The organism is Burkholderia semiarida, assembly GCF_029268935.1.
Lineage (GTDB): Bacteria > Pseudomonadota > Gammaproteobacteria > Burkholderiales > Burkholderiaceae > Burkholderia > Burkholderia semiarida.
In genome coordinates this window covers 1,138,446-1,250,146 of sequence record NZ_JAHLCL010000005.1, presented here as the reverse complement: position 1 = coordinate 1,250,146, position 111,701 = coordinate 1,138,446, and the positions used below count along the sequence as shown (strand labels likewise).

The following is a 111,701-nucleotide window of genomic DNA, read 5'->3' as shown; positions in this document are numbered from 1 at the left end:
AGGATGCGGTTCGATACGTAGTTGAGCAGGTAGTTGGACGTGTATTGCGACACGCCGCGCACGAGCGCGAGGCCGATCACCGCGATCGGCACGTACCATTTCGCGCGGTCGCTGCCGTGCGCGCCGAAGCCGTGGTCGAGCAGCGGCTTGAGCAGCGCCGGAATCCCGGCCTCGGTAGCCGCGACGACGCCCATCGTCATCACGGCGAGCACCACGATGCCGATGAGCGGCCGGATGTACGGCCACAGGCGTTTGAGAACCGTGATCGGCGACGTACCGGTGCCGTCCATCGGTTTGCGAAGAGTGTTCTGGGTTTCCAAGGCAATCCTTCTTGAGCCGCGACGCGGCGCCCGGAGCGTGGCTGCCCGGGATTCGCCCCGTCCGGCGGGTGCCGAAAAAGGCCCAACATTATAGCCGTACCGCCCCCGCCGGCACGGCCGTGGCCGCAGCGGCCGCCGGCCGGCGCGCGGGTATACTGCCGCTCACCGTTTTCTCCGCCTTTTCGACGATTTCATGGCAGAACCCACCCTCGGCGTCGCCCTCATCGCCCTCAACGCATCCGCGCGGCTCGCGCAGTGCCTCGATGCGCTGTCGTTCGCCGACGACGTCGTCGTGATCGACGGCGGCAGCACCGACGATACCGTCGCGATCGCGCAAGCGCACGGCGCGCGCGTGATCGTCGAGCGCGACTGGCCGGGCTTCGGCCCGCAGAAGAATCGTGCGGTCGACGCGCTCGACACCGACTGGATCCTGTCGCTCGATACCGACGAAATCGTCACGCCGGAACTCGCGCGGTCGATCCGCGACGCAATCCGCGCCCCGGCCGCGCAGGTCTATGCGCTCGACCGGCTGTCCAGCTTCTGCGGCCAGTGGATCCATCACAGCGGCTGGTATCCGGACTGGGTGCCGCGGCTGTTCCGGCGCGGCGCCGCGCGGTTCTCGGACGATCTCGTGCACGAGCGCCTCGTATTCGATACCGCCGCACAGCGCCTGGCCGGCAAGCTGATGCACTACTCGTACGAGGATTTCGAAACGGTCGTGCGCAAGCTCGACGCGTATTCGACGGCCGGCGCGCGCCAGCGCCGCGCGGCTGGCCAGCGCGGCGGCTTCGGCAAGGCGCTCGGCCGCGGCGCGTGGGCGTTCGTGCGCACCTACGTGCTGCGCCGCGGCTTCCTCGATGGCCGCGCCGGTTTCATGATCGCCGTGTTCAACGCGGAAACCGTGTACTACCGCTTCCTGAAACTCGGCCACGAACGGGCCCGCTGAGCGCCCGCCTGGCATGCAGCCGGCCCGGCGTTACAATGCCGGCCTGCCCGCGCCGCGCGTGCCCGTCCGACCGGCGGCGCCACGCGCCGCCCGCCACGACGACTACCGAATCCGACCGCCATGTTCTCCATCATCATTCCGACCTGGAACAACCTGCCGTACCTCAAGCTCGTCGTCGACAGCCTGCGTCGCCACTCCGCGTACGACCATCAGATCATCGTGCACGTGAACGACGGCTCGGACGGCACGCTCGACTGGGTGCGCAGCGAAGGGATCGAGCACACCGCGTCGCCGACCAACATCGGCATCTGCCATGCGGTCAACCTGGCCGCCGCGCGCGCCACGCGCGACTACGTCGTCTACATGAACGACGACATGTTCTGCTGCCCGGGCTGGGATACGGCGCTCGTGCGCCGCATCGAACGGATGCCGACCGACCTGTTCATGCTGTCGGGCACGATGATCGAGCCGGTCGACACGCGCAACCCGTGCGTCGTCGTCAGCAATTTCGGCCGCGACGCCGAACAGTTCGACGCGGCCGCCCTGATCGCCGCGTCGCCGAAGCTCGCGCGCGCGGACTGGCTCGGCTCGACGTGGCCGCCGACGCTCGTGCACCGCGACTGGTGGAACCGCATCGGCGGCTACAGCAGCGAGTTGTCGCCGGGCATGAGCAGCGACAACGACTTCTCGATGAAATTCTGGGATGCCGGCTGCCGGATCTTCATCGGCGTCGGCGACAGCCTCGTGTACCACTTCCAGCAAAAGAGCACCGGCAAGATCGTCAAGAACGACGGCCGTCGCCAGTTCCTGAACAAATGGGGCATGACCCAGGCGACGTTCGACCGCTACTACCTGCATCGCGGCGAGCCGGTCGGCACGCAGATCGCGCTCGATACGCCGGTCGTGGAAGGTCGCCTCAAGCGCGCGCTGTTGCGCTCGCGAATCAAGCGCGCGTTCAGCTGATCGGACCCCGAAAACCGCGCAGAAACCTGTCGTGCTTCGCGTATACTGCGCCGTTCGTCCCGGATCGCTCGCCGGGATACGCGGCGCGGGGCGCGATGTCCGCGAGCCGCATTCGTCCATACGACAGGTTCCAATGCTTTCGTTTTCCACTCCCGCCACGCGGCGCCTGACCGCCGCCCGTGCATTCGCCGTCGCCGCGCTGTGCATGGTGCCCGTCTCGACCGCGCTGACCAACGTGTTCTGCGGGCTGTTCGCCGCCGCGCTCGTGATCTCCCCCGAATTCTGGCGTGACCTGCGCTCGTTCGTCACCGATCCGGCTTCGCTCGCGGCGTTGCTGATCCTGGCCGCGCTGGCCGCGAGCGTCGCCTATACGGTCGCGCCGCACAACAAGGCGTGGAACTGGGTCGCGAAGTACGACAAGCTGCTGCTGCTGCCGTTCGCCGTGCTCGCGTTCCGTCATTCGAACTGGGCGCCGATCGTGCGGCGCTGCTGGTTCGGCACGCTGTGCGTGGTCCTGCTGCTGTCGACGACCAACTATCTCGGGTTGACCACGATCGGGCCGGCGTATGCGACCCAGTTGCCGCTTTCGCGCGCGTGGGTGTTCAAGAACCACATCGCCGCCGGCATGTTCGGCGCACTGCTCTTCTACCAGGCGGCCGATCTCGCGCTGGCGGCCCGCACGACGCTGTCGCGCGCCGCCTATGCGTTCGTCGCGGCATTGGCGCTCGTCAACGTGTTCGTGATGCTGCAGGGGCGCACCGGGCAGGTCATCGCGCTGTTGCTGATCCTCGTCGTCGCGGTGCGTTTCGTGCTGTTGCTGCGCCGGCAGTCCGCGCTGCGCGCGGGGCTCGCCGCCGGCGTGCTCGTATTGGCGGGCGTCGCGCTCGTGGTCGCTGCATGCACGGTTCACAACGGCCGTCTGACGAAGGTCGTGACGGAAGTGCAGCAATATCGGCAGAGCGATGCAGCCACGTCGACCGGGCTGCGCCTCGAGTGGTACAAGAAGGGGCTCGAGCTGTATCGCCAGCGCCCGGTGATCGGCTACGGCGCGGGCGGCCTCGAATCCGAATTCGAGAAGCTCACGGCCGGCAAGACGGCCGCCGAAGGCCAGCTCACGTCGAATCCGCACAACGAATATCTGCTGATGGCCGTGCAGCTCGGCACGCTCGGCCTGCTGCTGTTCGTCAACCTGATCGTGCAGATCGCGCGCGGCAGCCGTGCGCTCGATCCGCGCTCGCGGCACCTGCTGCTCGCGTGGCTCGCGATCTTCGCGATCGGCAGTCTCGCGAATTCGCTGCTGCTGGATTTCGCCGAAGGGCACCTGATCGTCCTGCTGGCCGGCATTCTGCTCGGCTGCGGCGAACGCAGCGAAGCGCTGCCGCGCGAAACGTCGGCGATCCGACGCAGCGTGTAACGCACGCCGGCATACGTTCCGCTGCCCTGCCGACCAGCGCCGGCGGCAGCGGATATCCGCCATCGATGCGGGCGAGCCGCGTGGCGCTTCGCGAAACCAGCCTTCCGCGAACGAAAAAAGGCACGCCTCAGTCGGATCCGGTGCGGCGTAGCCGTGACGTGTCGACGACGATGTCGGCCGGGCCCGGCGGAGTCAGCCCGAGCATCTCGGCCGCCGCGGCCTTCACGCGCTGCGCGCCAAGATGGGCGAGGCAGTCGCTGCGGCTGTCGACGTGACGCTCGCAGCCTTCGTGCCGGCACGGCACGCAATCCCCGTCCCCCTGCAACAGCCACACGTTCCCATGCCGGCCCGAGCCGCGCAGCGCCCACGGATTCTCGGTCGCGGGCCAGTGCTGCGGCCACGGCCCCCAGCGCACGGGGTCGGACGGCCCGAACAGTGCGATCGTGTCGGTGCCCGTCGCGGCGGCGGCGTGCGTCGCGCCGGTGTCGGGGCCGATGAAGAGCCGCGCGCGCCGCACGAGTTCCGCGCTCTCGCCGAACGTCAGGCGGCCGACCAGGTTCAGCACGTCACCGCCCGCCTCGGTCGCGACCTGCTCCGCATATTCGCGCTCGCGGTCGGCCGGGCCGCCCGACAACGCCACCGCGAAGCCCTGCTCGCGCAGCCAGCCGATCATTTCGACCCAACCGTCGAGCCGCCATTGCTTGTAACGGAACATCGGATACGGATGCAGCACGACCAGTGGCTTGCCGGCGCGGATCGCCGGCGACTCGGCGAGGCACGCGTCGAAACGCGCGCGCCGCGCGGGATCGTCGCCGATGCCGGGCGCGACGACCTCGGACACCGGCTCGATGCCGATCACCGGCGCGAGCGCCAGCGTACTGACGACCGTATGCGCGGATTCGTGGTGATTGATCGCGATTCCGTGCAGCATCATCCGCGTGAGCCACGTGACGCGATCCGGATCGACGAGACCGACCCGCTTGCGGCCGGCGAACCAGCTATAGAAACGCGGCCGGTCGGAACTCAGCGCCGCGCACGCGAGATCGTAGCGACGCCATATCGACAGCGCGTCGCGCAGCCGCTCGCCCAATCCCGCGCGCTGCGCGACGACGATCACGCGCCGCACGTCCGGATTGTGCTCGAGCACGCCCTCGGTGCCGCGAAACACCAGCATGTCGATCTGCGCGTCCGGCCAGCGGGCCTTCAGCGACCGTACGAGCGGTGTCGTCAACAGTACGTCGCCGATACGGCGAGGCGCGGCGACGAGGATGGTTCTGGGCGGACGGGCGGAAGAAAACAGGGCCACGGTAATCGTCTGGCTGGCTGAACAAGGCTGGCAATGTACAGGATTTTGCAGCAGCCGGCGCGGCGCCGCACACCGGTCGTGCGGGCGGCCGCGATACGGCCCTGCGCAGCCGGGCATGGCAGTATGTGCGGCTGGTACGGACCGCCGGGCGCTACGAAGCGATCGTCACGGTCGCAGGCGCCGCCGCGGCCGGCCGCGCGCGCGCCGTGCCGGCCGGCGCTTCGTCGCGGTGGCTCGCCTGCGGCAGCAGGTGGCGCACCGCGCGCTCGACCGCATCGACGCCGATCGCATCGACGGTCGGGCCCGCGCGCAGGACCACGTGCGGCACACCGAGCGGATGCCAGCGCAGGTATTTCTCGGGACGGTCCTCGAACAGGGCAGCCACCGGTACGCCGAGCGCCGACGCAAGGTGGACGGGCGCGCTGTCGGCCGAGACGATCGCATCGAGCAGGCTCGCGGCCGCCACCAGCTCGGCGACCGACGCCGGCGCGACATGCCGTGCATTCACGTCGCGCCACAGGTCGCCTTCGGCAGCATGGCCGATGGCCGGATCGCGAAACACGATGACATCCGCGACGGTTGCGAGCCGCTCGCCGAGGTCGCGCCAGCGCTCGGCGGGCCAGCGGCGCTCGACCGCCTTGTTCGACACGAACAGCCCGACGCGCGGCTTCGTGCGCGCGCCGAGCAGGCGATGCCACACTTCCTGCAGCGCGCGGTCGGGATGAACCGACAGCTCGAGACGGTCGAGATCGGCGCAGCCGAGTTCGGGCACCAGGCGAAAACCCGACAACGCCTCGTGGCACATCGGCCGCTGCGCGACATGCTCGGGCTTGCGATCGTCGAATTCGGTCTCGGCATCGTGCCAGCGGCAATCCTTCGCGCGAAGCTGGCGCGCGAACTGCATGCTGCTGCGGTGCATGCCGCCGTTCGGCACGATCACGAGGTCGAACCGCAAGCGGCGCAGACGGCGCACGAGGCGCAGCCGGTCGAAGAATGCGCGCATCCGTCCGGGACGGTCGTTGCGCTCGCACTGGCGGCTGTACACGTAGGTGTGGATGGCGTGCACGTCCGGGTTGCCGGCCAGCGCGGCCGCGTTGTAGCGGTTCGCGACCACATGCAGCTCCGCGCCCGGCCAGCGCGCCTTCAGCGCGCGGAGAAACGCCGTCGTGCACAGCATGTCGCCCAGAAAATCAATCCGGATCACGAGGATCCGCTGCATCGGGTTCCCATTGGCCATGGTCTTGTGGTGGTGACAATCAGTTTTTATCGTCGCGACGAGCCCTGCCCCGGCATCCTGCCCAGAGCGGCCCTGTCGCGCACTGCCGCACGGCGCGTGAATTCGCCCCCGTTTGCGCGCATGCTGCCGGCTTCGCCGCCGCGCAAACCTGCGCAAGCGCCGAGTTCATCCGGTCAGCGCGGGATTGTATAGCGTCCGGATGGGCAGCCCAAGACCCGCCTGCCCGCGCTCGTCAAAACGGCCCGCCGCACCGCACGATGGCGATGCGACGGGCCGTGCATAGGCGACAGCCGTCGAAGTGGAACGCGATCAGTACGTGATTTCGACGACGCTGCCGTCGAACGCCGCTCGCAACTCCGCCAGCAGCACGTCGCTCGGCTTCACGCGCCATGCGTCGCCCAGACGCATTTCGCCTTGCGCGCGCGCATTGCTGTAGTGAATCTGCACCGCCAGCCCGTTCGGCAGCGGCGCCTGCGGGCGGCGACCGCCATCGCGTCCGCCACCGCGCGGCGCGGGCGCTTCGACCGCGTTCGCGGCAGCCGGCTCGTCCTTCGCCACATGCGGCTCGAGCACGCGGCGCAGCGCAAGCGCGTCGGCGTTGCCGTTCATCGTCAGCCGCACGGCCTGCGCATAGCGGCTGCGCGCGCGTTCGAGATCCATCACGGTATCGGCCGTGAAGCGAATGCCGCCGGTGAACGCGTCGTTGCGCGCCTGCCCCTGCACGATCAGCAGCTCGTCTTCCTTGAACAGCGCCTTATTCGCCTCGAACTGTTCGTTGAAGATCGTGATCTCGCATTGGCCCGAGCCGTCGTCGAGCAGCGCGATCAGCATCTTGCCGCGCTGCGTCATCTGCGTGCGCAGCGACGCGATGATGCCGGCGACGAGCTTGTCACGCCCTTCCTTCAGGTCGCCGACCTTCTGCCGCACGAAGCGGCGCACTTCGTCGCGATACGCGTCGAACAGGTGGCCGGACAGGTAGAACCCGAGCGCGCCCTTTTCTTCCTGCAGACGGCGCTTGTCGTCCCACGCGGGTTCGTCGACGAGCGCGTGCGCATGCGGCGACTCGGCGCCCATGTCGAACAGGCCGGCCTGCATCGCGTTCGCCTCGGCCTGGTCGGCCGCTTCCATCGCGAGCGGCACCGACGCGATCAATTGCGCTCGGTTCGGGTTCAGCGAATCGAACGCGCCGGCGCGGATCAGCGCCTCGACCGTGCGGCGGTTGACGACGCGCCGGTCGATCCGTTCGCAGAAGTCGAACAGGTCGGTAAACGCCTTTTCCTCGCGGGCCCGCAGGATTTCCTCGATCGCGTTCTGGCCGCTGCCCTTCACCGCGCCGAGGCCGTAGCGGATCGTGCGCGAGCGCTTGCCGTCGGCTTCCGCGACCGGCTCGAACCGGTAATGCGATGCGTTGATGTCCGGCGGCAGCACGACGAGGTTGTTCAACACGCAATCGTCGAACAGGATCTTCACCTTGTCGGTGTCGTCCATCGCGAGCGTCATGTTGGCCGCCATGAATTCGGCCGGATGGTGCGCCTTCAGCCACGCGGTGTAATACGCGAGCAGCGCATACGCGGCCGCGTGCGACTTGTTGAAGCCGTAGCCCGCGAACTTCTCCATCAAGTCGAAGATCTCGTCGGACTTCTCGCGCGTGAGGCCGTTCTTCGCCGCACCCTCGGCGAAGATCTCGCGATGCTTGGCCATCTCCTCGGGCTTCTTCTTGCCCATCGCGCGACGCAGCAAGTCGGCGCCGCCGAGCGAGTAGCCGCCGATGATCTGCGCCATCTGCATCACCTGCTCCTGATAGACCATGATGCCGTAGGTCTCTTTCAGGACGGGTTCGACGCGCGGATCCGGATAGTCGACCTTCTCGCGCCCGTGCTTCCGTGCGCAGAAGCTCGGGATCAGGTCCATCGGGCCCGGACGGTACAACGACACGAGCGCGATGATGTCCTCGAAGCGGTCGGGCTGCGCATCCTTCAGCATGCCCTGCATCCCGCGGCTTTCCAGCTGGAACACCGCGACCGTGTTGGCCTTCTTCAGGATCTGGAACGAGGCCGGATCGTCGAGCGGCACCTGCGCGAGCGACCAGTCGGCCTTCGACGGATCGAGGCGGCGGATGTAGCGCTCGGCCCAGTCGAGGATCGTCAGCGTCGTGAGCCCCAGAAAGTCGAACTTCACGAGGCCGACGGCTTCGACGTCGTCCTTGTCGTACTGGCTGACCACGCCGCCGTCGTCGCCCTGCGTGTACAGCGGGCAGAAATCGGTCAGCTTGCCGGGCGCGATCAGTACGCCGCCCGCATGCATCCCGACGTTACGCGTGAGGCCTTCGACGCGCTGCGCGAGATCGAGCAACTGATGGACTTCGTCCTCGTGGTCGTAGCGCTCCTGCAGTTGCGGCTCTTCCTTCATCGCGTCGGCAATCGTCACGTGCTTGCCGGGCTTGAACGGAATCAGCTTCGCGACGCCGTCGGTGAACATGTAGCCGAGGTCGAGCACGCGGCCGATGTCGCGCACGGCCGCCTTCGCGGCCATCGTGCCGAACGTGGCGATCTGCGACACGGCGTCCGCGCCGTATTTCTCCTTCACGTACTGGATCACGCGATCGCGGCCGTGCTGGCAGAAGTCGATGTCGAAGTCGGGCATCGACACGCGCTCGGGGTTCAGGAAGCGCTCGAACAGCAGGTTGTAGCGCAGCGGATCGAGGTCGGTGATGCCGAGCGCGTACGCGACCAGCGAGCCGGCGCCCGAGCCGCGGCCCGGCCCGACCGGCACGCCGTTGTTCTTCGCCCAGTTGATGAAATCCGCAACGATCAGGAAGTAGCCGGGGAAGCCCATCTTCGTGATGGTCCCGCACTCGAATTCGAGGCGCTTGTAGTACGTGTCGCGCTGCGCGTCGCGCTCGGCTTCGACCGGATACAACTGCGCGAGGCGGGTCTCGAGCCCTTCCTTCGACAGCTGGACCAGGTAGTCGTCGAGCGACATGCCGTCCGGCGTCGGGAACAGCGGCAGTTTCGGCTTGCCGAGCTCGAGCTTCAGGTTGCAGCGCTTCGCGATCTCGACCGTGTTCGCGATCGCCGACGGCAGGTCGGCGAACAGCGCGACCATGTCGTCCTGCGTGCGGAAATACTGGTCGGTCGTGAAACGCTTCTGCCGCCGCGGGTTCGCGAGGATGTCGCCTTCCGAGATGCACACGCGCGCCTCGTGCGCGGTGAAATCGTCGTCGGTCATGAACTGCGTCGGGTGCGTCGCGACGACCGGCAGCTTCAGCGACGCGGCGAGCGTCGCGGCTTGCTGGATGTACGCCTCGGCGCCCGGCTGGCCGTAACGCTGCAGCTCGATGTAGAAAGCGCCCGGGAATACGCTCGCCCAGCGCGCGGCGTGACGGCGCGCGGCTTCTTCGTTGCCGGCGGCCAGCGCGAGCCCGATATCGCCCTGCTGCGCGCCCGACAGCGCGAGCAGCCCCTGCGCGAGCTCGCCGTCGAGCCAGCTCGCGTCGAGTTCCGCGCGGCCGCGGTACTGGTTCGTGAGCCACGCCTTCGACAGCAGCTCGCAGAGATTCAGGTAACCGACCTTGTCCTTGACCAGCAGCAGCAGCCGCGACGGCTTGTCGCGGTCGTCCGGATTGGCGATCCAGACGTCGCAGCCGGCGATCGGCTTGATGCCCTTGCCGCGGGCCTCCTGGTAGAAACGGACGAGGCCGAATGCATTGCCGAGATCGGTGAGGGCGAGCGCGCCCTGGCCGTCCGCGGCCGCCGCCTTGACGATGTCGTCAATGCGCACGATGCCGTCGGCAATCGAGAATTCGGAGTGAACGCGAAGATGGACGAAGCGAGGATCTGACATGGGCGCTATTGTAGCCGCCCCGCCGCGCGGGCTGCCCAAAAAATGCCCGCGTTGGCCGTTCGGCCGATGCACGCGGCGACGCGTCGCGCGGCTGGCCGTTCGGCCAGATATCGATGCCGGCGCCGTTTGCGGGATAATACGGTTTTTCGAATCAACGCCCCGGCTTCGCACCCTTTTTTGCGGGCCGCGTGCGGCCGTTTTCCCGTCGGACCATCATGACCATCGTCAACCTCGCCGCCTACCACTTCGTATCGCTCGACGCGAACGAGCAATGGCGCCCGCTCGTCACCGCGCGCTGCAACGAACTGGGCCTGCGCGGCACGATCCTGCTCGCGCCGGAAGGCATCAACCTGTTCATCGCCGGCACGCGCGAAGCCACCGACGCATTCATCGCATACATTCGCCACGATCCGCTGTTCGAAGGCAAGTTCGCGACGCTGCAGTTCAAGGAAAGCCTGTCCGACTCGCAGCCGTTTCGCCGCATGCTCGTGCGCCTGAAGCGCGAGATCATCACGATGAAGAAGCCCGCGATCAAGCCGGAACTCGGCCGCGCGCCGTTCGTCGACGCGCGCACGCTCAAGGCGTGGCTCGACCGCGGCCACGACGACACGGGCCGCCCGGTCGTGATGCTCGACACGCGCAACGCGTTCGAAGTCGACGTCGGCACGTTCGACAACGCGCTCGACTACCGGATCGACAAGTTCAGCGAATTCCCGGAAGTGATCGACGCGAACCGCGCCGACCTCGAAGGCAAGACGGTCGTGTCGTTCTGCACCGGCGGCATCCGCTGCGAGAAGGCCGCGATCCACATGAAGGAAATCGGCATCGAGAACGTGTACCAGCTCGAAGGCGGGATCCTGAAGTACTTCGAGGAAGTCGGCGGCGCGCACTATCACGGCGACTGCTTCGTGTTCGACTACCGCACCGCGCTGAATCCGCAGCTCCAGCCCACCGCGAACGTCACGTGCTTCGCGTGCCGCGCGGTCGTCACGCCGCAAGCGCAACAGTCGCCGAGCTACGTGCCCGGCAAGTCGTGCCCGGCCTGCGTGCAGGCAGCCAGCGCCGCGTAACGGCGCGCCTCGCCTCGCCACGTCTCGTCGCGCCCCGCCGATGAATCACGGCTATCGCGGCCGCTTCGCGCCGTCGCCCACCGGCCCGCTGCACTTCGGCTCGCTGGTCGGCGCGCTCGCGAGCTGGCTCGACGCGCGCGCGCACGGCGGCACGTGGCTCGTGCGCATCGAGGATCTCGACGGCCCGCGCACGGTGCCCGGCGCGGCCGACGACATCCTCGCGACCCTCGCCCATTTCGGCATGACGCCCGACGCGCCGCCCGTCTGGCAGAGCACGCGCGATGCGGCCTACACGGCCGCGCTCGAGCGGCTCGTCGCGGCGGGGCTCGTCTATCCGTGCGGCTGCACGCGCAAGGAAATCGCCGATTCGCTGCGCGCGGCCCACGAACGCCACACGACGCTCGCCTATCCGGGCACCTGCCGCACCGGCCTGCACGGCAAGCCCGCGCGCGCATGGCGGCTGCGCGTGCCCGACGGCAGCGACGCGCTCGTCACGTTCGACGATCGCTGGCAGCACACGCAAGCGCAGAACCTCGCGACCGACGTCGGCGATTTCGTGCTCAAACGCGCGGACGGCCAATGGGCGTATCAACTCGCGGTCGTCGTCGACGATGCCGATGCCGGTATCACGCATGTCGTGCGCGGCGCCGACCTGCTCGATTCGACCGCGCGCCAGATCTACCTGCAGCGCTGCCTCGGCGTGCCGACTCCCGCGTATCTGCACGTGCCCGTCGTGATCGATGCGAACGGCGAAAAGCTCAGCAAGCAGACGGGCGCGACGGCGCTCGAACGCAACGATCCGCTCCCGGCGCTGCGGGCCGCGGCCGCGCATCTCGGTCTCGGTCTGACCACCGATGGCGACCGATCGAGCAATACGATGGCGTCCTTCTACGCGGCCGCGACCGATGCGTGGGCGCGTCGCTTCGGCCCGCGCGCGGGTTGAGTCGCCTGCGGGACACCGGCGCGTGCCCGACTACGCTCGTGCGTCCGTCGGCCGCTAATCCGATCGCGTGACGACGTGACGGAAACGTGACCGTCACGCCTGGCGACGACACGGCATCAAAAGATCCGCCCCGCGCGGCAAGCAATAGCCCCGCCTCGCACGCCCCCCGCCCCGATCGCGTCACCCAATGAAAAACGGGCACATGCTCGTCGCATGTGCCCGCTTGCCGGCAGCGCTCACGCGCCGCCCCCGCCGCCCGGCTTACGCCGACGGCTTGCGCGGCATCCCGAACCCGCCGAGCAGCGCGGCGACCTGCCGCTTCGGCCCTTTCTTCTCGGGCTGCTGTGCGGGCTGCGCGTCGTCGGGCTGCTTCGCCGACGCCTGCGGCTCGTACGGCTTCAGGAAGAAGTCGTCGACCGGCGCTTCGTGGCGGCGATGATGGCCGCCGCGCTCGGCGCTGCCCGACCGGCGAGCCGATGCGCCGCGATGCTCGTCGCGATCGCGCCGGCCGCCCCGCTCGCCACCGCGCTCGCTGGTGCGTTCACCACCGCGCTCGCCGCCACGATCGTCGTGACGATGGCGCGCCGGCTTGTCGAGCTTGAGCGTCTGCACTTCGAGCGGACGCTTGATCAGCTTCTCGATGTCGGCGAGCTGCTTGCGCTCGTTCGGGCTGCACAGCGACAGCGCGTCGCCCGTCGCACCCGCGCGGCCGGTACGGCCGATCCGGTGCACGTAGTCTTCCGCGCTGAACGGCAGGTCGAAGTTGATCACGGCCGGCAGCTCGGCGATGTCGAGGCCGCGCGCGGCCACGTCGGTCGCGACCAGCGCCTCGATCTCGCCGCGCTTGAACGCGTCCAGCGCCTGCATCCGCTCGATCTGCGTCTTGTCGCCGTGAATCGCCGACGCGACCACGCCGTCGCGCTCGAGATTGCGCGCGAGGCGGCTCGCGCCGATCTTGCTGTTGCAGAACACGATCACCTGCTTGAGGCCGCGATCGCGCAGCAACTGCACGACGGCCGCCTGCTTGTCGCCTTCGGCGACGTCGTAGACGATCTGCGTGACGTTCGCGTTCGTCGAGTTGCTGCGCGCGACCTCGATCGTCTGCGGATTGCGCAGGTAGGTCGACGCGAGCTTCTTGATTTCGCCCGAGAAGGTGGCCGAGAACAGCAGCGTCTGACGCTCCTTCGGCAGCAGGTTCAGGATGCGCTGCAGATCGGGCAGGAAGCCCATGTCGAGCATCCGGTCGGCTTCGTCGAGCACGAGGATCTGCACCTGGCCGAGGTTCGCCGTCTTCTGCTGCACGTGATCGAGCAGGCGGCCCGGCGTCGCGATCAGGATCTCGACGCCACGACGCAGTTCGGCCGATTGCGGGTTCATGTCGACGCCGCCGAACACCACCGCGCTGCGCAGCGGCGTGTGCTTCGCATACGCGTGCACGTTCGCGGCGACCTGGTCGGCGAGTTCGCGGGTTGGCGTGAGGATCAGCGCACGCACGGGGTGGCGCGCCGGCGACGCGCTCGTGTTGGCCTGCGGCAGCAGGCGCTGGATGATCGGCAGCGAGAAGCTCGCGGTCTTGCCGGTGCCCGTTTGCGCGGCGCCCATGACGTCGCGGCCGGCGAGCACGACCGGAATGGCCTGCGCCTGGATCGGCGTCGGCGTCGTATAACCCTGCTCCGCAATGGCTTTCAGGATATCGGCGGCAAGGCCGAATTGATCGAAGGTTGCGTCGACGGGCTTGGCGACAGAATCGGACATGGTGGCGTTTCGCTCAAAAGGCGCGGCGGGGACATCGTGCGTCAGGCCGGCCGGGCCTGCGCTCATCACAATTCGGAAATAGACGGAGCCGCGGCGCGCCGCGCGGCGCCGCTCTGGCGCTTGGGACCGGTTCAATGCGAACGCTGGACGCCAGGCCGTGCGGACTCCGTTCGGCGCGAATGCCGGCGGAAAGGGCCGTATTGTAGCACCGTGCGGGAATCTGTCCGCGACAACGCCGCGAACGGCCGCGGCGGCGGTTCGCGCGGCGGGACTGCCCCAGCCCGTGCGGGCGAGCGGTCGCCCGATCGGGGTTATCCGTATCGGGCAGTAAACAAGAATGGGGGTTCGATGCCGAAGCCTCGTACCAGTCGGTCCGCCGCCCATCCGCGTACCGGGCCTTCAGCCTGACAGCCGTCACGACGCGCGAATACGCGAATGCGTGCCGCGACCGCGCCCGCCGCTCAGCCCTGCTTCTTTTTCTTCTCGACCTGCACGCAGTCGCCCAGCAGCGGCGGCGACTTCGGGTCGGCGATCTCGTCGCGCAGCGTCGCTTCCTTGCCCTTCGTCCACCACGTATAGCGGCCGGCCTGGTAGCGCGCGCCCGACGCCGACACCGTGTCGACGAACAGCAACCGCTTGCCGTCGACCGGCACGAGCGCGAAGCTCTGGCCGTTGCCCGCGAGCCAGTACGACACGCGCACCGGCTGCTTCTGGTTCGCGCACTGGTAGACGACCTGCTGGCGCGTGTCGGCGTCGATCTCTTCGATGGTCAATCGCGCGGCATGCGCGACGGAAACGGCACCGCTGGCAAGCGCAAGCGCGGCGAGGGTGTAGCGAATCATGCAGGTCCTCTCACGAGACGGTGGAAACGCGCCATCGCGGCGCGCGGGGTGATTGTCCATACGGTTGACGGGAAGGCACGTCGGCGGTCGAAATCAGGGATCGATCACATCCGCGCACGCATCGGTCGGCGCCGCGGCGACATGGCCGACGAGCGGCACGATCTTGAGGCCCGCCGACGCCACGCGGCACGGGGCGGCCGCCAGGCCGCAGCCGGCGAGACTCGCGACAAGCGCCAGCGCGGCGCCCAGCTTTCCGATACGCAACCACCTCGACGCCATCGTCCGCTCCTCGTTCCGTCAGCGCGCCGACACGGGCCGCACGGCCGCGGCAGCGCGCTTCGCGCGTTCGCGGGCTTCGTCGACGGTCGCGCCGGTCGCCAGCGCGACGCCCATGCGCCGCTTCGCGAAACTTTCCGGCTTGCCGAACAGGCGCAGGTCCGCGCCCGGCACCGCGAGCGCGTCGCGCACGCCTTCGAACGCGATCCCGCGCTCGTCGAGCCCGCCGTAGATCACCGCCGACGCAGCCGGCGTGCCGAGCGCCGGATCGACCGGCAGCCCGAGAATCGCCCGCGCGTGCAGCTCGAATTCCGACTGGCGCTGCGATGCCAGCGTGACGAGGCCCGTATCGTGCGGCCGCGGGCTCACCTCGGAGAACCAGACGTCGTCGCCGCGCACGAACAGCTCGACGCCGAACAGCCCGCGCCCGCCGAGCGCCTCGGTCACCTTGTGCGCGATCTCGCGCGACTTCTCGAGCGCCGCCGCGCTCATCGGCTGCGGCTGCCACGATTCGACGTAGTCGCCCGCCACCTGGACGTGGCCGACCGGCTCGCAGAAATAGGTACGCGTGTCGAGCGTCGCGGGGTCGATCGCGCGCACGGTCAGTTGCGTGATCTCGTAGTCGAAATCGACGAAGCCCTCGACGATCACGCGGCCATGGTTCACGCGCCCGCCGGCCATCGCGTAGTCCCACGCCGGCTTCACGTCGGCCTCGGTCTTCACGACCGACTGCCCCTTGCCCGACGACGACATCACGGGCTTCACGACACACGGCATGCCGATCTTCGCGACGGCCGCGCTGAACGCTTCGAACGAATCCGCGAACGCATACGGGGAGGTCGGCAGGCCGAGTTCCTCGGCCGCGAGCCGGCGGATCCCTTCGCGATTCATCGTGAGCTGCGTCGCGCGCGCGGTCGGGATCACCTCGGCGAGGCCGGCCGCCTCGATCGCCGCGAGCGCGTCGGTGGCGATCGCCTCGATCTCGGGGACGATCAGGTGCGGACGCTCGGCCTCGACGACGGCCCGCAGCGCGGCCGGGTCCGTCATGTCGATCACGTGCGCGCGATGCGCGACCTGGTGGCCCGGTGCGTCCCGATAGCGATCGACCGCGACGACTTCGACGCCGAGACGCTGCAACGCGATGATGACTTCCTTGCCGAGTTCGCCCGCGCCGAGCAGCATGACGCGCGTGGCCGAGGGTGAAAGCGGCGTACCGAGCCGCTGACCGATCTGCATGTGATTTCCCGCTGGTTCTGTTGGAGGACGAAAACGGCTTCGATGTTAACACGGGCATCCGGGCCGGTTCGGGCGGTTTGGCCGCGTCGGCGCGTCGTCGTGCGAGGCCGATGGGCGGCCCGCGAACGTTTTCACGCGCGAAGTGTCGGCTCGCCTGCCGCGGGGCGGGTGCGTTACTCTTACGCCTTGATCAGAATCCGAAGAGGAACGAGGCTCATGTCCCACCTGTCCGCGGCCGCACGCGCACGCACCGGCCTGTTTCGTCCGTTGCGCGCGCCGTTTTGCGCGCTGACGCTTGCCACGCTTCTCGCCGCCTGCGCGATGCCGACCCATCCCGATTCCGCCGCCCCCGAACCCGACCCGTACAACCCCGCCGCCGTCCAGTTGCTCGACGACACGAGCTGGGAGCTCACCCGCTGGGTGAACGCCGACGGCACGCAACGCGCGATCCCGCACGGCGACAACGGCGAGCCGATCAAGCTCGCGCTGTCGACCGATTCGGGCATCCGGCGCGCAAGCGGGTTCTCGGGCTGCAACCGCTACATGGGCACCTATGCGATCAAGAATGGCGTGCTGAGCTTCGGCCCGCTCGCCGGCACGCGAATGGCCTGCCCGAACACGCTCGGCGGCCAGCTCGAAGCCGCGTACCTCGACGCGCTCGCCCACATCGCGAAGACCGGCGTGCAGATGCGCGCGCCGCAGCAATTGCAGATCGTGACCGAGGCCGGCGCGACGCTGACGTTCACGCACCGGAGCCCCTGACGCCCGGCGCGCGCGAAGGCCGACCGACCGCCTTCGCGTGGCGCGCCACGCGCATGTGCCACCCACGTGCGTCGCGCGGCGTGAATCGGAATCACGCCGCGTTAGAGTCTTGTTCGCCGGCCGGTTAAACTCGGCGGGTCGCGCCCCGCGCGCCCCTCCCCACTCCTGTTTCAAAGCATGCACACGGTTGTCTTCGGCTGGTTCGGCATCTCCGCCGTCTGGTTCCTCCTTCTCTTCTGGCGTCTCGTCCAGGCGATGCTGCCCGGCGGCGGCGGGCTCGCCGGCCGCGGCTCGATCCGCCTGTGGCTCGGCTTCGCCGCGGTATTCGTCGCCAGCTGCACGCTGACGAGCCCGCTGTCCGGCCCCGACACGAACGCGCTCGGCCATGCGTGCTCGGCCGGCTTCGCCCGCGTGCTCGGCCCGATCGGCACGCCGGTCGCGATGGTCGTGCTGTTGTTCGCCGGCTTGCCCTGGCTGACCGGCATCGGCTGGCGGCAGTTCGCCGCGTGGGTCGACACGTCGTTCGGCGTCAAGCTGTCGCGCGACGGCGGCGACGACGACGCGCGCGGGATCGCCGATCTGCCGCGCAGTGCGCTGCATCGCGACGACGACGTCGTGCAGCCGACCACCGCGCACACCGTGAACTCGATGGCGCCGCGCCAGAACGGCCGGTATTCGCGCCCGACCGTGTGGAAGCCCGATCCGCAGGCGCGACCGAAGCCGCGCAGCAAGACGCCGCCGCGCCCGCTCGCGGAGCCCGTCGCGCCGTCGGGCTGGCTGAAGCCCGCCGCGCCGCAACGCACCCCGGCACCGCCCGCGCCGATCCCGGCCAGCGCGATGCCGCCGCCGACCACCGGCAGCACCGCCAGCCTCGCGCGCGCCGCGGCGAACGCGCAAGTGCCGCGCCCGGCGCCCGCCCCGCTTCCGGCGGGATTCGAACCCGTCCGGCCGCGTCCGACCGCCGCGCGGCCGGCCACCGCCGCGCTCACGCAGACTACGCCGCGCGCCACGGTCGCGCCGCGACCGGCCGGTACGCCACCGCAGCGTCCGCCGGTGCGTCCGGCCGCGGGCACGGCGGCAGCCGGCCTGCCGCCGGACGCGACACGACGCCGCCCGGCGCCGCCCGCGCCGGCACGCGCGCCGCTCTATGCGTGGACGGAAAAACCGGCCGCGCCGATCACGCCTGCGCCGAGCGTTCACGACACGCTGCGCGCGATCGAAGCCAGCACCGCGCAATGGGCGACGCTGGGCGGCGCGCAGCCGGCCGACGCGACGCACACGGCAACCGCTACTGCAGCCGCTGCTGGCGTAGCCGCGGCAGCAGGTGGCGTGGCCGCGCCGGCAGCGGCGGCTGTGTCGGACGCGTTCGTCTCCGCGACGCACGGCATCGCAGCGCAGGACATCCCTGCCCCGGCCGAACACGAAGCCGCACCTGCGCATGACGACACCGCGCCGATCGTGCTCGACGCCTTCATGCCGGCGGAATCCGGCATGACACAGGCTCCGGTCGGCGATTCGCCCACCCCGTCGTTCGATGACGCCACCCCGCACGCGCTGCCGGATACCCGCGTCGACGATCGCGTGTTTTCGCCTCGTGCCGACGACGAAATCCATCCCGTCGACGATGCGCCCGCCGCGCCGGCATTCGGGATCGCCGCCGCGCCTTCGTTCGACACGCCCGTCGACGTCGCGCCGTGGGAAGACGTCGCCAGCCCGCCGGCTTCCGCCTTCGACGTGTCGACCGGGAATCCGGTCGCCGAACCGCTGGCGGACACCGCGGGATCGGAATCCGCCGATCCCGCCTCCGCGCAGGCAGACGATACGGCGGTTCGCGACCCGGCCACCCGCCATCCGGCCGGCTCGCCCGATACCGACGACAAGGACGACACGCAACCGGCGCCTGTCATCGATCGCGCCGCACCGGCCAACGTGCCTGAACGTGCCGCCGATGCGCACGCCGACGTGAAGCCTGCCGACGGCATCGTCCCGTTCGCCGCCCTGCCCTCTTCGTCGATCGCCGGAACGTCGGCGCCCGTGCTTTCCGCAACCACGCCGATCGCGGCGCCGTCTTCCGCGCCCGCATCGACGCGTCCAGCCGACACGACGACCACCTCGACCGGTGCGACGACGTCCGCTCCATCCGGCTCATCCGGCTCACCCGGCGCAGCCGCTCCGCAGCCGGCCATCGCCCTTCCCGCGTCGCCGGCCGTTTCCGCCACGACGTCGCCATCCTTCAGCGCGATCGCGCCGACAGCCGCGCTCGCCGCCACGCCGGCTCACCCGGTCACGGGCTTGCCTGCCGCCGCAACCGGACCGCTGATGTCGATCGATGCGCCCACCGCGACGCAGGCCCCGTCGATCGCGTTCGTCCCTGCCACGGTCGCAACGCGGACGTTCACGACACCGCCCGCCGCTGCCGCCACGTCGTCGGGCTGGTCCATGTCGCACGACGTGACCGAGGCGCCGATCACGGCACCGCCGGCTACGGCCCTCCCCGGCGCGAACCTCCCGCATCCGCCTGCGGCCGTCGTTTCCGCGCCGACACCGCCCACTGTCGCACCGATCGGCGCACCGGCCACCCAGGCGATCGAGGCCACCGAACCGGCCCCGGCCCCCGCCCGTCAGCCGCGCCCGAACGCGTTCGAATTCCACGCACCTGCGTCGTTCAACGTCGAACTGCCGACGCTCGACCTGCTCGAGCCTGCGTCCGACGACGTCGAAACGATCACCGAGGAACACCTCGCGCAAACCGCGCAGGTGATCGAACAGCGGCTGCAGGAATTCAAGGTGCCGGTGACGGTGGTGGGCGCATCGGCCGGCCCCGTGATCACGCGCTTCGAGATCGAACCCGCGCTCGGCGTGCGCGGCAGCCAGATCGTCGGGCTGATGAAGGACCTGTCGCGCGGCCTCGGCCTCACGTCGATCCGCGTCGTCGAGACGATCCCCGGCAAGACCTGCATGGGCCTCGAACTGCCGAACGCGAAGCGCCAGATGATCCGCCTGTCGGAGATTCTCGAATCGCGCCAGTACCAGCATTCGCCGTCGCAACTGACGATCGCGATGGGCAAGGACATCACCGGGCACCCGGTCGTCACCGATCTCGCGAAGGCGCCGCACATGCTGGTGGCCGGCACGACGGGTTCGGGCAAGTCGGTCGCGATCAACGCGATGATCCTGTCGCTGCTGTACAAGGCGACGCCGGAAGACGTGCGGCTCATCATGATCGACCCGAAGATGCTCGAACTGTCGGTCTACGAAGGCATCCCGCACCTGCTCGCGCCGGTCGTCACCGACATGAAGCTCGCGGCGAACGCGCTGAACTGGTGCGTCGGCGAAATGGAGAAACGCTACCGGCTGATGTCGGCCGTCGGCGTGCGCAACCTCGCGGGCTTCAACCAGAAGATCCGCGACGCGCAAGCGAAGGAAAAGAAGATCGGCAACCCCTTCTCGCTGACGCCCGACGATCCGGAGCCGCTGTCGACGCTGCCGCTGATCGTCGTCGTGATCGACGAGCTGGCCGACCTGATGATGGTCGCCGGCAAGAAGATCGAGGAACTGATCGCCCGCCTCGCGCAGAAGGCGCGCGCGGCCGGCATCCACCTGATCCTCGCGACGCAGCGTCCGTCGGTCGACGTGATCACCGGCCTCATCAAGGCGAACATCCCGACGCGCGTCGCGTTCCAGGTATCGTCGAAGATCGATTCGCGCACGATCCTCGACCAGATGGGCGCGGAGTCGCTGCTGGGGATGGGCGACATGCTGTTCCTGCCGCCGGGCACCGGTTATCCGCAGCGCGTGCACGGCGCGTTCGTCGCCGACGAGGAAGTGCACCGGATCGTCGAGTATCTGAAGCAGTTCGGCGAGCCGCAGTACGAGGAAGGCATCCTCGACGGCCCGGCCGCCGACGGCGCGACGCAGGACCTGTTCGGCGACGCGCCGGATGCGGAAGCCGATCCGCTGTACGACGAAGCCGTCGCGTTCGTCGTGCGCACGCGGCGCGCGTCGATCTCGTCGGTGCAGCGGCAATTGCGCATCGGCTACAACCGCGCGGCGCGCCTCGTCGAGCAGATGGAAACGGCGGGCCTCGTGTCGGCGATGGGCATCAACGGCAGCCGCGAGGTGCTCGTGCCGGCCGCGGCCGACTGAGGCCGACCGGGGCCGGCGGCCCCGCCGGCCGCGATTCATCGACACGGGCACGCCGCGCGACCGGTTGCCTGAAATACGAAGGGCGCTGCATCGGCAGCGCCCTTCCTGCATCGGCCGGGAATCGACCGGGATTTACTGCTCGACCGGCACCAGCTTGAAGTCGACCGGCTTGCCGACCGCGACCTTCTGCGGATTCGCGCCGAGCTGCCCCGTTTCGACATCGCGGCTGAACACGTAGAACGTGTCGCTGTCCTGGTTGCCGACGATCAGCCACTTGCCGGTCGGATCGATCAGGAACTCGCGCGGCGTCTTGCCGAGGCTCGACTGGCGGCCGACGTGCTTGAGCCGGCCGTCGGCCTTGTTCACCGCGTAGATCACGAGGTCGTTCGCGTCGCCGCGGTTGCTCGCGTACAGGAAGCGCCCGTCCGGCGACAGGTGGATCGCGCCGCCGCCGACCTTGCCCTTGAAGCCCGGCGCCGTCATCGGCACCGTCTGGACCGGCGTCAGCTTGCCGTCGTGATAGCCGAACACCTCGACCGACGCGTTGAGCTCGCTCGTCACGTAAGCGAAGCGGCCGTCGGCGCCGAACACCATGTGACGCGGGCCCGAGCCGGCCTTCACCGGCGTGTAGCGCGTGTCGGTCGGGCTGATCAGCCCGCGGCTGCCGTCCACCGTGTAGCGGTAGCCGTAGATCTTGTCCGCGCCGAGATCCTGCACGAACAGGTAGCGGCCGTCCGGCGAAAACACCGTCGAATGCACGTGCGCGCCGTCCTGGCGGCCCTTCACGGGCCCGGTGCCTTCGTGGTGGACGGTCAGCACGGCCTGGCCGGCCCCGCCGTCGTCGCGCAGCGGAAACACCGCGAAGCTGCCACCCGGGTCGGCCGCGACCGAGTAGTTGGCGGTGACGAGGTACTTGCCGTCCGGCGACAGCGCGAGATAGCAAGGATCGTTCCCTTCCGACGATACGCGGTCGATGAAGCTGAGCGCACCCGTCTTCGCGTCGAAGCGGAACGCGCTGACGCCGCCGCGCTGCGTCGCGGGCCCGTCGTCGCCGGGCAGCTCGTTGACCGCGTAGACGGTGCGACCGTCGCGGCTCGGCAACAGGTACGACGGATTCACGGTCTTCGCCGACGACACCGGCGCGACGCTGCCGGTCCTGGTGTCGAAGCGGTAAACGTAGATCCCGTCGCTGCCGCCGCCCGTATAGGTGCCGACGAGCAGGTTGTAGACGCCGTCGGCCGGGGCGGACGATTGCTGCGCGAATGCATGGGTCGCGGACAGGGAAAGCACGATCGCGAAACCTTTCATCCAGTGAGCGAACCTAAGCGGGAACCCTCGTGTCGAAGCGCGTGCGTCACGCTTCCGTAAACGGTTGGGCATTGAATCCTCCTTGCATCGAGTCGCTTCAAGTGTTGAGATAGGACGAAACGCCGGCCGTTCATGCGCTCCGCCGCCCGGCCGAGTATACGGGGCGCGGCGCCCGGGCGTGAAGTCCGGGCCGCCGACGTCCGCATTGTGAATTCGAATACCCAAGGATCGCCTGCCCATGCCCGCCCTGATCGAAGACTACGCCCTCGTCGGCGACGGCCACACGGCCGCGCTGATCGCAAAAGACGGCTCCGTCGACTGGCTGTGCTGGCCCCGCTTCGATTCGGGCGCCTGCTTCGCGGCGCTGCTCGGCACGCCCGAGCACGGCCGCTGGCTGCTTGCTCCGGCCGCCGACGCCGCGATCACGCACACGACGCGCCGCTACCGCGGCGACACGCTGATTCTCGAAACCGATTACGAAAGCGCCGACGGCGCCGTCACCGTGATCGACTTCATGCCGCCCGGCAACGGCTGGTCCGAACTGGTGCGGATCGTCGTCGGCCGCCACGGCACGATGAAGATGCGCATGGAGCTCGTGTTGCGCTTCGACTACGGTTTCTCGATTCCGTGGGTCACGCAACTGACCCGCGAGGACGGCATGAAGGCCATCGCCGGCCCCGATACCGTCGTGCTGCGCACGCCGGTGCCGCTCACCGGCAAGAACCTCCATACGCTCGCGGAATTCACGGTCCGCGCCGACGAGCGCGTGCCGTTCTCGCTCGGCTACGCGGCGTCGCACATGCGGCTGCCGCCCGCGCGCGACCCGCTGTCGATGCTCGCGCGCACGGAGAACTACTGGCTCGAATGGTCGGGCCGCTGCCAGGTGCAGGGCCGCTACGCGGCCGCCGTGCGCCGCTCGCTGATCACGCTGAAGGCGCTCGCGTACGAGCCGACCGGCGGCATCGTCGCCGCGCCGACCACGTCGCTGCCCGAGAAGATCGGCGGCAACCGCAACTGGGACTACCGCTACTGCTGGCTGCGCGACGCGACGATCACGCTGCTCGCGCTGATGCGCGGCGGCTACTACGACGAGGCGCGCGCGTGGCGCACGTGGCTCGGCCGCGTGATGGCCGGCTCGCCCGAGCAGATCCAGATCATGTACGGGATCGCCGGCGAGCGCCGGCTGCCGGAAATGGAGCTCGACTGGCTGCCCGGCTACCAGGATTCGCTGCCGGTACGCGTCGGCAACGGCGCCGCGAACCAGCTCCAGCTCGACGTGTTCGGCGAGGTGATGGCCGCGCTGCACCTCGCGCGCGTGGGCGGCCTGCAGGCCGACGACACGGTCTGGTCCGTGCAGTGCGCGCTGCTCGACCATCTCGAGAAGATCTGGCAGGAGCCCGACGAAGGAATCTGGGAAACGCGCGGCGGCCGCCGCCATTTCACGTTCTCGAAGGTGATGGCGTGGGTCGCGTTCGACCGCGCGATCAAGTCGGCGGAAATGTTCCGGCTGCCCGGCTCGCTCGACCGCTGGCGCGCGCTGCGCGAGCGCATCCACGCGGACGTCTGCGCGAACGCCTGGCACGAAGGCAAGCAGGCGTTCGCGCAGAGCTACGGCAGCGACGAGCTCGACGCGAGCGTGCTGCTGCTGCCGCAGCTCGGCTTCCTGCCGCCGGAAGATCCGCGCATCGTCGGCACGGTCGATGCGATCGAACGGGAATTGCTGCACGACGGGCTCGTGATGCGCTACCGCACGACCGAATACGACGACGGCCTGCCGCCCGGCGAAGGCACGTTTCTCGCGTGCAGCTTCTGGCTGGTCGACAGCTACGCGCTGCTCGGCCGGATCGACGACGCGCATCGGCTGTTCAGCCGGCTGCTCGCACTGTCGAACGACCTCGGGCTGCTCGCGGAGGAATACGACCCGGTGGCCGGCCGGCTCGTCGGCAACTTCCCGCAGGCGTTCTCGCACGTGGCGCTCGTGCATACCGCGATGAACCTGATGCACCACGAAGACGCGATGGCGCGCGCGGCCGGCCAGCCCGCGCCGGCCATGGCCACCGGCCGCTGAGCGGCGGCCGGGAAGCCTTGTTCAGAGATCGTCAATTCGCAAAGCTTTGATGAAAATCCGAGGAAATGTTGCATTGCAACACCGATCGTTGTCCGATATGATCGACACGATTGTCCGGCTGCATTGCAACATGGCCGGTCGCTGACCCACACGGCACGCCGCGACGCCCCACGCCGCCCTTGCGCACCGTCCCCCACGCGGGAGTAGTCTGCATGCTTTACCAATTGCACGAATTCCAGCGGGCCATGCTGAGCCCGCTCACGGCCTGGGCCCAGGCCGCGTCGAAGTCGTTCGCGAATCCGTCGAGCCCGTTCTCGCTGATGCCCGGCGCACCGCGGATGGCGGCCGCCTATGAGCTGATGTATCGGCTCGGCAAGGACTACGAAAAGCCGGAATTCAACATTCACCAGATCGTCAAGGACGGCCACAACATCCCGATCGTCGAGCAGACGATCATCGAGAAGCCGTTCTGCCGGTTGTTGCGCTTCAAGCGCTATTCGGACGACGCCGACGCCGTCACGCAACTGAAGGACGAACCGGTCGTGCTGGTCTGCGCGCCGCTGTCGGGCCACCACTCGACGCTGCTGCGCGACACGGTGCGCACGCTGCTGCAGGATCACAAAGTCTACATCACCGACTGGATCGACGCGCGGATGGTGCCGGTCGAGGTCGGCCCGTTCCACCTGCACGACTACATCGCGTACATCCAGGAATTCATCCGTCACATCGGCGCGCGCAACCTGCACGTGATCTCGGTATGCCAGCCGACGGTGCCGGTGCTCGCGGCGATTTCGCTGATGGCGAGCCGCGGCGAGGACACGCCGCTCACGATGACGATGATGGGCGGCCCGATCGACGCGCGCCGCAGCCCCACTTCCGTGAACTCGCTCGCGACGCAGCACTCGACCTCGTGGTTCGAGAACAACGTGATCCACACGGTGCCCGCGAACTATCCGGGCGAAGGCCGCCAGGTCTATCCGGGCTTCCTTCAGCACACGGGCTTCGTCGCGATGAACCCGGAGCGGCACGCGCAATCGCATTGGGATTTCTACCAGAGCCTGCTGCGCGGCGACGAGGACGACGCCGAAGCGCACCGCCGCTTCTACGACGAGTACAACGCGGTGCTCGACATGGCCGCCGAGTATTACCTCGAGACGATCCGCGTCGTGTTCCAGGAATTCCGGCTCGCGGAAGGCACGTGGGACGTCGAAGGCGAGCGCGTGCGGCCGCAGGACATCAAGCACACCGCACTGATGACGATCGAGGGCGAACTCGACGACATCTCGGGCAGCGGCCAGACGCACGTCGCGCACGAGCTGTGCACGGGCATCCCGCAAGACGATCGCCGCAGCCTGACCGCCGAGAAGTGCGGCCACTACGGGATCTTCTCGGGCCGCCGCTGGCGCACGATCATCTATCCGCAACTGCGCGACTTCATCCGCGAGCATGCGCCGGAGCCGAAGAACGGCGCGGCGAAGTTGCCCGTCGATGCGCAGGATGCGACCGCGATCGGCGTCGTGCCGGCCGCCAAGCCGGAGCCGGAACCGGAAACGGCGGTGCGCGCCACCGCCGCCAAACGCACGCGCGGCACGCGCGCGAAGGCGCCGGCCGTGACGGTCGCGCCCGCCGCCAAGGCCGCGCCGGCCGCGAAGCGCGCGGCAGGCAGCCCGCGCACCAAAGCCATGCGAGCCCGCAAGGCCGCCTGACACACCGCTCCGACGCAAAAACGCCGCCGTAGCTTGCGCACGGCGGCGTTTTCTTATCCGGGCGCGGCCGCGAACCAGCGGCGCACCGGCTCCTCCATGCGTCGCGTCAGCGCCGCAGCAGATACGCGAGCAGCACCTCGGTGTTCATCCGGACCATCTCCGCGCGCTCGTCGGTATCGGTGAAGTCGCGGCCGAGCGTCGCGGCGAGCGTGAAGCGGTTCGACACGATGTAGTAGCCGAGCCCCGACAGCGTCACGTAGAAGCGCAGCGGATCGACGTCGCTGCGGAACAGCCCGGCCTTCTGGCCGCGCATCAGCACGTTGCCGAGCTTCGCGACGATCGGCGACATCATCTCGCGGATCCGCGTCGACTTGTGCAGATAGCGCGCTTCGTGCAGGTTCTCGTTGTTGATGAGCCTCAGCAGCTCCGGATGGTCGCGGTAGTAATCCCACACGAAATGCGCGAGCCGCGTGACGGCTTCGACCGGCGCGACGCCATCGAGATCCAGCACGCGCTCGGCCTCCGTCAGCGCGGAGAACGCGTGTTCGAGCACGGCGGTGAAGAGCTGCTCCTTGCTGCCGAAGTAGTAATAGAGCATGCGCTCGTTCGTTTCGGCCCGGCGCGCGATCTGATCGACGCGCGCGCCGAACAGCCCTCCATTCGCGAACTCTTCGGCAGCCGCCATCAGGATGCGGCGGCGCGTACCTTCAGGATCTCTTTTGATTTTTGGCTGATTCATGGTGGCGTTTTGCTATGTGAGCCGCTTGATCCGGACCGGCACCCCCACCGCCTCGGCGCCGGCCGCCCTGGAACGGGCGCGCCGCGGGCGGCCACCCTCCTGCTGAGCCCCTGCAAAAAAGCGGTTCGATTATGCGCATAGACGGCGTCCAGCGCAATGCGGGAAATCGGCGATAATCGAGCTTTGGCAAACCTTTCCGGCCGCGCCCGACGCGGCCGAGAGCCATTCGGCGCCGCGGCGCCCGTTGTCAGCCTGTTGTCACCGTGACCGATTCCAAAACACTCGCGGATCGCATCGAAGATCTGCTTCCCCAGACGCAATGCACGAAGTGCGGCTATAACGGCTGCCGTCCGTACGCCGAGGCGATCGCCGCCGGCGACGCGAACTACAACCAGTGCCCGCCCGGCGGCGCCGAAGGCATCGCGCGCCTCGCGCGCCTGCTCGGCAAGCCGGTGATTCCGCTGAACCCCGTGAACGGCAGCGAGCATCCGCGCGCGGTCGCGTTCATCGACGAAAACCTGTGCATCGGCTGCACGCTGTGCATGCAGGCGTGCCCGGTCGACGCGATCGTCGGCGCGCCGAAGCAGATGCACACGATCGTCGCGTCGCTGTGCACGGGTTGCGACCTGTGCGTGCCGCCGTGTCCGGTCGACTGCATCGCGATGCTGCCGGTGACTGGCGATCGCACGGGCTGGGATGCGTGGTCGCAGGAGCAGGCCGACGCCGCGCGCGAGCGCCACGATCTGCGGCTCGCGCGCCAGCGTCGCGAGCGCGAGGCCGCCGAAGCGCGCGCCGCGGCTCGCCGCGCCGCCAGTACCGCGAAACCGGCCGCGGAACCCTCCGCCGTGCAGTCGGGCGCGCCGGCCGACGACGCCGAAGCGAAGAAACGCGCGATCATCGCCGCCGCGCTCGAACGCGCGCGTAAAAAGAAGGAAGAACTGTCCGGGCAAGGCGCCGGGCCGAAGAACACCGAAGGCGTGAGCGCGGCCGTCCAGGCGCAGATCGACGCGGCCGAGGCCCGCCGCAAGCGGCTCGCCGAACAGCAGGCGCAGCGCGACGCCGATGCCGCGTCGGGCGGCGGCGACCACGACAACGACGCAGGCAACGACGATCCGGACGGCCCGTCCACGCCGCCCGACCAGAACGCTCCATGAACGCCAGCAAACGACGCGCGATCTACGAAACGCTGCAGAGCCTCAATCCGCATCCGACCACCGAGCTCGAATACTCGACGCCGTTCGAACTGCTGATCGCCGTGATGCTGTCCGCGCAGGCGACCGACGTGTCGGTCAACAAGGCGATGCGGAAAATGTTTCCGGTCGCGAACACCCCGCGACAAATCGTCGCGCTCGGCGAGGAAGGCGTCACCGAGTACATCAAGACGATCGGCCTCTATCGCACCAAGGCGAAGAACGTCGTCGCGACGTGCCGGATCCTGCTCGAGCGCTACGATGGCGAGGTGCCGGCCGATCGCGAAGCGCTCGAAGGCTTGCCGGGCGTCGGCCGCAAGACCGCGAACGTCGTGCTGAACACCGCGTTCGGCCAGCCGACGATCGCGGTCGACACGCATATCTTTCGCGTCGCGAATCGCACCGGGCTCGCGCCGGGCAAGGACGTGCGGGCCGTCGAGGCCGCGCTCGAGAAGTTCACGCCGAAGGAATTCCTGCAGGATGCGCATCACTGGCTGATCCTGCACGGGCGCTACGTGTGCAAGGCCCGCCGGCCCGAATGCTGGCACTGCGCGATCGAACCGCTGTGCGAATTCCGGCCGAAGACGCCGCCGCCCAACGAGTGAGCATCAGCCGCGGCTGACGTATCGACGCGCCGCGCCGGCCGCCCGGGCCACGCGCGACAACCGGCCGGCGTCGCCGCGGCGCCGGCGGCGTGCCCCCCTTCCCGACTACGCGTTGGACGTCGCCGTCGCGTCGTCGGCGGCCGCGCCGCCCGCGCGCACGAGCGCCAGCACGGCCGCCAGGATCGCGACACCGCCCGCCCACTGCAGCGGCGACAACGCTTCCCCGAACAGCAGCGCCGCGAGCGCGACCGTCACGACCGGTTCGAGCGTCGACAGCATCGACGTGCGCGCGGCCCCGAGCCGCTCGAGCCCGGCGAAGAACGCGAGCATGGCCGCCACCGTCGACACCAGCGCGATCGCGAGCATCGATGCCCAGCCGCCGGCCGTCGCGGGCCACCGCGGCGGCGCGCCGAACGCCGCCGTTCGCACGACGGCGATCGCGACGAGCGTCGCGGTGGCCGACAGGCAGATGATCGCGGTGGTCGCGAGCGGTTCGACGCCGCGCGTCGCCTTGGTGCCGCCGACGATGTACAGCGAGTAGATCACCGCGGCGGCCAGCGCGAGCGCGATCCCGAGCGGCTCGCCGTGCCCGCCGCCGACCATCAGCGCCGAACCCGCGACGCACAGCACCAGCGCGACGGCCTTCGCGCGCGTCAGCCGCTCGCCGAGCCACCACGCGGCCAGCAGCGTGACGAACGCCGGATACAGGTACAGCAGTAGCGCGACGAGGCTCGCCTGCGCGTGCTGCAGCGCGCTGAAATAGCAGAACGACTGCCCGACGTAGCCAAGCGCGCCCATCGCGACGAGCGGCACGAGCGCGCGGCCGCGCGGCCATGCGACGCCGCGCTGCCGCGCGATGGCGGCGAGCACCGCGCCGCCGATCGCGAAGCGCACGATCAGCAGCCCGAGCACGTCGACGCCGGCCGCGTACGCATAGCGGCCGAAAATCGCCATCGCGCCGAACGCGGCGGCGGACAACGCGACGTAGAGCGCGCCCTGCAGGGCGGCGGACGATGAGCGGACGGTGGCGGTCATGGTGAAAGCGGGCGAGCAAGGCGCCGTGGCAGGAATCGTCGGAGTGTAGCGGCGCGGCGGCGGCGAGCCTAGCCCGCGCTTACCCGTTGCGCGACGGGCGGCCGCAACGACCCGCGCCGTGCCGCCCGCCTCCAGCCGCCCGAGGCCACCGCCAGCGCCGTCCGCCGCGCCGGCGTACAATGCCCGACGCGGCATGACGCCGCCCGAATCACGACGTTTCCCCACCATGTTCAATCCAAGCCGCGACGACGTGCGTCGCTTTTTCACCGAGACCTGGCGCAAGCAGCGCGCGGGCGAGATCCTGACGCCGCTCGAAGCGATCGCAGCCGACTGGATCGTCGAGCATCCCGAATACCACGACGAACTGGCCGACGCCGACGGCGCGGCGGCGCGCAACTACACGCCCGAGGAAGGCCGCACGAACCCGTTCCTGCACCTGTCGATGCACCTCGCGATCAGCGAGCAGTTGTCGATCGACCAGCCGCCCGGCATCCGCGCCGCGCACGACAAGCTGGCCGCGAAGCTCGACTCGACCCACGATGCGCAGCACGCGATCATGGAATGCCTCGGCGAGACGATCTGGGAAGCGCAGCGCACGAACACGCCGCCCGATACCGACGCGTACCTGCAGCGCATCCTGCGCCGCGCGTCGCGCGACTGAGTGCGCCGGCCGGCACCCCGGCCTGCGCTGGCGGCCCCGTGAAGCGGGCAAAAAAATACCCCGCCGAGGCGGGGCATGCTTGCTGCGCGAGCCCGTGAGGCCCGTCGCGCTTACTTCTTGAATACGAGGTCGGTTTCCTTCAGCGACTCGATGTAGGACGCGATGTCCTTCATGTCGCTGACCGACAGGTTCTGGACCTGCGCCTGCATGATCGCGTTGTTGCGACCGAGCAGCGGGTTCGTCAGCCCCATCTGGTACTGGCGCATCGCCCACACGAGATAGTCGGCGTGCTGGCCGGCCAGACGCGGGTACTCCGCGTTGATCGGCTTGTTCAGTTGCGCGCCGTGGCAGGCCGCGCAGTTGTGCGATTCGACCAGTTCCTTGCCCTTCGAGATGTCCGCGGCGTGGGCGGTACCGATCGCGAGGCCGGCCGCCAGTGCAACCGCCGCCGTCTTGAATGCGTTGTTCATGAATGCTCCTGTCCCGCCGGAGAGATCGGCGGCGCGCGCTTTACTTGTAGGGGTTGTCCTTCGTGTCGGCCTTCTGGGCGGCGTAGTACGCCGACAGATCCGCGATGTCCTGGTCGGTCAGCGAGCCGGCGATCGCATTCATCGACGGGAAGTGACGATCCTTCTTGCGGTAGGCCTTCAGCGCGTTCTCGAGGTATTGCTGGTTCTGGCCGCCGAGGACAGGCACCCGGTAGACCTCCGGGTACGCCGCGCGGTAGTCCTGGATGCCGTGGCAACCGATGCACATGGCGGCCTTGCTCGCCCCGTCCTTCGGGTTGCCGACCACACCGGCCGCCTGCGCGCTGCCCGCGAGCGCCACGAGCGCTGCGACAACGACGTGTTTGCCGACGAATTTGTTCATAGCTCTTGTAACCTAGCTTGAGGGGAAACTGGCGCCGAAGCGGCAACGGCCCGCGCCGTTTTGCTTGTCGGTCGCCACGCAGGCCAAAAAAAACGGCCAGATTGTACCGCGTCGGCGGGGAACGCGTCCATACGGGCACCCCGGTGGGCCCCGCCACAGCCCCGCAACGATACGCGGGCGCGGCCCGCCCGCACAGCCCTTCTGACTTATACTGGGTTTTTTTTCCGATGAAGAAGAGCGCCGCCATGCGTTTCGAAGGGTCCTCGCACTACGTCGCCACCGACGATCTGAAGCTCGCGGTCAATGCCGCGCTGACGCTGCAACGCCCGCTGCTGATCAAGGGCGAGCCCGGCACCGGCAAGACCATGCTCGCCGAGGAAGTGGCCGCCGCGCTCGACATGCCGCTGTTGCAGTGGCACATCAAGTCGACCACCAAGGCACAGCAGGGCCTGTACGAATACGACGCCGTATCGCGGCTGCGCGATTCGCAGCTCGGCGACGCGCGCGTGAAGGACATCGCGAACTACATCGTCAAGGGCGTGCTGTGGCAGGCGTTCGACGCCGAGCGCCCGAGCGTGCTGCTGATCGACGAAATCGACAAGGCCGACATCGAATTCCCGAACGACCTGCTGCGCGAGCTCGACCGGATGGAATTCCACGTGTACGAGACGCGCGAGACGGTCCGCGCGAAGCACCGCCCGCTCGTCATCATCACGTCGAACAACGAGAAGGAGCTGCCCGACGCGTTCCTGCGCCGCTGCTTCTTTCACTACATCCAGTTTCCGGACCCGTCGACGATGCAGAAGATCGTCGCGGTGCACTTCCCGAACATCCGCGAGGAACTGCTGCGCGCGGCGCTCGAGAGCTTCTTCGAGTTGCGCGGCGTGTCGGGCCTGAAGAAGAAGCCGTCGACGTCCGAGCTGCTCGACTGGCTGAAGCTGCTGCTCGCCGAGAACATCCCGGCCGACGCGCTGCGCGGCGCGGACGCGAAGCAGATCGTGCCGCCGCTCGCGGGCGCGCTGCTGAAGAACGAGCAGGATCTGAGCCTGCTCGAACGGCTCGTCTACATGAACCGGCACAACCGGTAATCCCCCTCACCCGCGAAGGCCCGGCCATGCTGCTCAATTTCTTCTACGCGCTGCGCGCAGCCAAGCTGCCCGTCTCGGTGAAGGAATACCTGACGCTGCTCGAAGCGCTGAAGGCCGGGCTGATCTCGCCGTCGATCGACGCGTTCTACTTCCTCGCGCGGATGACGCTCGTCAAGGACGAGCAATATTTCGACAAGTTCGACCAGGCGTTCGGCGCGTATTTCCACGGCGTGTCCGCGTTGCCGTCCGAGGCGTTCGACATCCCGCTCGACTGGCTCGAGAAGCGCCTCGAGCGCGAGCTGTCGGCCGAGGAGAAGGCGCAGATCGACGCGATGGGCGGCCTCGACAAGCTGATGGAGCGCTTGAAGGCGCTGCTCGACGAGCAGAAGGAACGCCACGAAGGCGGCAACAAATGGATCGGCACGGGCGGCACGTCGCCGTTCGGGCACGGCGGCTACAACCCGGAAGGCGTGCGCATCGGCGGCCCGTCGAACGGCAACCGCACCGCGGTGAAGGTGTGGGAGGCGCGCGCCTACCGCGACTACGACGATTCGGTCGAGATCGGCACGCGCAACATCAAGGTCGCGCTGCGGCGGCTGCGCCGCTTCGCGCGCGAAGGCGCGGCCGAGGAGCTCGACCTGCCCGGCACGATCCGCAGCACGGCCGCGAACGCCGGCTGGCTCGACCTGCGGATGGTGCCCGAGCGCCACAACAACGTGAAGGTGCTGATGCTGCTCGACGTCGGCGGCTCGATGGACGACCACATCAAGCGCACCGAAGAGCTGTTCTCGGCCGCGAAGGCCGAATTCAAGCACCTCGAATTCTTCTACTTCCACAACTGCGTGTACGACCATCTGTGGAAGAACAATCGCCGCCGCCACGCGGAGCGCACCGCGACGTGGGACGTGCTGCACAAGTTCACGCCCGACTACAAGCTGATCTTCGTCGGCGACGCGACGATGAGCCCGTACGAGGTGCTGCAGCCCGGCGGCTCGGTCGAATACAACAACCCGGAAGCCGGCGCCGTGTGGCTGCGCCGTCTCGCCGACCAGTTCCCCCACCATGCATGGCTGAACCCGGAGCCCGAGCGGCTATGGGAATACCGGCAATCGATCGCGATCATTCGCGACGTGCTCGGCCAGCGCATGTATCCGCTCACGCTCGCGGGCCTCGAAACCGCGATGCGCGCACTCAGCAAGTAACGACACCCACCCGCAGATACCCAGGCCGCATCCGAGCGGCCGCCCCGGAGAGAGCATGAACCTTTCGCCCACCGCGAGCGCCAGCCGCGCCGGCGGCCGCCGCTTTTTCGCCGATACGTCCGTGTCCGCGCTCGTCGCCGGCTTCGTCGCGATGATGACCGGCTACACGAGCTCGCTCGTGCTGATGTTCCAGGCCGGCCGCGCCGCCCACCTGACCGACGCGCAGATCTCGTCGTGGATCTGGGCGCTGTCGATCGGCATGGCGCTGACGACCATCGGCCTGTCGCTGCGCTTTCGCGCGCCCGTCGTCGTCGCGTGGTCGACGCCCGGCGCCGCGCTGCTGATCGCGTCGCTGCCCGGCGTGCCCTACCGCGAGGCGATCGGCGCGTTCGTCGTGTGCGCGTTGCTGCTGACGGCCGTCGGCGTGAGCGGGCTGTTCGACACGCTGATGAAGCGCATTCCGGCCGGCATCGCGGCCGCGCTGCTCGCGGGCATCCTGTTCGAGATCGGCATCGAGATCTTCCGCGCCGCGCAGTTCCAGACCGCGCTCGTGCTCGCGATGTTCTTCACCTACCTGATCGTCAAGCGGCTCGCGCCGCGCTATGCGATTCCGACGACGCTGATCGTCGGCACGGCCGTGGCCGGCGGCCTCGGGCTGCTCGACTTCAGCCGCTTCCACATCGCGCTCGCGCAGCCCGTGTTCACGATGCCCGCGTTCTCGATCGCGTCGATCGTCAGCATCGGCATTCCGCTGTTCGTCGTCGCGATGGCGTCGCAGAACGTGCCGGGCATCGCGGTGCTGCGCGCGGACGGCTATTCGACGCCGTCGTCGCCGCTGATCGCGACGACCGGCCTCGCGTCGCTGCTGCTCGCGCCGTTCGGTTCGCACGGCGTGAACCTCGCGGCGATCACGGCGGCGATCTGCACGGGCCCGGAAGCGCACGAGGATCACGCGAAGCGCTACACGGCCGCCGTGTGGTGCGGCACGTTCTACCTGATCGCCGGCGTCTTCGGCGCGACGATCGCCGCGCTGTTCGCGGCGCTGCCGAAGGCGCTCGTCGTGTCGGTCGCGGCGCTCGCGCTGTTCGGCTCGATCATGAGCGGGCTCGCGAACGCGATGCAGGACGTGAAGCAGCGCGAAGCGGCGCTCGTCACGTTCATGGTCACGGCTTCGGGCCTCACGCTGCTGTCGACCGGCTCCGCGTTCTGGGGGCTCGTCGCGGGCGTCGTCACGCAGGTGATCCTGAACGCGCGGCGCCCCGCGTGACGCGGCTCGCCGCCTGCCGCGGCGCGCGCCCGGCACGCCAAAACGTGCCCGACACGAATCGGGCCTAAAATGATGGATCGGAAGCGGCGCCCGGCGCCGCTTCGCTTCGCCGCCGCGCTCGCGCGGCCCGTGAGAACCCGGCGCCCCGCGCTCTTCTTCCGAATCGCCATGACTACCGCACTCGACCAGCTGAAGCAGTACACGACCGTCGTCGCCGACACGGGCGACTTCCAGCAGCTTGCGCAATACAAGCCGCAGGACGCGACCACGAACCCGTCGCTGATCCTGAAGGCCGTCCAGAAGGATGCGTACAAGCCGATCCTCGAGAAAACCGTCCGCGATCACCGCAACGAAAGCACCGATTTCATCATCGACCGCCTGCTGATCGCATTCGGCACCGAAATCCTGAAGCTGATCCCGGGCCGCGTGTCGACCGAGGTCGACGCACGCCTGTCGTTCGACACGCAGCGCTCGATCGACAAGGGCCGCGAGCTCATCAAGCTGTACGAAGCGGCCGGCGTCGGCCGCGAGCGCATCCTGATCAAGCTCGCGTCGACGTGGGAAGGCATTCGCGCGGCCGAGGTGCTGCAGAAGGAAGGGATCAAGTGCAACATGACCCTGCTTTTCTCGCTCGTGCAGGCCGCCGCGTGCGCGGAAGCCGGCGCGCAACTGATCTCGCCGTTCGTCGGCCGCATCTACGACTGGTACAAGAAGCAGGCCGGCGCGGAATGGAATGAAGCGAAGGACGGCGGCGCGAACGATCCGGGCGTGCAATCGGTGCGCCGCATCTACACGTACTACAAGACGTTCGGCTACAAGACCGAAGTGATGGGCGCGAGCTTCCGCACGACGAGCCAGATCACCGAGCTCGCCGGCTGCGATCTGCTGACGATCAGTCCCGATTTGCTGCAGAAGCTGCAGGAGAGCAACGAGACGGTCGCCCGCAAGCTGTCGCCGGACACGCTGCAGGACAAGCCGTCCGAGCGCGTCGCGATCGACGAGGCATCGTTCCGCTTCCAGTTGAACGACGAAGCGATGGCGACCGAAAAACTCGCCGAAGGCATCCGCGTGTTCGCCGCCGACGCGGTGAAGCTCGAGAAGCTGATCGACGCGCTGCGCTGAACCGCGCGTGCGTGACGGGTGTCGGTTGATCTGTCAGCAAGACTGACAACAGCCGTCAACAGGCACGACGAACGGCCGCGAACTGCATGTTCGCGGCCGTTTTTATTTTTCATTCCATCGTCGAGCACGCGCACTACAATCCACGTCACGAGTGCGGCGGCCGCATCCCGTCGCGCTCGCCCCGGTCAATCCCCGCAGTACCCGAGCCGGCGCCGCTCCGCCTGCCCGGCCCACAGGAGACAACGATGCAAGTTCAACCGTACCTGACGTTCTACGGTCGTGCCGACGAAGCCCTTCAGTTCTACGAAAAGGCGCTCGGCGCAAAGACGGTGTTCAAGATGCACTTCAAGGACGCACCGCCGAATCCCGATTACCCGATGTCGCCGGAGATGGCCGACAAGGTGATGCACGCGAGCTTCACGATCGGCGACTCGATGATCATGTGCTCGGACGGGGACTGCAGCCAGCCGGCCGGCGCCGCGCACGCCGGCTATTCGCTGTCGCTGAACCCGGCGACGGTCGACGAAGGCCAGAAGCTGTTCAATGCGCTCGCGGACGGCGGCGAAGTGACGATGCCGTTCGGCAAGACGTTCTGGGCGCTCGGCTTCGGGATGGCGAAGGATCGTTTCGGCGTGCACTGGATGGTCAACGTCGAGGACCTGTCGCAGCGCGAGGAACTCGCGAAACGCGCACAGGGCTGACGCAGGAACGAACGCCCGCCACCTCGCGGTGGCGGGCGTTTTCGTTGCCGCGCGGCGCGAGCGCGGCACGCCGCCGCGCTCGGCCCGCATCAACCCTCGACGACGTCGAGATAATCCTCCGGCCGCGTGCGATCCTCCGCATGCGCCATGCCGATCGCGCGCACCAGCACGCTCACGACCACCGACACCACCAGGTTCACGACCAGCGACCACACGGCCGCGTAGCCGGGAATCGCGAGGCCGAACAGGTGGATCGTGAAGATCGAGCTCGCCAGCTTCAGCGAGATCGCCATCCACGTACCGCAGACGATGCCGGCCGCCCAGCCGGCGAGCAGCCCGCGATGGTCGAGCACGCGCGTGTACAGGCCGAGCACGATCGCCGGCAGCGTCTGGATGATCCAGATCCCGCCGAGCAGTTGCAGCTGGATCGCGTAGGTCAGCGGCAGCCCGAGGATGAACGCCACCGCGCCCACCTTCACGATCAGCGACACGAGCTTCGCGACGTGCGTTTCCTGGTCGTGCGACATGTTGCGGTTCACGAACTCGCGGTGGATGTTGCGCGTGTACAGGTTCGCGGCGGCGATCGACATGATCGCCGCCGGCACCAGCGCGCCGATGCCGATCGCCGCGAACGCGACACCGACGAACCACGACGGGAAGTACTCGAGGAACAGCGCGGGCACCGCGAAGTTCGGGCCGAACGCCTTGAAGTACGGCGCGTATTGCGGCATGTCCTTCACGCCGGAGGCGAGCGCCATGTAGCCGAGCAGCGCGAGCAGGCCGAGCACGAACGAGTATGCGGGCAGCATCGCCATGTTGCGGCGGATCGAGTTGCCCGACGACGACGACAGGATCGCCGTGACCGAGTGCGGATACAGGAACAGCGCGAGCGCCGAGCCGACCGCGAGCGTCGCGTACGCGCTGTAGCCGTTCAGGCTCGCCGCGTCGGGCGCCTTCAGCAGCAGCTTCGCGGGCGGCACCGCGGAAAAGATGTGCCCGAAGCCGCCGAGCTTCGCGGGAATCACGATGACAGCGGCCGCGATCGTGATGTAGATCAGTACGTCCTTCACGATCGCGATCATCGCGGGCGCGCGCAGCCCCGACGTGTACGTGTACGCGGCGAGGATCGCGAACGCGATGATCAGCGGCAGGTCGCCGACGAAGCCGGTCGTGTCGAAACCGAGCGCGCCGATCACCACCTCGATGCCGACGAGCTGCAGCGCGATGTACGGCATCGTCGCGAGGATGCCCGTCACCGCGATCGCGAGCGCGAGCATCCGGCTGCCGTAGCGCGCGTTGACGAAATCGGCGGCCGTCACGTAGCCGTGCCGCTTCGCGATGCTCCACAGCTTCGGGAACACGACGAACGCGAACGGATAGATCAGGATCGTGTACGGCAGCGCGAAGAAGCCCATCGCGCCGGCGCCGAACACGAGCGCGGGCACCGCGACGAACGTATAGGCCGTGTAGAGATCGCCGCCGAGCAGGAACCACGTGACGATCGTGCCGAAGCGGCGTCCGCCGAGGCCCCATTCGTCGAGATGGGCGAGATCGCCGCGCCGCCAGTTCGCGGCCAGGAAACCGATGATCGTGACGCCGATGAACAGCAGGACGAAGACGAAGGTCGCGCCGAGATTCATTGCGCACCTCCTTGCGTGCCGCTCGCCTTCCACGCGTTCTTGGTCTTGAAGTACACGAACGCGGTGATCACCGCGCTGATGAAGACCCAAAGCAACTGGTACCAGTAGAAAAACGGAAAACCGAGCCATTGCGGTTCGATCTTGCTGTACGACGGCACCCAGACCATCGCGATCAGCGGCAGCACCAGCAGCCAGAGCCAGCGCTTGGCGGCCCGGTTGGCGTCGGCATCGTGAGCCATGACGTCTCCTCTTCTATCCCGGTTATCGATCTTGTTGAGCGGGTACGGCGCCGAGAGGAGCGGCAATACGGGTAGGCTGCGGCTCCCCTGGCTTCGCGCCAGTATAGGAGCCGCGAGCACGCGGTCAAGCGGGGGCGAACCCGAGGTGATCCGCCCCTTGTCGCGTGGAGGCACCGGCCCGCGCCGGTGCCTCCGGCGTCAGATCGCGAACGACGTGTCGCGTGCGCCGGTCGTTGCTTTCAAAGCTTTCACCCACTTGCGCGCGGGCAGCTTCAGCGTGTCCTCGATCAGCTTCGCGCGGGCGTCGAGCTGCGCGAACGGCACGTCGAGCGCCGGGCCCGAGAACGCGATCGCGATCCGGTTGCCGTCGTGCACTTCCGGCAGCGCGATCACGCGGTGATCGAACGCCTCGTTCAGGTGCTTCATGTTGCGCACGAAGCTCGGGTGATCGCCGAACAGGTTGATCGTCGCGATGCCGGCATCGGCCAGACAGCCGCGCACCGCGCGGTAGAACGCGACGCTGTCGAGCACGGGGCCGCGCGCGGTCGCGTCGTACAGGTCGATCTGGATCGCGCCGGTCGTGCCGCGGTTGGCCGCATCGTTGACGAAATCCCATGCGTCGGCTTCGTGCACGACGAGGCGTGCGTCGTCGGGCGGCAGCGCGAACATCGTGCGCGCGGCGACGATCACGGCCGGGTTCAGCTCGACGGCCTCGACCTTCGCGTGCGGCAGGAAACGATGCGCGAACTTCGTCAGCGCGCCGGTGCCGAGCCCGAGCTGGACGATCCGCTCGGGCGTTTCGAGGAACAGCAGCCACGCCATCATCTGCTGCGCGTATTCGAGCTCGATATGCAGCGGCTTCGAGATCCGCATCGCGCCCTGCACCCACTCGGTGCCGAAGTGCAGGAAGCGCACGCCGCCTTCTTCGGAGAACGTAACGGGCGCGAAGCGCGGCTTGCGCGGCGCTTCGAGCACCGGCACGTCGTCGTGTTCGTCGATGTCCGGGCGGCGCTTCACGCGCGGCGGCTGGAGTTTTTCGGAGCCGTTGTACGCGGACGGCTGGCGTTGCTTGAACGCGCGCGCCTCGGCGGACGCACGCTTGATCAGTCGGGTCATGATGGTTGAATCTCGCTGGGTGATGCTGGGTGACGCTGGATGAGCGGACGAGAGGATAGCATTGGTGGGGGCCAGGGCCGCCGGTGGCGAGAGCGGTCGGTCGACTGGCCATTCGGGCGACTTGCAGGCGACATGGGCGTACGGGACAATGTATCGCAATTGCGATGCAAAAGAGGCCACGATGAAAACTGCGACTTTTCCGTCTATCCGGGTCGAACCGGAATTGCGCGATGCCGCCGAGAACGTGCTTCTGGAGGGCGAAACGCTGTCGAGCTTCGTCGAGCAATCGATTCGCGAAGGCATCGAACGTCGACGCCTCCAAAGCGAATTCATTGCGCGCGGCATTGCGTCGCGCGACGAAGCCCGTCGAACGGGCGAGTACGTGTCTTCGTCCGAAGTGCTGGAACGCCTGGGTCGACGACTCGATACGCTGCGCGGCAGGAAGCGGCAGACTCGATGACCTATACGGTTCGCTTCACGTCCGCCGCATCGGACGACCTGGACCGGCTTTATGCTTTTGTCGTCGACCGTGACGATGCGGAGGTCGAAGTGGCAGAACGCGCGTTGGCAGCCATTGCGTCGGGAATCGCCACGCTCGAATCGTCGCCGTTCACCTGCCGCAAAGTTCGTCCGTCCATGCCGTTTCTCCGGGAACTGATCATTCCGTTCTGTGCATCCGGCTATGTCGCACTGTTCGAGATCGATGGCGGCCAAACAGTGACGATCCTCGCGGCCCGCCACCAGCGAGAAAGCGACTACCACTGACGACGAGGAATCGCATGACCCCGCACGACAAGAAAATCTGGTTTCCCGCGAAGCGCTACGGCTGGGGATGGGGATGGCCGGTCGCGTGGCAAGGCTGGGTCGTGCTGTTGCTGTTCGCGATCGGCGTCATCGCGAGTGCCTGGCTCGTGCCGCCGCATCGGTCGCCGGTGGTGTACGCCGCCTGCCTCGTGGTGCTGGTCGCGCTGCTGACTGCGGTGTGCTGGCTCAAGGGCGAGCAGCCCCGCTGGCGATGGGGCAACGACGACTGAGCGTCGACGCGACACGCAAGCCCATGCGTCGCGGTTCGTCAGCCACGCCCTTCCTTCCGTCATCGATGCGCCGCGACGGCGCTCTGTCGAACGGCTGAATTGTCTCGACTCTCCCCGCGACGCAACAATGTGAAGCAACGGCCGCCCGGCCGGGCGTTCACATCGCATTTCCCGTCGGCAGCATCCGATCGCTGAACCGCCACCGCCCGTCGGTGGCCACTTCTCGCCTGCCCGCTCCTGACGCCGCATTCGAACGGCCGCGCCGAATGCCTGCGCGGCCCTTGAAATATACCCAAACAGGGATAAATTCACCGATGGATCCATACATCAAACCGCTGTACTGGCTCGGTTCGGCGCGCAAGGATTGAAGGTCATGCCCGAAACCGTGCAGCGCACGTTCGGCTATGCGCTGTATCTGGCGCAGACAGGGCGCAAGCACGATCAGGCCAAGCCCTTGAAGGGATTCGGATCGGCTGGCGTGCTGGAGATCGTGGAATCGGAAGACAACGGCACGTACCGCGCGGTCTACACGGTGAAGCTTGGAAACAGCGTCTACGTACTGCACTGTTTCCAGAAGAAATCGCCGAGCGGCATCGCGACACCGAAGCCGGACAACGATCTGATCCCCGCGCGTCTGAAAGCAGCCGACGCACACGCAACAGGAGAAAGGCGATGATCGAAATCGAACAGGGCAGCGGGAACGTCTACGCGGACCTGGGCATGCGCGATGCCGATGAAATGCGGGCGAAGGCCCAACTCGCCGCGAAGATCGCGGAAATCATCAAGGCGCGCCAATGGACGCAGCAGCACGCGGCACGCTTGCTCGGCGTCCCTCAGCCGAAGCTGTCGAACATGCTGCGCGGGCAGTTTCGCGGCGTGAGCGAAATGAAGATGCTCGAATGCCTGGCGAAGCTCGGACGCGACGTGCGGATCGTCGTCGGGCCCGACCGTCGGTCGGAAGCCGAAGGGCACATCGAAGTCGTATTCGCCACCTGACGACAGCGTCGTTTCGATCGCTCCGATGCGCGGGCCGTCCAGGCTACCGGCAGCGCCGGCCGATCAAAGCACGATTCGGCGCCAGTGTTCGAGCTTCTGCTCGAACGACAGCATCGCATTCGCCGGGCTCGAAGAAGGCAGCACGAGCGTCTCGTACCCGGCCCGGCCGATTACGTCGGCGAACCGCCCGGCCGTCTTGCCGTTGAAGCACACGCGCTTGAGCAACGGCGCATGCTCGCGCAGCGAATCGAAGTCGTTCGGCTTCGCGTTCCTGATCGCGGAATCCAGACTGCCCTGGCGATGGCACGCATCAAGGACGTCCCAGATGCCGATGCCGTGCGACAGCCCGCGCTCGAGCCGCGCGTCGTACGGCAGTTCATGCAGCGTCGGTTCGCCGAGCACCGCGCCGGGCAGCCGCCAGAACTGGTTGGTATTTTGGTCAATTTGACATCTGGCCCATCACGGCTCGCCGTGGCCATCACCAACGTCTCGCGATATCCCTGCTATCTAGATCCGCCGAAACGGTCGCTCATCGAGCTAAAATTTGGCTCGATCGTGCTAAATTCTGGCTCAATCGTGCTATTCTCACGGCTTATGACAAAGCTCGGCGACGCCCTCTTTTCCAGTGCACAGCAACCCATTCTGGCCTGCCTGTTTGGGCAGCCCGAACAGTGGTTTCACGTCAAGGAGTTGATCCGGCTGACCAGTCTCGGTAGTGCCAGCGTCCAGCGTGAACTGAATCGTCTCGAAAAAGGTGGCCTCATCGAAACCAGACGCATCGCCAATCTCAAACAGGTGCGAGCGTTCGCCGGCAGCCCCATTTTCAGCGAGCTGCGTCTCATCATCCTCAAAACCTTCGGGGTCGTCGAGGTGCTCCGCGAAGCGCTGTCACCGCTGACCTCAGAGATACAACTCGCCTTTGTATACGGTTCGGTTGCCCAAGGCAGCGACCACGCCGGTAGCGACGTCGATGTTATGTTGGTCAGTGAGACGCTCAGCTATGGACAAATCATGGCCGCACTCGAATCGGCTGAAAGACAGCTCGGCCGCTCGGTCCAGATCACACAATACACTCACGAGGAATTTCTCGAACGGAAACGCAAAAGTCATCCGTTCCTCGCGGAAGTGCTGCGCCAACCGAAGCTGATGATTATAGGAACCGAGGACGACATTGACCGCATTGGATAACCTCGTACGCATCGGAAAACTCAAACCCCTTCCGGCGAACCGCGGCGAATTCGAGCATCTGCTCGGCCTCGCTCGAACCTTGCTCGATACCGTCACAAGCAGTAACGGAATGGCAACGGAGAGCCAGTTCATCCTCGCCTACGATGCCGCTCACGCCGCGTCACGCGCCGCGTTACGGGCTCACGGATACCGGAGCGACGACCGATATCTGGTCTTTCAGTGTCTCGAACACACGATCGGCTGGCCGACCGAAAAATGGCGCGTGCTCGATACCTGCCATCGCAGGCGCAATGCGGCCGAATACGAGGGCAACATAGATCTTCCAGCGAGTCTGACCGCCGAGTTGGTTCGGCTCACTGCTGAACTCATTGAAACCGTATCTCTACTCGACCACCTGCTGCCGTCCACCTGATACTGCTTCGCGGGATACGCTGAATCCAACGAGCTTCAGGGACGAATCCCGCGCCACTGCTCCAGCTTCTGCTCGAACGACAGCATCGCATTCGCCGGGCTCGACGAAGGCAGCACCAGCGTTTCATACCCGGCCCGCCCGATCACGTCGGCAAAGCGCCCCGCCGTCTTCCCGTTGAAACACACCTTCTTCAGCAACGGCGCATGCTCGCGCAACGACGCAAAGTCGTTCGGCTTCGCATTCCGGATCGCAGAATCGAGACTGCCTTGCCGATGGCATGCATCGAGGACGTCCCAGATGCCGATGCCGTGCGACAGCACGCGCTCGAGCCGCGCGTCGTACGGCAGTTCATGCAGCGTCGGTTCGCCGAGCACCGCGCCGAGCAGCCGCCAGAACTGGTTGCGCGGATGCGCGTAGTACTGCGCGGCGTCGAGCGACGCCTCGCCCGGAAAACTGCCGAGGATCATCGTGTGCGTATTCGGCGCGACGACCGGCGGAAAGCCTTGCAGCATCTCACGCGTCTCCGTACGGCCCGACGGATCGCGGCCCGTCGCCGTGCGCGGCGAGATGACGCCACAGCGCCGGCAGCATGCACTCGGTCACCATCAGCGGCTTGCCGTGACGCTGGAACACCGAGCGCCGCGCGACAAACGCATGCGGCGCGCGCGCACCCTGCAATGCATGGCTCGCGAGCGCATACAACGGATGACCGGCGATCACGCGCCGGCTGACGAGCGCCGAGCGCTCGACCTGCGGATCGCTGTACAGCAGCTCCGCGAGCGGCCGCGTGCGCAGCCGCCGCATGGCCTGCCACACACCCTTGCTGGCCGCGAGCGGCGCGATGCTGTGCGCGGCGACGTACGGCGTGCCGTCGACCGACAGGATCACCTCGCGCACCCACATCGGCGCGCGCGGCGAACTGGCGAGCGCGTCCGGCTCGTCGAACCACGGACGGTCGACGGCCTCGCGCGTCACGCGCACGTTCACGCGGCCGAGCCGCGCGAGATGCGCGGTCAGCGATCCGCCGCGCGTCATCCAGTCGCGCTGGTCGAGCGTGCAGCCAGGCCGCGGCGTCTCGCGCCAGCCGGCCTGCGCGCCGTCGAATCGCATGCGCGCGTTCACGCGGCGCGCGACAGCAGCAGCGCGTTGGTCCGCTTCACGAAGCTCGCCGGATCGTCGAGCATGCCGCCTTCGGCCAGCAGCGCCTGATCGAACAGCAGATGGCACCAGTCGCCGAAATCGGCGCTGTCGGCATTCAGCTGCTTGACGAGCGCGTGCTCGGGATTGATCTCGAGGATCGGCTGCATCGCCGGCGCGTTCTGGCCGGCCGCCTTCAGCATCCGCTGCAGGTAGCCGCTCATGTCGTTGTCGTCCGCGACGAGGCACGACGGCGAATCGGTCAGGCGGAACGTGACGCGCACTTCCTTCACCTTGTCGCCGAGCGCTTCCTTCATCTTCTCGACGACCGGCTTGATCGCCTCGCCGGCCTGCTCCTGCGCCTTCTTTTCCTCGTCGTTCAGCTCGCCGAGATCGAGATCGCCGCGGGCCACGCTCGCGAGCGGCTTGCCGTCGAACTCATGCAGGAACGACAGCATCCATTCGTCGACGCGGTCGGTCAGCAACAGCACCTCGACGCCCTTCTTGCGGAACACTTCCAGATGCGGGCTGTTCTTCGCGGCCTGCCACGTATCGGCGGTCACGTAGTAGATCTTGCTCTGCTCGGGCTTCATGCGCGACACGTAGTCGGCGAGCGATACGTCCTGCGCGTCGGTGTCGCCGTGCGTCGACGCGAAGCGCAGCAGCTTCGCGATGCGCTCGCGGTTCGCGTGATCCTCGCCGACGCCTTCCTTCAGCACCTGGCCGAATGCGCGCCAGAACGTCTTGTACTTCTCCTTGCCGGCGTCGTCTTCCGCGTTCGCGAGTTCCTCGAGCATCGACAGCGCGCGCTTGGTCACGCCTTCGCGGATCGCCTTCACGTCGCGGCTTTCCTGCAGGATCTCGCGCGACACGTTCAGCGGCAGGTCGGCCGAATCGACGACGCCCTTCACGAATCGCAGATATTGCGGCAGCAGTTGCTCGGCGTCGTCCATGATGAACACGCGCTTCACGTACAGCTTCAGGCCGCCGCGATAATCGCGGTTCCACAGGTCGAACGGCGCGTGCGCCGGCACGAACAGCAGTTGCGTGTATTCGCTGCGGCCCTCGACGCGGTTGTGCGTCCACGTGAGCGGATCCTGGTGATCGTGCGCGATGTGCTGGTAGAACTGCGTGTACTGCTCGTCGGTGACGTCGCTCTTCGAACGCGTCCACAGCGCGCTCGCCTGGTTGACGGTTTCGTCCTCGTCCTTCAGGACCATCTCGCCCTTTTCCTGATCCCACTCTTCCTTGCGCATCAGGATCGGCAGCGCGATGTGGTCGGAGTACTTCTGGATGATCGACTTCAGGCGGTGCGACGACAGCAGATCGTCTTCGCCTTCGCGCAGGTGCAGCGTGATCGTCGTGCCGCGCTGCGCGCGCTCGATCGCGTCGATCGTGAAATCGCCCTCGCCGGCGCTTTCCCAGCGCACGGCCTCGTTCGCCGGCAGGCCGGCGCGGCGCGTTTCGACGGTGATCTTGTCCGCGACGATGAAGCCCGAGTAGAAGCCGACGCCGAACTGGCCGATGAGCGCCGCGTCCTTCTGCTGGTCGCCCGACAGCTTCGTGAAGAATTCCTTGGTGCCCGAACGCGCGATCGTGCCGAGGTTCGCGATCGCCTCGTCGCGGCTCATGCCGATACCGTTGTCGTCGATCGTGATCGTGCGCGCGGCCTTGTCGAAGCCGATGCGGATGCGCAGGTTCGGATCGTTCTCGTACAGCGCGTTATCCGCGAGCGCTTCGAAACGCAGCTTGTCGGCCGCGTCGGACGCGTTCGACACCAGTTCGCGCAGGAAGATTTCCTTGTTGCTGTAGAGCGAATGAATCATCAGGTGGAGGAGTTGCTTGACCTCTGCCTGAAAGCTCATCGTTTCATGTGCCATGGATGCTGTTTCCTCTTACTTGAACTTGATAGGCGCCCCCGCCATGCCGTGCCGAGCGGGTTTGCGCGCTCATCTGGGGACGAACGACTCGATTTCAAGGGCCTCGGGTGATCGCGGCAAGCGGATCGCGCATGCCGGCTGCGCGGCCGACCGATCCGGTTACCGATCCGGTTACCGATCCGCATAGATTCGAACGTGTCCGATGTTGCCGCGGACGGAAATTTGTTCAAATGTCGCACGCGCCCCGGATCCTGGCCGAGCGACTGCATCGGCGCCTGGCGGTGGTGGGGCGAAAACGCCGGCAGCGCCGGATCGTCACGGCCCCCGCGTCCGAGCGGACGCCGAATCGGCGCCATGACCTGTGACATTAAATATTGAGACAACCCGATATGACCATAGCCTCACCAGCGAAAACCGGTTACGAGAAATGGCAAGATGGCATTAAGTCGGCGGCTGACGATCCAAAATGGCAGATCTACGATTGCGAGCTTCGGGCAGCAGTAGGCGAATACAATCGGCACCTTGCCGGTGTGGCGGGTTACCGTCCGTTGGACTGGCGGCTCATCAAGGCGATGGCGTGGGTCGAGACCGGCGCCGGAGATCCATTATGGGCATCGAACCCCATGCAGATCGGCATGTACGACGATCCAGGGCTGGACGGTTTGTTGTCAGGCAAGGAAGGGGGCGATCTTATCTTGCCGGCGTCGACCCAATCGCGGCTGACCCGCGCGAATGCACGCGCCGTGCCCGCTTACAACATCCGCGCCGCTATCGGTTATCTGCTCATGCGCTTGGCGAATTTCTCCATGCAAAGCGTTCCGGACCCGGATCGACGCACGTACGAAATTTCCGTCAGACCTGGCGATAGCCTCGACAAAATTGCCCGACAACAGGGCTCGACAATCGACACGCTACGCGCACTCAATCCGGGTGTTGGCACTTTGCGCCCAGGACAACTCCTGAAATATCAGAAGGCGGCGATACGCAAAGTCATCATAGGCTGGAAGCCGATGACTACGGCAAACGTCGGTCGGCTTTACAACACGAAAGCACCCGGCACTTACGCAAAAAAGCTCGATTACGCGCTGGCAACCATTCAGCAGGGCAAGGAACCCGTATGCTCGCCGTGAGAATCGCCCAGGCGTTGGGCCTTATTACCGCGCTGCTGGCAGGTGTGGCGCAGGCCGGCAATCAGCCGCTTGCCGGGACGTTCGTCGGTCACGGCCGGCAATGCGACGGCCAACTTCGTGTGACCGAAAAAACGATCGAATGGCGCACGCCTTTCGCGCATTGCGCGAAGCGCCCCTATCGAGTGATCGAAAGCGATCCGACCGCGGCCCAACCGAAAATCGCCTTCTTGCTGAAGGGACAGCCCTGTGGTTTCGGCGTGATATCGCTTGATTTCGACCCGGCTTACCCGGATTACTGGATCGCGAAGGGCTACAGGAACCTGGACGGGTACAACAGCGATAGCGCGGACGTATTGCGTTGCAGCATGAAGCGCGTTAAGCAGTAACCCGCAAAACGTGCCGCGCAGCGGCAAAGCGGCCCGAGTCCATGCGACGCGGCCTCCAGTCAGGGAACGCACCGTTTGAAGGACCGCCGCCCTCCGCGGCGGCTCGCGAAGCGGGCCTCCCCCCATTCCGCGTCACGACGCGCGCCGCACCGCCGAGTCGATATAGCCCGCCAGCAGCCCCGGCAGCGCCGGATCGCCGCAATTCGCGACGTTGAAGCGCATCCACGTGGACGGCGACTGCTGCGGCGAGAACAGGCTGCCCGGCGTCAGCAGGAAGCCGGCTTCGTGCGCGACCGCCGCGAGCGCGTCCGAATCGACGCCCGTATCGGCCCACAGGAACATCCCGGCCGCCGGCATCGTGAAGAGCCCGAGCCCCGTGCGCTCGAGCATCCGCGCGGTCTTGTCGCGCACGCCGTCGAGCCGCGCGCGCAGCCGCTCGACGTGGCGCCGGTAATGCCCTTCGGTCAGGATCTTGTACAGCACGCGCTCGTTGAGCTCGGGCGTGGTCATCCCGACCAGCATCTTCTGGTCGGTCACCGCCTTCGCGATTTCCGGCGCGCACGCCACGTAGCCGACCCGCAGGTTCGCCGCGAGCGTCTTCGAATAGCTGCCGAGATAGATCACGCGCTTCAACTGGTCGAGGCTCGCGAGGCGCGTGGCCGGATAGCTTGGCGGGCACAGGTCGCCGTACACGTCGTCCTCGACGACGAGGAAATCGTAGGCCTCCGCGAGCTTCAGGATCCGGAACGCCTGCGCGGCCGACAGCGACGTGCCGGTCGGGTTCTGCAGCACCGAGTTGATCACGAGCATCTTCGGCCGCCACATCTGCACCAGGGTTTCGAGCGCGTCGAGGTCGGGGCCGTCGGGCGTATACGGCATCCCGACGAGCTGCGCGCCCTGCGCCGCGAAACGGCCGAACATCTGGAACCACGCGGGATCGCCGACGATCACCGCGTCGCCCGGCCGCATGTAGATCCGCGAGATCAGGTCGATCGCCTGCGTGATGCCTGACACCAGCACGATCTGTTCGGGCTTCGCGCCGATCTCGACTTCGGCCAGACGCGTCTGCAGTTGCTGGCGCAGCGGCAGGAAGCCCTGCGCGGTGCCGAAGCCGAGCATCTGTGCGCCCGACTGACGCCCGAGCGCGCGCAGCGCGCCGGTGATCAGCTCGCCGTCGAGCCAGCGGCCCGGCAGGTAGCCGAGGCCCGGGCCCTTCTCCGGGCTGACGGTGTGCAGCATGTTGCGCAGCAGCCAGACGACGTCGATCGTGTTGTGCACGGGCGCGGCCTCGGCCACGCGCGCGACGCCGTCGGCCGGCTGCGGGCCGGCGCCCGTGCGCTCGCGCACGTAGAAGCCGGAGCCGCGCCGCGAGTCGAGGTAGCCCTGCGCGACGAGGCGCTCGTAGGCCTCGACGACGGTGAAGCGCGACACGCCCTTGTCGAGCGCGAGCTTGCGGATCGACGGCATGCGCATGCCGGGACGGAACACGCGTTCGTCGATCCGCCGCCGCGCCCACTGGACCAGCTGGTCGACGAGCGTGAGCGTGGCGGTGTCGTGCGGCGCGGGAATCTGGGCGAGTGGGACGGTGGACATGGTGGACATGGGCGGCGGCTCCAACTGTACCGAAGGCTATCGCGCCGATTGTACCGTTACTGTGCCGGTAGCGACGATTACAGTTGACCGGAATGGCGATCGTGCGGCCGCCGTTCCGGCCGCGCCATACCAGGCGCCGCGCCCGCCGGCCCGCATCGCGGCCGGTGCGCCGGCCGGCCCGGCCCCCGCCCGGTACGTCGTCCGCCTACCATGACACTTTCGCTTCCCGACCGACGCTCATGCCAGCCCGCTCCCTGACACTCGACCATCTCGTGATTGCCGCGCGCACCCTCGACGAAGGCGTGCGCCATGTCGCCGACGCGCTCGGCATCGAACCGGCCGGCGGCGGCCGCCACCCGCTGATGCGGACCCACAATGCGCTGTTCGGCGCGTGGGGCGGGCTCTACCTCGAAGTGATCGCGATCGACCCCGATGCGCCCGCGCCGGGCGACGATGCGAAGCTGCCGCGCGCGCGGCTGTTCGGGCTCGACGATCCGGCGATTCAGGCTCGGCTCGCGCAGGGCCCGTTTCTCGCGCACTGGGTCGCCCGCGTCGACCGCCCGCGCCAGCTTGCGCTGTGGCAGCGCCAGTACCCGGCCCGCATCGCGCCCGTCGTCGCGATGCGGCGCGGCGACCTGAGCTGGGGCCTCACGGTGCCCGACGACGGCAGCTTCCCCGCATGGCAAGGGGCGGGCGACGGCCTCGTGCCGTCGCTGATCCAGTGGGACAGCCCGCGCCATCCGGCCGACTCGCTGCCGAACGACGGCGTCGCGCTGAAGGCGCTCAAGGGCGCCCATCCGCGTGCGGATACGATCCGCGAGCAACTCGACTGGCTCGGCGCCGCGCACCTGCTCGACGTCGAATCCACCGACGGCCCGCCCGCGCTCGTCGCCGAATTCGACACGCCGCAGGGCACGCGCACGCTGCGCTGAGCTCGCTGACGCCCGTTCCATTACACACACCCAGCAAGACGGAGACACCCACGAATGAATTCGCGCGAAACCCGCGGCATGCTGCTCGGCCTCATCGGCGTGATGATCTTCAGCCTGACGCTGCCGATGACGCGGATCGTCGTATCCGAACTCAATCCGCTGCTCAACGGCCTCGGCCGCGCGCTCGCCGCCGCCGTGCCGGCCGGCCTGCTGCTGTGGTGGCGCCGCGAGCCGCTGCCGACCCGCGCGCAACTGAAGAGCCTCGCGATCACGTCGGCCGGCGTGATCATCGCGTATCCGGTGTTCTCCGCCTGGGCGATGAAATCGGTGCCGGCCTCGCACGGCGCGGTGGTCAACGGGTTGCAACCGTTGTTCGTCGCGCTGTACGCGGCGTGGCTGTCGCACGAACGGCCGTCGAAGGCGTTCTGGGCCAGCGCGGTGGCCGGCAGCGCGCTCGTGATCGCGTTCGCGCTGCGCGACGGCGGCGGCACCGTGCAGGCCGGCGACGCGCTGATGCTCGTCGCAGTCGGCATCGGCGCGCTCGGCTATGCGGAAGGCGCGCGCCTCGCGCGCCAGATCGGCGGCTGGCAGGTGATCTGCTGGGCGCTCGTCGTGTCGGCGCCATTCCTCGTGCTGCCGGTCGGCTGGCTCGCGTGGACGCAGCACGCCGCGCATCCGGGCCCGCTCGCCCTGCGCACCTGGCTCGCGTTCGGGTACGTGACCCTCTTTTCGCAATTCATCGGCTTTTTCGCGTGGTACGCGGGGCTCGCGATGGGCGGCACCGCGCGCGTCGGCCAGGTGCAACTGCTGCAGATTTTCTTCACGATCGCCTTTTCCGCGCTGCTGTTCGGCGAAACGGTCACGCCGTCCACGTGGCTGTTCGCGGCGGCCGTGATCGCGACCGTGGTGCTCGGGCGCCGCTCGGCGGTGGCCACGGCACCGCGCCCCGCTCGCGCCGGCTGATGAGGTGCGCCATAATGGACGCTTTGCCTGATCGGTATTGCCTACCCAGCCGCGAAGGCTTCATCGTGCTCGCGCTCGCCCACCCGGCGGCGTCGAAGCGATCCGCCCGAACGACCTTTCTTGACTGACCACGATATCCGAACGAGGAGACTATGAATCCGAGCGACCTGCATCCGCCGCACTGGCAGCTTTCCGAACGCGCCCGCAAGCTGACGAGCTCTGCGATCCGCGAGATCCTGAAGGTCACGGAACGCCCCGAGGTCATCTCGTTCGCCGGCGGCCTGCCCGCTCCCGCGACGTTCCCGGCGGAACGCATGCGCGCCGCCGCCGACCGCGTGCTGCGCGACGCGCCGGCCGCGGCACTCCAGTACAGCGCGACCGAAGGCTACCTGCCGCTGCGCGAGTGGATCGCCGAGCGCTACAGCGTGCGCGTGTCGCAGGTGCTGATCACGACCGGTTCGCAGCAGGCGCTCGACCTGCTCGGCAAGGCGCTGATCGACCCGAACAGCCCGATCCTCGTCGAAACCCCGACCTACCTCGGCGCGCTGCAGTCGTTCTCGCTGTATGAGCCGCGCTACGTGCAGGTGCCCACCGACGAGCAGGGCCTGCTGCCGGCAGGTCTTACCCCCGAACTCACGCAAGGCGCGCGCCTGCTGTACGCGCAGCCGAACTTCCAGAACCCGACCGGCCGCCGCCTGCCCGTCGAGCGCCGCCGCGCGCTCGCCGCGTTCGCGCAGTCGAGCCCGTTCCCGGTGCTGGAGGACGATCCGTACGGCGCGCTGAACTACCAGGGCGAGCCGCTGCCGACGATGCTGTCGATGGCGCCCGACCACGTCGTGCACCTCGGCACGTTCTCGAAGGTGCTCGCGCCGGGCCTGCGGATCGGCTACATCATCGCGCCCGAGGAACTCCACTTCAAGCTCGTGCAGGCCAAGCAGGCCACCGACCTGCACACGCCGACGCTCACGCAGCGCATCGCGCACGAAGTGATCAAGGACGGCTTCCTCGACGAGCACATCCCGACGATCCGCGAGCTGTACAGCGCGCAGTGCGACGCGATGCTCGGCGCGCTCGCGCGCCACATGCCGGAAGGCGTCACGTGGAACCGCCCGGAAGGCGGGATGTTCATCTGGGTGAACCTGCCCGCGCAGATCGACAGCATGAAGCTGCTCGCCGCGGCCGTCGACAACCACGTCGCCTTCGTGCCGGGCGCGCCGTTCTTCGCGGAGAACGCGCAGCAGAACACGCTGCGCCTGTCGTTCGTGACGGTGCCGCCCGAGAAGATCGAGGAAGGCGTCGCGCGTCTCGGCAAGCTGCTGCGCGAGCGCCTCTGATCCCCCTTTTTCCCTGTCACGACTCTCTACGAGGAATCGAACGCATGGCTAACGTCTACGACAAACTGAAGTCGCTCGGCATCGAGCTCCCGACCGCCGGCGCGCCGGCCGCCGCCTACGTGATGAGCGCGCAAAGCGGCAACACGGTGTACCTGTCGGGCCACATCGCGAAGAAGGACGGCAAGGTCTGGGCCGGCAAGCTCGGCGCGGATCTGCAAACGGAAGACGGCAAGGCGGCCGCCCGCTCGATCGCGATCGACCTGCTCGCGACGCTGCACGCGCACACCGGCGACCTGAACAAGGTCACGCGCATCGTCAAGCTGATGAGCCTCGTCAACTCGACGCTCGACTTCACCGAACAGCACGTCGTGACGAACGGCGCATCGGAGCTGATCGCCGAAGTGTTCGGCGACGCGGGCAAGCATGCGCGCTCGGCGTTCGGCGTCGCGCAGATCCCGCTCGGCGCGTGCGTCGAGATCGAACTGATCGCCGAAGTCGCGTAACGCGCGCGTCGCGATGGCCGGCCGTCCGGTTCGCTTCAAGCAGGTCGACGTGTTCACGTCGGCGCCGTTCAAGGGCAATCCGCTCGCCGTGGTGTTCGACGCCGATTCGCTCGGCGACGACACCATGCTCGAGATCGCCCGCTGGACGAACCTGTCGGAAACGACGTTCCTCTGCACGCCGACCGATCCGGAAGCCGACTATCGCGTGCGGATCTTCACGACGGGCGGCGAACTGCCGTTCGCCGGCCACCCGACGCTCGGCACCGCGCACGCGTTCCTCGAAAGCGGCGCGCGGCCGCGCACGCCGGGCCGGCTGATCCAGCAGTGCGGGGTCGGCCGGGTCGCGCTGCGCGAGCAGGCCGGCGGCTGGGCGTTCGCCGCGCCGCCGGCGCGCGTCACGCCGCTCGACCGTTCGGACTACGCGGCACTGGCCGCCGCGCTGCGCAGCGACGCGCTCGACCTCGATGCCGAGCCGTGCGCGGTCGACAACGGCGCGCCGTGGCTGGTCGTGCGGCTGAAGTCGGCCGACGCGTGCATCGGCCTGTCGCCCGACCCGGCCGCACTGGCGGCACTGACCCGCCGCTACGGCGTGGATGGCCTCGCCGCCTATGCACCGCACGCCGAAGGCGGCCCCGCGACGTTCGAGATCCGCTGCCTGATGACGGGCGGCACGTTCGGCACGCCCGGCGAGGATCCCGTCACCGGGAGCGCGAACGCCGCGCTGGCCGGGCTGCTGACGCGGCAGGAACGCCGCCCCGGCCCGTCGTATACGGCCCGCCAGGGCACGGCGATCGGCCGCGACGGCCGCGTCTTCGTCCGCTACGACGAAGACGGCACGACCTGGATCGGCGGCCAAGTCGTCACGGTCGTCGACGGCACGTTCCGTTCACCCCACTGACATTTCGCGATGTGCGATGGTACGGGCGCGTCCGGCGCCCCGCGCTTTGCCCAACTATCGCAAAAACGTTCCAACCAGTAATATCGGGCCTAATCCGTTGTTTCGGAGGTCTGTCCATGGTTGCGCGTCCCGCGAACGAACAGACGTCGGGACAATCCGAACCATAGCCGGCCATCCAGACGGATGGCGCACGCGAGCAGGACGCCACCCTCTTCGATGAGCTCCGCCCGGTCCAATCACACGCCGCCGAACCGGCCGCTGCGCGCGCCGCGCAAGTCGCGCCGGCGTGCGCTGTTTGCCATCCCGCTGCTCGGGATGCTGGCGCTTGCGCTGCTGTGGGCCGTGATCATCGCGCGCCTGTCCGTTGAAAAGGACAGTGCGTACAAGGAAGCGGCGGCTTCCGCGGCGATCCTGTCGTCCGCGCTCGAGCAGCATACGGTCAAGGCGATCCACCAGGTCGACCAGATCACCCGCTTCGTCAAGTTCGAATTCGAGAAATCGCCGGCGCGCTTCAATCTCGCGAGCGCCGTCGAGAAAGGCGTCGTGCCGAGCGATACGCTGATCCAGGTGTCGCTCGTCAACGCGAAAGGCATCCTGTTCGCGAACACCGCCGAACTCCATCCGCAGCCGATCAACCTGTCCGACCGCGAGCACTTCAAGGTCCACCTCGCGCACAACGACGATCGCCTCTTCATCAGCAAGCCCGTGCTCGGCCGCGTGTCGAGCCACTGGACGCTGCAGATGACGCGGCGCCTGAACAATCCGGACGGCAGCTTCGCCGGCATCGTCGTCGTATCGGAAGACCCGAGCTACTTCACGAACGATTTCTACAACAACGCGGCCATCGGCAAGGAAGGCGTGATCGCGGTCGTGTCCGACACGGGCGCCGTGCTCGCGCGGCGCACGGGCTCGGTGAACAACGCGCCGGGCGCGTTCTCCGCGTCGGGCGTCTACCCGATCGCGGAGCGCGTGACCGGCACGATCATCGATCCGATCGACGGCGTGACGCGCATCGTGTCGTACCGCCACCTCGACGGCTACCCGCTCGCGGTGATGGTCGGGCTGTCGCAGACCGAAGAGTTCGCGGACTACACCCACACGCGCAACGTCTACCTGCTGATGACGAGCTTCATCACGCTCGCGATGCTCGCGTTCTTCGGCGTCGCGACCGGCCTGATCGGCAAGCTGCTCGGCCGCGAGCGCGAAATGACCCAGCTTGCCGAATACGACCTGCTCACCGGCCTCGCGAACCGCTATGCGACGCTGCGCGGGCTGCGCAACGACGTGTCGATGCCCGCGAGCCTGTCGCGGCTCGGGCTGCTGTTCATCGATCTCGACAACTTCAAGACCGTCAACGACACGCTCGGCCACAACGCCGGCGACATCGTGCTGCAGATGACCGCGTCGCGCCTGGCCGATGCGGTCGGCGACGAAGGCTCGCTCGCGCGCATCGGCGGCGACGAGTTCGTCGTCGTGATGAAGGGCGACGACGTCGAGCGGCGCGCGGTGCGGCTCGCGGAAGCGATCATCCGGATGTTCAGCGAGCCGTTCGACGTACGCGGCAGCTCGTTCGTGCTGCATGCGAGCATCGGCATCGCGCTGCACACCGTCGCGAACGAAAGCGAGATCGACCTGCTGAAAAAGGCCGACCTCGCGATGTACAGCGCGAAGGACGCCGGCAAGAACTGCTACCAGTTCTATGCGCCGCACCTGTCGCATCGCGCCGACCACCTGATGCGCTGGGAACAGCAATTGCGCGTCGCGCTCGCCGAGGGACAGCTGTTCCTCGCGTACCAGCCGAAGATCGACCTCACGCACCGCACGATCACCGGCTTCGAGGCGCTCGCGCGCTGGGACCATCCCGAGCACGGCGTGATCTCCGCGAACGAATTCATTTCGATCGCCGAATCGACCGGCCTCATCGTGCCGATCGGCGACTTCGTGATCCGCACCGCGTGCGAGCAGATCGCGCGCTGGCGCGACGAAGGCCACGACACGCTGACGCTCGCGGTCAACATCTCGCCCGTGCAGTTCTGGCGCGGCGACCTGATCGAGACGATCTCGCAGGCGCTGCACGACACCGGCATCGACGCGAACCGGCTCGAGATCGAGATCACCGAAACCGCGATGATGGAATATCCGGAACTCGTGTCCGAGAAGATCGTCGCGCTGAAGAAGCTCGGCATCCGGATCGCGCTCGACGATTTCGGCACCGGCTATTCGTCGCTGTCGTACCTGCACCGCTTCTCCGTCGACACGCTGAAGGTCGACCGCTCGTTCGTGCAGGCGATTCCGAACGATCGCAGCGTGTGCGTGATGGTGTCGTCAATCGTGCATCTCGCGCGCTCGCTCGGGCTGACCGTCGTCGTCGAGGGCACGGAGACCGAGGAGCAGATCACGTGGCTGTCCGCGCTCGGCGAAATCGAGGCGCAGGGCTTCCTGTTCTCGCGCCCGGTGCCGGCCGACGCGATTCCCGCGCTGATCGCACGCTTCGGCGTGCGCGGCGAGCGCCTGAACGTCGTCGCGCAACGCGCGACCGGCAGCACGGGCGGCTGAACACCACACCGCTGCCGCCGCGACGCGGGTTGCGCGCCGCCGCAATTGTTACGTTTTCCGATCCGATCGTTTAGTTCATTAACTAGCGTTTTCGCGCATGGTAGTGTCACGATGCGCGGCGGACAATCGGGAGGGCCGACGTGTCGGCGGGCCGCCGGCGCGGCCCTACGCGAGAGATCCGGCCCTGCGCCAACCACACAATCATGACAACCGTCGAAGTCGAAGCGACCGCGCGTGTCGAAGAGGCACCCGCATCCCTATGGGCCTTGTTCAAGGTCGTCGCCGGCATTTCGGCCGTCTCGTGGGGCGGACTTTCGATGATGGCGCAACTCGAACGCCACTACGTGGAGCGGCTGCAGCGCATCGAGCCGCACGTCTTCGGCGATCTCGTCGCGCTCGCATGGCTCGTACCGGGCCCCGTCGGCTGCAACGTCGCCGTGCAGGTCGGCCAGACGCTGCACGGTCGCGCCGGCGCATGGGTCGCCGGCATCGCGAGCGTGCTGCCGTTCTCGATCCTGATGACGCTGTTCGCGATCTTCTATCAGACGCCGCTCGTGCGCTCGCTCGCCGCGCCGATGCTGATCAATCACTTCGGGATGGTGCTCGCCGCGCTGATCGGCGTCACGTGGGTCAAGCAGGTGCGTGCGCTCGCGCGCACGCGGCTCGAACAGACGATCGCCGCGCTATCGACGATTCTGCTCGCTTTCGCGCATAGTCCGGCCGCTTTCGTCGGGATTCTGTTCGCCGCGTTTGCGGCAGGCTGGCTGACGGGCCCGTCGCAACGCGACGCGGTCGATTTCACGTTGTCGAAACGCGACCGCGGCCTGCTCGTGCTGCTCGGCGTGCTCGTCGTGCTGTTCGCGGTGCCGCTGCCGGGCGATTACCAGGCAGACCTGCTGTGGCCGCGCCTCGCGGGCGCCGGCATGACGCTGTTCGGCGGCGGCTTCTCCGCGCTGCCGGTGCTCAAGACGCTGTTCGTGTCGCCGGCGACGGGCATCTCCGATCACGACTTCACGCTCGCCTTCGCGCTGTCGCCGGTCGCGCCGGGGCCGCTGCTGAACGTCGTGCCGTTTCTCGGCTACCTGACCGACGGCTGGATCGGTGCGCTGCTCGCCACGGCCGCGCTGTTCATTCCGTCGGGATGCCTCGTCGTATTTGCGCAGAACCACCTGCTCCGGCTCAAGCGCCATTCGCGCTTCGAGCACGGGATGCGCCTGCTGCGCGCGGCGACGACGGGCTTTCTCGTCGTCGCCGTCGTGAAGATCCTGCATCGCGAGCCGGCCGACCCCGTTTACTGGCTGACGGGCGCTTTCGCGACGCTGTGCTTCACGCGCTTCAAGGTGCCCGTCTATGCCGTGTACGGCGCGGTCGCCGTCGCATGCAGCGTGTGGCTGTGGGCCGCGCACTGACGGGCGGCGGCCGTCGCCCTGCCCGGCGCGGCCCGCGTTGCCACCTCAACCGGCCTGCACGGCGACCCGGCGTGCCATCCAGCGGGCGCGCAGCGCGTCGTACGCGAGGTTGAAGCAGAACGTGTAGGGCAGGAAGAACAGCACGATGCCGAGGTCGAGCAGCAGCGCCTCGACGAGGCTCACGTTCAGCCACCACGCGGCAACCGGCACCACCATCGCGACGAGGCCGAGCTCGAACGTCACCGCGTGCGCGATCCGCATGCCGAGCGTGCGCGACAACCCGGCGCGCCGCTCGAAGCGGTCGAACAGCGCGTTGAAGGTCATGTTCCACGCCATCGCGATCAGCGACACCATCACCGTCAGCACGCCGACGTGCGACACCGGCATGTCGAACAGCCACGCGCCGATCGGCGCGCACAGCGCGATCGCCACCAGTTCGAACGTCAGCGCGTGCAGCAGGCGCTCCGTCACCGTTTTGTTGATCTGTTTCATGAATGTGCTCCCATGCATTGGCTAATCCATGCCGGCCATTCTGATCGGCGATACCGTGTCAATCCAGTTTGATATCATCGGTTTTACCGATATAACGCTGCCCGGAGCACCGCATGCACCACGCCCCCGAAGCCCTGCTCGCCTTCGTCGAAGCGGCGCTGCTCGGCTCGTTTACGGCCGCCGCCCGCAAGCTCGGCAAGCGCCAGTCGACCGTGTCGGAAGCGATCGCGAATCTCGAAATCGATCTCGGCGTGCAGTTGTTCGATCGCTCGACGCGCGCGCCGACGCTCACCGAGGCCGGCCGCGCGCTACTGCCGCAGGTGCAGCGCGCGCTCGAGGCCAGCGCGGCGATCGATCGCACGGCCGCCCGCCTCGCGCGCGGCGAGGAAGCGCGGCTCACGCTCGTCGTGTCCGATACGTACCAGTCGAAGCGCTACGAGGAAACGTTGATGGCGCTCGAACGGCGCTTTCCGGCGCTCGAACTCGAATGCCAGATCGCCGAGCACGACGACGTGCTCGACCTGATCCAGCAAGGCCGCGCGCAACTCGGGCTGATGGCCGCCCGCGCGGCCTACCCGGCCGATATCGGCGCGGCGACGGTGGCGGAGGAATCGGAGATCGGGCTGTTCGTCGGCCGCACGCATGCGCTCGCCGAATACGGCGACGCCGAAGTGCCGCATGCGGCGCTGCGCGACGTGCGCGAACTGCGCCTCAATACCTACGTGACGACCGAAGGCCGCGGCACCGACGACCGGATCGTCGTCGGCACGCAGCACTGGCTGGCGCCGAGCTACCTGATGCTGCTGGAGATGGCGGTACTGGGGTTCGGCTGGGCGGAGCTGCCGCGCTGGATGGTCGAACACTTCGCGCGCGACCGCCTGTGCGAGCTGCGTGCACGCGGGTGGCCGCGCCGCGTGCGGGTGGATGCGGTCTGGTCGCGCAACCGGCCGCTCGGCCCGGCCGGTTCATGGCTGCTCGATGCGATGCTGGCCGCGTAGCGGTGCGTGCCGTCGGCCCGCGACGAAGGGCAGCGGCCTGACGCCGGCCGGTCAGAAACCGCGCGACAGCACGGCCGCGCCGATCGTGACGACGCCGAGCACGAGGTTCACGACGACGAGCAGGCGCATCGCGTTCACCGCGCGCGCGCCGTCCGGCCAGTTTTGCGCCTGCACCGCACGGCGGATGCGCGGAAACAGCGCGAAGCGGATGTGCCCGAAGATCAGCATCATCACGACGCCGAGCCCCGCCATCGCATGCAGCGACCACGTCGCATGCGCGCCGCCGAAGCTCATCAGCAGGAAGCCGCCGGACAGCAGGATCACGATCACGGCCCCTGAAACCCAGTTGAAGAAGCGGCCGAACACGCCTTCGATCAGCGGCAACCGCAGCTGCGGCGACAGGTCGGACAGCGCCGGGCGCAGGCAGAAGTGCGCGAAGACCATCCCGCCCACCCACACGGCGACGGCCAGCAGGTGAAGAAACAGCGCGACGGCAACGGCGTGGGACATGGGGACGATCCTGTGATGAGTGGGGGTGCAGCGAACGGCCGCGTCGCACGCGGCATCAAGCGACGTTCGACCCGCCAGCCGCGCGGCGGTTCAGGCCCTCGGCGCGATTTCACACTATTTTGCAAATTCCGCGTGACAGCGCCACGCTTGCTTACCCGAATCCCTCGCCCAAAAGAAAAAGCCGCACACCCGCCGAAGCGGACGTGCGGCCTGCGACCGCGGCCGAACCGGATGTTCCGGACGAACCGGACGACCGCGCGACGTCAGCCGAGCAGCGGACGCAGCTCGGTGACGACCTTGAGCTTCGTGTCCGGCGCGCGGCCCTTGCGAGCGCGCTTGCCGATGTGCGGCGCGAGCCCCGCGTACGACAGCGTCTCGTCCTGCACCTTGCCGCCGCGGCCCGTGCCGATCAGCACGACGCCGGCCGGATCGATCGCCAGCGCCTGCACGAGCGTTTCCTTGTCGTCGAGCGCCATCAGGATCACACCGCGCCCGCCGCCGGACAGCGTCTTCATCTCGTCCATCCCGAACACGAGCAAGCGCCCGCCGCTCGACAGGCACGCGACCTGCGTCGCGTTCGGCAGCACCGGCATCGGCGCGAGCGGCACCGCGCCCGTATCGATCGTCATGAACGACTTGCCGGCCTTCACGCGGCTCACCATGTCGCCGACCTTCGCGAGGAAGCCGAAGCCGTTGCTCGACGCGAGCAGCAGTTGCTGGTCGGCCGGCGCCGCGTAGTAGTGCATCAGGTGCGAGCCCGATTCGAGCTCGATCAGCGACGTGACCGGCACGCCGTCGCCGCGCCCGCCCGGCAGCACCGACACGTCGACCGAATACACGCGGCCGCTGCTGCCCCACGCGATCAGGCGATCCGGCGTGCGGCACTGGAATGCCGCGTACAGGTGGTCGCCCGCCTTGAACGTGAAGCCGGCCGGGTCGAGCCCGTGGCCCTTCAGCGCACGCACCCAACCCTTCTGCGATACGACCACCGTCACCGGCTCGTCGACCACCTTCGCCTCGAACGTCGCGCGCTTTTCCTGCTGGATCAGCGTGCGGCGATCGTCGCCGTACTGCTTCGCATCGGCCTCGATCTCCTTGATCATCAGCCGCTTCATCGCGCTTTCGTTCGCGAGCAGTTCCTCGAGCTTCGCCTTCTCGTCGCGCAGTGCTTCGAGTTCCTTCTCGATCTTGATCTTCTCGAGCCGCGCGAGCTGGCGCAGCCGGATTTCGAGGATATCCTCGGCCTGCCGCTCGCTGAGGCCGAACGCGCTCATCAGCGCGGCCTTCGGCTCGTCCGACTCGCGGATGATGCGGATCACCTCGTCGATGTTCAGGAAGACGATCATCCGTCCTTCGAGGATGTGGATGCGGTCGTCGACCTTCGCGAGACGGTGGCGCGTGCGCCGCGTCATCGTCAGCTGGCGGAACTTCACCCATTCGTCGAGGATCGTCAGCAGGCCCTTCTGGCCCGGCCGGCCGTCGGCGCCGATCATCACGAGGTTCAGCGTCGCGTTCGATTCGAGGCTCGTGTACGCGAGCAGCGTGTTCACGAATTCCGTCTGGTCGATCGTGCGCGACTTCGGCTCGAACACGAGCCGCACGGCTGCTTCCTTGCCCGACTCGTCGCGCACCGCGTCGAGCAGGTCGAGCATCGCCTTCTTCGTGTTCAGCTGCTCGGGCGTCAGCGTCTTCTTGCCGAGCTTGAGCTTCGGATTGGTCAGCTCCTCGATTTCCTCGAGCACCTTCTGGCCCGACGTGTTCGGCGGCAGCTCGGTCACGACGAGCTGCCACTGGCCGCGCGCGAGATCCTCGATCTTCCACTTCGCACGCACCTTCAGGCTGCCGCGGCCCGTTTCGTACGCCGCCGAGATTTCGGTGTCGCTCGAGATGATCTGGCCGCCGCCGGGGAAATCCGGGCCGGGAATCAGGTTCATCAGCTCCGCGTGCGTAAGCTTCGGATTGCGGATCAGCGCGACCGCCGCGGCCGCGACTTCGCGCAGGTTGTGCGACGGGATTTCGGTGGCGAGGCCGACCGCGATGCCCGATGCGCCGTTCAGCAGCACGAACGGCATGCGGCTCGGCAGCGTCTTCGGCTCCTCGAACGAACCGTCGTAGTTCGGCATGAAGTCGACCGTACCCTGGTCGATTTCGTCGAGCAGCAGCTTCGAGATCGGCGTGAGCCGCGCTTCGGTGTAACGCATCGCCGCCGCGCCGTCGCCGTCGCGCGAGCCGAAGTTGCCCTGCCCGTCGATCAGCGGATAGCGCAGCGAGAAATCCTGCGCGAGCCGCACGAGCGCGTCGTACGCCGACTGGTCGCCGTGCGGGTGGTATTTACCGAGCACGTCGCCGACCACGCGCGCCGACTTCACCGGCTTCGCGTCGGGCCCCAGGCCCATTTCGTTCATCGCGAACAGGATCCGGCGCTGCACCGGCTTCTGACCGTCGCACACGTCGGGCAGCGCGCGGCTTTTCACGACGCTGACCGCGTAGCTGAGATATGCCTGCTCCGCGTAGTTGCCGAGCGTCAGCGCGTCGCTCTCGGGCGCGTCGGGGCTGGCGAAGAGATCGGAAGTGTTGTCGTCCATCTGAATTCCGTATTCGTAAGTGGCGTGAGGCCGGGCCGGGCGTCATCCCCGGCCGCGCGGAAGCGGCGGTGCAGTGTTCGATGTCAAGCGGTGCTGATGCGCCAGCGGATGCGCGTTCGTGGCAAGAAGCAAACCGCAGCGGATGCCAGACGCATCGCGAGGATTTGCGACGCCGCCACGGGCGCGAAGCCGCCGCGCATCAGTGCCGATTGGCGTCGAACACTGCACTAAATGTCCGCTTCGACTTCGTTGCCCTTTTCCTCGAGCCAGCCGCGCCGCGCGGCTGCCTCGCCCTTGCCCATCAGCATCGTCATCCGCGCGACGGTCGCCTCGTAGTCGAGCTCGCCGAGCTTCACCGGCATCAGGCGGCGCGTGTCGGGATTCATCGTCGTGTCCCACAGCTGCTCGGCGCTCATTTCGCCGAGGCCCTTGAAGCGGCTGATGCTCCACTGCGTGTCGCGCACGCCGTCCTTGCGCAGCTTGTCGAGGATCGCTTCGAGCTCGCCGTCGTCGAGCGCATAGAGCTTCTGCGCGGGCTTCTTGCCGCGCGCGGGCGCATCGACGCGAAACAGCGGCGGGCGCGCGACGTACACGTGGCCGCGCTCGATCAGTTGCGGGAAATGCTTGAAGAACAGCGTGAGCAGCAGCACCTGGATGTGCGAGCCGTCGACGTCCGCGTCCGACAGGATGCAGATCTTGCCGTAGCGCAGGTTCGACAGGTCGACGGTGTCGTCCGGGCTGTGCGGATCGACGCCGATCGCGACCGAGATGTCGTGCACCTCGTTGTTCGCGAACAGGCGGTCGCGCTCGGTTTCCCACGTGTTCAGCACCTTGCCGCGCAGCGGCAGGATCGCCTGGTATTCCTTGTCGCGGCCCATTTTCGCGGAGCCGCCCGCCGAGTCGCCCTCGACGAGAAACAGTTCGTTGCGCGCGATATCTTCCGTCTCGCAATCGGTCAGCTTGCCGGGCAGCACCGCGACGCCCGAACTCTTGCGCTTCTCGACCTTCTGGCCCGCGCGCGTGCGCGCCTGCGCCTGCTTGATCACGAGTTCGGCGAGCTTCTTGCCGTGCTCGACGTGCTGGTTCAGCCACAGTTCGAGCGCCGGACGCGAGAACGACGACACGAGCTTCACCGCGTCGCGGCTGTTCAGCCGCTCCTTGATCTGCCCCTGGAACTGCGGATCGAGCACCTTCGCCGACAGCACGAACGACACGCGCGCGAACACATCTTCCGCGAGCAGCTTCACGCCCTTCGGCTGCAGGTTGTGCAGTTCGACGAAGCTCTTCACCGCCTGGTAGAGGCCGTCGCGCAGGCCCGACTCGTGCGTGCCGCCGGCGGGCGTCGGGATCAGGTTCACGTACGACTCGCGCACGAGCGAGCCTTCCTCGCTCCATGCGACGACCCACGACGCGCCCTCGCCCTCGGCGAAGGTTTCGTCGGTCGAACGCGAGTCGGCGAAGCGCTCGCCTTCGAACAGCGGGATCAACAGCTCGCTGCCGTTCATTTCGTCGAGCAGGTAGCCGCGCAGGCCGTCTTCATACTTCCAGGTCTGGCGCTCGCCCGTCTTTTCGTTGACGAGCACGACCTCGACGCCCGGCAGCAGCACGGCCTTCGAGCGCAGCAGGCGCTGCAGCTCGCCGAGCGGCAGGTTCGGCGAATCGAAGTACTTCGGATTCGGCCATACCTGCACGCGCGTGCCGGATTTCTTCTCGCCGCGGCTCGCCGCCTGCGTGGCGAGCGGCTTCACGACGTCGCCGTCGGCGAAGCCGAGCTCGGCGATCTTGCCGTCGCGCCAGACCGTCACGTCCAGACGCGTCGCAAGGGCGTTCGTCACCGACACGCCGACGCCGTGCAAGCCGCCCGAGAACGTATAGGCGCCGCCCGCGGCCTTGTCGAACTTGCCGCCCGCGTGCAGGCGCGTGAACACGATCTCGACGACCGGCACGCCTTCTTCGGGATGCATGCCGAACGGGATACCGCGGCCGTCGTCCTCGACCGAGACCGACTGGTCCGCATGCAGCGTGACCGTGATCTGCTTGCCGTAGCCGCCGAGCGCCTCGTCGGACGCGTTGTCGATGACTTCCTGGATGATGTGCAGCGGATTCTCGGTACGGGTGTACATGCCGGGCCGCTGCTTGACCGGCTCGAGACCCTTGAGCACCTTGATCGATGCTTCGCTATAGGCCGCGCTGGGTTTCTTCGTTGACATAGGCGCTGAATTTCGTCATTCATCGGGACGTTGTCCACACCTCGTGTGGATAACGTCGTGGACAAAACGTTGAGTTCCGTAAAAAAGCGAATCGAAACAACGGTGTGCTTGGACTGCTCCGAAAGCGGGCGCGCGGCGTGCGCGGCGCGACCCTGGACGCGCGGTATTTTACTGGTTCCGCGTGGCGCGCCAATCTCGGGATCGGCACCCGCCGTGCGCGTCACGCCGGCTTGCGCTTCGCCTCGAGCGTTTCCCACCGTTCGAGCGCGGCGAGCAATTCGTCGTCGATCGCCGCGAACCGCTCGGTCAGGCGCGTGCCTTCCTGCGGATCCTTCGCGAAAATCGCGCCGTCCTCGAGCTGCGCATTGATCGTCTTCTGCTCCGCTTCGAGCGCGGCGATCTTCTCCGGCAGCGAATCGAGTTCGCGCTGCTCGTTGAACGACAGCTTCACCGTGCGCTGCGCGTTGCGGCCGGCCGCGCTCTTCGCCGGTTCGTCCTTCGCGGGCGCCGCTTCCTTGACCGCGCGCTTCGCCGCTTCCTGCTGCGCGAGCTGCTCCGAGCGCTCGCTCTGGATCTGCCAGTCGGTGAAGCCGCCGACGTATTCGCGCCACTTGCCGTCGCCCTCCGCCGCGATCACCGAGGTCACGACGTTGTCGAGGAACGCGCGATCGTGGCTGACCAGCAGCACCGTGCCGTCGTAGTCGGCCAGCAGCTCTTCGAGCAGTTCGAGCGTCGGGATGTCGAGGTCGTTGGTCGGTTCGTCGAGCACCAGTACGTTGGCCGGACGCGCGAACAGGCGCGCGAGCAGCAGCCGGTTGCGCTCGCCGCCCGACAGCGACTTCACCGGCGAACGCGCGCGTTCCGGCGCGAACAAAAAATCGCCGAGATAGCTCATCACGTGCTTGCGCACGCCGCCGATCTCGACCCATTCGCTACCGGGGCTGATCGTATCGGCCAGGCTCTTCTCCTGGTCGAGCTGCGCGCGCATCTGGTCGAAATACGCGACCTGCAGGTTCGTGCCGGTGCGCACCGTGCCTTCGTCGGGCTTCAGCTCGCCGAGGATCAGCTTCAGCAACGTGGTCTTGCCGGCGCCGTTCGGGCCGACGAAGCCTATCTTGTCGCCGCGCATCACCGTCGTCGAGAAGCGGTCGACCACCGTGCGGCCGCCGTAGCGCTTCGTCACGTCCGTCAGCTCCGCGACGATCTTGCCGGACTTCTCGCCCTGCGCGACGTCGAGCTTCACGTTGCCCTGCGCATTGCGGCGCTCCGCGCGTTCGTTGCGCATCTGCACGAGCCGCGCGATGCGCCCGACGCTGCGCGTACGGCGCGCTTCGACGCCCTTGCGGATCCACACTTCTTCCTGCGCGAGCAGCTTGTCGAACTTCTCGTTTTCCACGCGCTCGACTTCGAGCTGCTGCGCCTTGCGCGTCTGGTATGCCGAGAAATTGCCCGGATACGACAGCAGCCGGCCGCGATCGAGCTCGACGATGCGCGTCGCGACGCGATCGAGAAACGCGCGATCGTGGGTGATGAACAGGAGGCCCGCGCGCTGCGCGACGAGCAACTCCTCGAGCCAGCGGATGCCGTCGAAATCGAGGTGGTTGGTCGGTTCGTCGAGCAGCAGCACGTCCGGCTGCAGCACCAGCGCACGCGCCAGCGCGACACGCTTCTGCATCCCGCCCGACAGCGCGTCGACGCTGGCGTCGCCGTCCTGCAGGCCGATCTGCGCGAGCGTCATCGACACGCGCGTGCGCCAGTTCCATGCGTCGTGCGCGTCAAGCGACGACTGCAGCGCGTTCATCCGCGCGAGCAGCGCATCGTGCTCGGCGCCTTCCGGTATCTCCGCGAGGCGGTGCGCGATCGAATCGTATTCTTCGAGCAGTTCGCGCGTATGCGCGAGCCCCGACGCGACCGCGTCGAACACCGTCGCGCCCGGCTCGAACTCGGGCTCTTGCGGCACGTAGACGGTCACGAGCTCCTGCTGGCGCGTGATCAGCCCGTCGTCGGGCTTGGCAAGACCGGCGACGATCTTCAGCAGCGACGACTTGCCCGCGCCGTTACGGCCGATCAGGCCGACCCGCTCGCCGGCTTCCAGCGAGAAATCCGCGTGATCGAGCAACGCGACGTGACCGAACGCGAGCTGCGCGCCGGTAATGGAATAGAGCGACATGGGGAAACGGCGAAGAGAGAAATCGGAAGCGCCCATTGTACCGGGCGCGGAGGGCGGCATCGGCTCGGCTGGATGGACGAGGGCCGCAGGGCGCGCTCGAAGCGTGTCGGCGCGGTGCCGTGAGCAAGGCGCGGCCGGCTTCCGGTGCGGAGGCGGGCCGCGGTTTGCATGCCCGCGGAAACGGGCGAATGCCGGCCGGATGCCCGCGGCCGGCCGATCGGCGGACCCCGCACGCGGCGCCGTGGGCGCCAGCGCGGAATCCGCGATTATTTCACGTTGACCGTGATCGTCGAGCTCAATTCGGGACCGTAGGAACGGTGCGCGCCGTCACCGAGCTGGAGCGTCAGCGTGTGCTGGCCGGGCGGCAGCTTCACGTCGGTTTCGGTCTGGGCCTTGCCGAAATGCAGCGAATGGTCGGTCGCCGGAATCACGTCGCCCTTCGGCACCGGCTTGCCGTCGATCAGCAAGTGATGATGACCGGTATCCGGCGTCATGTCGCCGGCCGGCTTGAGCGCCATGCCTTCGAGACCGAACTTCACGTGCACGGGGCTCGACACCGTCGCGCCGTCCTTCGGCTCGACGAAGAACACACGCGCTTCGGCGCGTGCGAGCGTCGATACGGCCATCGCCGCGACACAGACTGCACCCGCGATCCACTTTCTGTTGAGCATCGTTTCCTCCTTCAGATTGACAGGCCCACGAAGCATACACCGCATGCCCGGCCGACGCGATGGCGCCGGTTGTTCGCGATGCGTACGTTTAAAACGACGTTACGCTGGCGTTCGGCGAAATTCCGGTACCATGGCGCGTTTCGTCCGCTGGCGAGGGCTGCGGACGGCATCGCCGAATTCCATTATCCCGAGCGCAACATGAGTGAAGTAACCGAATACCAGAGCTGGGTCTGCCTGATTTGCGGGTGGGTCTATAACGAAGCAGAAGGGCTGCCCGACGAAGGCATCGCGGCCGGCACCCGTTTCGCCGACATTCCCGCCGACTGGCGCTGCCCGCTGTGCGACGTGGGCAAGGAAGATTTCGTCGTCGTCGATTTCTGATTTCCCGTTCCGATCGCGGGTGATTACGCGATACGCGCGTCGCGGGTGCATTCCGCCCCGCCGACGCGCCGCGCGTTTGCTATACTCTGCGCGCTGTCCACTCCGCCGTCCGGTTCGCGTTTTTCGCGCGATTGTCCGGACTTGGCTCTCCCCGTAGTTCAATGGATAGAACAAGCGCCTCCTAAGCGCTAGATACAGGTTCGATTCCTGTCGGGGGGACCAGCCCAGTTCCCAATCCTTCCCAAGTCTGCCAAATAAATCGCGCACTGCCTTGTCTCTTCTAGGCTTTTGCTGCGATCATTGCCCACGGTTGCCCAGAACAAGCAACCAAACTTGGGGGCATTTTTTGGGACATGCTTCCGTGCCCCCAAACTCGATGCCCCCACGCCATGCCAAAGCGCGCTACGCCGCTGACCGAGATGCAGATCCGCAAGGCCAAGCCGGCGGACAAGCCCTATCGCCTGGCAGACGGCAAGGGGCTATATCTGGAGGTGATGCCGAACGGGTCACGCTACTGGCGCATGAAGTACCGCTTCGACGGCAAGGAGAAGCGCGCCGCCTTTGGCGTCTATCCGGAGGTGGCACTGGCCGAGGCTCGGCAAGCCTGCCTCAATGCACGGAAGCTCTTGGCCGCCGGCACCGATCCAACCGAGCAGAAACGGGAAGTCAAACGCACCCGAGCGATCGAAGCCACATCGACATTTGAAGCCGTCGCGCGCGAGTGGTTTGCGACCCAGAAGGATGGCTGGACCGAGGTATATGCGGCCAAGGTGATCAGTTCGCTCGAGGTCGATGTCTTTCCTAAAATCGGCCATCGTCCGATCCGAGACATCGAGGCGCCCGACATGCTCGAGATCCTAAGGGCTGTCGAATCCCGCGGCGTGCGAGAGACAGCAAAGCGCATCCTCCAGCGCTCACGGGCAGTGTTCCAATACGGAATCATGACCGGACGATGCTCCCGCAATCCGGCCGCCGACATCGACGCCGAGACCGTTCTCAAGAAGGGAACCGGCGTTCAACACATGGCGCGGGTCAAACCCATCGAAATTCCCCAGCTCATGCGGGACATCGCCGCCTACCAAGGCGACCTCGTCACGCGGCTGGCGCTTCGCTTCATGGCCCTGACGTTCACTCGGACAACCGAGATGATCAACGCGGAGTGGGACGAGTTCGACGAGCGCGCCGCCGAGTGGCGGATTCCGCCCGAGCGAATGAAGATGCGCGACCCGCACATCGTCCCGTTGTCGCGTCAGGCGCTCGACACATTGGCCGCCTTGCGTGAGCTGAACGGCGGCCACCGGCATGTCTTCTATAGCATCCAAGGCCGAAGCCACATCTCGAACAACACGATGCTCTATGCGCTCTACCGAATGGGCTACAAGTCGCGAATGACCGGCCACGGGTTCCGCGGCTTGGCCGCGACCGTTCTTCGCGAGCTCGGCTATAGCCGCGATGTCGTCGATCGACAGCTGGCCCATGCCGAACGCAATCAAGTCACTGCAGCGTACGTGCACGCCGAGTTCCTGCCCGAGCGCCGGAAGATGATGCAGCACTGGGCGGATCATCTGGATGCACTGGAGGCTGGTGCTGCAGTCATTCCGATCAACGCCGGACGCTAGGCGATCGCATCATCAGCGCTGCACTCAATCGAGACACTCATCCATCGAGCCATCCGACAGCGTCACGGAGTATTCAATGACAACAGCAACAGAATTTTGGCGCGAACACGAGCAAAAGGTTGAGGCAACATGGCGCTCCATCGCGTGCTTGCTTGCGTTGGCCGCCCTCCTGCTGATTGCACTACCGTGTGCTAATGCTCTACGGCCGGCGAGTGACTCGATGGCCCAATGGTTCCAACGGGCTGGCGCGCCGGTCACGGTATTTGCGTTCCTAGCTCAGAATAAAGCAAGCCATCTAGGTGAACTGCTCACCCCTGGATCATTCGGTAGCCCGGAGATTATGGCGCTGAGATTGCGGTATCTTCCCAAACAAAAGCGCGGCCTATGGTTTGCCACCTGCCTCACAATCATAGGAACGATTGTGTGGGCCTACGGCGATATCCTATTCAACAACGTTGCACGCATAGCCTCCGCAGCCGCATAAATTCGCCAGGCTCCCATGATCCAGATCATCCTTGACACAAACATCTATGATTGCATCGAACAGGATGCGGAAAGCGCCGAGCTGTTGCTCAACCTAATAGAACAGCAAGCGGTCGCGATTCTGATGCCGCGCCAAGTTGCTGAAGAGCTACATCGGCGCGAGGCTGGCTTCCCGGATCAATTCCCAGTCGAAATCATCGGCCACGCCGTCGCACGGGTCGGCATCATGCGCGCCGGTGACCACTTGGGCTCAGGCGAAATCTATGACGCTCACCGCGGCACATCCAACAGCGAAGCAGATGCCTTTATCGTTGATGTTGCGGCTATGGTTGCTGATTGGTTCATCTCCGAGGACCGTCGCAGTCTACGGCGCTTTCCTGCCGGGACGCGCTGCATCCCTATGCGTTACGGAGACTTTTGCGAAAAACTTCGTAGCCTCGTCGAGGAAGACGATCTTGCGCGTTAACGATTCTGCTCAAGCCTTGCATTTGCCATGCAGATTGCCTCACCGAGCCATGTATAGAACTGCTCGAACGTAGTCAGGATAATTGCGAGATGCACTTCTACCGGGGGAATACCTCTCGCGGGCGTTCCAAACACTACGCGATGCGCGTGTTCATGCTCGCCGAAAGAGCCTAGCACCCCGCTCCAGTTTGGATGCGTGAACTCACAAAGCGACTCGTAAACCGCCATCAAACCCGGAACACCGATGCGCCGTTCCGTCTCCTCGATCGCCTTCAACATATGAACTGCAGGAGGCGCCTCGTCCTGCATGTTTCTGGCGCCCACAACCGCCTTTGCTATCCGGTCGAACAGGACCTTCTCGTCCCCAGTGGCTTCAAATTTCTCAAATATGCCTCGGAGGTACCCGAGTACCGACATCGTCTCTAACATCGAACGTGCGATGATGGCGGCACCTAGCGAACGTGAGGCGTCATGGAGTGCAAAAGCATCCTCCGCAAGCGCAACGATTCGATGCAACAACGCCTCTCGGACTACCAAGGCGTAAAACAACGACTTGAACATGATGCCCTGCTGCGCGGCATCGACTGATGAGGGCAACGACGCCTTCAATCGAGACGCCACTTCCTTTGCCTCTTGCAACGCGGCATCCGTCTCGGTCCGATTAGTCATTCAGCCACCTCGCCAGACCTCAGCTCCATGTGCTCAACCCGAACATGTTTGCACATCTTGCCCTCAATCCAATTTTCCATAGTGCATCTCTCGATGGCAGTTCGGACAGAGAGCAATTGCGTTCTCGACCGTGTCCTCACCTCCGTCGGCCAACCTCGAGCGGTGATGTACCTCGAGATACGGTGTGCAATCGGTGCGTCGGATGAACGGTGCTGGCTTCGCGCACCGCTCACAACTGCCCTTCGCTCGCTCCAACACCTCTGCAGCAACGTCAGGATTCCGGACGTAAGCCTCGGTCACGACCTGCACCTTATTGGGCACCTTAGCAGCAGCGAGAAGCCGGCTCCGGCGTACAGCAGGCGCGTCCGCTCGAGCCTGCTGTACCGCCTCCGCAAATTCCGACTGCATCACGCCGAGATCGCTAGGCAACAGGCGCTTCGCCGCCCACGCATCGACTATCCGGCGCTTTGCATGTTGAGGTCCGCCCTTCGAAAGCTTCGCGTAGTAGTCTAGATGCGCGTAGTTCGCGGCGATCGCTTTTTCCAGTTCGGCGCCGCCCCGTTCAATCGCAATTTGGCAGAGAAAATAGTTGGTTGCCTCGACGCTCAGTGTGCGATGGAACTCTTGTCCCATCAGCATCAAGCGGAGATCATCGATGAAATGGGTTGCCGTCGTGTCGTTGAGCCGGTACTCGCGGTAAAGCTTGTCTATACCCTCCAGCTTCGATAGCTTGCCATCATAGACGGCACTTGCCACTTCGTAAGCGGCTTTGATCTGGTCAGTCGTAATTTTGGTCATGGCGGCTCAGCACGTGGGTCGTTGAGAGGCTAGCACGACGGCCGTATAGCCGGCGCGCCGCGCACCTCATTCGCCCTGTACCCCAACGGATCAGCCAGATACGCGTGCACCTGGTCGTTCCGCCAGACTGTACAGCGCTGCGAGAGTTGGATCGGTCGCGGCGCCCGCCCCGCAAGGCACAGCTTTCGCCAAGTCTCCCTTGAGACACCGACGAATGGCTCGATCTGCTTCCACCTCGAGTGGCCGACGAGCGGCAATGCGCCACCGTGCTTATGCATGGTGAGCCCCCTCTTCGGTCAACACCTCACGCCCGTAGACCCGCGTCACCCATGTTCCGCGTCCGTCCCCGTGGCCAAGCCATGTCGACACCCCAGCAGCCGCCTCACGGCGCGATATGCCGGCTGCCTTCTGCCGCTCCAGATGTTCGGTCGCATACGCGTACCGGAGGCTACCGCTTACCGGGATGGGCTTCTATCCACTCAAAGCGCTTCTTCGCAACCATTGCATCTGCTGCCCTCGCGTCGAGATCTTCCTTGATAGATTGCACCGATCTATGCCACTTGTACCCATGCGGCAGTAAAACGACCTGATCTTCCGGTTTCGGTTGCTTTGCACCAAATAGCCTTTCGACTAACGAAGGCCTGTGCATAGATTGACCGCGCCTCCGACTACGCGGCGCGTCTTTCTCGATCAAAGCTGCAACGCTCAGAGTGGTAACTTTATTGGCCTGCAGTGGTGGCAACGCCGGGCGTTCCATAACCTTTCCCGCCGCCAGTGCGCCCCAGTACCCTTGAGGTGGCAAAGGTACGTTCAGTTGTAGGCACGCCCATCGGATCGCGTCTCGGGACACTCCGTACTTCTTCCCCAGTTCGATCATCGGAACCTGCCACACGAGGTTGTAAAGCTCGACACGTTCAAGCGTCTGCATTGGACACTCCCAACGTCACCTTGACGCACGCAGGCATCGAACTAGCGCGTCGTATTCGTCTACGCTTGCGACTGCTCTCTCCGTCGCCGACTGAAAAATAGCTTGCACGAGCGCATGAACAACTGCAGTTGGACCGGCCACGCGATGGCGCAAGCACCTCGATATCGTTGAATGCCAGGCCTCACTTTCCATCGCCCGGGCTGTGGCATGAAGTCCGCCGGGATATGCTCGACCCCATCGAACATCGATGGCTGGGTTAATTCGACACGCGATGCTCGTGCCACGCGACGATCGAGCGCCCGCGGGCCAATTGCTAGATACTGCGCCACACCAACCCTGTCGCCATCAAATCGCTCGAATGTCCGCAGGTATGCGACTGCTTCGGAAAAGCGCTCCCCGATCCTGCGTGCCGCCGCAGCCGCTTCTTCGCGCATCTCGATCGATGCCAACGGTTCGTATTTCTCGGGCGCCGAGAGTCGGGCAGCAACAGCATTTGGCATGAAGTCGCCGTCGTCATCGATATCATCTCGGTCGATACGGGTGGCGAAGCGCTCCTGACGATTGACGAACCTGCCGAACTCTCGCTGCAGACGCGTGACGATCAGCTCACGCACACTTTCGTCTTCAGGGTCCGGGTTCGCATCCGGCTCGACGTGCAGTTCGTCAACGATCAGCCAAGCCTCGTTCGTCAGATCCTCCACGGAATGATCGCCCTGGGACGATCCAGCGATCCGCTCGAGCTGCTTGCGAATTAGGCCGATGACTCGCTGGAAGAATGCGAAGGCCCGGTTCAACGGCCCTCCCAGTCAGTCAGGGACGCATTACCCGCTACCGCATCGGAAGCGCAGCAATTCCTCGGCAACGATAGCCGGGCACCGCGCCCGGTACTCGATCTGGAGTGCATCGTGCGATGCTAGATCATTCGTGTGACAGATCAAAGCATCGCGACAACTATCGTAGGAGCAGTGCTTCTGAAATCGTCGGGCGACAGAATGAGAAAAAGCCCGCAACTGGGCGGGCTTTCATCATGTCCGGGTTACGCTCATTACCGCTTATCACCGAGGCCGAGGAGAGGACGAATGCGATCGCCGGACAGTGGCACTACACTAAGGACGCTTGCGGTGAGACAGAGCGAAAAACGGCAACAGGTGTGACGCCATAATCTCGCGACTGGCGCCCAAAAAATACTCGAAGGCCGATCAGCATCTGTAGCATCCCGCTCTCGATGTCACTCAACGCATCAGGAACCGCAAAATTGTCGTCATCTGCGGGCCTTGCGTCAAGCAAAGCTAAAGTCCACCATTCGCCCGGCATGCTCGCGCCATGCTTAAACGCAAGGTCTTCCGCATTGATCGTTAGCGATGAAGGGCTCAGTGTAGACCAAGCTTGGTATTCGTCATTGAAGAGCCGCATTTGCATCGTATGCGGAAGCTTGGAAATGACCTTGATCATCTGCTTATTGGTTGCCGCCTCGGTCGCCGCTGTTTTTCGTTCAAGAGCCGTCTTCGCAGATGACTTTGCCTCTTCAGTCTGCGCAGCAATAATCGGCTCCCAGAGTTCCTGCACCATTCGGAGATCGATGATTTGAAGACGACCGCGAAGCAATACTAGCTGCCCCAATTGAGCAGTCGAAATGTTCTTCGCAATGAACCCTCTCGAATCAAGCTCATTGATTACTTCAATGGGGATTGTCCACGAGGCATCAAACTGAGTCTCGATTCCGTTCGATGCAGTTTCGGAACTCCTTGCTTCGCCGCCCAGAAGAAGTTTGGGGGCACCAACACCGAGCGATCTTGCCGATAGATCTTGAGTCGAAGCCGTGCGCTTAACGGACGAAAGCACCCCGTCATCAAACAGTTGCGCGTAATACGATCCTAGTTTGTTTCGATCGAGGTAGATGAAGTCAAAGAGGTAGTTTGTGGTTGGTGCGTTTTGCTCCGCGCCGGATTTCATTCTCAATTTCCTTTTTTTTGTCTTCAAATTCCGCGCGGGCCTTCAACATGCCATCAAGCATCTGTTGCGCCCCTTTTTGCATACGCTCGTTCCCTTGCTTTGCGGAAAGCAAGGCTCGCGCACCTTTCAAAAAGTTGCCCATCACGATCTCCAACGGATGTGTGAATACCCAACGACCATAGTAGCACGCCTGGCCGGAATGAACCCACGTAGGGCCTACCTACCTAATGCCTACCTAATGCCGCGCACTGACGTCGCTTGCAGGGCTCGTCGGCGCGAGTGCTCTTGCACTTTAGTGCGCCAAGATCCGTGACCAGCAGCGTAACGACCGCCTCATGTGAGCACGACCGTTGGGTCGCCACGGAGGTACCAAGCAGAGTCTCGACGAGACTTTTCATATAGTGGAATCGCACCGAGGCCGAGGCTCTTGGTCTTGAACCGTCCAGAAGGCGTACAGGCTTGCCGACCATCTGAATACTCGGAACATCGCTCCCCGATTTAGCACTGCACCATTCGGGGCATTTTTGGGGGCACAAATCCAAAAGACACCCACAAAATCCAATGTCATATTGGAAGCATGAATTCTGTCGGGACCAGCCAAGCCGATACTGCCCCGGCTTCGCAAGAAACTTCCCTCAAGCCACAACGACCGTAAACTCCACCCCCGACTCAAAATCCAGCGTCGTGGTCGAAAACCGCGGATCCTCGTCGAGGTAGTGCTTGTACGGTCGAACGGCTTCCTCGGCCGTGTACATGTTGTCGGCCAGCACGACCGTTCCGGGCCGCAGCAAGCGCTCGATCTGTCTGAACAGCGTCAAGTACGCGTCTGCCCATACGTCGATAAACACCATGTCGACGCCCCCTTCCAGCTCGGCAACCGTCTCGAATACATCGCCCTCCCGCACGTCGACATAGGCATCCAGGCCCGCCGCTTCGACATGAGCCCGCAAACGCGCACACTTGAGCGCATCGCATTCGGTTGCAATGACCACGCCACGGCCCAGCGTGCGCAGCGCATCGGCGAAATACAGCGTCGACACGCCGCAGGAACTGCCCAGCTCGAGGATTCTGCTCGGCCGTTGCGACAGCACCATGTTGCGCAAAAACCTTCCCGTTTCCGCCGACACGGCCAACGATAGCGCACTGCCTCCCGATGATTCGAAATCCTCGGTGAACAGGCCGAACGTTTCGAGAAACCGTCCTCGCAACCTCGGGGCGAGCGCTTCGTATTCGTCGACGAGCGTCGGAAACGCCTCGTTCGGCCCCTGGAACTGCGCGCGTGCGCGGGCGATGATTTCGCTCCGGCTTTCTTCATGAAGCCGTTGCAAAAGAGCGTTGGTGGTCGAAGCCAAGTCCATTCCTTCACGAAGTTGATGACGTAGACGGCGTATCCATCGACTGCCAGTCCGCCGTCAGGCTCCCTGCGCTGCCGTTCGATCGTCGGCAAGCACGAGCGATGCTATGCCCGTCGGGCAAGCGTGATCGCCCGTTCAGGGCACGCCGTCACACAAAGCCCGCATGATCTGCACGCGTCCGCATTCGGCGTGTACGCGACTTTCATTCCGTGCACGCGCAGCTTCAAGCGATGCATCAGGCCAAGATCGAGATAATCGGCCTGATCGATGCGCCGGACCTCGAACACGTTTTCAGGGCAGACGGCGACGCAATCGCCCTTGCCTTCACAACGTTTCAGATCGACGACAGGCGCAATCACGCCCGCCTTCTGCTTGCAGTCGGCCGTTGATTTCTCGCGCATGTTCACTCCTCGGTAGGCCGCTTGCCACGCGACCGCCATGCGGCCCGGAATTGCTCGCGTTCTTCGGGCGTCATGGCTTCCCACTTGCGCCAGTGGCGCCGGCCGTGCCAGCCGCGGTGTCCGCGGAATCCGCCGAACAGGATGCGGCTCAACACGAGCAGGCCCAGCGCATGGGCGAAGTCGATCGTCCGGGCGCCGACGAATAACCCCGGCATCACCCAGTTCCACAGCATCATGACGACCCATCCGAGCACGCCGATGGCGACCACCACGAGCAGCGCCTTGCCCGCACATCTGATTCGAAAATTCATCCGTCGACTCCTCTAGATATCCAGTTCGTCATAAATGGGTTGCAGTCGAGCACGCAGATGCAGGACCGCGTAGCGTTTGCGCGCGAGCAGCGTATTGAGCGTGACGCCGCTCTGCGCGGCCAGCTCCTTGAAGGACAGCCCTTCCAGTTCGTGTGCGATGAAAACCTCGCGCTGATTCGCCGGCAACTCGTCGAGCGCATCCTGCAACGCCTTGAGCAGCAGCGTGCGAGCGTAGAGCGCTTCAGGGCCGGCATCGTGTGCCGGTAGCGCGAGATCCAGGCGATACTCGCTATCCGCTTCGTCGTCGGCATCGAGTAGATCGGTCAGCGGCTGCTCCTTCTTCTTGCGGAAACGATCAATGATGCGGTTGCGCGCGGTACGGAACAGCCACGCGCTCGCCTGTTCGATCGGCGCCGGAAGCCGATAAGCCTGCACGAATTCGTGAAGCACATCCTGCAGAACGTCCTCGGCGTCGTCCGGGTCGCGGATCCGGCGCCGAATGAAGTTCCCTAGCCTCGTTCGTTCACGCATCACTGTCGCAGTGATGTCGCGGTCTGGGTCGGTCATCGATTGCGAAGTGGGTGGCGGTTCCATGCGTCTGAAGACGTTTCAGGCGCGCGAATATTGTGGCGAACGTAAAAAATTTGCGGCTGCACGCATCGGCTTCCCTGCGTGGCAGGGGTTTCAAGGAACAGGCCCGATATGACATCAGCCCGTCTTTGCACGAATCGTTTGACTCCGCGCACCGACCCAAGTACACTTCGCGCCGCGGGGTGGAGCAGTCTGGCAGCTCGTCGGGCTCATAACCCGAAGGTCGTAGGTTCAAATCCTACCCCCGCAACCAAATACCGAAGCCCGCTTTGCGAAAGCAAGCGGGCTTTTTGCTGTCTGGGGAATATTGCTTGCGCGCGCGGCGCGGTACACGAAGATGGTGCAATCGAGCGCTCGCCACGACGTGCGACACACGATCGCACCTCGCCCGTTCGCCGCGGACATGCACCGAACGTTGCGTAGAATTCCGAACCTTCTTCGGTTCAACACAAGGAATTCTCGAATGATTCGAACGATCGCGGCGCTCGCCGCGCTTTCAGCGATGACCGCCGCGGCAAACGCCGCCGACACCGGCTCGGCTCCCGCCAAACAGCGCTACGTCAGCCCCGGCATCGCCAACGTCACGGCTTCGGCAGCCCCGCACCCGGAAAGCACCTCCCCCGACGCCCGCTGCCGGGAACTCGCCGCCGGCATCGACGCGGTCACGCATTCGCCCGACCGCGGCCAGAAGGTCGTGCGAGGAACAGGCCCGGACGGCAAGCCGCGCAACGAACTGCGCGCCTACGACAAACGAGCCGACCTGGAAGCCGAGCACCAGCGCCTCGGCTGCCAGTAACGGGCACACGAACACACGCCTCCCACCCGGCCAACTCACGCCGGGCATCGGCCTTTACGCGTTCGCGCCGCCGTCGATCGTCAGCCCCGTCCCGTTGATCGACCGCCCTTCCGGCCCGACGACGAACGCCACGAGCGCGGCCACGTCGTCGGCCTTGCCGTACTGCTGAATCGCCATCCGCGCACGCTGCGCATCGGCATGCTCGCCGTCGGCCGGGTTCATGTCGGTATCGGTCGACCCCGGATGCACGACGTTGACCGTGATGCCGCGCGAGCCGAGATCACGCGCGAGCCCCTGCGTCCAGCCGATCAACGCGGCCTTGCTCGCCGCATAAAGGCTCATCCCGGCATCGGGCACGCGCGTCGCGAGGCAACTGCCGGTCGATACGATGCGCCCGCCCTCCCCGAGATGCCGCGCCGCCGCCTGCGACGCGACGATCACCGCGCGCACGTTCACGTTCAGCGTCGCGTCGATATCGTCGAGCGTGAGGTCGTCCAGCGCGCCGGCCCGGAAAATCCCCGCGTTGTTGACAAGAATGTCGAGGCCGCCCAACGCCTGCGCCGCACGATCGACCGCGTCGCGCACGGCAACCGGATCGGCGCTGTCGGCCTGGATCGCAATGGCCTTGCGGCCCAGCGCCTCGATGCCGGCGACCACGGCCTGCGCCCGTTCGGCGGATTTTTCATACGTGATCGCCACGTCCGCGCCATCGGCCGCCAGCCGTTTCGCGATCGCCGCGCCGATGCCGCGGCTGCCGCCCGTGATGAGTGCACGCTTGCCTTGAAGTCGATTCATGTCGGTTCCTTTCCCAATTTATGTAATGACCGACACAGAATGTGGCACGTTGCACCGCGCAGTCAATTGATTTATTTTATCGATCGATACAGATATCGACGAAGGAACGGACACAATGGCTGAACGAGGCCGACCGAGAAGCTTCGACAAGGAAGCGGCGCTGGATCGCGCGATGGAGGTGTTCTGGCGTCTCGGCTACGAAGGGGCGTCGATGACGGACCTGACGGCCGCGATGGGCATCGCGTCGCCGAGCCTGTATGCGGCCTTCGGCAGCAAGGAAGCGTTGTTCCGGCAAGCGCTCGAGCATTACCGCGCAACCGAGGGGCGGGAAATCTGGGGCGGCGTCGAACGGGCGGCCAGCGCGTACGAGGCCGTGCGCAGCTACCTGATGGATACGGCACGCGTGTTCACGCGGCGCTCGAAGCCGGCCGGCTGCCTGATCGTGCTGTCGGCGCTGCATCCGGCCGAACGTTCCGATATGGTCCGGCAAACGCTGATCGCGATGCGCGAGGGCACGGTCGACGCGCTGCGGGAACGCTTCGTGCAAGGCGTCGCGGCAGGCGAAATATCAACGCACGCGAACCTCGACGCAATCGCCCGCTACTACGTGACGGTTCAGCAAGGCATGTCGATCCAGGCGCGCGACGGCGCGAGCCGCCGCGATCTGGAGGCCGTCGCGCAGGCCGCGCTGGCCGCATGGCCGGCGCTCGTCGGCACGAGCAGCGCGGCCGGTGCATAGATAGCGGCAGGACACCGCCGAAAGAAAGGTTACTGCTTCGCAGCCTGCTGCACGTCCTTCGACGCATGCCACACGCGATAGCGCACGTCGAAGCCGTCCGGCACATAGACGACGAGCGGCAGGCGGCTGTTGTAGCGCAGCAGCTGACCGTCGCCGCGCACCTGTACGAACCGTTGCTGCGGCGCCTGGCCCGGGCACGCCATCAACGTCGATGCCGGCCCCTTCACGTCGGTGAGCCGGTAATACGTGTAGCCCCACCCCTTCACATCCTCGGCGGTCAGCTCGCCGCCGAACCAATGCTGGTTGCAGTCGGTCTGCAACGTCTTGCCGATCATCAGCTCGACGCGCGCATCGCCTTCGTTCTCGAGCGCGGGCAGCGCGATCACGGCGCGCTGCTGGCCGGCCGCTGCCTGCGGAAACATCTTGATCGACTCGGCGGATACGGCAGGCGCGGAGGCAGGCGCGGCCACGCTTGCGGCGGCGGTCGTCACGCAGAAGGCGGCCAGCGCGGCCCGGATCGCGAATTTCATCGATGTGCTCCTGAAAAACCAATGAGCCCCGGATGCTAACACTTTCGTCGCAAGACCTTACGGAGCTGTAATTTGGCGACACAATTGCAAACAGCCGGCAATCCCCGAGCGCGGTACTTATAGCGGAATCAACGGAGAACATCATGCTCAAGCTCATTGCTGCCGCCGGCGTCGCTACCCTGCTGGCCGGCTGCGTCGTCGCCCCGGACGCCGGATACGGCTACGGGCAGCCCTACTATTCCGATCCCGGCTATGCGTACGCCCCGTCCCCGGTGTACGGCACGGTCAACATCTGGGGCGGTGGCGGCGGACGCGACTGGGATCGCGGCCGGCGCGACTATCATCGCTGGGACGGCGACCGCGGCAACCGCGGCAACGGCTGGTGGCGCGGCGGCGGACGCCGTGGCGACTGGAACGAAGGCGGTGGCGGCGGACACGGTCGCGGCGACGGCGGCGGTCATCGCCACTGACGTTCAATTGCAACCGTTTGTATCCACGCACGGCCCGCCGATGGGCGGCGGCGCATCACTCCGGCCACAGAATGGCCACGCAAACGACGAAAGGCCCTCGCATCGAGCGAGGGCCTTTCGTCGTCCGGCCCGGCAAAGCCAACGCCGGCGGGCGCCGGCCCGACCGGCCCGGAACCGCGCTCGCGCGCGGCCCGCTTACCAGCCGGCCGGCCGCGCGTAGCCGCCGGACACGGGCGCACCGCACACGTACGCGCGCTGGTAGCGGTCGTAGCAATAGTTCGAGCCGTCGTCCTGGTACTGCGCCTGCTGGTAGGTCGGATAGGCCGGCTGCTGGTATGCGGGCGCCTGGTAGTACGTCGGCGGCTGATAGGCCGGCGCCTGGTACACGGGCGCCTGATACGCGACGGGCGGATTCATCGCGGACGTCACGATCGCGCCGAGCACCGCGCCGCCGATCAATGCGCCGATGACGGCGCCGCCGTCGCGGCCATGCGCGGACGCCGGCCCCGCGACGGCGAGCGAACCGGCGAGGACACACACTGCGGCAATCTTTTTCATGATGGACTCCCACGCGAAGTGGTACTGGATGCGATGCATTGTGGCGGGACGCGGCCGTAATAGATGCAGCAAGTGGTAACGCGCGATTACCGGTATCGCCCACGCCGAAACGCGTCGTCGCCGTGCTACGATTTTCGGCACACAGGAGACGCCTTCATGCAGCCCGAAACCGCCCGCCGTTTCGATACCGAATTCGCGCCGCGCATCGCGCAGGCGATCGCCGCGTTCTTCGCCGACCACGTGCGGGCCGACGTCGCCCCCTATGGCGGGCACGGGCACCCGACGCGCGTGCAGATCCGCAGCGCGCCGCACGAGCACGTGAGCGGCTTCGTGCATCCGCTGAATCTCGAACTGACGTGGGACACCGACGAGATCGAGCGGCTGATGGAACCCGACGGCCCGCAACGCTTCGAGCATTACCTCGCCGCGCTGCCAAGAAAGCTCGGCGCATGGCAAAGCGCGCGCGACATCGATCTCGCGTCGCGCACGCAGGCCGAGCCGCTCGTGCGGCTCGGCGGCCTCGACTTCGAAGGCTGAATGCGCGCGCCAGCCGGCCACCTCGCGGCTTGGCGTCGCACGATGCGGCCCGGTGATACACTCGACCGGCCCCGCCCCGGTGCAGCCGCGCCGGCCGGGCCGTTCATCGCCGCCCCCCGCGTACATGGTTGCGCACGCAACCGGCAAGCGGGTGCGCGGACAACCCTGCTCTCGCTCCCGCCATGAACGCCGATACCGGCCTGCCGCTTCCGCAACGCTACTGGGCGATCGTCTGCGTCGCCCTGGGCATCACGCTCGCCGTGCTCGACGGCGCCATCGCGAACGTCGCATTGCCGACCATCGCGCGCGACCTGCACGCGTCCGACGCCGCGTCGATCTGGATCGTCAACGCGTACCAGCTCGCGGTCACGATCACGCTGCTGCCGCTCGCGTCGCTCGGCGAGCGCATCGGCTATCGCCGCATCTACATCGCCGGGCTCGCGCTGTTCACCGCGGCGTCGCTCGGCTGCGCGCTGGCCGGCTCGCTGCCGATGCTGGCGGTGATGCGCGTGATCCAGGGGTTCGGCGCGGCCGGCATCATGAGCGTCAACGCGGCGCTCGTGAGGATGATCTACCCGTCGTCGATGCTCGGGCGCGGGCTGTCGATCAACGCGATGGTGGTCGCGCTGTCGTCGGCGATCGGGCCGACGGTCGCGTCCGCGATCCTGTCGTTCGCGTCGTGGCCGTGGCTCTTCGCGGTCAACGTGCCGATCGGCATCGCGGCCGTGCTCGGCAGCCTGCGCGCGCTGCCGGCCAACCCGCTGCACGACGCGCCGTACGACTTCCCGAGCGCGCTGATGAACGCGTGCGTGTTCGGCCTCCTGATCACGGCCGTCGACGGGCTCGGTCACGGCGAAGGTCATGCGTACGTCGCGGCCGAACTGGCCATCGCGGGCGTGGTCGGCTACTTCTTCGTGAAGCGTCAGTTGTCGCAGCCGGCGCCGCTGCTACCCGTCGACCTGATGCGCATCCCGATGTTCGCGCTGTCGATCTATACGTCGATGGCGTCGTTCACGTCGCAGATGCTCGCGTTCGTCGCGCTGCCGTTCTGGCTGCAGCATTCGCTCGGCTTCTCGCAGGTCGAGACGGGCCTCTACATGACGCCGTGGCCGCTCGTGATCGTGTTCGCCGCGCCGCTCGCGGGCGTGCTGTCGGACCGCTATTCGGCCGGCATGCTCGGCGGGATCGGGCTTGCGCTGTTTGCCGCCGGGCTGCTGTCGCTCGCGACGATCGGCGCGCACCCGGGCACGGTCGACATCGTGTGGCGGATGGCGCTGTGCGGCGCGGGCTTCGGGCTGTTTCAGTCGCCGAACAACCGCGCGATGCTGTCGTCGGCACCGCGCGAGCGCAGCGGCGGCGCCGGCGGCATGCTGAGCACCGCCCGCCTGACGGGCCAGACGTTCGGCGCCGCGCTCGTCGCGCTGATTTTCGGGCTCGCGCCCGATCGCGGACCGACGATCGCACTCTATGTCGCCACGGTGTTCGCGGCGGTGGCCGCGGTCGTCAGCCTGCTGCGCATCGCGTCGCCGCCGCCGGACCCGGCGGCCTGACACCGTCGCGCGCCGCACCCGCGGCGGGTGTCAAGCGGCGTCGAGCGTATCCATCACGAAGCGCACGCGCGCCTTCACGCTCGCGCGCGGCAACTCGATCAGCCGATAGCCGTACGACGTATAGCAATCGACCATCGCGTCATGGGTCCGCACCGCTTCCGCGAAATCCTGCCGGCGCTCGGTGTCCTGCGCATAGATGTCGGGCCACGGCGGCGCGATGAACACGCGCCGGTGATAACGAAAACGCCGCGCCGCCGCTTCCGCGTGCGCGGGTACCGCCAAGCCGGTCAGCTTCAGGTAGCCGATCACGTCCGGCACGCCGCGGTCGAAGAACACCGGCCCGCGCGCGTGCCGCGCGAGATGGTAGGACCGCATCTCCCAGCTCAGCATCAACTCGGCGAACGCAGCCGGGTCGCGCCACGGCAGCGCCGGACCGTCGACGGCCATCTGGTCGCGGATCACGCCGCGCCCGGCTTCCTGCGAACGTCCGAACCCGGCGCGCTCGAGCGCATCGAGCAACGTGCTCTTGCCCGAACCCGGGCCGCCCGTCACGACGAAGAAGCGGCCGGTTGCGTCGTCGGCTTCTTCGTCGTCACTCGCCGCACGCTGCGCGAACTCACGCATGCGCGGCCCGCTGGCCCGCGCGCCGCGTGACCGACGCCGCCGCCGCGACACTGCGCAGGTCGGCGACGAACGTGTCGCGCCAGACCGACAGATCGTTCTCGCGCAGCCGCGCGAGGTTCTCCTCGTGACGCGCCTGCCGCTCCGCGAGCGGCATCGACAGCGCGCGTTCGAGCGCCTCGGCCATCTGCGACAGATCGTACGGATTGACGAGCAGCGCGCCGCTCAGCTCGGCCGCCGCGCCCGCGAACTCCGACAGCACGAGCACGCCCGGATCGGCCGGATCCTGCGACGCGACGTATTCCTTCGCGACGAGATTCATCCCGTCGCGCAGCGGCGTCACGTAGCCGACCTGCGACATCCGGAAGAACGCCATCAGCAGGTTGCGCTCGTACTTGCGGTTCAGATACTGGATCGGCGTCCAGTCGAGCTGCGAGAAGCGGCCGTTGATGCGGCCGGCCTCGCCTTCCAGCGTCTCGCGGATCTGCTGGTAGGTCTGCACGTCGGAACGCGTCGGCGGCGCGATCTGCAGCAGCGACACGCGCCCTTGCCAGCCCGGCGCATTCGCGAGCATCCGCTCGAACGACTGGAAGCGTTCGACGAGCCCCTTCGAATAATCGAGGCGATCGACGCTCATCACCAGCTTGCGGTCGCCCAGCGCCTCGCGCAGCATCTTCACCGGCTTGCGAGCGCCGTACTGGATCGCTGCCTGCGCGATCGCGTCGGGATGCACGCCGATCGGATAGGCCGCGACCTTCACGACGCGGCCGTGCGCATGCAGCATCCCGTCGTCGCTCGCCGCGCCGATGCCGCGCCGCTCGATGTAGTCGGTGAAGGCCTGCTTGTCGGCCTCGGTCTGGAAGCCCGCGACATCGTACGCGCACATGAACTTGACGAGTTCCTCGTGCGGCGGCACGAGGCGCAGCACGTCGGGCGACGGAAACGGGATATGCAGGAAGAAGCCGATCGGGTTCTTCACGCCGAGCTCGCGCAGGCAGTGCGCGAACGGCAGCAGGTGGTAGTCGTGCACCCAGATCAGGTCATCCGGGCGCAACAGCGCGGCGAGCTGCTTCGCGAGCATCGCGTTCACGCGCAGGTAGCCGGCGTACTCCTGCCGGTCGAAGCGCGCGAGATCGCCGCGGTAATGGAACACCGGCCACAGCGTCGCGTTCGAGAAGCCGCGGTAGTACTGGTCGTAGTCGCGCCGGGTCAGGCCGACCGTCGCGTAGGTCACGTTGCCGTCCCGCTGGATCGCGGGCTCGGCGTCCGGCGCACCGACGATCTCGCCGTTCCAGCCGAACCAGACGCCCCCCGTTTCCCGCAGCGCGTCCATCACGCCGACGGCCAGGCCGCCCGCGCTCGGGCGCGTGTCCTCGCCGGCGGCGACACGATTCGATACCACGATCAATCTGCTCATGCGATTTCCCCTCCTCGATTCGAATGGCTGACGCGCGACGCGCGCCAAAGCTGGCGCGGCGGCCCGAAGGCGGCCGCGCGGCGACTCAGTTCCGAGAATTGCAATGAAATACGGCGCTGGAATGCGGCGACGACCGTATCAAGCGTCCTGCTCCTGACCGAGGTCGCGTTGATAGTCGAGCCCTTCCGGGCGAGCACCACCCTGGTTGTGATCGCCGTCCGACGGCGCCTCGTCCGGCGCGCCCGCGGGCGGGGCCGATGGCGCGTCGGTCCGCGGACGCGGGCGGTCTTCCGGATGGCCGGCCACCGCGTCGGGTGGCCGGTGTGACAACCGTTTCGAACGGCGCATGGCTGGGTGTCTCATATGCGGCGCGGCTCGAGGCCGTCGTAGAAACATTCCATAACAAAACAGTCTAGGTCGCGCGATCGCATCCGAAGGTAACAATTACCTTCAATTTGTAACGTTTCGACCCCTCGTCGTTCATCTATTCGACAATAACGCCGCCCGCGCGCACGCGGCCCGCCGCACGGCGATTTGTCAAAGCTTTGCAGTTTTCCCATGACAATTGCGAAACAATGACGCGGCATCAGGAGCGTGCATGCGTCGCCGCTCACCCAGACAGGACTTGCACTCAGGGATGAACATTCGCTTCGAATCGCCGCGCCGGGCCACGCCGGCGCGCGTCGTGCTGGCCGTGATCGCCGCGGCCGCACTGCTGTCCGGCTGCAATTCGCTGTACAGCGAAGGCGCGACGGCCGGCGCCGGTATCGCGGGCGCCGCGATCGCCTCCAAGGTCACCAACAACGCCGCCGTCGCCACCGGCATCGGCCTCGGCGCCGTCGCCGGCGCACGGGCGGGCGTCCAGTACACGCAACGCGTCGCGCACCGCTACACGCAAGAACAGATCGCGAAGGCGGCCGGCCCGCTCGACGTCGGCGGCGTCGCGCCGTGGTCGACGCACCATTCGTTCCCGATCGAGGACGACGAGCAGGGCCGCGTGACGGTCAGCCGGATGATCAGCGTCGGCCCGCTCGACTGCAAGGAAATCGTGTTCGCGGTCGATACGCCGGCGAAGGCCGACAAGCCCGCGCAATCGGCGTTCTACGTCGCCACCATCTGCCGCGACGGCCCCGTGTGGAAATGGGCGTCGGCGGAACCGGCGACCGAGCGCTGGGGCGCGCTGCAATGAGCGTGGCGATCCGTATCGCGGCGATCGGCGCGCTGTGCGCGGCGACGCTCGCGCTGTCGGGCTGCGGCTCGGTCGGCGCGGCGAGCGGTGCGCTGGCCGGCGCGGCGACGGGCCTCGTCACCGCGAACCCGGCGGTCGGCGTGGGCGTCGGGATTGCCGTGCAGGCCGCGACCGACGAAGCCGTCAACCGCACGATGAAGCAGCTTCATCAGAACCAGCAGGACGCGATCGCGAAGACAGCCGGCAGCCTGGCCGTCGGCGAAGTGAAGCCGTGGAAGGTGAAGAACACGCTGCCGCTGGAAAACGGCGAAGGCGAAGTGCGCGTCACGCGCGCGTACTCGTCGGCGCTCGCGCTGTGCAAGGAATTCGCGTTCTCGGTGAAGGACGGCGACAAGGCCGACTGGTATTTCGCGAATGCGTGCCAGCAAGGCACGCACTGGAAGTGGGCGTCGGCGGAACCGGCAGTCGATCGGTGGGGGAACTTGCAGTAACGGTGCGATGCGCCGCGCATCATGCGTGGCGCCTGGGATTCTGCGATGCGTAGTTACACCGAGCTCCCCGATCGCATCAGGACTCGACGTCCTCGAGGCTGAAGATCTCGGTCTGGTCGTTGTACGAGAAGATCTCGCCGTACCGCCCCCAGTCGATCACCGCGTCGAGCGTTTCCTCGGCCGCGCCGTCCGACAGGAAATCCTCGAGCTCCTGCTCGAAGCGCACGCGCGGCGCGCGATGGCCCGGGCGCTCGTTCAACACCTTCTTGATCCGCGCGGCGAGCGGCACGTGCTTCAGCAAGTGATCGGCGAACATCAGCTTGCGTTCCTGCGTGCCGAATTCCGCGAACACGCGCCCCGGCGGCGTCAGGAACACGTCGCCTTCGCGCACGTCCGCGAAGCCGAGGTACTGCAGTACTTCCGCGATCGGGAACAGGTCGTCGACCTCGAGGTGCAGCGTGCGCGCGATTTCCGGCATGTCCGCGCGGCCATGGTACGGCGCCATCGCGAGCGTCTCGATCAGGCCGGCCATCAGGTTGGTCGACACCTGCGGCAGCCAGCTGCCGAGCTCGAGCCCCTTCTTCGTCGCCTCGCCGGTCTGGCGGGCCGTCATCTTCGCGTAGATGTCGTCGACGAGCTTGCGGAACGCCGGATCCAGACGATTGCGCGGGTGCTTGAACGGCACCTTGATCTCCGCGATCACGCGGCCCGGGTTCGACGACAGCACGAGAATGCGGTCGCACATGAACACCGCTTCCTCGATGTTGTGCGTGACGATCAGCACCGACTTGATCGGCATGCGGCCTTGCGTCCACAGATCGAGCAAATCGGTACGCAGCGTCTCGGCGGTCAGCACGTCGAGCGCGGAGAACGGCTCGTCCATCAGCAGGATCGTCGGATCGACGACGAGCGCGCGCGCGAAGCCCACGCGCTGACGCATGCCGCCCGACAGCTCGCGCGGGTACGCGTTCTCGAAGCCGTCGAGTCCGATCAGGTCGATCGCCGCGAGCGCACGCTCGCGCCGCTCGCGCGCGCCGACGCCGAGCGCTTCGAGCCCGGCTTCCACGTTCTGCAGCACGGTCAACCACGGGAACAGCGCGAAGGTCTGGAACACCATCGCGACACCCTCGGCCGGCCCGCGCAGCGGCTTGCCGAGGTATGTCACTTCGCCGCCGGTCGGCTCGATCAGCCCGGCGATGATGCGCAGCAGTGTCGACTTGCCCGAACCCGACCGGCCGAGCAGCCCGACGATCTCGCCTTCGCGCAGCGACAGGTTCGCGTCGTCGAGCACGAGCAGCTCGCCCTGTGTCTTGTTGAAACCGCGGCAGACGTGCTCGACGCGCAGGATTTCTTCACCGGGGCGCGGCGGCTGGGACGTCTGGACGGGGGCGTTTACAGCATTCGGATTGTGCATCGCGTTTCGCTCTCAATCGGTCTCAGTCGAGCCGCAGCTTCGCTTCGGCGAAGGCATACAGCGGGCGCCACAGCAGGCGGTTGAACAGGGTGACGAACAGGGACATCACGGCGATGCCCAGGATAATCTTCGGAAAATCGCCGGCGGCGGTGGTCTGCGCGATGTAGGCGCCGAGGCCGTGCGCCTCGATCCGGGTGCTGCCCCACTGCACGGCTTCGGACACGATGCTCGCGTTCCACGCGCCGCCCGATGCGGTGATCGCGCCCGTCACGTAGTACGGGAAGATGCCGGGCAGGATCGCCTGGCGCCACCACTGCCAGCCGCGGATGCGGAAGTTGGTCGCCGCTTCGCGATAGTCGTTCGGGTAGGACGTCGCACCGGCGATCACGTTGAACAGGATATACCACTGCGTGCCGAGCACGATCAGCGGCGACAGCCAGATGTCCGCGTTCAGGTGGAAGCGCGCGATCACGATCACGAACACCGGGAACAGCAGGTTCGCCGGGAACGCGGCGAGGAACTGCGCGAGCGGCTGCAGCTTCTCGGCCAGCTTCGGGCGCAGCCCGACCCACACGCCGATCGGCACCCAGATCACCGACGCGATCGAGATCAGCACGACCACGCGCAGCAGCGTGATGAGCCCGAGCACGAGCACGTGGCCGACTTCGGCCATCGTCACGCCGGTGGCGACGAAGCTGACGACGCGCCACACGATATAGGCGGTGCCGATCAGCACGAGCCCGGCCCACGCGATGTCGACCGTGCGCGACGCCTTCTTCTCGACTTTCGGCAGCGTGAAGCGCATCGCGCCCGACAGCGGCAGGCGCAGTGGAATCCGCGCGGCCTTCGCGAAGAACCAGCCGGCCGGCACGAGCAGCTGATGAATCAGCCGCGTGCGGCGCACGAGATCCAGCAGCCACGATTGCGGCGCATCGCCCGACGCGGTGTTCTCCATCCGGAACTTGTCGGCCCACGCGATGAGCGGGCGGAACAGGAACTGGTCGTACGCGAGGATCACGACCGTCATCGTCAGGATCACCCAGCCGATCGCGCCGAAGTTCTTGTCCGAGATCGCCTGCGCGAGATACGCGCCGATGCCCGGCAGCGTGATCGTCTGGTTGCCGACGGTGATCGCCTCGGACGCGACGACGAAGAACCAGCCGCCCGACATCGACATCATCATGTTCCAGATCAGGCCCGGCATCGAGAACGGCACCTCGAGCTTCCAGAAGCGCTGCCAGGACGTCAGGTGGAAGCCGCGCGACACTTCGTCCAGATCGCGCGGCACCGTGCGCAGCGACTGGTAGAAGCTGAACGTCATGTTCCACGCCTGGCTCGTGAAGATCGCGAAGATCGCGGCCAGCTCGGCGCCGAGCACGCGGCTCGGGAACAGCGCGAGGAAGAACGTGACCGTAAACGAAATGAAGCCGAGCACCGGCACCGACTGCAGGATGTCGAGGATCGGGATCAGCACCATGCCCGCGCGGCGGCTCTTGGCCGCGAGCGTGCCGTAGACGAGCGTGAACGCGAGCGACGCGACCATCGCGGCGAGCATCCGCAGCGTGGTGCGCAACGCGTATTCGGGCAGGTTCGACGGATCGAGCGAGATCTTCTGCGTCTGCAGCACGCCGATCGGCGCCATCGTTTCGTGGAAGCCGACCACCGCCATCGCGATCAGGCAGATGATCAGCGGAAAGGCGATGAAGTCCCACCGATTCGGCAGCACACGCCACGCGGATGCGTTGGCGGTCCGGTTCGGATTGAAGAATCCGACGTTCATCAGGCGCCCTCCCCGGTAAGGCCGAACGAAGCCGGCAGTCGATGTTGATTCATGGCAAAGCGCACGGGCGCGGTAATTCGATTGACTGGCGATTTCGCGCGCGCGGCGCGCCGTGCGCGCACACGCGGCCGCGGCCGGTCGAGCCGGGCCGCGACGGCACGACACTACACCAACCTGTATTTCAGGCACAACCGTCCGGGACGGCGCGGGCAGCGCAGGGATCGTGCCCGGCGCATGGGCGGATGGCGGGCGCGCGGTACGGAACGGCCCGGCCGCGGTCCTGCGGCCGGCACGCAGGCCCGAATTATGCCGTGATCCGGCCCGGCCGTGAACCCGCCGCCCGCATGCGGCCACAAACCCTGTGCGGCATCAGCAGCCGGATACGGCGAAGCAGGTATGATCGGGGCTAGCCCCCGGGTCCGGTTCGGCCGTGTCGCGGCAATGTGCACGGCCCTCTGTCAACAGGCCACGGGGATCGACCGACGAGCGGGAGGAAGGGAATGGCAGGAAACTTGGTGATCGTCTGTCGCGATCAGGATGCCGACGCGTTCTATGAACTGATGCAGGAGTACGGGTCGTTCCAGACGCGGCTGTCGTCCACGGCATGGTACCTGAACATGAACGTCGTGCCGGAATCGCTGCAGGAGGAAATCCTGGAGCGCCTCGGCCGGTATACGACCGTCTATATCTTCGAGGCCACCACGGTGACCTACAACACGATCGACAGCAATGCGGCCGAGACGCTCGGCACGCTGTTCGGCGAATGAAGCCGCGCGGCGCCTGCCTGGCCGGGCAGGCGCCGCAGCCGCTCATGCGGCTTGTTCGTGAGGTTCGTCCTTCGGCACGGCCTCGAACGGGAACGTCATCGACACACGCAGGCCGCCTTCGGGGCGATTGCCGATGTCGCATGCGCCACCCAGCCTGAGCACGAGCCGCTCGACGATCGCGAGCCCGAGCCCGCTGTGGCCGTTGCCGCCGCGCGCGGGATCGAGCCGCACGAACGGCCGCGTGGCGGCCGCGAGGTCGCGCGGCGCGATGCCGCCGCCGCTGTCGCTGACCGACAGCACGTAGCCGGCCGGCGTGCGCGCCGTCTCGACGAATACGGGCGGCGCGCCGTACGCATGCGCGTTGTCCAGCAGGTTCGACAGGATTCGGTCGAGCGTCGCCGTCGGCAGCCGGAAGCCGGGATCGGCTTCCAGCCGCGTCTGGACCGTCGGCGCGTTCGGCGCGACCGCACGATAGCTGCGCGCGATCCGCTCGCAGGCCTGATCGACCGGCACCGGCTCGCTGCGGTCGGCCCCGCCGTGTGCGAATACCAGGAACTGGTCGACGATGTGCGACATCGAGTCGACGTCGCGCACGACGCCGTCGCGCAGCCGCGCGTCGTCCATCATTTCGGCCCGCAGGCGCATCCGGGCGAGCGGCGTGCGCAGGTCGTGCGCGACGCCGGCCAGCATCACCGCGCGATCGCTCTCGGCCTGCGACACCTGCTCCACCATCTGATTGAAGCCGCGCGTGAGCTGGCGCAGCTCGCGCGGGCCGCGTTCGCGCAGCGGCGGCACCGGCTGCCCGCGGCCGAAACGCGCGACCGCGCGCGCGAGCGAGCGCAGCGGCTGCTGCAACTGCCAGGCGGCGAACAGCGCGGCGATCACGCCGGCCGAGAAGATCGTGCCGAGCCACAGCAGCATCCGGTCGAGCGAGCGCGGCGGCCGCAGCGGCTGCACGGGCACCACGATCCAGTTGCGGTCGGCCGGCTCCTTCACCCACAGCACCGGCGGATGGCCGGGCGCGCCGATCTCGACCTGCGTGCCGGGCGGCATGCGCTCGCTCACGTCGTCGCGAAACCGCTTCAGCGGCGGCGGCAGCCCCGAATCGCCGCCCTTCGGCACGTCGGCGCTGTCAGGCGACACGAGCCTCACGCGCGACGGCAGCGGCTGGTCGGGCGTGCGCGCGACGTGCTGGCGCACCGCATCGACGAGGAACGCGGCCTCCTCGACCGCATAACGCGTCTGCATCTGGTTGCGCTCGAGCCGCATCGCGAAGAACCATGCGAAGTGCGACAGCAGCAGGACGCCGACGACGAGCAGCGCCAGCCGCCCGAACAGTGAATCAATGGGTTTGCGCATGGGCCTCGCCGTCGGGCACGAACACGTAGCCGCGCCCGCGGACCGTCTGGATGAAGCGCGGCGTCGACGGATCCGTTTCGAGGATGCGGCGCAGGCGCCATACCTGGACGTCGATGCCGCGGTCGGTGCCGTCGTACTCGGGCCCATGCAGCAGCTCGAGCAGCCGCTCGCGCGTGAGCGTGCGCAGCGCATGGTTCACGAAGATCTTCAGCAGCGCGAATTCGCTGCTCGACAGCGTGGCCGGCTTGCCGTCGACCGACAGCGTGCGCGCCTGGAAATCGAGCAGGAAGCGGCCGAACGCGAACGGCTCGCGCTGCTCGGGGGCAGCGGCCGACGGCGTCGCGCGGCGGCGGCGCAGCACGGCCTGCACGCGCGCGAGCAGCTCGCGCGGGTTGAACGGCTTGCCGAGGTAGTCGTCCGCGCCGAGCTCGAGCCCGACGATGCGGTCGACGTCGTCCGCCCGCGCGGTCAGCATGATCACGGGGATGTCGTCGCCGGCCGCGCGCAACTGGCGCAGCGCGGTCAGGCCGTCCACGCCCGGCATCATCAGGTCCAGCACGATCAGGTCGGGCCGCTCGCGCTCGAGGCGCTTCTCGAGCGTCGCCGCGTCGTGCAGCACGGACACTTCCATCCCCTGGCGCACGAGATAGTCGCGCAGCAGGTCTCGGAGTTCTTGGTCGTCGTCGACGATGAGGATCTGGGTAGTCATGGCTCGAAGTTTACCGCGCGAGGGTGGAGTCGAAGAACGAAACAAAGGGACGAAAGGGTTACTGCGGGTTACCGCGCAAGGGAACTGTAATGCACGGTAACCGGGCCGCCACCCCGCGTAACACCCGCCGGGGCCTGCATCGCTAACCTGCGTCTTACCGGATGCGGTACCCGGCTTTCCCGGCACCGCATCGTCGGACCCTTTGGATTCAAGGAGTTTCTGAAATGTATAAGAAGACTTCCCGCGTGGCCATCGCGGCCGCCGCCTTGCTCGCTCTCGCATTCGGCACCGCGCATGCCGCGCAGCCCAACGACATGCCGCCGCCGGGCGGCCCCGGCATGCACCGGATGCACGGCGAGCATGAAGGCGGCCCGTTCGGCGCGATCATGAAACTGCACGACCAGCTGAAGCTCAATGCGTCGCAAGAGCAGCAATGGCAGGCGGCCGTCAACACGATGAAGCAGAACCGTGACGCGATGCGCAAGAGCCACGAGCAGATGCGCGAGCAGTTCAAGGCGCAGCAGAACCAGCCGATCCTCGACCTGAGCGCGATGCATTCGGCGCGCCAGCAGGCGGAGGCGCAGAACGCGCAACTGCGCGAGCAGACGTCCGCCGCATGGCTCACGTTCTACAACGGGCTGAACGACCAGCAGAAGACGATGGTCAGCACGGCGCTCAAGCAGCAGTTCGCGAACATGGAGCAGCGCCACGAGAAGATGAAGGCGCGCTGGGAGCAGCATCGGGCGGCCGCCAAGGGCGCGTCGGCGCCGGCGCAGTAAGCCGGCGGGCCGCTCCCGCAGCGGCATCGAAGGGGACGCAGGCACCGGCCTGCGTCCCCTTTTTCGTTTCAGGCGACGTCGAACAGCAGCACCTCGGCCGTGCGGCCGCGCGCGAACGCCACGGCGTCCACGCCGCCGATCCGCGCACCGTCGCCGGCGGCCAGCGCGCGGCCGTTGACCTCGACCTCGCCGCGCACCACGTGCACATAGACGCTGCGCCCGGCCGGCACGTCGAACGCGGTCGTCTCGTCGCCGTCGATCAGCCCCGCGAAAATGCGGGCCTCCGCCCGCATCGACAGCGCGCCGTCGCCGCCGTCGGGCGCCGCGACGAGCCTCAGCCGGCCGCGCTTCTCGTCGTCGGGGAAGCGCCGTTCCTCGTAGCCGGGCCGCCCGCCCCGCTCGGCCGGCTGCAGCCAGATCTGCAGCAGATGCAGCGGCCGGTCGCGCGACGCGTTGGTCACGCTGTGCATGAGTCCCGTGCCGGCGCTCATTCGCTGGATGCCGCCGGTCCGGACGATCGCGCCGCAGCCGAGGCTGTCGCGGTGCGCGAGCGCGCCATCCAGCACGTAAGTGACGATCTCCACGTCGCGGCGCAGCTGCATCCCGAAACCGCGCGTCGGCGCAATCCGGTCCTCGCTCAGCACGCACAACGCGCCGACGGGCGGACGCACCGGCGCATGCCCGGTGCGGCAGGCGGACGAAAAACTGTGACTCGATTCGAGCCAGCCGTGGCGCGTGTGCCAGCGGTCTTCGGCGCGCAGGATCTGGAACATGGAGGTGGACGCTCGGGGGCGCAGGTGTTCTGTTCGGGTTTACCTCCACTGTAGGGGGGCGCCGAACGCGCCACAATCCGCCGCCAATGCACCTCATTGTTGCAAGCACGCCACCAATTGCCCGAATATTCGTTGCGAATGCCACGACTGCCGCAACAGCCGAATCGAGGAATCGGTCGATCGCGCCGGATTGCCGTTTTCCGGGTATCGCGTTCGGGTAAAATACCGCCCTTTTGGCGTTCGCCCTCGAGGCGGCCGCCCACGCCAGAGCGCCTATCGGCGATTTTTGGCCGTCTAGAATACGCCGCGGCGCCCGGTCCGACCGGCCGCGAGCGCCCCCGGAAAGTCAGCAACAGAAGGATGGAAATGAAGAAGGCCGCCCTGTGCGCCGCCCTCGCCCTCGTGGCGGGCAGCGCCTTCGCGAAGGAGTGGAAGACCGTGCGGATCGGCGTCGACGCCAGCTACCCGCCGTTCGAGTCGACCGCGCCGAGCGGCGAGATCGTCGGTTTCGACGTCGATCTCACCAAGGAAATCTGCAATCGGATCAATGTGAAATGCGTGTGGGTGGCGCAGGATCTCGACGGGATCATCCCGGCGCTGAAAGCGAAGAAGTACGACGTCATCGTGTCGTCGCTGACGGTCACGGACAAGCGCCGCGAGCAGATCGACTTCTCCGACAAGGTGTATGACGCGCCCGCACGGATGATCGCGAAGGCCGGCTCGCCGCTGCGGCCGACGGTCGCGTCGCTGAAAGGCAAGCGCGTCGGCGTCGAGCAGGGTTCGACGCAGGAATCGTACGCGAAGGCGTACTGGGAACCGCAGGGCGTGACGATCGTTCCTTACCAGAACCAGGACCAGGTCTATGCCGATCTCGGCACGGGCCGCCTCGACGCGACGCTGCAGGACGAGCTGCAGGCCGACTACGGCTTCCTGCGCACGCCGCGCGGCAAGGGCTTCGCGTTCGCCGGGCCGGAAGTGAAGGATCCGAAGACGATCGGCGACGGCACCGCGATCGGCCTGCGCAAGGAAGATACCGACCTGAAGCTCAGGATCAACCAGGCGCTGGCCGACATGCACAAGGACGGCACGTACGACCGGCTGTCGCACAAGTACTTCTCGTTCAGCGTCTATTCGGCGCCGGCCCGCTGAACGCGGACAAGAAGAAGCAGCGGATGCGGGGGCGGCCCCGCGTCCGGGCAGTACAGGCAGTCAACCACGCGCCGCCCGCCCCTTGCCCGCCGCTCGCGCGACGGGCGAGCCCGGCACCGTTGCCGGGGCGGACGGTCATGATACGCACGGGGCGTTCCGCGCAGCTTGGCGGGCGCGTCTTTCGCGGCGCACGGCGTGCGCCCCCAGGGACCACACCAGGGACCCCATATGTTTCTACAAGGCTACGGCCCGCTGATCCTCGCCGGCACCTGGCAAACCGTCAAACTGGCGGTGCTTTCGCTTGCGCTGTCGTTCCTGCTGGGGCTGCTCGGCGCCGGCGCGAAGCTGTCGCGCAACCGCGTCACGAACGGCGTCGGCACCGTCTACACGACGCTGATCCGCGGCGTTCCCGATCTCGTGCTGATGCTGCTGCTGTTCTACAGCCTGCAGATCTGGCTGAACATGGCGACCGACGCGCTCGGCTGGGACCAGATCGACATCGACCCGTTCCTCGCCGGCGTGCTCGTGCTCGGCTTCATCTACGGCGCGTACTTCACCGAGACGTTCCGCGGCGCGTTCCTGTCCGTGCCGCGCGGCCAGCTCGAGGCCGGCAGCGCCTACGGGATGACGAACTGGCAGGTATTCACGCGGATCATGTTCCCGCAGATGATGCGCTTCGCGCTGCCGGGCATCGGCAACAACTGGCAGGTGCTCGTGAAGTCGACCGCGCTCGTGTCGATCATCGGCCTGGCCGACGTCGTGAAGGCGTCGCAGGACGCCGGCAAGGGCACGCTGCGGTTCTTCTTCTTCACGCTGATCGCGGGAGCGGTCTACCTCGCCATCACGACGATCTCGAACTTCGTGCTGATGTGGCTCGAAAAGCGCTACTCGACCGGTGTCCGCAAGGCTGACCTATGATCGAACTCATCCAAGAATACTGGCGCAACTATCTGTACACCGACGGCTATCGCATCACCGGTGTCGCGATCACGCTGTGGCTGCTGGTCGTGTCGATCGGCCTCGGCTTCTGCCTGTCGGTGCCGCTCGCCGTCGCGCGCGTGTCGAAGAAGAAATGGCTGTCGGGCGCCGTGTGGCTGTACACGTACGTGTTCCGCGGCACGCCGCTCTACGTGCAGCTGCTGCTCTGCTACACGGGCCTCTACAGCCTGCAGGCCGTGCGCGGCACGCCGATGCTCGATGCGTTCTTCCGCGACGGGATGCACTGCACGCTGCTCGCGTTCACGCTGAACACCTGCGCGTACACCACCGAAATCTTCGCGGGCGCGATCAAGGCGACGTCGTACGGCGAGATCGAGGCCGCGCGCGCGTACGGGATGTCCCCGTTCACGATGTATCGCCGCGTGATCCTGCCGTCGGCGCTGCGCCGCGCGCTGCCGCTGTACAGCAACGAAGTGATCCTGATGCTGCACGCGACGACGGTGGCCTTCACCGCGACCGTGCCGGACATCCTGAAGATCGCGCGCGACGTGAACTCGGCGACCTACATGTCGTTCCACGCGTTCGGCATCGCCGCCCTGCTCTACCTCGTGATCTCGTTCACGCTCGTGTGGCTGTTCCGCCAGGCCGAGCGCCGCTGGCTCGCGTATCTGCGCCCGCAAGGCAAGTAAGTTTTCGCAGGATTACTGATGAACTCCCAGACCCAGAAGCTTTTCGTCGACGATCTCCACAAGCGGTACGGCGACAACGAGGTGCTCAAAGGCGTGTCGCTGAAGGCGAACTCGGGCGACGTGATCAGCGTGATCGGCTCGTCCGGCTCCGGCAAGAGCACGATGCTGCGCTGTATCAACTTCCTCGAGCAGCCGAACGCGGGCCGCATCTTCGTCGATCGCGAGGAAGTGCGCACCGCGCTCGACAAGACGGGCGCGCTGCGCGCGGCCGATCCGAAGCAGCTGCAGCGCGTGCGCACCAAGCTGTCGATGGTGTTCCAGCACTTCAACCTGTGGTCGCACATGAACGTGATCGAGAACGTGATGGAAGCGCCGGTGAACGTGCTCGGTATCCCGAAGAAGGAAGCCGAGGAGCGTGCGCGCGAGTATCTCGAGAAGGTCGGCCTCGCGCCGCGCGTCGAGAAGCAGTATCCGTCGCATTTGTCGGGCGGCCAGCAGCAGCGCGTGGCGATCGCGCGGGCGCTGGCGATGCATCCTGACGTGATGCTGTTCGACGAGCCGACCTCCGCGCTCGACCCGGAGCTGGTGGGTGAAGTGCTGAAGGTGATGCAGAAGCTCGCCGAGGAAGGCCGCACGATGATCGTCGTCACGCACGAGATGGGCTTCGCGCGCAACGTGTCGAATCACGTGATGTTCCTGCACCAGGGCCGCGTCGAGGAGGAAGGCGTGCCGGCCGAGGTGCTCGCGCATCCGAAGAGCGAGCGCCTGCGCGCGTTCCTGTCGGGCAGCCTCAAGTAACGCCCGTCACCCGCCACGCCCGAACGGGCGCCCCGCGGTTCGCCGCGCGGCGCCCGTTTTGCGTTTACCCGTCACGCGGCGCTCACCGGCGCGCCGTCGGCGAACGCGCGCAACGCGTCGCCCGCCAGCCGGTAGCGCACCCATTCGCTCTGCGGCGCCGCGCCGACGCGCTCGTAGAAGCGGATCGCCGGCTCGTTCCAGTCGAGCACGCTCCATTCGAAACGCCCGCAGCCCGACTCGACCGCGACCCGCGCGAGCGCCTTCAGCAGTTGCAGCCCCGCACCGGCGCCGCGAAAACGCGGCGACACGTACAGATCCTCCAGATACAGCCCCTGCCGCGCGAGCCACGTCGAATACGAGAAGAAATACACGGCGAACCCGGCCGGCTCGCCGTCGACCTCGCAGATCAGCGCACGCGCCGGCGAGCCTTCGCCGAACAGGCTGCGTTCGAGCGATTCGGGCGTGGCGACGACTTCGTGCTCGGCCTTCTCGTAGACGGCGAGTTCGGTGATGAAGCGCAGGATCAGCGGCACGTCGGCGACGGTCGCGGAGCGAATATCGATTTGCACGGGTTGAGCCCTCCTCCGGCCCGGATGTGAAACGGACAAGCGGCGCCGCGCAACCGCACTGGCGCCGTTCGAACCGTCATGCTACGTTCGCGCCGTGCCTGCAGGAAGTGCAGTTTCTTCATCCGGACCTGAACATGATGCATCCCGATCTGCGCCGCCTCGACCTGAACCTGCTGCTCGTGTTCGACGCGTTGTACCGCCACCGGTCGGTCGCGGCGGCCGCGCACGAACTCGCGCTGAGCCCATCGGCGTTGAGCCACGCGCTCGCGCGGCTGCGCGACGCGATCGGCGATGCGCTGTTCGTGCGCCTCGGCAACGAGATGCAGCCGACCGTGCGCGCCGACGACATCGCCACGTGGGTCGGCGACGCGCTCGATGCGATGTCGAAGGGGCTCGCCCGCGCGCGCCGCTTCGATCCGGCGCACAGCGACCGCACGTTCGTGTTCGCCGCGACCGACTACACGGCGTTCGCGGTACTGCCGGCGTTCCTGGCCCGCATCCAGCACGTGGCGCCGCACCTGCGGATTCGCGTCGTCCATTCGGACCGCAAGATTTCCGTCGACGAGCTCGCGGCCGGCCGTATCGACTTCGCGCTCGGCTACCACGAGGAATCGGCGGCCGACGCGCCGGGCATCGAGGACTTCGACTGGTTCTCCGACGACTACGTCGTGATCGCGAGCGCCGCGCATCCGGACATCCGCCGGCGGCTGACGCTCGACCAATATCTGGCGGCTCGCCACGTCGTCGTCACGCCGTGGAACGAGTCGCGCGGCGTCGTCGACTACGTGCTCGATCGCCTCGGCCTCGCGCGGCACGTGGCCGTGCAATTGCCGACCGTGCTGGCCGCGCCGTTCGTGATCGCGGAGTCGGCACTCCTGATGACCGTGCCGAACCGCGCCGCGCAGGCGCTGCGGCACGCGGCGCCGATCCGCATCTTCCCCGCGCCGTTCGAGATCCCCCGCTACACGGTGAAGGTCTACTCGCACGCGAAGCATGCGCGCACCGATGCGCACCGCTGGATTCGCGCGCAGTTGCTCGACGCGCGGCCGAGCCCGGACTGAGCGCGGCACGCGGCAGCACGGACGTTCCCGGCGTCGACCGGCGATGGCGGCAATCGCCCGAATCATTACGAAATACTTACCAATTTCGCGACTTTCGCGCTTACGCCGGCGCCCTGGCAACGTCAATAGTGGCAATCCTTGACCCACGCCCGCGGAAACCACGTTTCCCTTGTGGCACAAGGGTTTTCCGGTAATCGAGCACCCTTGGGACACCTGTCGCGCACCGTGTTGCATGGCAATTTGGCGACAGCGGTTAGTCAAACAACGATTTCCGTCGCCACAAAATTGTATTTTTGCTAAATTAGTAACCAAAGTAGCAAAACGAAGTTCGTGAAATGTAGTTTAGCTTCACGACACAACAAGGAGACCCCGCAGGCCGACCCGGCTGCGCGGGACCGCTCAACGGTTTTCCGTCTGCTTGCCCGCGTGCCGCGCTTACCGGCCCTGCACGAGGTCTCCCTGGTTATCCCGCTTTTGCCCGGCGCTCGCGCTCCGGGCATCTCGTGCAGTCTGGGTTGACTTTTTGACAGGGTATGGAGGAGATGATGAAGAAAGCTTTGGTCGCGGCCGCGCTGATGGCTGCTGGGGTGGTGACGGCGCACGCGCAGAGCAGCGTCACGCTGTATGGCCGCCTGGATGCCGGCCTCGAGTACATGAACGGCCTGCAGGACGGCCATCGCTACCGTGCGGAGAGCGGCGACTGGGGCACGAGCCTGTGGGGCTTGAAGGGTAGCGAGGACATCGGCGGCGGCAACAAGATCCTGTTCCACCTCGAAGGCGCGTTCAACACGATGAACGGCGGCCTCGGCACGAGCGGCTCGATCTGGGATCGTTTCGCGACCGTCGGTATCTCGAACGACCGCTACGGTACGCTGCTGCTGGGTCGCGAACTCGCGATCGCCAACGGCGTGTGGGACTTCGACCCGTTCGGCCAGTCGGCTTGGTCGACGGCCTCGCTGGTGCGCGGCCGCAACTGGAACAAGACCAGCAACAACGTGTCGTACCAGTCGCCGTCGGTCTACGGCCTCGACTTCTACGGCCAGTTCTCGTTCTCGAACTCGACCAGCTTCAACGGCAACACGACGGCCGGCGCGCCGGGCCGTGCCATGGGCGGTCAGGTCACCTATACGAACTCGCTGTTCCAGTTGCGCGGCATCTACGACGAAACGCGCGACAGCAACGGCCGCTTCTCGGACGTGTTCAACTACTCGCGTGAATACTTCGCGGGCGTGAACGTGTTCCTCGGCCAGTTCAAGGTTCAGGCGGCTTACCAGGCATCGCGCGCCGACGGCAGCGGCGGCCCGGCAGCGAACGCCGGCGTGACCGGTACGCAACAGGTGTGGGGCGGCGTAACGTGGCAAGCCACGCCGGCAGCGGCGCTGATCGCGGCCGTGTATCACGTGAACGCGAACCACGGCGGCGGCAACGCGAACATCTACACGGTCGGCGGCTCGTACAACATCTCGAAGCGCACGCTGTTCGACGTCCAGGTCGCCACGGTGCGCAACAGCTCGACGGCCAACTTCGGCCTGAACGCGAACAATGCAGGCACCGCCGTGTCGACCGGCAACCCGCATCCGGGCGGCAGCCAGACCGGCGTCTACGCCGGTATCCAGCACCTGTTCTGATCAGGCGCCGTCAAAGAACGATCCGACAACGTTTTCCACGCTGCTGCGAGAGGCGCGTATCGGTGCGGTACCCAACCGGGTATCCGCACCGTTTTTTCTTGGGCGGCGGATGCGTGCGACCCGCGGCCCGATCGGCCGAAGCGGCCGGGAAGTGATCGAACGGCGCGGACGCGGCGCTCAGACGGCCGCTTCGTTCTCTTCGCCGGTGCGGATGCGGATCACGCGCTCGACGTCCGACACGAAGATCTTGCCGTCGCCGATCTTGCCGGTGCGCGCCGCGCCGATCACCGCGTCGATCACCTGATCGACCTGCGCTTCCGCGACGACCACCTCGATCTTCATCTTCGGCAGGAAATCGACGACGTATTCCGCGCCGCGATACAGCTCGGTATGGCCCTTCTGGCGGCCGAAGCCTTTCACTTCCGTCACGGTCAGACCCGTGAGACCCACTTCGGCGAGCGCTTCGCGGACTTCGTCCAGCTTGAACGGCTTGATGATGGCGGTGATGCGTTTCATGATGGTTGTCCCTCAATGCTCGTTTGGGTGAAAAATCGCGATCCCGATTGTAAGCCGGCGGGCCGCATCCGGCCCAGCACCGCTCAATCGAGCCGTTCGGTGAAGCGCGAGGTGATCGGGTAGCGCCAGTCGCGCCCGAATGCGCGGTGCGTGACGCGGATGCCGATCGGCGCCTGGCGGCGCTTGTATTCGTTGATCTTGATGAGCCGCGTCACGCGCTCGACGTCGGCCTGCGCGTAGCCGGCCGCGACGATCTCGGCGAGCGGCCGGTCTTCTTCCATGTACATCCGCATGATCGCGTCGAGCACGTCGTACGGCGGCAAGCTGTCCTGGTCGGTCTGGTTCTCGCGCAGTTCGGCCGACGGCGCGCGTGTCAGGATCCGCTCGGGGATCACGTCGCGCCGCCCGTAGTCGGTCGTTTCGTTGCGATAGCGGCAGAGCCGGTACACGAGCGTCTTCGCGATGTCCTTGATCACCGCGAAGCCGCCGGCCATGTCGCCGTACAGCGTGCAGTAGCCGACCGCCATCTCGCTCTTGTTGCCGGTCGTCAGCACGATCGAGCCGAACTTGTTCGACAGCGCCATCAACAGCGTGCCGCGGATGCGCGCCTGGATGTTCTCCTCCGTCGCGTCCTCGGGGCGGCCCGCGAATTCATCGGCAAGCGCGGCGCGGAAGGCATCGAACATCGGCGCGATCGCGATCTCGTCGTAACGCACGCCGACGCGCCGCGCCATCTCCGCCGCATCGGTGGTCGAGATGTCGGCCGTGAAGCGCGACGGCATCATCACCGCGCGCACGCGCTCGGGCCCGAGCGCATCGCACGCGACGGCCAGCACCAGCGCCGAATCGACGCCGCCCGACAGCCCGATCAGCACGCCGGGAAAGCCGTTCTTGCCGATGTAGTCGCGCACGCCCGTCACGAGCGCGCGATACACCTGCGCATGCGTCGACAGCTCGGGCGCGATCGCGCCGGGCAGCGGCCGCGCGCCGTCGAATTCGACGATCGCGTGCCCTTCGTCGAACTGCGGCATCTTCGCGACGAGCGCGCCCTCGCCGTCGAGCACGAACGAACCGCCGTCGAACACGAGCTCGTCCTGGCCGCCGACGAGATTCACGTAGACCATCGGCAGCCCGGTCTCGCGAATCCGCGCGCGCAGGATGTCGATGCGCACCGCTTCCTTGTTCATGTGGTACGGCGAGCCGTTCGGGATCAGCAGCACCTGCGCACCGGCCGCCTTCGCGATCTGCGCGGCCGACGCATGCCATGCGTCCTCGCAGATGATCACGCCGTATTTCACGCCGTTCAGCTCGAACACGAGCGGCTCGGTGTCGGTCGCGAAGTAGCGCTTCTCGTCGAACACCTCGGCGTTCGGCAGATCCTGCTTGCGGTAGGTGCCGACGATCTCGCCGCCGACGATCAGCGACACCGCGTTGAAGGTATCGGTGGGCGGCACGCCGCGCTCGATCGGGCGGTTTGCATTACCATCGACGGCTGACGCGCTGCCCGCCCCCTTGCCCGGTCCGCTGCCCGCCCCCCTGCCCGGTCCGCGCAACGGATGCCCGACCAGCACCGCGAGCCCGTCGAACGCCTTCAGCGCGTCGGCGAGCGCATCGAGTGCGGCGGCCGCCGCCGCGTAGAACGCGGGCCGCAGCAGCAGGTCTTCCGGCGGATAGCCGGACAGCGCGAGTTCGGGAGCGACCATCAGTTGCGCACCATCGTTGTGCGCGGCGCGCGCGGCCGCGACGATGCGGGCGACGTTGCCGGCGAAATCGCCGACGGTGACGTTGATCTGGGCGAGAGCGAGTCGGGTCTTCATGGCGGGAGCGGCGCAGCCCGGCGGCGCGCCTTGAACGGCTGACGAAATCGATCCGGGCGCGGGCCGCGACGGCCCGCAACCGGCAACATCCAACGGTACGGATTCACGCTTGAAACACGAACGCATCGATTATCGCACGGGCATCCTGTCGTCCCCCGCCGAGGTGCCGGCCGACGAATGGAACGCGCTGCTCGCGCGCGACGCGCAGCCCACGCCGTTCCTGCGCCACGAATTCCTCGACGCGCTGCACGTCGCGCGCTGCGCGGTGGACGACACCGGCTGGTCGCCGCACTTCGTCACGCTGACCGACACGCACACGGGCCGGCTCGCGGCCGCCGCGCCCGTCTACGCGAAACAGCATTCGTACGGCGAATACGTGTTCGACTGGGCATGGGCCGACGCGTACCAGCGCAACAACCTGCCCTATTACCCGAAGCTGCTGTGCGCGGTGCCGTTCACGCCGGTGCAGGGCACGCGGCTGCTCGCGGCCAGCGACGACGCGCGCCGCCGGCTCGCGGCCACGCTGCTCGCGTTCGCCGAGCAGAGCGACGTGTCGTCGCTGCACGTGCTGTTCCCGACCGGCGATGAAGCGCGGCTGCTCGAATCGATGGGCATGATGCTGCGCGAGGGCGTGCAGTTTCACTGGCTCAACGACGGGTACCGCCACTTCGACGATTTCCTCGGCACGCTCGAGCAGAAGAAGCGCAAGAATATCCGCGCGGAACGGCGCAAGGTGCACGACGCGGGCGTGACGTTCCGGCGGCTCGCCGGCGATCAAATCACCGACGCCGACTGGCGCTTCTTCTCGCGCTGCTATCGGCAGACCTACCGCGAGCACTATTCGAGCCCGTACCTGAACCTCGACTTCTTTCGCACGATCGGCGCGACGATGCCCGAGAACCTGCTGCTCGTGATCGCGGAAGCCGACGGCCAGCCGATCGCGAGCGCGCTCGCGGTGTACCGGCGCGGCGAGCACGGCGGCGGCACGCTGTATGGCCGCTACTGGGGCGCGATCGAGCACGTGCCCTGCCTGCATTTCGAAACGGCCTACTACCAGTTGCTCGAATTCTGCATCGAGGCCGGGCTCGACACGTTCGAAGGCGGCGCGCAGGGTGAGCACAAGCTCGCGCGCGGCTTCCTTCCCACCGTCACGCATTCCGCGCACTGGCTCGCGCATCCGGCGTTTTCCGATGCGGTCGCGCGCTTTCTCGAACGCGAGACCGAGCATATCCACGCGTACGTCGACGAACTGCGCGAACACGATCCGTTCCGGCGCGGTACCTGACGGCGAGCCGCATCACGTCGCCCCACGTCGCGCACCGGAGCACGCGCAAATTCTGAGACACTGGCGGCTTCGCATCCCGCCGCCCCGCCATGTCCTGGTTTCTGTATCTGATCGAATGCGCCGACGACAGCGTCTACACGGGCATCACGACCGATGTCGCCGCGCGCTTCGACGAACACGCGTCCGGCAAGGGCGCGCGCTACACGCGCTCGCGCAAGCCGCGCGCGGTGCTCGCGTCGTTTCCGCTGCCCGACCGGTCGAGCGCGTCGCGCGCCGAATACTGGGTGAAGCGGCTCACGCCCGCGAAAAAGCGCGAGCTGGCGGCTGGCTTGCGGACGCTCGAATCGGTGGTGCCGGTGGTGATCACGCTCGACGAGAGCGGCGACACGAAGGCGACGGCGCGCGGGCGGAAGAAGGGGCAGGCGGAAAACGTCGACGATGCGGCGAAGACGGCTGCCACGGAACAGGTTGCCGGGAAAAAGGTGAAGACCGGGAACGTTGTCGGGTCTGCAACGGCCGCGAGCACGGCGAAGCCTGCGAAGGGCAAACAAGCGTCGAAGTCGACGAAAGCAAATCAAGCCGCTCCGGACGCGAAACGCGCAAAAACCGACGGCGATGCAGCCGCAAAAAAGACCTCGGCGCGTGGCACACCGGTCAAGAAAACCGGCCAGCCGCCTTCCGCGTCGTCAAACGGGAAGGCGCCAGCCGCCGCCGGCAAACTCGCCGCGAACGTACGCGAGGACGCCGCTTCCGCACCGGCCCGCCGCCGTTCATCGGCCACGAAAACCGCCGCAGCAATCGCTCCGTCCGTTGCCCCGCCCCGCGCGAAACGCGCGAAGAAAGCAGCGGCCACGCCCCCGCCTGCCTCCCCATCCGCCAGCCGGAAAACCGCCCGCGCAAAACAAAACCGCGCGGCCTCCTGACGAGACACGCGCGGTTTGCGCTCCGTACGCACCGGCCAGCGGCCGGCACGCCGCTTACTTCTTGTAGTTCGCGGCGCCGTCGGTGATTTCCTTGTGCGCGGCTTCGATGCCGGCCCAGCCTTCGACCTTCACCCACTTGCCCTTCTCGAGCGCCTTGTATTGCTCGAAGAAGTGCTTGATCTGGTCTTTCAGGTACTCGGGCACGTCGTCGATCGTCTTCAGGTTCGCCGTCATCGGGCAGATCTTGTCGTGCGGCACCGCGACCAGCTTCGCGTCGACGCCCGACTCGTCGGTCATCTGCAGCATGCCGAGCACGCGCGAACGCACGATCGAGCCGGCCAGCAGCGGGAACGGCGTGATCACCAGCACGTCGACCGGATCGCCGTCGCCCGACAGCGTCTGCGGGATGTAGCCGTAGTTCACCGGGTAGCGCATGCCCGTGCCGATGAAGCGGTCGACGACGAGGAGGCCCAGTTCCTTGTCCGCCTCGTACTTCACCGGATCGCTTTGCGCGGGAATCTCGATGATCACGTTGAAATCTTGCGGCAGGTCCTTGCCGGCCGGAACATGATTGAAGCTCATGAGCACTCTCTGTAGGTCGATGGGAATTCGGGACAGGGCGCCGCGGCCGATGCACCGCCGCGGCGCCCCCGAAAAGGAATGCGCCATTATAGCCAATCGACCGGTGGCGTCCGGATGACGATCGGCGCGATAATCGTTCCGGATGTCCGGCCGTCGAGCCGGCGGCGGTGTGCGTGGACCACACGGCACGGAAGCCGGGTAAAGTGCCGAAGCGCAAACGGCTTTGCATGGGATCCACGTAGGCGCTGAAGCGCTAACTCCACCCAACCACGCCATGGGACCCGAGTAAGCGCTAAAGCGCTAACTTGGGTCGACCGGAGGAGACATGGAAGAAGCGAAGCACTTCATCGCGGGCGAATGGACGTTGCCCGCGCAACTGGAAACCATCGCGGTCGTCGATCCGTCCGACGGCCAGCCATTCGCGACGATCGCGCGCGGCACGGCGCCCGACATCGAACGCGCAGTCGCCGCGGCCCGCGACGCGTTCGCAGGCCCGTGGGGCGCGGCAAGCGCCGCCGAACGCGGCCGCGTGCTGATGCGGCTGTCGGCACGCGTGGCCGACCATCTCGAGGAACTCGCCGCGATCGAGGCGCGCGACACCGGCAAGCCGCTGAAGCAGGCGCGCGCCGATGCAGCCGCGCTCGCGCGCTACTTCGAGTTCTACGCGGGCGCCGCCGACAAGCTGCACGGCGAAACCCTCCCCTACCAGGCCGGCTACACGGTGCTGACCGTGCGCGAGCCGCACGGCGTCACCGGCCATATCGTGCCGTGGAACTACCCGATGCAGATCTTCGGGCGCAGCGTCGGCGCGGCGCTCGCGGCCGGCAACGCATGCGTGGTCAAGCCGGCCGAGGACGCGTGCCTGTCCGTGCTGCGCGTCGCCGAATTGGCCGCCGAGGCCGGGCTGCCGGCCGGCGCGCTCAACATCGTCACCGGCTACGGCCACGAAGCGGGCGCCGCGCTCGCGCGCCATCCGGGCATCGACCATATCTCGTTTACGGGTTCGCCGGCCACCGGCAAGCTGGTCGCGCAGATGGCGGCCGAGAACCACGTGCCGGTCACGCTCGAACTCGGCGGCAAGTCGCCGCAACTCGTGTTCGCCGATGCCGATCTCGACGCGGCGCTGCCCGTGCTCGTGTCCGCGATCGTGCAGAACGGCGGGCAGACCTGCTCGGCCGGCAGCCGCGTGCTGATCGAGCGCGCGGTGTACGAGCCGCTCGTCGAGCGCCTCGCCACCGCGTTCAACGGGCTGCGCGTCGGCCCGAGCCGCGCCGATCTCGATTGCGGCCCGCTGATCAACGCGAAGCAGCAGCAACGCGTGTGGGATTTCCTGTCCGACGCACAGCACGACGGCATTCCGATGGCCGCGCACGGGCAGGTCGTCGCCGACGCGCCCGAAACCGGCTTCTACCAGGCGCCCGCGCTGTTGCGCGACGTGCCGCCGTCGCACCGGCTCGCGCAGGAAGAAGTGTTCGGTCCCGTGCTCGCGGCGATGCGTTTCGTCGACGAGGACGAAGCCGTCGCGCTCGCCAACGGCACGCCGTACGGCCTCGTCGCGGGCATCTGGACACGCGACGGCGCACGCCAGATGCGGCTGGCGCGGCGTCTGCGCGCGGGGCAGGTGTTCATCAACAACTATGGCGCGGGCGGCGGCGTCGAGCTGCCGTTCGGCGGCGTCGGCCATTCGGGCCATGGCCGCGAGAAAGGCTTCGAGGCGCTGTACGGCTTCACCGCGCTGAAGACGATCGCGATCCGGCACGGCTGAACGCGCGGCACGCGGCACACGACCGGCGGCCGGCAGCACACGGCAGCCGGTCGACACACGACGACTCTCATGACAAACACAGGAGACACACCATGCGGTTGAGCGGCAAGACGGCCATCGTCACGGGCGGCGGCTCGGGGTTCGGCGAAGGCATCGCGAAGACCTATGCGCGCGAAGGCGCGAACGTCGTCGTCAACGATCTCAACGGCGCGGCGGCCGAGCGCGTCGCGAGCGAGATCGCGCTCGCAGGCGGCAAGGCGATCGCGGTGGCCGGCGACGTGTCGAAGGAGGACGACTGGCGCGCGCTGCTGCAGGCCGCGCTCGACGATTTCCATGCGGTGCAGATCGTCGTGAACAACGCGGGCACCACGCATCGCAACAAGCCCGTGCTCGACGTGACGGAAGCCGAATTCGACCGCGTGTACGCGGTCAACATGAAGAGCCTGTTCTGGTGCGTGCAGACCTTCGTCCCGTATTTCCGCGCACAGGGCGGCGGCGTGTTCGTGAACGTCGCGTCGACGGCCGGCGTGCGGCCGCGCCCGGGCCTCGTCTGGTACAACAGCACGAAGGGCGCGATGATCACCGCGAGCAAATCGCTCGCGGCCGAGCTCGGCGCCGATCGCATCCGCGTGAACTGCATCAACCCGGTGCTCGGCGAAACCGCGCTGATGACCGAGTTCATGGGCTGCGAGGACACCCCGGAAAATCGCCGCCGCTTTCTCGCGACGATTCCGCTCGGCCGTTTCTCGACGCCGCAGGACATCGCGAATGCCGCGCTGTACCTTGCGTCCGACGAAGCCGAATTCATCACCGGCGTGTGCCTCGAAGTCGACGGCGGGCGCTGCATCTAGTCGCACCGGGCCATACGGTTAGCCCGTATTGCTTCGCACGAAACCGGATCGGGCACCACCGCGCCTGCTCCGGCCCACTACAAGGACAGCGGTGCATCGGATCCAGGCACGCGCCCGAGCGCGGCCTTCGATCGACCGCACAGCATGGGATCCAGGTAACCGCTCAAGCGTCCGCCCGGGTCGACAGGAGACAACATGGCAACATCGACGCAATCGCTGCCGGGCTCGTCCGGCGCATTCGAGGAAGCAACCTACCGCAAGGTGTCGTGGCGGCTCGTGCCGCTCCTGCTGCTGTGCTACGTGGTTGCGTATCTCGACCGCGTGAACGTCGGGTTCGCGAAGCTGCAGATGGCGAGCGACCTGAACCTCAGCGATACCGTGTACGGGCTCGGCGCCGGCATCTTCTTCTTCGGCTATTTCCTGTTCGAGGTGCCGAGCAACATCATCCTGCACCGGGTGGGCGCCCGCGTGTGGATCGCCCGCATCATGGCGACGTGGGGCGTGATCTCGATCCTGACGATGTTCGTCACGACGCCCGCGATGTTCTACGTGATGCGCTTCCTGCTCGGCGTCGCCGAAGCGGGCTTCTTCCCCGGCGTGATCCTCTACCTCACCTACTGGTATCCCGCGCACCGGCGCGGCCGGATGACCACGTTCTTCATGACGGCAGTCGCGCTGTCCGGCGTGATCGGCGGGCCGATCTCGGGCTTCATCCTGAAGGCGTTCGACGGCGTGAGCGGCTGGCACGGCTGGCAATGGCTGTTCCTGCTCGAAGGCATTCCGTCGGTGCTCGCCGGCGTGCTCGTGTTCTTCACGCTCGACGAGCGGATCGCGAAGGCGACGTGGCTGACCGACGAAGAAAAGGCGCTGCTCGCCCGCAACGTCGACGCGGAGGAAGCCACCAAGGAGGACCTGCCGCTCGGCGCCGTGATGTCGAGCCCGCGTGTCTGGCTGATGGCGCTGATCTATTTCTCGTTCGTGATGGGGCTCTACGGCGTCGGCTTCTGGCTGCCGACGATCATCAAGGCGACCGGCGTGACCGACACGGTCATGATCGGCCTGCTGTCGGCGGTGCCGTATGCGGCCGCGGTGGTCGCGATGATCCTGATCGCGCGCAGCGCGGACAAGCGCCGCGAACGCCGCTGGCACCTCGCGATTCCGGCCGCGATCGGCGCGCTCGGCCTCGTGCTGTCGGTGATCTGGGCGCACCAGACCGCGCTCGCGATGCTCGGCCTCACGCTCGCGACGATCGGCATCCTGACGACGCTGCCGCTGTTCTGGAGCCTGCCGACCGCGTTCCTCGGCGGCACGGCCGCCGCCGCCGGCATCGCGATGATCAACTCGATCGGCAACCTCGCGGGCTTCCTGAGCCCGTACCTGATGGGCTGGCTCAAGCAGGCGACGAGCACCAACGATGCGGGCATGTACATGCTGGCCGGGTTCCTCGTGCTCGGCGGGCTGCTTGCGCTGTCGGTGCCGAAGCGGCTCGTCGACAAGTGATGCGCGGCGTGTAACGGCGCACCGCGAACGACCGAATACGCCGGTCGATGGCCGGTGCTCGCGAGATCGCCCCGACGGCCGGCATCGTCCGGCCGCCGGGGCGTTTTCGATTCCGGGCAGGCCAGGCCCGCACCGGCCGGATGACGGCACCGTGCGTCCCGGCGGCCGCCCGGCGGACGAAAAAAAGCCCCGGAGGCCGATCGGCATTCGGGGCGTGCACCGCAGCGCCGCATCAGACCACGGTGATCGCCAGCGCGCTTTCGCGGTAGTGCTTCGCGGCCTTGTCGGTTTCGCCGAGCTGCTCGAACAGGCGGGCGAGCGCACGATGCGCACGCACTTTCAGCGCTTCGTTGTCGGCCAGCTTCAATGCCGATTCGAGGAACGACTGCGCCTTGCCCCACAGCTGCTGCTGCTGGCAGAGCCTGCCGAGCGCGAACAGCAGGTCGGCATCTTCCGGATGATCCTTCTTCCAGCCCTCGGCCTTCTGGATCAGCGGCAGCGCATCGGCGCCGGCCGTGTCCGGGTAACGGCGCAGCAGGCGCGCATCCCAGTTGTGCGCGAGCGCGTCCTCGACGATGCGGCGCGCTTCGTTGCGGCGTTCGAGCGGCACGAGCAACTCGGCCGCGAGATCGGCCAGGCGCGGCGACTGGCGCTCGACCGTCGACAGCGACTGCCATACCTCGAGCAGCGCGTCCGCGTCGTGCCGGCGTTCGCGCAGCAGGTTTTCCGCCGCCTGCTGGCGCAGCCGCACGGCCGCGGCCGGATGCAGCGCCTCGCGCTTTTCGAGCGCCTTCGCGA

The 111,701-nt window shown here is 66.9% G+C and carries 107 protein-coding genes, 2 tRNA genes and 3 pseudogenes (2 of these 112 cut by a window edge); 59 read left to right on the top strand and 53 right to left on the bottom strand.

The features are described 5' to 3' along the window. A protein-coding gene (gene msbA, locus KPB06_RS12520) for a lipid A export permease/ATP-binding protein MsbA (protein WP_059646519.1) crosses the window boundary here: on the bottom strand, positions 1-290 show its 5' portion. Its footprint begins 1,462 nt before the window's first position; only the first 290 of its 1,752 coding nucleotides appear in the window; it begins with the start codon at positions 288-290; its stop codon lies off the left edge, out of view. Positions 291-513: 223 nt separating this feature from the next. On the opposite strand from msbA, the gene KPB06_RS12515 reads away from it, so the two are divergent. The 3 genes from KPB06_RS12515 to KPB06_RS12505 all read left to right on the top strand — a co-directional run bounded on the left by KPB06_RS12515 (position 514) and on the right by KPB06_RS12505 (position 3,643). Then, positions 514-1,266 carry a glycosyltransferase family 2 protein gene (locus KPB06_RS12515; protein ID WP_104011987.1) on the top strand — a complete coding sequence of 251 codons (753 nt, stop codon included), beginning with the start codon at positions 514-516 and terminating at the stop codon, positions 1,264-1,266. A gap of 120 nt (positions 1,267-1,386) precedes the next feature. Then, positions 1,387-2,229 (top strand): glycosyltransferase family 2 protein, encoded by an 843-nt coding sequence (locus tag KPB06_RS12510; protein WP_059583690.1) that lies wholly within the window; start codon positions 1,387-1,389, stop codon positions 2,227-2,229. A 133-nt stretch (positions 2,230-2,362) separates the two neighbouring features. Continuing rightward, entirely contained in the window at positions 2,363-3,643 is a 1,281-nt protein-coding gene (locus KPB06_RS12505) for an O-antigen ligase family protein (protein ID WP_059583692.1), read from the top strand. Between the two features lie 127 nt (positions 3,644-3,770). On the opposite strand, the gene KPB06_RS12500 is transcribed toward KPB06_RS12505, so the two are convergent. The 3 genes from KPB06_RS12500 to dnaE all read right to left on the bottom strand — a co-directional run bounded on the left by KPB06_RS12500 (position 3,771) and on the right by dnaE (position 10,029). Next, positions 3,771-4,949, bottom strand: a complete 1,179-nt coding sequence (locus tag KPB06_RS12500; protein WP_275905613.1) for a glycosyltransferase family 9 protein — start codon at positions 4,947-4,949, stop codon at positions 3,771-3,773. Positions 4,950-5,100: 151 nt separating this feature from the next. Then, complete coding sequence (locus KPB06_RS12495; RefSeq protein WP_059583695.1) at positions 5,101-6,186, bottom strand: glycosyltransferase family 9 protein; 1,086 nt, start codon at positions 6,184-6,186, stop codon at positions 5,101-5,103. Positions 6,187-6,495: 309 nt separating this feature from the next. Then, positions 6,496-10,029: a DNA polymerase III subunit alpha gene (dnaE, locus tag KPB06_RS12490; RefSeq protein WP_059583697.1), complete on the bottom strand. Its 3,534-nt coding sequence runs from the start codon at positions 10,027-10,029 to the stop codon at positions 6,496-6,498. Between the two features lie 215 nt (positions 10,030-10,244). On the opposite strand from dnaE, the gene KPB06_RS12485 reads away from it, so the two are divergent. Next, positions 10,245-11,099: a sulfurtransferase gene (locus KPB06_RS12485; protein WP_059583698.1), complete on the top strand. Its 855-nt coding sequence runs from the start codon at positions 10,245-10,247 to the stop codon at positions 11,097-11,099. 40 nt (positions 11,100-11,139) lie between these two features. Continuing rightward, the gene (gene gluQRS, locus KPB06_RS12480; RefSeq protein ID WP_059583700.1) at positions 11,140-12,042 is read left to right on the top strand and encodes a tRNA glutamyl-Q(34) synthetase GluQRS; all 903 of its coding nucleotides are present in this window, start codon (positions 11,140-11,142) and stop codon (positions 12,040-12,042) included. A gap of 261 nt (positions 12,043-12,303) precedes the next feature. Here the strand turns inward: gluQRS and KPB06_RS12475 are convergent, their stop codons facing one another. From KPB06_RS12475 to purT, 4 genes are all read right to left on the bottom strand, one after another. Further along, complete coding sequence (locus KPB06_RS12475) at positions 12,304-13,797, bottom strand: DEAD/DEAH box helicase (protein WP_476695707.1); 1,494 nt, start codon at positions 13,795-13,797, stop codon at positions 12,304-12,306. Between the two features lie 461 nt (positions 13,798-14,258). After that, positions 14,259-14,639, bottom strand: coding sequence for an MliC family protein (locus KPB06_RS12470; RefSeq protein ID WP_060966830.1), 381 nt, complete (start codon positions 14,637-14,639; stop codon positions 14,259-14,261). Between the two features lie 93 nt (positions 14,640-14,732). After that, positions 14,733-14,918: a DUF6726 family protein gene (locus tag KPB06_RS12465; RefSeq protein ID WP_006497052.1), complete on the bottom strand. Its 186-nt coding sequence runs from the start codon at positions 14,916-14,918 to the stop codon at positions 14,733-14,735. An 18-nt stretch (positions 14,919-14,936) separates the two neighbouring features. Next, positions 14,937-16,151: a formate-dependent phosphoribosylglycinamide formyltransferase gene (gene purT, locus KPB06_RS12460; protein WP_059583706.1), complete on the bottom strand. Its 1,215-nt coding sequence runs from the start codon at positions 16,149-16,151 to the stop codon at positions 14,937-14,939. Between the two features lie 216 nt (positions 16,152-16,367). On the opposite strand from purT, the gene KPB06_RS12455 reads away from it, so the two are divergent. Both KPB06_RS12455 and KPB06_RS34565 read left to right on the top strand, forming a co-directional pair. Further along, positions 16,368-16,913: an META domain-containing protein gene (locus KPB06_RS12455; RefSeq protein ID WP_059583708.1), complete on the top strand. Its 546-nt coding sequence runs from the start codon at positions 16,368-16,370 to the stop codon at positions 16,911-16,913. 2,556 nt (positions 16,914-19,469) lie between these two features. Continuing rightward, positions 19,470-21,059 (top strand): annotated as a pseudogene (locus tag KPB06_RS34565) (DNA translocase FtsK); the annotation flags it as partial. Positions 21,060-21,191: 132 nt separating this feature from the next. On the opposite strand, the gene KPB06_RS12445 reads toward KPB06_RS34565, so the two are convergent. Next, entirely contained in the window at positions 21,192-22,439 is a 1,248-nt protein-coding gene (locus KPB06_RS12445; protein WP_155634532.1) for a lactonase family protein, read from the bottom strand. A gap of 166 nt (positions 22,440-22,605) precedes the next feature. On the opposite strand from KPB06_RS12445, the gene KPB06_RS12440 reads away from it, so the two are divergent. Next, the gene (locus KPB06_RS12440) at positions 22,606-24,435 is read left to right on the top strand and encodes a glycoside hydrolase family 15 protein (protein WP_059583713.1); all 1,830 of its coding nucleotides are present in this window, start codon (positions 22,606-22,608) and stop codon (positions 24,433-24,435) included. 212 nt (positions 24,436-24,647) lie between these two features. Next, entirely contained in the window at positions 24,648-26,141 is a 1,494-nt protein-coding gene (locus tag KPB06_RS12435) for a polyhydroxyalkanoate depolymerase (RefSeq protein ID WP_059583714.1), read from the top strand. Positions 26,142-26,247: 106 nt separating this feature from the next. Here the strand turns inward: KPB06_RS12435 and KPB06_RS12430 are convergent, their stop codons facing one another. Beyond that, positions 26,248-26,880: a TetR/AcrR family transcriptional regulator gene (locus KPB06_RS12430; protein ID WP_059583716.1), complete on the bottom strand. Its 633-nt coding sequence runs from the start codon at positions 26,878-26,880 to the stop codon at positions 26,248-26,250. A 263-nt stretch (positions 26,881-27,143) separates the two neighbouring features. On the opposite strand from KPB06_RS12430, the gene rsxB reads away from it, so the two are divergent. Both rsxB and nth read left to right on the top strand, forming a co-directional pair. Beyond that, positions 27,144-28,034: an electron transport complex subunit RsxB gene (gene rsxB, locus KPB06_RS12425; protein ID WP_275905612.1), complete on the top strand. Its 891-nt coding sequence runs from the start codon at positions 27,144-27,146 to the stop codon at positions 28,032-28,034. Beyond that, positions 28,031-28,675 carry an endonuclease III gene (gene nth / locus KPB06_RS12420; protein ID WP_006478196.1) on the top strand — a complete coding sequence of 215 codons (645 nt, stop codon included), beginning with the start codon at positions 28,031-28,033 and terminating at the stop codon, positions 28,673-28,675. The genes rsxB and nth overlap by 4 nt, the downstream gene beginning before the upstream one ends. Before the next feature lie 105 nt (positions 28,676-28,780). Here the strand turns inward: nth and KPB06_RS12415 are convergent, their stop codons facing one another. Then, positions 28,781-29,710: a DMT family transporter gene (locus KPB06_RS12415; protein ID WP_059583718.1), complete on the bottom strand. Its 930-nt coding sequence runs from the start codon at positions 29,708-29,710 to the stop codon at positions 28,781-28,783. Positions 29,711-29,903: 193 nt separating this feature from the next. On the opposite strand from KPB06_RS12415, the gene KPB06_RS12410 reads away from it, so the two are divergent. After that, complete coding sequence (locus KPB06_RS12410; RefSeq protein WP_371090871.1) at positions 29,904-30,371, top strand: DUF1841 family protein; 468 nt, start codon at positions 29,904-29,906, stop codon at positions 30,369-30,371. Between the two features lie 110 nt (positions 30,372-30,481). Here KPB06_RS12410 and KPB06_RS12405 read toward each other — a convergent pair whose 3' ends face one another. Further along, a complete protein-coding gene (locus KPB06_RS12405; protein WP_006490657.1) occupies positions 30,482-30,841 on the bottom strand; it encodes a c-type cytochrome in 360 nt (119 codons plus the stop codon). A gap of 40 nt (positions 30,842-30,881) precedes the next feature. Further along, the gene (locus KPB06_RS12400; protein ID WP_006478192.1) at positions 30,882-31,241 is read right to left on the bottom strand and encodes a c-type cytochrome; all 360 of its coding nucleotides are present in this window, start codon (positions 31,239-31,241) and stop codon (positions 30,882-30,884) included. A gap of 245 nt (positions 31,242-31,486) precedes the next feature. On the opposite strand from KPB06_RS12400, the gene KPB06_RS12395 reads away from it, so the two are divergent. The 5 genes from KPB06_RS12395 to KPB06_RS12375 all read left to right on the top strand — a co-directional run bounded on the left by KPB06_RS12395 (position 31,487) and on the right by KPB06_RS12375 (position 36,621). After that, complete coding sequence (locus KPB06_RS12395; protein ID WP_059646686.1) at positions 31,487-32,329, top strand: AAA family ATPase; 843 nt, start codon at positions 31,487-31,489, stop codon at positions 32,327-32,329. A 26-nt stretch (positions 32,330-32,355) separates the two neighbouring features. Continuing rightward, positions 32,356-33,531: a vWA domain-containing protein gene (locus KPB06_RS12390; RefSeq protein WP_060010275.1), complete on the top strand. Its 1,176-nt coding sequence runs from the start codon at positions 32,356-32,358 to the stop codon at positions 33,529-33,531. Between the two features lie 55 nt (positions 33,532-33,586). Further along, positions 33,587-34,798: a benzoate/H(+) symporter BenE family transporter gene (locus KPB06_RS12385; RefSeq protein WP_059583722.1), complete on the top strand. Its 1,212-nt coding sequence runs from the start codon at positions 33,587-33,589 to the stop codon at positions 34,796-34,798. Positions 34,799-34,966: 168 nt separating this feature from the next. Continuing rightward, entirely contained in the window at positions 34,967-35,920 is a 954-nt protein-coding gene (tal, locus tag KPB06_RS12380) for a transaldolase (protein WP_059583766.1), read from the top strand. A gap of 245 nt (positions 35,921-36,165) precedes the next feature. After that, on the top strand, positions 36,166-36,621 hold the full coding sequence (locus KPB06_RS12375) for a VOC family protein (RefSeq protein WP_059583723.1): 456 nt from the start codon (positions 36,166-36,168) through the stop codon (positions 36,619-36,621). A gap of 89 nt (positions 36,622-36,710) precedes the next feature. Here the strand turns inward: KPB06_RS12375 and mctP are convergent, their stop codons facing one another. The 3 genes from mctP to KPB06_RS12360 form a co-directional block, all read right to left on the bottom strand. Then, positions 36,711-38,261: a monocarboxylate uptake permease MctP gene (gene mctP, locus KPB06_RS12370; RefSeq protein ID WP_060010270.1), complete on the bottom strand. Its 1,551-nt coding sequence runs from the start codon at positions 38,259-38,261 to the stop codon at positions 36,711-36,713. Continuing rightward, positions 38,258-38,500, bottom strand: coding sequence for a DUF3311 domain-containing protein (locus tag KPB06_RS12365; RefSeq protein WP_006490660.1), 243 nt, complete (start codon positions 38,498-38,500; stop codon positions 38,258-38,260). Before KPB06_RS12365 ends, mctP begins: the two co-directional genes overlap by 4 nt. A gap of 198 nt (positions 38,501-38,698) precedes the next feature. After that, positions 38,699-39,616 carry a class I SAM-dependent methyltransferase gene (locus KPB06_RS12360; protein ID WP_060010267.1) on the bottom strand — a complete coding sequence of 306 codons (918 nt, stop codon included), beginning with the start codon at positions 39,614-39,616 and terminating at the stop codon, positions 38,699-38,701. Between the two features lie 181 nt (positions 39,617-39,797). Here KPB06_RS12360 and KPB06_RS12355 point away from each other — a divergent pair, with 181 nt between their 5' ends. From KPB06_RS12355 to KPB06_RS12335, 5 genes and pseudogenes are all read left to right on the top strand, one after another. Beyond that, positions 39,798-40,076 (top strand): YlcI/YnfO family protein, encoded by a 279-nt coding sequence (locus KPB06_RS12355; RefSeq protein ID WP_059583728.1) that lies wholly within the window; start codon positions 39,798-39,800, stop codon positions 40,074-40,076. After that, positions 40,073-40,381 (top strand): type II toxin-antitoxin system RelE/ParE family toxin, encoded by a 309-nt coding sequence (locus KPB06_RS12350; RefSeq protein ID WP_059583730.1) that lies wholly within the window; start codon positions 40,073-40,075, stop codon positions 40,379-40,381. The genes KPB06_RS12355 and KPB06_RS12350 overlap by 4 nt, the downstream gene beginning before the upstream one ends. Before the next feature lie 14 nt (positions 40,382-40,395). Then, positions 40,396-40,650: a hypothetical protein gene (locus KPB06_RS12345; RefSeq protein ID WP_059583731.1), complete on the top strand. Its 255-nt coding sequence runs from the start codon at positions 40,396-40,398 to the stop codon at positions 40,648-40,650. 314 nt (positions 40,651-40,964) lie between these two features. Further along, a pseudogene (locus KPB06_RS12340) lies at positions 40,965-41,326 on the top strand (type II toxin-antitoxin system RelE/ParE family toxin). Further along, the gene (locus KPB06_RS12335; RefSeq protein WP_275905611.1) at positions 41,323-41,646 is read left to right on the top strand and encodes a helix-turn-helix domain-containing protein; all 324 of its coding nucleotides are present in this window, start codon (positions 41,323-41,325) and stop codon (positions 41,644-41,646) included. Before KPB06_RS12340 ends, KPB06_RS12335 begins: the two are co-directional and overlap by 4 nt. Before the next feature lie 63 nt (positions 41,647-41,709). Here the strand turns inward: KPB06_RS12335 and KPB06_RS12330 are convergent. Then, positions 41,710-42,075 (bottom strand): annotated as a pseudogene (locus tag KPB06_RS12330) (DNA-deoxyinosine glycosylase); the annotation flags it as partial. Between KPB06_RS12330 and KPB06_RS12325 the strand changes: the two are divergent. After that, positions 42,025-42,834 (top strand): nucleotidyltransferase domain-containing protein, encoded by an 810-nt coding sequence (locus tag KPB06_RS12325; protein ID WP_322091048.1) that lies wholly within the window; start codon positions 42,025-42,027, stop codon positions 42,832-42,834. The pseudogene KPB06_RS12330 and the gene KPB06_RS12325 overlap by 51 nt on opposite strands. Then, positions 42,818-43,246, top strand: a complete 429-nt coding sequence (locus tag KPB06_RS12320) for a hypothetical protein (RefSeq protein ID WP_034174483.1) — start codon at positions 42,818-42,820, stop codon at positions 43,244-43,246. Before KPB06_RS12325 ends, KPB06_RS12320 begins: the two co-directional genes overlap by 17 nt. 35 nt (positions 43,247-43,281) lie before the next feature. Here the strand turns inward: KPB06_RS12320 and KPB06_RS12315 are convergent, their stop codons facing one another. Genes KPB06_RS12315 through htpG form a run of 3 tightly spaced genes read right to left on the bottom strand, consistent with a single transcriptional unit; the run spans position 43,282 to position 46,263 of the window. Next, positions 43,282-43,758, bottom strand: a complete 477-nt coding sequence (locus KPB06_RS12315) for a DNA-deoxyinosine glycosylase (RefSeq protein ID WP_059583736.1) — start codon at positions 43,756-43,758, stop codon at positions 43,282-43,284. A gap of 1 nt (position 43,759) precedes the next feature. Beyond that, positions 43,760-44,356 (bottom strand): chorismate--pyruvate lyase family protein, encoded by a 597-nt coding sequence (locus KPB06_RS12310; protein ID WP_060010292.1) that lies wholly within the window; start codon positions 44,354-44,356, stop codon positions 43,760-43,762. An 8-nt stretch (positions 44,357-44,364) separates the two neighbouring features. Next, positions 44,365-46,263: a molecular chaperone HtpG gene (gene htpG / locus KPB06_RS12305; RefSeq protein WP_060010264.1), complete on the bottom strand. Its 1,899-nt coding sequence runs from the start codon at positions 46,261-46,263 to the stop codon at positions 44,365-44,367. Positions 46,264-46,652: 389 nt separating this feature from the next. On the opposite strand from htpG, the gene KPB06_RS12300 reads away from it, so the two are divergent. Together KPB06_RS12300 and KPB06_RS12295 are read left to right on the top strand one after the other, a co-directional pair. Next, complete coding sequence (locus tag KPB06_RS12300; RefSeq protein WP_059583739.1) at positions 46,653-47,393, top strand: LysM peptidoglycan-binding domain-containing protein; 741 nt, start codon at positions 46,653-46,655, stop codon at positions 47,391-47,393. Then, entirely contained in the window at positions 47,381-47,779 is a 399-nt protein-coding gene (locus tag KPB06_RS12295; protein ID WP_059583741.1) for a hypothetical protein, read from the top strand. Before KPB06_RS12300 ends, KPB06_RS12295 begins: the two co-directional genes overlap by 13 nt. 132 nt (positions 47,780-47,911) lie before the next feature. On the opposite strand, the gene KPB06_RS12290 is transcribed toward KPB06_RS12295, so the two are convergent. Then, positions 47,912-49,372, bottom strand: a complete 1,461-nt coding sequence (locus KPB06_RS12290; RefSeq protein WP_059583742.1) for an aminotransferase-like domain-containing protein — start codon at positions 49,370-49,372, stop codon at positions 47,912-47,914. 239 nt (positions 49,373-49,611) lie between these two features. On the opposite strand from KPB06_RS12290, the gene KPB06_RS12285 reads away from it, so the two are divergent. The 7 genes from KPB06_RS12285 to KPB06_RS12255 all read left to right on the top strand — a co-directional run bounded on the left by KPB06_RS12285 (position 49,612) and on the right by KPB06_RS12255 (position 57,967). Continuing rightward, the gene (locus KPB06_RS12285) at positions 49,612-50,304 is read left to right on the top strand and encodes a VOC family protein (RefSeq protein WP_059583745.1); all 693 of its coding nucleotides are present in this window, start codon (positions 49,612-49,614) and stop codon (positions 50,302-50,304) included. Positions 50,305-50,358: 54 nt separating this feature from the next. After that, a complete protein-coding gene (locus tag KPB06_RS12280) occupies positions 50,359-51,267 on the top strand; it encodes a DMT family transporter (protein WP_059646429.1) in 909 nt (302 codons plus the stop codon). 152 nt (positions 51,268-51,419) lie between these two features. Further along, positions 51,420-52,601, top strand: coding sequence for an aminotransferase-like domain-containing protein (locus tag KPB06_RS12275; RefSeq protein WP_060010261.1), 1,182 nt, complete (start codon positions 51,420-51,422; stop codon positions 52,599-52,601). Positions 52,602-52,645: 44 nt separating this feature from the next. Further along, on the top strand, positions 52,646-53,104 hold the full coding sequence (locus KPB06_RS12270) for a RidA family protein (protein WP_006478174.1): 459 nt from the start codon (positions 52,646-52,648) through the stop codon (positions 53,102-53,104). A gap of 13 nt (positions 53,105-53,117) precedes the next feature. After that, positions 53,118-54,002 (top strand): PhzF family phenazine biosynthesis protein, encoded by an 885-nt coding sequence (locus tag KPB06_RS12265; RefSeq protein ID WP_059583750.1) that lies wholly within the window; start codon positions 53,118-53,120, stop codon positions 54,000-54,002. Between the two features lie 216 nt (positions 54,003-54,218). Then, positions 54,219-56,558 carry a bifunctional diguanylate cyclase/phosphodiesterase gene (locus KPB06_RS12260; protein ID WP_059583751.1) on the top strand — a complete coding sequence of 780 codons (2,340 nt, stop codon included), beginning with the start codon at positions 54,219-54,221 and terminating at the stop codon, positions 56,556-56,558. A gap of 203 nt (positions 56,559-56,761) precedes the next feature. Continuing rightward, positions 56,762-57,967 (top strand): chromate transporter, encoded by a 1,206-nt coding sequence (locus tag KPB06_RS12255; protein WP_059583752.1) that lies wholly within the window; start codon positions 56,762-56,764, stop codon positions 57,965-57,967. A 45-nt stretch (positions 57,968-58,012) separates the two neighbouring features. On the opposite strand, the gene KPB06_RS12250 is transcribed toward KPB06_RS12255, so the two are convergent. Further along, entirely contained in the window at positions 58,013-58,459 is a 447-nt protein-coding gene (locus KPB06_RS12250; protein WP_275905610.1) for a multidrug/biocide efflux PACE transporter, read from the bottom strand. 113 nt (positions 58,460-58,572) lie between these two features. Between KPB06_RS12250 and KPB06_RS12245 the strand changes: the two genes are divergently transcribed. Next, the gene (locus KPB06_RS12245; RefSeq protein ID WP_059583754.1) at positions 58,573-59,457 is read left to right on the top strand and encodes a LysR family transcriptional regulator; all 885 of its coding nucleotides are present in this window, start codon (positions 58,573-58,575) and stop codon (positions 59,455-59,457) included. 51 nt (positions 59,458-59,508) lie between these two features. Here KPB06_RS12245 and KPB06_RS12240 read toward each other — a convergent pair whose 3' ends face one another. The 5 genes from KPB06_RS12240 to KPB06_RS12220 form a co-directional block, all read right to left on the bottom strand. Next, positions 59,509-59,967, bottom strand: a complete 459-nt coding sequence (locus tag KPB06_RS12240) for a CopD family protein (protein ID WP_059583755.1) — start codon at positions 59,965-59,967, stop codon at positions 59,509-59,511. A 263-nt stretch (positions 59,968-60,230) separates the two neighbouring features. Then, a complete protein-coding gene (gene parC, locus KPB06_RS12235; protein ID WP_099316683.1) occupies positions 60,231-62,552 on the bottom strand; it encodes a DNA topoisomerase IV subunit A in 2,322 nt (773 codons plus the stop codon). Positions 62,553-62,779: 227 nt separating this feature from the next. Further along, positions 62,780-64,762: a DNA topoisomerase IV subunit B gene (parE, locus tag KPB06_RS12230; RefSeq protein WP_104011972.1), complete on the bottom strand. Its 1,983-nt coding sequence runs from the start codon at positions 64,760-64,762 to the stop codon at positions 62,780-62,782. Between the two features lie 220 nt (positions 64,763-64,982). Continuing rightward, positions 64,983-66,932, bottom strand: coding sequence for an ATP-binding cassette domain-containing protein (locus KPB06_RS12225; protein ID WP_059583760.1), 1,950 nt, complete (start codon positions 66,930-66,932; stop codon positions 64,983-64,985). Positions 66,933-67,198: 266 nt separating this feature from the next. Next, the gene (locus KPB06_RS12220; protein WP_059583762.1) at positions 67,199-67,603 is read right to left on the bottom strand and encodes a DUF4399 domain-containing protein; all 405 of its coding nucleotides are present in this window, start codon (positions 67,601-67,603) and stop codon (positions 67,199-67,201) included. A gap of 198 nt (positions 67,604-67,801) precedes the next feature. Between KPB06_RS12220 and KPB06_RS12215 the strand changes: the two genes are divergently transcribed. The 4 genes from KPB06_RS12215 (at position 67,802) to KPB06_RS12200 (ending at position 70,552) form a co-directional block, all read left to right on the top strand. Beyond that, on the top strand, positions 67,802-67,984 hold the full coding sequence (locus KPB06_RS12215) for a rubredoxin (protein WP_034190709.1): 183 nt from the start codon (positions 67,802-67,804) through the stop codon (positions 67,982-67,984). Positions 67,985-68,131: 147 nt separating this feature from the next. Beyond that, positions 68,132-68,206 (top strand) — tRNA-Arg (locus tag KPB06_RS12210). Positions 68,207-68,373: 167 nt separating this feature from the next. After that, complete coding sequence (locus tag KPB06_RS12205) at positions 68,374-69,603, top strand: tyrosine-type recombinase/integrase (protein WP_060010257.1); 1,230 nt, start codon at positions 68,374-68,376, stop codon at positions 69,601-69,603. A gap of 499 nt (positions 69,604-70,102) precedes the next feature. Continuing rightward, the gene (locus tag KPB06_RS12200) at positions 70,103-70,552 is read left to right on the top strand and encodes a hypothetical protein (RefSeq protein ID WP_006751403.1); all 450 of its coding nucleotides are present in this window, start codon (positions 70,103-70,105) and stop codon (positions 70,550-70,552) included. Here KPB06_RS12200 and KPB06_RS12195 read toward each other — a convergent pair. From KPB06_RS12195 to KPB06_RS12145, 10 genes are all read right to left on the bottom strand, one after another. Beyond that, the gene (locus tag KPB06_RS12195) at positions 70,549-71,220 is read right to left on the bottom strand and encodes a hypothetical protein (protein WP_060010249.1); all 672 of its coding nucleotides are present in this window, start codon (positions 71,218-71,220) and stop codon (positions 70,549-70,551) included. The two genes, KPB06_RS12200 and KPB06_RS12195, sit on opposite strands and share 4 nt — an antisense overlap. 63 nt (positions 71,221-71,283) lie before the next feature. Beyond that, a complete protein-coding gene (locus KPB06_RS12190) occupies positions 71,284-72,018 on the bottom strand; it encodes an HNH endonuclease (protein WP_060010246.1) in 735 nt (244 codons plus the stop codon). Between the two features lie 448 nt (positions 72,019-72,466). Then, positions 72,467-72,946, bottom strand: a complete 480-nt coding sequence (locus KPB06_RS12180; protein WP_143328715.1) for a hypothetical protein — start codon at positions 72,944-72,946, stop codon at positions 72,467-72,469. Positions 72,947-73,005: 59 nt separating this feature from the next. Then, the gene (locus KPB06_RS12175; RefSeq protein WP_060010244.1) at positions 73,006-73,740 is read right to left on the bottom strand and encodes a hypothetical protein; all 735 of its coding nucleotides are present in this window, start codon (positions 73,738-73,740) and stop codon (positions 73,006-73,008) included. Between the two features lie 307 nt (positions 73,741-74,047). Continuing rightward, positions 74,048-74,899, bottom strand: a complete 852-nt coding sequence (locus KPB06_RS12170) for a DUF6414 family protein (RefSeq protein WP_143328716.1) — start codon at positions 74,897-74,899, stop codon at positions 74,048-74,050. Further along, positions 74,850-75,041, bottom strand: coding sequence for a hypothetical protein (locus KPB06_RS12165; protein ID WP_143328717.1), 192 nt, complete (start codon positions 75,039-75,041; stop codon positions 74,850-74,852). The genes KPB06_RS12170 and KPB06_RS12165 overlap by 50 nt, the downstream gene beginning before the upstream one ends. A 493-nt stretch (positions 75,042-75,534) precedes the next feature. Beyond that, the gene (locus KPB06_RS12160) at positions 75,535-76,257 is read right to left on the bottom strand and encodes an O-methyltransferase (protein ID WP_373453010.1); all 723 of its coding nucleotides are present in this window, start codon (positions 76,255-76,257) and stop codon (positions 75,535-75,537) included. A 101-nt stretch (positions 76,258-76,358) separates the two neighbouring features. Further along, a complete protein-coding gene (locus KPB06_RS12155; protein ID WP_081066492.1) occupies positions 76,359-76,655 on the bottom strand; it encodes a 4Fe-4S dicluster domain-containing protein in 297 nt (98 codons plus the stop codon). A gap of 2 nt (positions 76,656-76,657) precedes the next feature. Further along, complete coding sequence (locus KPB06_RS12150) at positions 76,658-76,966, bottom strand: hypothetical protein (RefSeq protein WP_059576549.1); 309 nt, start codon at positions 76,964-76,966, stop codon at positions 76,658-76,660. Positions 76,967-76,978: 12 nt separating this feature from the next. Further along, complete coding sequence (locus tag KPB06_RS12145; RefSeq protein ID WP_081066493.1) at positions 76,979-77,560, bottom strand: RNA polymerase sigma factor; 582 nt, start codon at positions 77,558-77,560, stop codon at positions 76,979-76,981. A gap of 173 nt (positions 77,561-77,733) precedes the next feature. On the opposite strand from KPB06_RS12145, the gene KPB06_RS12140 reads away from it, so the two are divergent. Both KPB06_RS12140 and KPB06_RS12135 read left to right on the top strand, forming a co-directional pair. Further along, positions 77,734-77,810, top strand: a tRNA-Met gene (locus KPB06_RS12140). Between the two features lie 210 nt (positions 77,811-78,020). Further along, positions 78,021-78,353, top strand: a complete 333-nt coding sequence (locus tag KPB06_RS12135; protein WP_059576556.1) for a hypothetical protein — start codon at positions 78,021-78,023, stop codon at positions 78,351-78,353. Positions 78,354-78,407: 54 nt separating this feature from the next. Here the strand turns inward: KPB06_RS12135 and KPB06_RS12130 are convergent, their stop codons facing one another. Beyond that, positions 78,408-79,148, bottom strand: a complete 741-nt coding sequence (locus KPB06_RS12130; RefSeq protein WP_059576558.1) for an SDR family NAD(P)-dependent oxidoreductase — start codon at positions 79,146-79,148, stop codon at positions 78,408-78,410. A 115-nt stretch (positions 79,149-79,263) separates the two neighbouring features. On the opposite strand from KPB06_RS12130, the gene KPB06_RS12125 reads away from it, so the two are divergent. Further along, the gene (locus KPB06_RS12125; RefSeq protein WP_059576561.1) at positions 79,264-79,887 is read left to right on the top strand and encodes a TetR/AcrR family transcriptional regulator; all 624 of its coding nucleotides are present in this window, start codon (positions 79,264-79,266) and stop codon (positions 79,885-79,887) included. 29 nt (positions 79,888-79,916) lie between these two features. Here KPB06_RS12125 and eco read toward each other — a convergent pair whose 3' ends face one another. Continuing rightward, positions 79,917-80,417, bottom strand: a complete 501-nt coding sequence (gene eco, locus KPB06_RS12120) for a serine protease inhibitor ecotin (RefSeq protein ID WP_059576564.1) — start codon at positions 80,415-80,417, stop codon at positions 79,917-79,919. Between the two features lie 143 nt (positions 80,418-80,560). Here eco and KPB06_RS12115 point away from each other — a divergent pair, with 143 nt between their 5' ends. Next, positions 80,561-80,887, top strand: coding sequence for a hypothetical protein (locus KPB06_RS12115; RefSeq protein ID WP_059576567.1), 327 nt, complete (start codon positions 80,561-80,563; stop codon positions 80,885-80,887). A gap of 195 nt (positions 80,888-81,082) precedes the next feature. Here KPB06_RS12115 and KPB06_RS12110 read toward each other — a convergent pair whose 3' ends face one another. Further along, positions 81,083-81,484: a hypothetical protein gene (locus tag KPB06_RS12110; protein WP_059576569.1), complete on the bottom strand. Its 402-nt coding sequence runs from the start codon at positions 81,482-81,484 to the stop codon at positions 81,083-81,085. Between the two features lie 117 nt (positions 81,485-81,601). Here KPB06_RS12110 and KPB06_RS12105 point away from each other — a divergent pair, with 117 nt between their 5' ends. Together KPB06_RS12105 and KPB06_RS12100 are read left to right on the top strand one after the other, a co-directional pair. Beyond that, a complete protein-coding gene (locus tag KPB06_RS12105) occupies positions 81,602-81,982 on the top strand; it encodes a DUF5594 family protein (RefSeq protein WP_275905609.1) in 381 nt (126 codons plus the stop codon). 182 nt (positions 81,983-82,164) lie between these two features. Beyond that, a complete protein-coding gene (locus KPB06_RS12100; RefSeq protein ID WP_059576575.1) occupies positions 82,165-83,532 on the top strand; it encodes an MFS transporter in 1,368 nt (455 codons plus the stop codon). 30 nt (positions 83,533-83,562) lie between these two features. Here the strand turns inward: KPB06_RS12100 and KPB06_RS12095 are convergent, their stop codons facing one another. From KPB06_RS12095 to KPB06_RS12085, 3 genes are all read right to left on the bottom strand, one after another. After that, positions 83,563-84,156 (bottom strand): AAA family ATPase, encoded by a 594-nt coding sequence (locus tag KPB06_RS12095; protein WP_275905608.1) that lies wholly within the window; start codon positions 84,154-84,156, stop codon positions 83,563-83,565. Then, positions 84,149-85,570 carry an alpha,alpha-trehalose-phosphate synthase (UDP-forming) gene (gene otsA / locus KPB06_RS12090; RefSeq protein ID WP_275905607.1) on the bottom strand — a complete coding sequence of 474 codons (1,422 nt, stop codon included), beginning with the start codon at positions 85,568-85,570 and terminating at the stop codon, positions 84,149-84,151. The genes KPB06_RS12095 and otsA overlap by 8 nt, the downstream gene beginning before the upstream one ends. A gap of 138 nt (positions 85,571-85,708) precedes the next feature. After that, on the bottom strand, positions 85,709-85,918 hold the full coding sequence (locus KPB06_RS12085) for a hypothetical protein (protein ID WP_124659347.1): 210 nt from the start codon (positions 85,916-85,918) through the stop codon (positions 85,709-85,711). A gap of 289 nt (positions 85,919-86,207) precedes the next feature. Between KPB06_RS12085 and KPB06_RS12080 the strand changes: the two genes are divergently transcribed. Then, complete coding sequence (locus KPB06_RS12080; RefSeq protein WP_059646366.1) at positions 86,208-86,759, top strand: hypothetical protein; 552 nt, start codon at positions 86,208-86,210, stop codon at positions 86,757-86,759. Beyond that, positions 86,756-87,250: a hypothetical protein gene (locus tag KPB06_RS12075; protein WP_059576585.1), complete on the top strand. Its 495-nt coding sequence runs from the start codon at positions 86,756-86,758 to the stop codon at positions 87,248-87,250. Before KPB06_RS12080 ends, KPB06_RS12075 begins: the two co-directional genes overlap by 4 nt. Before the next feature lie 76 nt (positions 87,251-87,326). On the opposite strand, the gene KPB06_RS12070 is transcribed toward KPB06_RS12075, so the two are convergent. Beyond that, positions 87,327-88,664 (bottom strand): ABC transporter ATP-binding protein, encoded by a 1,338-nt coding sequence (locus tag KPB06_RS12070; RefSeq protein ID WP_059576606.1) that lies wholly within the window; start codon positions 88,662-88,664, stop codon positions 87,327-87,329. Between the two features lie 22 nt (positions 88,665-88,686). Continuing rightward, positions 88,687-90,444: an ABC transporter permease gene (locus KPB06_RS12065; protein WP_027813839.1), complete on the bottom strand. Its 1,758-nt coding sequence runs from the start codon at positions 90,442-90,444 to the stop codon at positions 88,687-88,689. A 500-nt stretch (positions 90,445-90,944) separates the two neighbouring features. Here KPB06_RS12065 and KPB06_RS12060 point away from each other — a divergent pair, with 500 nt between their 5' ends. Next, entirely contained in the window at positions 90,945-91,211 is a 267-nt protein-coding gene (locus KPB06_RS12060; protein ID WP_011545926.1) for a double-stranded DNA-specific endonuclease, read from the top strand. 42 nt (positions 91,212-91,253) lie between these two features. Here the strand turns inward: KPB06_RS12060 and KPB06_RS12055 are convergent, their stop codons facing one another. Beyond that, the gene (locus tag KPB06_RS12055) at positions 91,254-92,570 is read right to left on the bottom strand and encodes an ATP-binding protein (RefSeq protein ID WP_059576612.1); all 1,317 of its coding nucleotides are present in this window, start codon (positions 92,568-92,570) and stop codon (positions 91,254-91,256) included. Then, positions 92,554-93,279, bottom strand: a complete 726-nt coding sequence (locus KPB06_RS12050; protein WP_006493394.1) for a response regulator — start codon at positions 93,277-93,279, stop codon at positions 92,554-92,556. Before KPB06_RS12050 ends, KPB06_RS12055 begins: the two co-directional genes overlap by 17 nt. A gap of 224 nt (positions 93,280-93,503) precedes the next feature. Here KPB06_RS12050 and KPB06_RS12045 point away from each other — a divergent pair, with 224 nt between their 5' ends. Beyond that, a complete protein-coding gene (locus KPB06_RS12045; RefSeq protein WP_059576616.1) occupies positions 93,504-94,058 on the top strand; it encodes a Spy/CpxP family protein refolding chaperone in 555 nt (184 codons plus the stop codon). A gap of 68 nt (positions 94,059-94,126) precedes the next feature. Here KPB06_RS12045 and KPB06_RS12040 read toward each other — a convergent pair whose 3' ends face one another. Next, complete coding sequence (locus KPB06_RS12040; RefSeq protein WP_275905606.1) at positions 94,127-94,831, bottom strand: pirin family protein; 705 nt, start codon at positions 94,829-94,831, stop codon at positions 94,127-94,129. A gap of 366 nt (positions 94,832-95,197) precedes the next feature. Here KPB06_RS12040 and KPB06_RS12035 point away from each other — a divergent pair, with 366 nt between their 5' ends. The 4 genes from KPB06_RS12035 (at position 95,198) to KPB06_RS12020 (ending at position 98,406) form a co-directional block, all read left to right on the top strand. Continuing rightward, positions 95,198-95,980: an ABC transporter substrate-binding protein gene (locus KPB06_RS12035; RefSeq protein WP_275905605.1), complete on the top strand. Its 783-nt coding sequence runs from the start codon at positions 95,198-95,200 to the stop codon at positions 95,978-95,980. A 228-nt stretch (positions 95,981-96,208) separates the two neighbouring features. After that, the gene (locus KPB06_RS12030) at positions 96,209-96,898 is read left to right on the top strand and encodes an ABC transporter permease (RefSeq protein ID WP_006489645.1); all 690 of its coding nucleotides are present in this window, start codon (positions 96,209-96,211) and stop codon (positions 96,896-96,898) included. Continuing rightward, positions 96,895-97,608: an ABC transporter permease gene (locus KPB06_RS12025; RefSeq protein ID WP_059576621.1), complete on the top strand. Its 714-nt coding sequence runs from the start codon at positions 96,895-96,897 to the stop codon at positions 97,606-97,608. Before KPB06_RS12030 ends, KPB06_RS12025 begins: the two co-directional genes overlap by 4 nt. An 18-nt stretch (positions 97,609-97,626) precedes the next feature. After that, positions 97,627-98,406 (top strand): ABC transporter ATP-binding protein, encoded by a 780-nt coding sequence (locus KPB06_RS12020; RefSeq protein ID WP_060311936.1) that lies wholly within the window; start codon positions 97,627-97,629, stop codon positions 98,404-98,406. 71 nt (positions 98,407-98,477) lie between these two features. Here the strand turns inward: KPB06_RS12020 and KPB06_RS12015 are convergent, their stop codons facing one another. Continuing rightward, positions 98,478-98,975, bottom strand: coding sequence for a GNAT family N-acetyltransferase (locus KPB06_RS12015; RefSeq protein WP_124658995.1), 498 nt, complete (start codon positions 98,973-98,975; stop codon positions 98,478-98,480). A 134-nt stretch (positions 98,976-99,109) separates the two neighbouring features. Between KPB06_RS12015 and KPB06_RS12010 the strand changes: the two genes are divergently transcribed. Both KPB06_RS12010 and KPB06_RS12005 read left to right on the top strand, forming a co-directional pair. Further along, positions 99,110-100,036, top strand: a complete 927-nt coding sequence (locus tag KPB06_RS12010) for a LysR family transcriptional regulator (RefSeq protein WP_060312129.1) — start codon at positions 99,110-99,112, stop codon at positions 100,034-100,036. Positions 100,037-100,578: 542 nt separating this feature from the next. After that, complete coding sequence (locus KPB06_RS12005) at positions 100,579-101,664, top strand: porin (RefSeq protein WP_059576905.1); 1,086 nt, start codon at positions 100,579-100,581, stop codon at positions 101,662-101,664. A 177-nt stretch (positions 101,665-101,841) separates the two neighbouring features. Here the strand turns inward: KPB06_RS12005 and KPB06_RS12000 are convergent, their stop codons facing one another. Next, positions 101,842-102,180 carry a P-II family nitrogen regulator gene (locus KPB06_RS12000; protein ID WP_006398637.1) on the bottom strand — a complete coding sequence of 113 codons (339 nt, stop codon included), beginning with the start codon at positions 102,178-102,180 and terminating at the stop codon, positions 101,842-101,844. Positions 102,181-102,263: 83 nt separating this feature from the next. Continuing rightward, complete coding sequence (locus KPB06_RS11995) at positions 102,264-103,997, bottom strand: NAD+ synthase (protein ID WP_059576632.1); 1,734 nt, start codon at positions 103,995-103,997, stop codon at positions 102,264-102,266. Between the two features lie 109 nt (positions 103,998-104,106). On the opposite strand from KPB06_RS11995, the gene KPB06_RS11990 reads away from it, so the two are divergent. Together KPB06_RS11990 and KPB06_RS11985 are read left to right on the top strand one after the other, a co-directional pair. Next, on the top strand, positions 104,107-105,282 hold the full coding sequence (locus KPB06_RS11990) for a GNAT family N-acetyltransferase (RefSeq protein ID WP_059576635.1): 1,176 nt from the start codon (positions 104,107-104,109) through the stop codon (positions 105,280-105,282). A gap of 89 nt (positions 105,283-105,371) precedes the next feature. Beyond that, complete coding sequence (locus KPB06_RS11985; RefSeq protein WP_059576636.1) at positions 105,372-106,205, top strand: GIY-YIG nuclease family protein; 834 nt, start codon at positions 105,372-105,374, stop codon at positions 106,203-106,205. 54 nt (positions 106,206-106,259) lie between these two features. On the opposite strand, the gene ppa is transcribed toward KPB06_RS11985, so the two are convergent. Then, entirely contained in the window at positions 106,260-106,787 is a 528-nt protein-coding gene (gene ppa, locus KPB06_RS11980; RefSeq protein ID WP_006489643.1) for an inorganic diphosphatase, read from the bottom strand. A gap of 325 nt (positions 106,788-107,112) precedes the next feature. On the opposite strand from ppa, the gene KPB06_RS11975 reads away from it, so the two are divergent. The 3 genes from KPB06_RS11975 (at position 107,113) to KPB06_RS11965 (ending at position 110,903) form a co-directional block, all read left to right on the top strand. Next, a complete protein-coding gene (locus KPB06_RS11975; RefSeq protein ID WP_059576639.1) occupies positions 107,113-108,552 on the top strand; it encodes an aldehyde dehydrogenase family protein in 1,440 nt (479 codons plus the stop codon). Between the two features lie 92 nt (positions 108,553-108,644). After that, on the top strand, positions 108,645-109,403 hold the full coding sequence (locus KPB06_RS11970) for an SDR family oxidoreductase (protein ID WP_034208109.1): 759 nt from the start codon (positions 108,645-108,647) through the stop codon (positions 109,401-109,403). 195 nt (positions 109,404-109,598) lie between these two features. Then, positions 109,599-110,903 (top strand): MFS transporter, encoded by a 1,305-nt coding sequence (locus KPB06_RS11965; RefSeq protein ID WP_059576642.1) that lies wholly within the window; start codon positions 109,599-109,601, stop codon positions 110,901-110,903. 232 nt (positions 110,904-111,135) lie between these two features. Here KPB06_RS11965 and KPB06_RS11960 read toward each other — a convergent pair whose 3' ends face one another. Next, positions 111,136-111,701, bottom strand: the 3' portion of a protein-coding gene (locus KPB06_RS11960) for a heme biosynthesis protein HemY (RefSeq protein WP_275905604.1). The gene runs 622 nt beyond the window's last position; only the last 566 of its 1,188 coding nucleotides appear in the window; its start codon lies off the right edge, out of view — the gene reads right to left on this strand; it ends in the stop codon at positions 111,136-111,138.

Bases quoted from the DNA above. Each gene is read 5' to 3' on its own strand.
- KPB06_RS12515 (WP_104011987.1), top strand. From the start codon at position 514: ATGGCAGAACCCACCCTCGGCGTCGCCCTCATCGCCCTCAACGCATCC.
- KPB06_RS12510 (WP_059583690.1), top strand. From the start codon at position 1,387: ATGTTCTCCATCATCATTCCGACCTGGAACAACCTGCCGTACCTCAAG.
- KPB06_RS12505 (WP_059583692.1), top strand. From the start codon at position 2,363: ATGCTTTCGTTTTCCACTCCCGCCACGCGGCGCCTGACCGCCGCCCGT.
- KPB06_RS12495 (WP_059583695.1), bottom strand. From the start codon at position 6,186: ATGGCCAATGGGAACCCGATGCAGCGGATCCTCGTGATCCGGATTGAT.
- dnaE (WP_059583697.1), bottom strand. From the start codon at position 10,029: ATGTCAGATCCTCGCTTCGTCCATCTTCGCGTTCACTCCGAATTCTCG.
- KPB06_RS12485 (WP_059583698.1), top strand. From the start codon at position 10,245: ATGACCATCGTCAACCTCGCCGCCTACCACTTCGTATCGCTCGACGCG.
- gluQRS (WP_059583700.1), top strand. From the start codon at position 11,140: ATGAATCACGGCTATCGCGGCCGCTTCGCGCCGTCGCCCACCGGCCCG.
- KPB06_RS12475 (WP_476695707.1), bottom strand. From the start codon at position 13,797: ATGTCCGATTCTGTCGCCAAGCCCGTCGACGCAACCTTCGATCAATTC.
- KPB06_RS12470 (WP_060966830.1), bottom strand. From the start codon at position 14,639: ATGATTCGCTACACCCTCGCCGCGCTTGCGCTTGCCAGCGGTGCCGTT.
- KPB06_RS12465 (WP_006497052.1), bottom strand. From the start codon at position 14,918: ATGGCGTCGAGGTGGTTGCGTATCGGAAAGCTGGGCGCCGCGCTGGCG.
- purT (WP_059583706.1), bottom strand. From the start codon at position 16,151: ATGCAGATCGGTCAGCGGCTCGGTACGCCGCTTTCACCCTCGGCCACG.
- KPB06_RS12455 (WP_059583708.1), top strand. From the start codon at position 16,368: ATGTCCCACCTGTCCGCGGCCGCACGCGCACGCACCGGCCTGTTTCGT.
- KPB06_RS12445 (WP_155634532.1), bottom strand. From the start codon at position 22,439: ATGCCCAACCGTTTACGGAAGCGTGACGCACGCGCTTCGACACGAGGG.
- KPB06_RS12440 (WP_059583713.1), top strand. From the start codon at position 22,606: ATGCCCGCCCTGATCGAAGACTACGCCCTCGTCGGCGACGGCCACACG.
- KPB06_RS12435 (WP_059583714.1), top strand. From the start codon at position 24,648: ATGCTTTACCAATTGCACGAATTCCAGCGGGCCATGCTGAGCCCGCTC.
- KPB06_RS12430 (WP_059583716.1), bottom strand. From the start codon at position 26,880: ATGAATCAGCCAAAAATCAAAAGAGATCCTGAAGGTACGCGCCGCCGC.
- nth (WP_006478196.1), top strand. From the start codon at position 28,031: ATGAACGCCAGCAAACGACGCGCGATCTACGAAACGCTGCAGAGCCTC.
- KPB06_RS12415 (WP_059583718.1), bottom strand. From the start codon at position 29,710: ATGACCGCCACCGTCCGCTCATCGTCCGCCGCCCTGCAGGGCGCGCTC.
- KPB06_RS12410 (WP_371090871.1), top strand. From the start codon at position 29,904: ATGACGCCGCCCGAATCACGACGTTTCCCCACCATGTTCAATCCAAGC.
- KPB06_RS12405 (WP_006490657.1), bottom strand. From the start codon at position 30,841: ATGAACAACGCATTCAAGACGGCGGCGGTTGCACTGGCGGCCGGCCTC.
- KPB06_RS12400 (WP_006478192.1), bottom strand. From the start codon at position 31,241: ATGAACAAATTCGTCGGCAAACACGTCGTTGTCGCAGCGCTCGTGGCG.
- KPB06_RS12395 (WP_059646686.1), top strand. From the start codon at position 31,487: ATGCGTTTCGAAGGGTCCTCGCACTACGTCGCCACCGACGATCTGAAG.
- KPB06_RS12390 (WP_060010275.1), top strand. From the start codon at position 32,356: ATGCTGCTCAATTTCTTCTACGCGCTGCGCGCAGCCAAGCTGCCCGTC.
- KPB06_RS12385 (WP_059583722.1), top strand. From the start codon at position 33,587: ATGAACCTTTCGCCCACCGCGAGCGCCAGCCGCGCCGGCGGCCGCCGC.
- tal (WP_059583766.1), top strand. From the start codon at position 34,967: ATGACTACCGCACTCGACCAGCTGAAGCAGTACACGACCGTCGTCGCC.
- KPB06_RS12375 (WP_059583723.1), top strand. From the start codon at position 36,166: ATGCAAGTTCAACCGTACCTGACGTTCTACGGTCGTGCCGACGAAGCC.
- mctP (WP_060010270.1), bottom strand. From the start codon at position 38,261: ATGAATCTCGGCGCGACCTTCGTCTTCGTCCTGCTGTTCATCGGCGTC.
- KPB06_RS12365 (WP_006490660.1), bottom strand. From the start codon at position 38,500: ATGGCTCACGATGCCGACGCCAACCGGGCCGCCAAGCGCTGGCTCTGG.
- KPB06_RS12360 (WP_060010267.1), bottom strand. From the start codon at position 39,616: ATGACCCGACTGATCAAGCGTGCGTCCGCCGAGGCGCGCGCGTTCAAG.
- KPB06_RS12355 (WP_059583728.1), top strand. From the start codon at position 39,798: ATGAAAACTGCGACTTTTCCGTCTATCCGGGTCGAACCGGAATTGCGC.
- KPB06_RS12350 (WP_059583730.1), top strand. From the start codon at position 40,073: ATGACCTATACGGTTCGCTTCACGTCCGCCGCATCGGACGACCTGGAC.
- KPB06_RS12345 (WP_059583731.1), top strand. From the start codon at position 40,396: ATGACCCCGCACGACAAGAAAATCTGGTTTCCCGCGAAGCGCTACGGC.
- KPB06_RS12335 (WP_275905611.1), top strand. From the start codon at position 41,323: ATGATCGAAATCGAACAGGGCAGCGGGAACGTCTACGCGGACCTGGGC.
- KPB06_RS12325 (WP_322091048.1), top strand. From the start codon at position 42,025: ATGCAGCGTCGGTTCGCCGAGCACCGCGCCGGGCAGCCGCCAGAACTG.
- KPB06_RS12315 (WP_059583736.1), bottom strand. From the start codon at position 43,758: ATGCTGCAAGGCTTTCCGCCGGTCGTCGCGCCGAATACGCACACGATG.
- KPB06_RS12310 (WP_060010292.1), bottom strand. From the start codon at position 44,356: ATGCGATTCGACGGCGCGCAGGCCGGCTGGCGCGAGACGCCGCGGCCT.
- htpG (WP_060010264.1), bottom strand. From the start codon at position 46,263: ATGGCACATGAAACGATGAGCTTTCAGGCAGAGGTCAAGCAACTCCTC.
- KPB06_RS12300 (WP_059583739.1), top strand. From the start codon at position 46,653: ATGACCATAGCCTCACCAGCGAAAACCGGTTACGAGAAATGGCAAGAT.
- KPB06_RS12295 (WP_059583741.1), top strand. From the start codon at position 47,381: ATGCTCGCCGTGAGAATCGCCCAGGCGTTGGGCCTTATTACCGCGCTG.
- KPB06_RS12290 (WP_059583742.1), bottom strand. From the start codon at position 49,372: ATGTCCACCGTCCCACTCGCCCAGATTCCCGCGCCGCACGACACCGCC.
- KPB06_RS12285 (WP_059583745.1), top strand. From the start codon at position 49,612: ATGCCAGCCCGCTCCCTGACACTCGACCATCTCGTGATTGCCGCGCGC.
- KPB06_RS12280 (WP_059646429.1), top strand. From the start codon at position 50,359: ATGAATTCGCGCGAAACCCGCGGCATGCTGCTCGGCCTCATCGGCGTG.
- KPB06_RS12275 (WP_060010261.1), top strand. From the start codon at position 51,420: ATGAATCCGAGCGACCTGCATCCGCCGCACTGGCAGCTTTCCGAACGC.
- KPB06_RS12270 (WP_006478174.1), top strand. From the start codon at position 52,646: ATGGCTAACGTCTACGACAAACTGAAGTCGCTCGGCATCGAGCTCCCG.
- KPB06_RS12265 (WP_059583750.1), top strand. From the start codon at position 53,118: ATGGCCGGCCGTCCGGTTCGCTTCAAGCAGGTCGACGTGTTCACGTCG.
- KPB06_RS12260 (WP_059583751.1), top strand. From the start codon at position 54,219: ATGAGCTCCGCCCGGTCCAATCACACGCCGCCGAACCGGCCGCTGCGC.
- KPB06_RS12255 (WP_059583752.1), top strand. From the start codon at position 56,762: ATGACAACCGTCGAAGTCGAAGCGACCGCGCGTGTCGAAGAGGCACCC.
- KPB06_RS12250 (WP_275905610.1), bottom strand. From the start codon at position 58,459: ATGAAACAGATCAACAAAACGGTGACGGAGCGCCTGCTGCACGCGCTG.
- KPB06_RS12245 (WP_059583754.1), top strand. From the start codon at position 58,573: ATGCACCACGCCCCCGAAGCCCTGCTCGCCTTCGTCGAAGCGGCGCTG.
- KPB06_RS12240 (WP_059583755.1), bottom strand. From the start codon at position 59,967: ATGTCCCACGCCGTTGCCGTCGCGCTGTTTCTTCACCTGCTGGCCGTC.
- parC (WP_099316683.1), bottom strand. From the start codon at position 62,552: ATGGACGACAACACTTCCGATCTCTTCGCCAGCCCCGACGCGCCCGAG.
- parE (WP_104011972.1), bottom strand. From the start codon at position 64,762: ATGTCAACGAAGAAACCCAGCGCGGCCTATAGCGAAGCATCGATCAAG.
- KPB06_RS12225 (WP_059583760.1), bottom strand. From the start codon at position 66,932: ATGTCGCTCTATTCCATTACCGGCGCGCAGCTCGCGTTCGGTCACGTC.
- KPB06_RS12220 (WP_059583762.1), bottom strand. From the start codon at position 67,603: ATGCTCAACAGAAAGTGGATCGCGGGTGCAGTCTGTGTCGCGGCGATG.
- KPB06_RS12215 (WP_034190709.1), top strand. From the start codon at position 67,802: ATGAGTGAAGTAACCGAATACCAGAGCTGGGTCTGCCTGATTTGCGGG.
- KPB06_RS12205 (WP_060010257.1), top strand. From the start codon at position 68,374: ATGCCAAAGCGCGCTACGCCGCTGACCGAGATGCAGATCCGCAAGGCC.
- KPB06_RS12200 (WP_006751403.1), top strand. From the start codon at position 70,103: ATGATCCAGATCATCCTTGACACAAACATCTATGATTGCATCGAACAG.
- KPB06_RS12195 (WP_060010249.1), bottom strand. From the start codon at position 71,220: ATGACTAATCGGACCGAGACGGATGCCGCGTTGCAAGAGGCAAAGGAA.
- KPB06_RS12190 (WP_060010246.1), bottom strand. From the start codon at position 72,018: ATGACCAAAATTACGACTGACCAGATCAAAGCCGCTTACGAAGTGGCA.
- KPB06_RS12180 (WP_143328715.1), bottom strand. From the start codon at position 72,946: ATGCAGACGCTTGAACGTGTCGAGCTTTACAACCTCGTGTGGCAGGTT.
- KPB06_RS12170 (WP_143328716.1), bottom strand. From the start codon at position 74,899: ATGAAATCCGGCGCGGAGCAAAACGCACCAACCACAAACTACCTCTTT.
- KPB06_RS12165 (WP_143328717.1), bottom strand. From the start codon at position 75,041: ATGGGCAACTTTTTGAAAGGTGCGCGAGCCTTGCTTTCCGCAAAGCAA.
- KPB06_RS12160 (WP_373453010.1), bottom strand. From the start codon at position 76,257: ATGGACTTGGCTTCGACCACCAACGCTCTTTTGCAACGGCTTCATGAA.
- KPB06_RS12155 (WP_081066492.1), bottom strand. From the start codon at position 76,655: ATGCGCGAGAAATCAACGGCCGACTGCAAGCAGAAGGCGGGCGTGATT.
- KPB06_RS12150 (WP_059576549.1), bottom strand. From the start codon at position 76,966: ATGAATTTTCGAATCAGATGTGCGGGCAAGGCGCTGCTCGTGGTGGTC.
- KPB06_RS12145 (WP_081066493.1), bottom strand. From the start codon at position 77,560: ATGGAACCGCCACCCACTTCGCAATCGATGACCGACCCAGACCGCGAC.
- KPB06_RS12135 (WP_059576556.1), top strand. From the start codon at position 78,021: ATGATTCGAACGATCGCGGCGCTCGCCGCGCTTTCAGCGATGACCGCC.
- KPB06_RS12130 (WP_059576558.1), bottom strand. From the start codon at position 79,148: ATGAATCGACTTCAAGGCAAGCGTGCACTCATCACGGGCGGCAGCCGC.
- KPB06_RS12125 (WP_059576561.1), top strand. From the start codon at position 79,264: ATGGCTGAACGAGGCCGACCGAGAAGCTTCGACAAGGAAGCGGCGCTG.
- eco (WP_059576564.1), bottom strand. From the start codon at position 80,417: ATGAAATTCGCGATCCGGGCCGCGCTGGCCGCCTTCTGCGTGACGACC.
- KPB06_RS12115 (WP_059576567.1), top strand. From the start codon at position 80,561: ATGCTCAAGCTCATTGCTGCCGCCGGCGTCGCTACCCTGCTGGCCGGC.
- KPB06_RS12110 (WP_059576569.1), bottom strand. From the start codon at position 81,484: ATGCATCGCATCCAGTACCACTTCGCGTGGGAGTCCATCATGAAAAAG.
- KPB06_RS12105 (WP_275905609.1), top strand. From the start codon at position 81,602: ATGCAGCCCGAAACCGCCCGCCGTTTCGATACCGAATTCGCGCCGCGC.
- KPB06_RS12100 (WP_059576575.1), top strand. From the start codon at position 82,165: ATGAACGCCGATACCGGCCTGCCGCTTCCGCAACGCTACTGGGCGATC.
- KPB06_RS12095 (WP_275905608.1), bottom strand. From the start codon at position 84,156: ATGCGTGAGTTCGCGCAGCGTGCGGCGAGTGACGACGAAGAAGCCGAC.
- otsA (WP_275905607.1), bottom strand. From the start codon at position 85,570: ATGAGCAGATTGATCGTGGTATCGAATCGTGTCGCCGCCGGCGAGGAC.
- KPB06_RS12085 (WP_124659347.1), bottom strand. From the start codon at position 85,918: ATGCGCCGTTCGAAACGGTTGTCACACCGGCCACCCGACGCGGTGGCC.
- KPB06_RS12080 (WP_059646366.1), top strand. From the start codon at position 86,208: ATGAACATTCGCTTCGAATCGCCGCGCCGGGCCACGCCGGCGCGCGTC.
- KPB06_RS12075 (WP_059576585.1), top strand. From the start codon at position 86,756: ATGAGCGTGGCGATCCGTATCGCGGCGATCGGCGCGCTGTGCGCGGCG.
- KPB06_RS12070 (WP_059576606.1), bottom strand. From the start codon at position 88,664: ATGCACAATCCGAATGCTGTAAACGCCCCCGTCCAGACGTCCCAGCCG.
- KPB06_RS12065 (WP_027813839.1), bottom strand. From the start codon at position 90,444: ATGAACGTCGGATTCTTCAATCCGAACCGGACCGCCAACGCATCCGCG.
- KPB06_RS12060 (WP_011545926.1), top strand. From the start codon at position 90,945: ATGGCAGGAAACTTGGTGATCGTCTGTCGCGATCAGGATGCCGACGCG.
- KPB06_RS12055 (WP_059576612.1), bottom strand. From the start codon at position 92,570: ATGCGCAAACCCATTGATTCACTGTTCGGGCGGCTGGCGCTGCTCGTC.
- KPB06_RS12050 (WP_006493394.1), bottom strand. From the start codon at position 93,279: ATGACTACCCAGATCCTCATCGTCGACGACGACCAAGAACTCCGAGAC.
- KPB06_RS12045 (WP_059576616.1), top strand. From the start codon at position 93,504: ATGTATAAGAAGACTTCCCGCGTGGCCATCGCGGCCGCCGCCTTGCTC.
- KPB06_RS12040 (WP_275905606.1), bottom strand. From the start codon at position 94,831: ATGTTCCAGATCCTGCGCGCCGAAGACCGCTGGCACACGCGCCACGGC.
- KPB06_RS12035 (WP_275905605.1), top strand. From the start codon at position 95,198: ATGAAGAAGGCCGCCCTGTGCGCCGCCCTCGCCCTCGTGGCGGGCAGC.
- KPB06_RS12030 (WP_006489645.1), top strand. From the start codon at position 96,209: ATGTTTCTACAAGGCTACGGCCCGCTGATCCTCGCCGGCACCTGGCAA.
- KPB06_RS12025 (WP_059576621.1), top strand. From the start codon at position 96,895: ATGATCGAACTCATCCAAGAATACTGGCGCAACTATCTGTACACCGAC.
- KPB06_RS12020 (WP_060311936.1), top strand. From the start codon at position 97,627: ATGAACTCCCAGACCCAGAAGCTTTTCGTCGACGATCTCCACAAGCGG.
- KPB06_RS12010 (WP_060312129.1), top strand. From the start codon at position 99,110: ATGATGCATCCCGATCTGCGCCGCCTCGACCTGAACCTGCTGCTCGTG.
- KPB06_RS12005 (WP_059576905.1), top strand. From the start codon at position 100,579: ATGATGAAGAAAGCTTTGGTCGCGGCCGCGCTGATGGCTGCTGGGGTG.
- KPB06_RS12000 (WP_006398637.1), bottom strand. From the start codon at position 102,180: ATGAAACGCATCACCGCCATCATCAAGCCGTTCAAGCTGGACGAAGTC.
- KPB06_RS11995 (WP_059576632.1), bottom strand. From the start codon at position 103,997: ATGAAGACCCGACTCGCTCTCGCCCAGATCAACGTCACCGTCGGCGAT.
- KPB06_RS11985 (WP_059576636.1), top strand. From the start codon at position 105,372: ATGTCCTGGTTTCTGTATCTGATCGAATGCGCCGACGACAGCGTCTAC.
- ppa (WP_006489643.1), bottom strand. From the start codon at position 106,787: ATGAGCTTCAATCATGTTCCGGCCGGCAAGGACCTGCCGCAAGATTTC.
- KPB06_RS11975 (WP_059576639.1), top strand. From the start codon at position 107,113: ATGGAAGAAGCGAAGCACTTCATCGCGGGCGAATGGACGTTGCCCGCG.
- KPB06_RS11970 (WP_034208109.1), top strand. From the start codon at position 108,645: ATGCGGTTGAGCGGCAAGACGGCCATCGTCACGGGCGGCGGCTCGGGG.
- KPB06_RS11965 (WP_059576642.1), top strand. From the start codon at position 109,599: ATGGCAACATCGACGCAATCGCTGCCGGGCTCGTCCGGCGCATTCGAG.